Below are 115,343 nucleotides of genomic sequence, written 5' to 3'. Positions count from 1 at the left end.
AGCGCGGCGCATCGCCCAGGCCCATCGCGGCCAGGCTCTGCTGCGCGGCCCGATCGACCTGCGCCTTGGCGATCAGCCCCCAGCCCAGGTAGCCACTGCTGAGCAGCAACGCCGCGCCCAGCACCTTGCCCGCCCAGGGCCGCGCACGACCGAACCAGGCCAGCACGCAGCCCAGCAGCAGCCACACCGTGTAGCCGGGGTCGATGATGAAGACGCTGGAGCCCATGGTTGGGTGTGGCCGCAGCGGCCACCACAACTGGGTACCGTAGACGGTGAACGCATCCAGCACGGGATGGGTAACCAGCGCCAGCTGGATCGCCCAGAACCAGCGCAGCGGTGACTGCGCGACGCGGCCGTTGCCGAAGCGCTTGAACAACCACCAGATCAGTGCGGCCACCCAGGGCAGCACCAGCAGCGAATGGCTGAAGCTGCGGTGTTCGGTCATGTTCGCCACCGGGTCGGCCGCAGTGAAGCCAAGCCACAGGGCGTCGAGGTCCGGCAAGGTGCCGAGCGCGGCACCGGCCAGCAGGGCCGCGCGGCGATGGCCGGGCGAAGCGATGGCAGCGGCGACGGCGCCGCCGAGTACGATCTGGGTCAATGAATCCATGGGCCGATGCTAGCGGCTTGCGCGCGGTGTATGTAGAGCCGAGCCCATGCTCGGCTGCTCTTCGTTGCGCGTAACGGCAGCCGAGCATGGACTCGGCTCTACAGCGGGACAGACGCGGGCTATGCCGCCTGCGACAACCGCGCGCCGGGCAGTTCCAGCAGAGTCTGGCCGCTATGGTCGAGCAGGCGCAGCGCGCCGTCGTGGTCTTCGGCCAGTGCGGTCAGGCTCTCCACCCAGTCGCCGTCATTGGCATAGACCAGGCCATCGCGTTCAATCAGCGCGGCGCGGTGGATATGCCCGCAGACGATGCCGTCCAGGCCGCGTCGGCGCACGTCGTCCAGCCCGGCCTGCACGAAACGCTCGATGTAGCGTTCAGCGGCGCCACTGCGCTTCTTCAGGAACTCCGACAGCGACCAGTAGCGCATGCCCAGCCGCCGCCGCACTGCATTCAAGGCCTGGTTGCCGGTGAGGATGCGGTAATACAGCCAGTCGCCGAGTTTTTCCTGCAGGCCGCCGAAGTGGGTCACGCCGTCATACTCGTCGCCGTGCGCGACCAGCAGCCGGCGGCCATCGGCGGTCACGTGGATGGCGCGGCGGCGCACCTGCATCGCCGGCAGCATCAGACCGCAGACTTGGCGCAGCGAAGCGTCGTGGTTGCCCGGAATGTAGATGATCTCGGTGCCGGCACGGCGCAGCGCGTGCAGCGCCTGGATGACCTCGCTGTGCGACTGCCGCCAGGTGGCACGGCGGTGCGCCATCCACCACAGGTCGATGATGTCGCCCACCAGGTACAGCCGTTCGCAGCGCAGCTGCGAGAGGAATCGCGCCAGCTCGGTGGCATGGCAATGGCGCGAGCCCAGGTGCACATCGGAGACGAACACCGCGCGCCGGTTCGGCGACAGGTTCGCCAGCGTGCTCATGCCGGCGTCCCCGCGTCGCGCAGGTAACGTTTGCGCTTGTTCGGCCGGACCGCGCACAGGTCCACCTCGATCAAGCCGTCGATCGAATCGCTGAAGTCCGGGTCCACCCCGAAGGCGAGGAAGCGCGCGCCGCCCGGTTCGCACAGATCGGTGTACTGGCGATACAGCGTGGGTACGCCGGTACCGAGTGCAGCCAGGTTGGCCTTCAGCACGTCGAACGCGGCGCCTGCATCCAGCTCACCGAAACTGGGCGGTGCGGCGAAGTACTGGAACGGCCGGTTCGATTCGGCCATGCCGGCGGTGCCGCTGTAATAACGCTGGTAGTACGCCACCAGCTGCTCGCGCGCATCGCGCGGCAAGGCCGCACTGATCGACACCGCGCCGAACAGGTAGCGGATCCCCGGCCGGCACTGCAGGTAGGCACCGATGCCCTGCCACAGGTAGTCCAGGCTGCGGCTGCCCCAGTAATCGGGCACCACGAAGCTGCGGCCCAGTTCCAGGCCCTCGGCGATGTGGGTGATGGCATCGTCGGAATAGCGGAACAGCGACGCGCTGTAGAGCCCGGACAGGCCGTGCCGGGCCAACGCGTGGGCACCACGCATGATCCGGTACGCGCCAGCAATGCGCTGCGCGGCGGCGTCCCAGATCACGATGTGCTCGTACTGCGGGTCGTAGTTGTCGAGGTCACGGCTGCGGCCGGTGCCCTCACCCACCTGGCGGAAGGTCAGTTCGCGCAGGCGGCCCAGTTCCAGCAGCAGTGGCGAATCGGCAGTGCAGGTGGCCAGCAGGATCTGCTTGCCGTCGGCGGTCTGGCCCAGCTGGGTGGCAGCAGCGATGCCAGCGGCGACCTGCGAAGGTGGCACCGGGGCGGCCAGCGGCTCAGGGCCCGCGCAGGCAGCGGCATTGCCGGCCGCGCCATTGCGGCCCAGCGCATAGAGTGCGCGACGTACCGCCAGCAGTTGGGCACCCGGGTCGCCGCCGTCGCCCAGCCGCATCGGCTCGCCGATGCTCAGCCGCAGCGGGCGGCCACGACGGGTGAACATCTCGCGTGCCAGCAACGCGGTACCGGCCGGCTTGAACAGGGTCGAGGCGCCATAGAACAGCGCCGAGTTGCGCGCTTCCACCCGCACTGGCAGCACCGGTGCACCGGCCGCGCGGGCAAAACGGACGAATCCGCGCTGCCAGCGGCCATCGCGGATGCCGCGCAGCGAGAGGCGCGATACCTCGCCGGCCGGGAACACGATCACGCACTGCTCGGCGGCCAGCGCCTGCTCCACCGCATGCAGGCTGCCGCGCTGCGCCTTGCCGCCCAGGATGCGCACCGGCAACAGCAGATCCTGCAGCGGCGCGATCGCCCCCAGCAGGTCGTTGGCCACGATCCGCACATCGCGGCGGATACGGCCGACTGCGTCCAGCAAGGCCAGTGCGTCCAGCGCCCCGGAAGGGTGGTTGGCGACAATCAGCAGGCGGCCGGTGGCCGGAATCTTCGCCAGCGCGGCCGGATCCACCTGGTACTGGCCGCCGATGAACTCCAGGCCGGCGGCGACGAAACCGAAGCCGCGCAGGCCTGAGCTGCGCTGCAGGAAGGCTTCGATCTGGTCCAGGCGCGACCAGCGGCCGACGCTGCGCAGCAGCGGCCGTGCCAGCTGGCCACGGCGGCCATGGAACCAATCGGGGAAACGTTGCTGGAGACGCTGTTCGAGTTCCTGCATGGCGGATCCACTGATGCCCGGCGGCCGGATTGGCCGACAGCCTGCGCCCGGCAGGCGGCAGCCAGATGGCGGTTTCGGGGCAGAACGATGACGGCCGGCCCCCTTGACGGCCGGGTCGCGCCCTGCGCGGTCGGGGGTTGGGCAGCCCTGTCTGTTGTTGTCGCGCGGGTGGAACACTGGGCCTCGAGGCTGGCCCCCAATCCCGTCATGACGGCCCCTGCCGGGCCTACGCGGGCTTAACCACCGGCAACCGGTACCGGTTCACAATGCACAGGCGGCGCACCCCGTGTATCATGCGCGCCCATCTTTCCATCCGAATCAAGGGATATTACGCCTGATGTCCAGCTATCTCTTCACCTCCGAGTCGGTCTCCGAAGGCCATCCGGACAAGGTTGCCGACCAGATCTCCGATGCGGTGCTGGACGCGATCCTGACCCAGGACCAGCGCGCCCGCGTGGCCTGCGAGACCATGGTCAAGACCGGCGTTGCCATCGTGGCCGGTGAAATCACCACCAGCGCCTGGATCGACCTGGAAGCGCTGACCCGCAAGGTCATCACGGACATCGGTTACGACAGCTCCGACGTCGGCTTCGACGGCGCCACCTGCGGCGTGCTGAACCTGATCGGCAAGCAGTCGCCGCACATCGCCCAGGGCGTGGACCGCAAGAAGCCGGAAGAAATGGGCGCTGGCGACCAGGGCCTGATGTTCGGCTATGCCACCAACGAGACCGACAGCTACATGCCGGCCGCGATCCACCTGTCGCACCGCCTGGTCGAGCAGCAGGCCAAGATCCGCAAGAAGAAGAACTCGCCGCTGTCGTGGCTGCGCCCGGACGCCAAGAGCCAGGTCACCCTGCGCTATGAAAACGGCGTGGTCTCGGCCATCGACGCCGTGGTCCTGTCGACCCAGCACGCCCCGGGCATCAAGCAGAAGGACCTCATCGAGGCCGTCCGCGAAGAGATCATCAAGCCGGTGCTGCCGGCCAAGTGGCTGCACAAGGGCACCAAGTTCCACATCAACCCGACCGGCAAGTTCGAGATCGGCGGCCCGGTGGGCGACTGCGGCCTGACCGGCCGCAAGATCATCGTCGACACCTACGGCGGCTGGGCCCGTCACGGTGGTGGCGCGTTCTCCGGCAAGGACCCGTCCAAGGTCGACCGTTCGGCCGCCTACGCGGCCCGCTACGTCGCCAAGAACGTGGTTGCTGCCGGCCTGGCCGACCGTTGCGAAGTGCAGGTCTCCTACGCCATCGGCGTGGCTGAGCCGACCTCGATCTCGGTCACCACCTTCGGCACCGGCAAGATCAGCGACGACAAGATCGAGAAGCTGATCCGCAAGCACTTCGACCTGCGCCCGTACGGCATCATCAAGATGCTGGACCTGATCCACCCGATGTACCAGCAGACCGCGGCCTATGGCCACTTCGGCCGCAAGCCGAAGGAGTTCAGCTACCTCAACGGCGAAGGCGAGACCGTCAACGCCACGGCCTTCTCCTGGGAGAAGACCGACCGCGCCGCCGCCCTGCGCGCCGATGCGAAGCTGAAGTAAGCAACACGAAGGGCCGCTCACGCGGCCCTTCTGCTTCTGGTAGAGCCGGCCGCTGGCCGGCTTTTTCATGGCCTCCGGAAACAACCGCGTGGTTGCCGGCCAGCGGCCGGCACGACCGGTTGCCGATACAATCGCCGCATGTCGACCGAACTGAAAACCCACCAGCTGTCCATGACGGTGCTGATGTCGCCGGAGATGGCCAATTTCTCCGGCAAGGTCCATGGTGGCGCCATCCTGCGCCTGCTTGACCAGGTGGCCTACGCCTGCGCCAGCCGCTATGCCGGCAGCTACGTGGTCACCCTGTCGGTGGACCAGGTGATGTTCCGCCAGCCCATCGCGGTCGGCGAGCTGGTCACCTTCCTGGCCTCGGTGAACTACACCGGCACCTCATCGATGGAGATCGGCATCAAGGTGGTGGCCGAGGACATCCTCAAGCGCAGCGTGCGCCACGCCAACAGCTGCTTCTTCACGATGGTCGCAGTGGATGAAGAAGGCCGGCCGACGCCTGTCCCGCCCTTGCAGCCGGCAACGTCCGACGAAAAGCGCCGCCAGGCCGCAGCACAGATCCGCCGCCAGCTGCGCCAGGAAATGGAACAGCGCCACCTGGAACTGCTGGCGTCGAACCCGCCGTCGCCGGAGGAATGAGGTAGTGCCGGCCGCTGGCCGGCAACCTCGCGCGTGCTGCCAAACATCATGAGGTTGCCGGCCAGCGGCCGGCACTACCAACGCCAGGTCACCCTGTGTTCTGCACGCCCTGCGAAACGCCGTTCACGCACGCCACCAGCGCGCGCAGCAGATCGTCATCCTCGCGCCCGCTGGCCCGCCAGCGCTGCAGCAGATCCACCTGCAGCACGCTGATCGGATCGACGTAGGGATTGCGCAGGCGGATCGACAGCGCCAGCCGCGCGTCGTGGTCCAGCAGCGTCTTCTGGTCCATCAACGCCAGCAGCCAGCGCCGGGTGAGCTCCAGTTCGCGCTGCACCTGCGGGAAGAAGCGCCCGTGCAGTTCACCCGACAACAGCGAGAACTGCTGGGCGATGGTGATATCGCCCTTGGACAGCACCATCGCGATGTCGTCCAGGAAGGTACGGAAGAACGGCCAGTCCCGCGCCATATCGCGCAGGGTCTGTTCGTGGCCGGCATCGACCGCGGCCTGCAGGCCACTGCCCACGCCGTACCAGCCGGGAATCACCGCACGCGCCTGGCTCCAGGCGAACACCCAGGGAATCGCACGCAGGTTGCCCAGCGCTGCGTCCTGGCCGAGCCGGCGCGACGGCCGCGAACCCAGCGTCATCCGCTCGATCACGTCGATCGGCGTGGCGGTACGGAAGTAATCCATGAAACCGGGCTGGCCGACGAACGCGCGATACACCTCGCTGCTGGCCGCAGCCACCGCATCCATCACCGGCCGCCAGTCATCCTCGCGCGGCTCGGCGGCGCGCGGGCGCAGGCTGGCGCGCAGCACTGCACCGGTGGCCTGTTCCAGCGAGCGCAGGGCCAGCGCGCGGATGCCGTACTTGCGATGGATCACCTCGCCCTGCTCGGTCACCCGCAGGCGGCCATCGATGCTGCCGCGCGGCGACGCATCGACCGCATGCGTGGTCTTGCCACCGCCACGGCTGATCGAGCCGCCCCGGCCATGGAAGAAGGTCAATCGGATGCCGGCCTCGGCCGCCACCTCCAGCAGTTCCACCTGCGCGCGCTGCAGGCCCCAGCGCGAGGCGGCGATGCCGCCGTCCTTGCTGCTGTCCGAATAGCCCAGCATCACCATCTGCACGTCGTCGCGTGCCTGCAGGTGCGCGCGGTACACCGGATCCTCCAGCAGGTCGCGCAGCGTGGCGGTACCGCGCTTGAGGTCGTCCACAGTTTCAAACAGCGGCGCGATATCGAGCGGCACGCCGCCATCGGCATCGACCAGGCCACCACGCCGCGCCAGCGCCAGCACCGCCAGCACGTCGCTGCGGTCGTGCGCCATCGAGATGATGTAACTGCCCAGTGCATCGCCGCCATGCCGCGCACGGGCATCGGCCAATGCAGCGAACACGGCGTCGAGCCGCCGGTTGCCGTCGTCGTCGCCTTCCGGCAACGGCACCTCACCGCTGGCATGCGGTGCCAGCAGGCGCGCGCGGCCCAATGCATCCAGGCCGTCCCACGCTGCGTCGCCGCCCAGCACCGCCGCCAGCGCGCGCGCATGCACGCTCGATTCCTGGCGCACGTCCAACCGCGCCAGATGGAAGCCGAACGTCTTCACCCGCCACAACAGCCGCTGCACGGCGAAGCCACCGGCATGCTCGCCGCGGTTCGCGCGCAGGCTGTCGAGGATCAGCTGCAGGTCGTCGATCAGTTCATCCGGGCCGGCGTAAGCGCCCTCGCCCTCTTCCAGCGTGGCCTGCAGGCGCGCGCGCATGCGATCGTTGAGCAGGCGGTAGGGCATGTCGGCATGGCGCGGGCGCGACTGTACCTGCGGCAGCAGCTGCTGGTAGTGCGCCACGCGCGCCTGCAGCGCATCGCTCACGCCCACCCGCTCGGTGGACTGGCTGAGCAGGCTGGCCAGCTGCAGCAGTTCCTTCTGGTAGCGCGCCAGTACCGCCTGCCGCTGCGCATCCAGCGTACTGCAGATGGTGTGGGCATCCACGTTCGGGTTGCCGTCCATGTCCCCGCCCACCCACGTACCGAAGCGCAGCAGGCGCGGCAGTGGCAGCTCTTCACCATAGGTATCGCGCAGCGCCTGCTGCAGCGATTCGTACAGCACCGGAATCACGCGGTACAGCACCTGCACCAGATAGAAGCCGACGTGCTCGCGCTCGTCATCGACAGTGGGCCGCACCGGCGAAGAGTCAGTGGTCTGCCACGACGCGGTCAGCGCCATGCGGAAGCGCGCAGCATCGGCGGCCGCTTCCCCCGGCGTGCGCTGGCCGTCGAGGTTGTCGACCAGGCTGGCCACCATCAGCTGCTCTTTCTCCAGCAGCGCACGGCGCACCGCTTCGGTCGGGTGCGCGGTAAACACCGGTTCGATGTCGATGCGCGGCAGCCACTGCGCCAGCTCGTCCAGGCCCACGCCCTGCGCCTTCAGGTGCTGCAGCGCATCCTGCAGGCCGTCAGGCTGCGCCCCTGCGGTACCGGCACGCTGGTAGTCACGGCGGCGGCGGATGCGATGCACGCGCTCGGCAATGTTGACCACCTGGAAGTAGGTGCTGAAGGCCCGCACCATGGTCTCGGCCTGCTGCGGCGTGCGCCCGGCCAGCCCTTCGGCCAGCTCCGACAGCGGCGCCTGGTTCTCGCGACGGGCGATGGCGCGGGTGCGCACGTCCTCGACCTCGTCGAGGAAGGCCGCCGATACCTGCTCGACCAGCAGGTCACCGACCAGTGCGCCGAGCCGGCGCACGTCATCGCGAAGCGGAAGATCGGGGGAAGCAAACTCGATGCTGCTGCGGTACTCGTTCATCGGCGACGCACAGGCCTCGGTCAACGGATCCAGATCCCAAGCCTAAACCAGAACGGGCAGCGTGCTGCGATGCAAAAATGGTTTCATCTGCACGCATCCCTGGCGGACGCAGCCGAGCATGGGCTCGGCTCTACAAGCGTCGTGGCGCGTGACACCGTGTAGCGCCCGAGCCCATGCTCGGGCGGCGCCGCAGCCGCACAGGCGGCCCCTGTTACAGGGGCCGCCCTCATGCAGGTATCAGCGCTTCTTCTTCGCCTTGCCCTGCTCGGCCGGGCCGATGGTCTGCTCCAGCCAGCGCTCGCTCTCGGCCAGCATGGTCATGATCGATTCGCGTGCGCGGTAGGCATGCGATTCGTTGGGCAGCATCACCAGCCGCGCGGTACCACCCAGGCCCTTCACCGCGGCGAACATGCGCTCGCTCTGGATCGGGAACGTGCCGGAGTTGTTGTCGTCCACGCCGTGGATGAACAGGATCGGATCCTTGATCCTGTCGGCGTAATTGAACGGCGCCATCTTCTGGTAGACGTCCTGCGCCTGCCAGTAGTTGCGTTCCTCGGCCTGGAAACCGAACGGGGTGAGCGTGCGGTTGTAGGCACCGCTGCGCGCGATGCCGGCCTTGAACAGGCGGGTGTGCGCCAGCAGGTTGGCGGTCATGAACGCACCGTAGGAATGGCCGCCGATGGCGATGTGCTCGCGATCGGTCACACCACGCCGCACCACTTCATCCACCGCCGCCTGCGCATTGGCCACCAGCTGTTCGATGTAGGTGTCGTTGGGTTCCTTGTCGCCCTCGCCAATGATCGGCATCGACGGGCTGGCCAGCACCACATAGCCCTTGGCCAGGAACGCCTGCGGGCCCCAGTAGCTGACCGCATTGAAGCGATACGGCGAATCGGTCACCTGGCTGGCCGCCGCCGCGCTCTTGAACTCGCCCGGGTAGGCCCACATCAGCAGCGGGCGCGGGCCGTCGCGCTTGGGGTCGTAGCCCGGCGGCAGCAGCAGTGTCGCGGTCAGGTCGACCCCATCCTTGCGCTTGTAGCGGATCTGCTCCTTCTGCACGCCCTTCAGCTGCGGCAGCGGATGGGCGAAACGGGTCAGCGCGCGCGGTGCGGCACGGGCATCGGCCAGCGACTGCACGTAGTAGTTGGCCGGTTCGTCCGGGCTCTCGCGGCTCAGCAGCAGCGAATTGCCCTGGTTGTCCAGCAATGCCACCGGCAGCGAATAGCTCGGCGCCTGCGAATGGAACAGGCGCGTCGCCTTGCCCGTGGCGATGTCGAAGCGGTCCACGAACGGGCGGTCGCCCTCCGGCGAAGCACCGGCGCCGGCCAGGTACAGGCTGCTGCCATCCGGGCTGGTCTGCAGCAGCGAGCGACCACGTTCATCGCTGGCCAGCAGCGGCCGCCCCGGATCGGCGTAACGGTCCTGCGCGTCACGATCCCACAGCAGGCGCGGCTCGACACCGGCGTTGTCCGGGGCGATCAGCCAAGTCTTGGTCCTGCGGGTCTTCCACCACGACTCGGCCAGCAGGGCCAGGTCGCCACGGCCCCAGTTGATGCCGCTCAGGCGGCTGCCAAGCTGGGCCAGGGTGACCGGCGGCTTGTCGAACGGCGCGGCCTGCATCAGCACCGCATCGCGCACCTTGGCCTCCCGGTTCGGATCACCACCGTCCTGCGCTTCGGCCCAGACCAGGGTGGCATCGGCATCACCGCGCCAGCTGATGTCGCGCACGCCGGTCACTTCGGCATCGTTGCCGGTCGGCAGGCCTTCCACCAGCGGGCGCACCGCCACGGTATGCACCAGCTTGCCGGTGGCCCGGTCGATTACTTCAATGCGGCGCGGAAAACTGCTTACCGGCACCACGTAGGAGTACGGACGCTGCACCGGCTGGCGCAGCACGAAGCGGCCGTCAGGCGACACCGAAAAGCCCATGAAGATGCCGGCCGCACCGATCGCGCGGGTACTGCCATCCAGGCCGACTTCCATCGGCTGGGTAGTAGCGTAGTAATCGAACTGGCGAGCGTCGGCTTCGTTCTTCAGCAGGTCCTGATAGGTACGGATCGACACCACGCCGCCGCCCTGGCTGGTCTGCTGCACGGCAGGGCCGGTCGGGACGCCGTCGGCGGCCGGGGCTGGCCCCAGGTTGGCCGGGCGGGTGAACACCACCAGCCCGCGGCTGTCCGGCAGCCATTGGTAGCCGCTGCCGATCACCGTGTTCAGGCCGGCAACCAGGCGACGGGCACTGCCACCGGCCACATCCACCAGCCACAGTTCATTGGCGCCGCTGGCGGCGTCGACCTGGTTGAACGCCAGCCACTTCTGGTCCGGCGACCACATCACACTGGCGATCGACAGCGTGGCCGGCAGGCCACTGATCTGCCGCTCCTTGCCGTCGGCAACGTTCATCAGCCACAGCTTCTCGCCGAAGCTGAAGCGGCTGTCGGAGAACGTGCGCGGGTTGATGCGCAGGCCGGCCAGCTTCAGTTCCGGCTGCGCCACCACCTGGATCGACGGCAGCGACGGCATCTGCATCATCGCGGCCACGTCGCGGCGCGGCGACAGGAACAGCGACGGCGCGCGCGGGGCATCGACCACTGCCTGCAGTGCGGCCGATGGCAGTTCGTAGCCGTTGACACCCTGCGCCTGCGCGGCAACGGGCTGCGAAGCGGCCGCCCAGGCCAGCGGGGCCACCGCCAGCAGCCCCATCGACAGGACCAGGCCGGTCCAGCGCCGTGTGCGGCGCGCGTGCATGCTCATCGTTCCACCTGTGTGATGCGTGAAAACACCGACCTTAACAGGCCGTGCACGTGGCCCCATCTGCCGATGGTTGGGTCATGCCGATGTCACGCTGGGGCCGCGATATAATGGGGGTTCTCCCCTGCCGAGGGGCGCTGCGACCGGATCCCACGAGGCCCGGCCAGGCTCGGTAAGGTGGCTTTGTAACAACGGCGCCCGGCTAGATGCGAGCATCCGCTCGCCCACAACCGGAGCACACGAATGAACGCTGTTGCCAAGACCTTCTCCACCGAAGGTGATTACAAGATCCGCGATATCACGCTGGCCGACTGGGGCCGCAAGGAACTGGACATCGCCGAGCACGAAATGCCGGGCCTGATGTCGATCCGCCGCAAGTACCAGGCCGAACTGCCGCTGAAGGGCGTGCGCGTGACCGGCTCGCTGCACATGACCATCCAGACCGCGGTGCTGATCGAGACCCTGAAGGACATCGGCGCCGATGTGCGCTGGGCCTCGTGCAACATCTTCTCGACCCAGGACCACGCGGCTGCCGCCATCGCCGCCACCGGCACCCCGGTGTTCGCCTGGAAGGGCGAGACCCTGGAAGAGTACTGGGACTGCACCCTGGACGCGCTGACCTTCACCCTGGCCGACGGCACCCTGACCGGCCCGGAACTGGTGGTCGACGACGGCGGTGACGTGACCCTGCTGATCCACAAGGGCTACGAACTGGAAAACGGCAGCGACTGGGTCAACACCCCCTCTGCCTCGCACGAAGAACAGGTCATCAAGAACCTGCTCAAGCGCGTGGCCAAGGAGCGCCCGGGTTACTGGGGCCGCGTGGTGAAGGACTGGAAGGGCGTCTCCGAAGAGACCACCACCGGTGTGCACCGCCTGTACCAGCTGGCGCAGGCCGGCACCCTGCTGATCCCGGCGATCAACGTCAACGACTCGGTCACCAAGAGCAAGTTCGACAACCTGTACGGCTGCCGCGAGTCGCTGGCCGACGGCCTGAAGCGCGCGATGGACGTGATGCTGGCCGGCAAGGTGGCCGTGGTCTGCGGCTACGGCGACGTCGGCAAGGGCTGCGCGGCCTCGCTGCGTGCCTACGGCGCGCGCGTGATCGTCACCGAGATCGACCCGATCTGCGCGCTGCAGGCGGCGATGGAAGGCTATGAAGTCAACACCATCGAGTCGACCCTGGGCCGTGCCGACCTGTATGTCACCACCACCGGCAACCGCGACATCATCCGCATCGAGCACCTGAGCGCGATGAAGGACCAGGCCATCGTCTGCAACATCGGCCACTTCGACAACGAGATCCAGGTCGATGCACTGGTGTCCTACCCGGGCATCAAGCATGTCAACATCAAGCCGCAGGTGGACAAGTACATCTTCCCGAACGGCAACGCGATCTTCCTGCTGGCCGAAGGCCGCCTGGTGAACCTGGGCTGCGCCACCGGCCACCCGAGCTTCGTGATGTCCAACAGCTTCGCCAACCAGACCCTGGCACAGATCGACCTGTGGGCGAACAAGGACAGCTACGAGAAGAAGGTCTACCTGCTGCCGAAGAAGCTGGACGAAGAAGTGGCCCGCCTGCACCTGGAAAAGATCGGCGTGAAGCTGACCACCCTGAGCCAGGAACAGGCCGACTACATCGGCGTGCCGGTGGAAGGCCCGTTCAAGCCGGACCACTACCGCTACTGATGCCTGCGGGGTACCGGCCAGCGGCCGGCACTACCGGCGTACGCGGGGTCGGATCCCTTTCCGCATGAAAGGGCTCTGACCCCGGCAACGGATGCAGACAGGACGGGCGCCTTCGGGCGCCCGTTCTGCGTTGCGGCACCCGGCAACCGATCCGCGCACCCTGTCACGGAGCACTAAGAAGCCGCTTGCTAGGCTTTACGCCCGCGTGGGCTGCCAACGGCAGGCCATGCGCCGGGACGCAGACACCAAAGGACAGGACATGCCGCGCAACCGTGAACGACTGAACCGGGCCATGAAGCCCCTGATGCCCCTGTGCTGGGTGGCCCTGCTGGCCGCCTGCACCCCACCTGCCGGCGAAGCCGGCGCTACGGCTCCGGCTGCGGCCAGCGGACAGGCCAGCCCCGCAGGCAAGGCCGCCGACGCGCCCGCCACGGTCGCCGACACGAGCGCTGGCTGCGCCGATGCAGCGTCGCCGGCACAGACCCTGGTCTGCAAGGACCCGACCCTGACCGGCCTGGATGCGGACGTGGGCAAGGCGGTCACTGCCGCACAGGCCACGCTCGATGCAGCAGGGCAGAGCAAGCTGCACGCCGAACAGCAGCGCTGGCAGGAGCACACCCGCGACCTGTGCACCGGTGCACAGTGCCTGCAGCAGGTGTACGCCGATCGCCTCAAGGTGCTGTCCGCCACGCGTGACGGCCTGGTCGACCAGGATGCATGCGAAGCCCCTGACGGCCAGCAGCAATGCGTGGACCTGCTGGTGCTGCGCGATCCCAACAGCCAGCTGGCGAACTTCAACACGCTGCTGGGTGAGAACGGCCAGGAAGGCCGCCTGCTGGGCTGCACGGCCGCCACGAACATGGGCGGCGGCCCCAACGCCCTGCTCGCAGCCAACTGCACCCAGGAAACCTCCGCCGGCAGGCGCAACGTGCAGCTGTGCAGCAACCAGATGGTTGGCCAGTTCGCCCTCGAACCGGCGCCGGCTGCTTACGGCACCCAGGCCATCCGCCAGCTGCTCGGCTTCACCCAGCAGCACTGCGCCGGCTGACAATCGCCGGGCACGCCCGGCGCTTTACCCTCATTGAAGGACGATGACCATGGCAACGGATTCCACCCTTACGCGCGAACAGCTGTCCACGCTGTTCCTCAACACCGAGCTGGGCGGCAACACCCGCCACCTGGACCACTTCTCATACGCACAGAAAGGCGCAAGCACCTATTCGTTCGGGCTGGTGCAGTTCGATGTCGGCGGCAATCTGCAGGCCAGGCGCTTCCTGCGCGACAACGGCTTCACCGATGGCGACATCGCACTGTTGTCCCAGCAGGGCGGATTGAGCACCCAGCAGCTGGCGGCGCTCGACGCCAAGTTGCAGGCCATTCCGCAGGCCAGGATGGACGAGCTCACCAACGCCAAGCTGGACAGCGCCATCGAGCGTGTCGATCAGGCCATCGCCAAGGTGCGTGCAACCAATCCGGCCGCGGCCGATGCCATCGCCGCCAACCCGGAGTTGCAGCTGGCCATGGCGGACTATGACAACCAGTTCGGCAGCATGGGCCCGCAGTTCATCAGCTATCTGGCCGGCAATGCGGAAACGCTGCAGGGCGGCACCGTCCAGGCCGGCAATCCGCCGACGCGCGGCGACGTGCAGAACTTCGTCGATGCCACCAAGTACGGCATCCAGTCGCAGGCCGCCGTAGCCAGCCGCGATGAGCGCTTCGACCGGGCCATGGTCCAGATCGGCATCACCCCCACCCATGCTCCCTCGCACGGGTCACCGGGCACGCCTGCGGGCAACGGCGTGCTGGTCAACGGCAGCAAGGGCGATGAGGTGCAGGCCATGCAGCAGAAGCTGTCCGACCTGGGCTACCTGGGCAAGGACGGCAAGCCGCTGGTGGCCGATGGCGATTTCGGCCCCGGCACCGTGGAAGCGGTCAAGCAGTTCCAGCGGGATCACCACCTCACCGTAGACGGCAAGGCTGGCGGCGCGACCCTGGGAGCGCTGGAGGTGGCCACGCAGCAGCGTGCACAGGCGGCCGAGCCGACCATGGCCACCCCGGGCCACGCCGACAACCCGCGTTACCAGCAGGTCGTGGAAAAGCTGGAAGCACTGGAAGAACAGCGGCGCCAGGGCGGCCTGTCGCCGCTGTTCAATGACCGCAGCCAGCTCGAGAACGCCGCAGGCCAGGTGGCTTACGAGTCAAAGTTGGCCGGCATGAGCCAGGTCGATACCGTGCTGGCGCGGCCGGACAACCAAGGCGTGTTCGCGGTGCAGGGCCAGCTCGGCGATCCCGCCATGCACCGCACCTACGTCGACCTGTCGCAGGCGGTGAACCAGAACCTGCAGGACAGCACGCGGCAGAGCCAGGCGCTGGACAACGAGCTGTCACAGCGGCAGACCCAGGAACAGATACAGACGCAGCAATCGATGTCGCGCTGATCCCGCGTCGCCGGGCTGGATCTACATGCGCTGCCGGTCGTCGTGCAGCGCACGCTGGCACCGTGCAGCGAAGTCGCGCCGCCAGGCCTCCAGATCGAAGCCTTCGCGCTGCTGGAAGGAAACCGTCTCGCTGCTCAACACGTAGCAACGGTTCTGGCTCATGCGCAGTGCCGCCAGCGTATCTCCCGCATCCCAGCACTGATCGATGCACGCCTGCATCCGCGCATAGTCCGCGTTGGTCTTGGCGCCGCCGAAGGCGAACCCCATCTGCTGCGCCATTGCCAGCACAGGATCGCCGGCGGCATCGGTGGCCCGCAGCATGCGCAGCACGCCAGGCTCGGGAATGCCGAAAGCCCAGTTGGCCAGGATCGCCGCACGTGCCGCCGCCACGGCCGCCGCGTGCTGGCCCCGGCGCATCTGCTGCCCTGCCAGCATGGCCCACGCGCGCGGCAGTTCCGGAAAGCGCCTGCAGGCATCCTCCAGCAACGCGATTGCCTGGGCCGGTTCGGCAGCCTGTACATGCCGCTGCGCACGCTCGATCAAGGGCAACGGCGATCCCGCATCCGGTACCGCGTGCTCACGCGGCTCGCAGCCGTCATCGTCGTCCTGTTCCGCGCCACCGGCATCCAGCCATTGCGCGAAGACATCCAGCGAGGAATGGCGGAAGACCATCCGCCCCTCGTCATGGAACATTTCGCAGACCACGGGCGGCTCAGCCTCCCGACCCAGCGGCCAGTACAGACCGAACTGATCACCGTTGCCCAGTGCACCTTCGGCGATCGGCCAGAAGCCCTGCGGTGGGTACGGGCCCGCGCACGGTTCGCTATCCAGAGTCAGGTCATGAAGCAGGGGCGGTGCGCGCATGATGAGAGTCCAGACGGTGTACAGCGCGCATTATCGCAGGGGCCCACCAGTAGCCTCGGTCAAGGCAGGTTATTCCCTGCGCGCTACGATGCGCGCATGACCCCCGCCATCAATCTGCTCAAGCGCGAGAACATCGCCCACAGCGTGCGCAGCTACGTGCACGATGCCCATGCCGCCTCCTATGGTGGCGAAGCCGTGGAAAAGCTCGGCCTGGACCCGGCACAGGTGTTCAAGACCCTGCTGGCCAGTACCGACACCCACGAACTGCTGGTGGCCATCGTGCCGGTCGCCGGCCAGCTGGACCTGAAGGCGCTGGCCGAAGCTGCCCGCTGCAGGAAATGCGAGATGGCCGCCGCTGACGCCGCACAGCGTGCGACCGGCTATCTGGTCGGTGGCATCAGCCCGCTGGGCCAGAAAAAGCGCCTTCGCACCTTTCTTGATTCCAGTGCGGAATCCCTGCACACGCTGCATGTCAGCGCCGGCCGTCGTGGCCTGGAAGTGGAACTGGCACCGGGCGATCTGCTGCAGCTCACCGGCGGACACTTCGCCGCCATCGGCAAGGCGCGCTGATGCGCTGGCCCTGGTCTGCGGCGCCAGCCCCCATGCTCAACAATGCCCACGCCCAGGCGCTGCTGCAGGACCTGCTGTCAGGCGACGGCGGGCGCATCACCGACGCCGCGCGTACGCTCGCCCGGCTGTTCGATGCGGCGCCGCTGGACGCGCTGGCACCGCACGTGACGTTGATCGAGCAGCGCAGCGCAGGCATAGCGCTGGGCGGCATGCTGGTCAGCAACCAGGCGCACCTGAAGGCGGCGCTGCAGCGGCTGCGTTTCTGGCGCGCGGGCACCGGCTGCCTGTGTGCGCTCAACCCCGGCTACCCGTTCTTCGATCCCCGTCGGCTGATCGAACACGGGCAGATGCAGCTGCTGTCGCTCGACGCAGCGGAGGATGGCTGGGGCAACTGCCATAGCGTCGCCTGCACCCGCTGCGGCCAACACTGGCAGGCGATCGACCGCGAGTATCACTACCCCTGGTGGGAGTGGAAAACCGTCGAACGATGAAGCAGCCACGCATGGCGTGGCTCTACTGGCCTGTCCTTCCCCTACGGCCGCCAATTGGCGTTGTTCTCCCAGAATTCCACCGCACGCCGGTACGCCTCGCGGTCCAGCGGCACGCCGGAGCCGCCCTCTTCCACGCCCAGCGCATTGCGCATCATCGTGATCGGGGCCATCGGCACCTCGTCCGGCTCAGCGGTGTAGATGCAGCCGACGATGCCCCAATCAGCCTCGATCGGCGAGCCTTCCTTCGCAAGCTGCTCCGCGCTGTACAGGATGACGACCAGATAGTTGGCGCGCGGCGATTCCACGCCTTCGAACCAGCGCACCAGTACCGGCAGTTCCTCCCGGTTGCGCGCCTCGTAACCACTGCGCAGCAGATGGCGGTTGGCCTCGGTGATCGGCACCGTCAGGCACCGGGTGCTGGTCCAGTTCTCATAGACGAACAGTTTGCAGAAGGGGGCATAACCTTGCAGGACCTTCATCGGTTCATGGGCATTGAGGTACGCCTCGAACTGTTCGGCAGTGCAGTCCTGGATGGTGTTGCCGCGCGGCATGCGCGGGAACAGGCGGGGACGGGCGAAATCGGTAAGAACGATGGACATGGTGCGGCGCGATCTAGGAATCCGCCGCACAGGGTAACCGCTGGCAGCACCTGCACGGCCTTACGCTCGCGGCGCCTGCACACAGAATCACTGAACATCCATCTTGATGAAGCGATATACTGATCCCCACCCGCCGCCGCCGCCCGTGCCATGACTGCCATCAGCTTCGAGTTCTATCCGCCCAAGACCGACGAACAGCGCAGCCAGCTGGATCGTGCCGCAGCCAAGCTGAAGGACTACGGTCCCGAGTACGTGTCCTGTACCTTCGGCGCTGGTGGCTCGACCCTGAGCTATACCTCCGAGACCGTGCGCCACCTCAACCAGCACCATGGCTTCGAGGCCGCACCGCACCTGTCCTGTGTCGGCGGCACCCGCCAGGAAATCCGCGAACTGCTCAAGCTGTACCGCGCCATCGGCTGCCATCGCCTGGTGGCGCTGCGCGGCGACCTGCCCTCCGGCATGGGGTTTCCCGGCGACATGCGCTACGCCGCCGAGCTGATCGAGTTCATCCGCGCCGAACATGGCGATGCGTTCCGCATCGAAGTGGGCGCCTACCCTGAGACCCATCCACAGGCCTCCGATGCACTGGCCGACCTCAAGCACTTCAAGGCCAAGATCGATGCCGGCGCGGACGCGGCGATCACCCAGTATTTCTACAACCCGGATGCGTACTTCCACTTCGTCGACGCCGTGCGCCGGCTCGGCGTGCAGGTACCCATCACGCCAGGCATCATGCCGATCGCCAACTTCAGCCAGCTGCGCCGTTTCTCCGAGCAGTGCGGTGCGGAAATCCCGCGCTGGATCAGCCGCAAGATGCAGGCCTATGGCGATGACGCCGAATCGGTGCGGGCGTTCGGTACCGAAGTGGTGGCCAGGCTGTGCCAGCGCCTGGTCGAGGGCGGCGCGCCGGGCCTGCACTTCTACACCCTGAACCTGGCCAGGCCGACCACGTCGGTGCTGAAGCTGCTGCAGGGCTGAAAGCACGCCATGCCACCACGATCGGCGCTACCCTGCGTCGATGAACCGGCTTTCCTTCCTGCTGTTGCTGCTGTCATTGTGCTCGGCGTCGAGCGTGGTCCATGCGCAGTCCCCACGCTTGAACCGCTGCACTGATGCACGGGGGCAGAGCGTGTACACCGACCGCCCCTGCGACAGTGTCGGCGCCCGATCGCGATTGCCACCGCCCGCGCCCACCGGCAGCACCCTGTCGCGCGACACCCTGGGGGCGCGCTGCCCACGTCGCCTGAGCGAGCTGGTGGACGCACTGCGCGTCGGCATCCTCAGCAACGATGTGAACCGGTTGTCGTCGCTGTACCTGTGGGGCGCAGTCTCCGATGCCGGTGCGCAGCGCATCCTCGGTCAACTGGAATCGCTGGTGCGGCGGCCGCTGGTAGACGTGGTACCGGTGTATCCCTCGCAGGCGCTGCCGCAATCGCAGGATGAGGATCAGGCCCCTGCGGCGCAGGGATCCGACCCGGAGCCGCCGACCGTGCGGCATCCGGTCGGCCTGCGCCTGGAACAGACGCTGCCCGGCAGCGTGTCGCGCGCTTCGACGGTGCTGGGGTTGCGGCGGCAATACGGGTGTTTCTGGATCACGTTGTGACCGGGCGGGTCGGCCCCCTTTCCAGCGGAAAGGGCTCCGACCCCGGATTGCCGCGATGGGGTCAGAGCCCCGCTGCGCAGGGATCGAACCCCGCATGCCGGCTCACGCCGGCCACAGCCCACCAATCGCAGCGATACCCTGCCCACCATGGCGACGGGCTTCGGCGATATGGCCGGCGGCCATCCCACCCAACGCGTAGATCGGCAGTGACACCTGCGCGCGCAGCGCGGCGAAGGCTTCCCAGCCCAGCGGCACCGCATCGGGATGGCTGGCCGTGGCCTGCACCGGGCCGAGCACCGCGAAGTCGCAGCCCAGCCGCTGCGCCGCCTGCAGCTGCTCCAGGTCGTGGCAGGACGCGGCGACAAGCTGCCCTTCCGGCAAGGGCCGTTCCTGCAGGTCCTGCAGCTGCTCGCTGCCCAGGTGCACCCCCACGCCCAGTGCACGTGCCAGCGCCACATCGCGATTGAGCAGCCACTGCACGCCGCGACGATGCGCGCGCACGGCCTGTTCGATCATCGCCTGCCGTTGCGGGTGTTCCGGTGGCAGGCGCAGCTGGATGCGCTGCTGGCCCGCCGCGACCGCGCGCTGCAGGCAGTCATGCCAGTGCTGTACGCCGCTGGCATCGTCAGCCGGCGCCGGCGTGATCAGGTAGCGGTCCGGTTGGCGCAGTGCGGCCACCACCGGCAGGTCGGCCGGCGGCATCGAATAGCGTCCCAGCTTGTCCTGCGCCACCCAGGTTATGGCCTGGCCCTCCCGCCCACGCGGTGTCCCCTTCCAGCTGCGCACGTGGCGCACCTCCAGGGTCAGATACTTGTCCGGATAGCGCTGCGGCACGTCCATCAGCCACTCGCCGACATCGGCCTCGATGCCCAGTTCCTCGCGCAGCTCGCGCACCAGCGCCTGTTCAGAGGTCTCGCCGGATTCGCGCTTGCCGCCGGGGAACTCCCACAGGCCGGCCATGTCGCGGTTCTCGGTACGGCGGTTGAGCAGCACGCGGCCACGGGCGTCGGTGATGACGGCGGCCACGACGTGGATCGATCGGGTGGGGGAAGGCATGGAGGAAGCATGCCCAGAACAGGGCGGCCGGCGCAATCACGGATCCGGTGCAGCTCCCCCGCAACAAACGAAAAGCCCCGCTTTCGCGGGGCTCTTCGGGATCAGCTCAGCTGGCCGTGGCAGTGCTTGTACTTCTTGCCACTGCCGCACGGGCACGGATCATTGCGGCCGATCTTCGGCTCGTCGCGCTGCAGCGTGGCCACACCCTGCTGGGCGGCCTGCACCTGCGCGGCTTCCTCGTCGGCACTGTAGCCGCCCGCATCCTGGTGCTGGAACTGCGACTGGCTCAGGCGAGCCTGCGCCTGCTGGCGCTCGGCGGCCTCCAGGGCCTGCACTTCCTCGTCGCTGCGGATACGCACGCGGGCCAACAGGGTCACCACCTCGCGCTTGACGTTCTCCAGCATGTCCGAGAACAGCTCGAAGGCTTCCTTCTTGTATTCCTGCTTGGGCTGCTTCTGCGCGTAACCACGCAGGTAGATGCCCTGGCGCAGGTAATCCATGCGCGCCAGGTGCTCCTTCCAGCTCTGGTCCAGCACGGTCAGCATCACGTGCTTCTCCAGCGCGCGCATGGTCTCTTCGCCCAGGCTGGCTTCCTTCTCGGCGAAGTGCTGGTTGACGCGCTCCTGGACCTTGCTGGCGATGGCCTCGGCATCCAGTTCCTCATGCTGCTTGACCAGGTCGGTCAGCGACATCTGCAGGCCGAAGTCCGACTCCAGGGTCGCTTCCAGGCCACGCAGGTCCCACTGCTCGTCGATCGAGTTCGGCGGCACGAAGCGCGCAACGATGTCGAAGATCACGTCGTCACGGATGCCGTCGACGTTGTCCTTCACCGATTCGGCGTCCAGCAGCTCATCGCGCTGGGCGTAGATCACCTTGCGCTGATCATTGTTGACGTCGTCGAAGTCCAGCAGGTTCTTGCGGATGTCGAAATTGTGGGCTTCGACCTTGCGCTGCGCCTTTTCGATCTGGCGGCTGACCAGGCGGTCCTCGATGACGTCGTCTTCCTTCATGCCCATCATGCGCATGGCCTTCTGCACCCAGTCGGAGGCGAAGATGCGCATCAGGTTGTCTTCCAGCGACAGGTAGAAGCGGGACGAACCCGGGTCACCCTGGCGGCCCGAACGGCCACGCAGCTGGTTGTCGATACGACGCGATTCGTGGCGCTCGGTGCCGACGATGTGCAGGCCGCCGGCCGCCTTTACTGCCTCGTGGCGCTTCTGCCATTCGGCCTTGACCGCCGCCTTCTGCTCGTCGGTCGCGTCCTCGCCCAGGGCGTGGATCTCGGCTTCCAGCGAACCGCCCAGCACGATGTCGGTACCACGGCCGGCCATGTTGGTGGCGATGGTCACCGCGCCCGGACGGCCGGCGTTGGCGACGATGGTGGCTTCGCGGTCATGCTGCTTGGCGTTGAGCACTTCGTGCTTCACGCCGGCCTTGCTCAGGTGCTCGGACAGCATTTCCGAGGTTTCGATCGAGGTGGTACCCACCAGCACCGGCTGGCCGCGCTTGGCGCACTCTTCGATGTCGGCCAGCACCGCATTGAACTTGCCCTTGCGGTTGAGGAACACCTGGTCCGGACTGTCCTTGCGGATGGTCGGGCGGTTGGTCGGGATCACCACCACTTCCAGGCCATAGATGCTCTGGAACTCGAACGCTTCGGTATCGGCCGTACCGGTCATGCCGGACAGCTTCTTGTACATGCGGAACAGGTTCTGGAAGGTGATGCTCGCCAGCGTCTGGTTCTCGCGCTGCACCGGCACGCCTTCCTTCGCTTCCACCGCCTGGTGCAGGCCATCGGACCAGCGGCGGCCGGCCAGGGTACGGCCGGTGAACTCGTCGACGATGACCACTTCGCCATCGCGCACGATGTAGTCCACGTCGCGCTGGTAGATCGCGTGCGCGCGCAGGGCGGCGTTGAGGTGGTGCACCACGGTCAGGTTCTGCGCCGCGTACAGGCCTTCGGTTTCGCCATCGAGGATGCCGGCCTCGACCAGCAGCTGCTCGGCGTGCTCCATGCCCGCTTCGGACAGGTGCACCTGCTTGCCCTTCTCGTCGACCCAGAAATCGCCTTCGCCGTCTTCCGCTTCCTGCTTGACCAGGTGCGGCACGACACGGTTGACGCGGATGTACAGCTCCGGGGAATCATCGGCCGGACCGGAGATGATCAGCGGGGTGCGCGCTTCGTCGATCAGGATGGAGTCGACTTCGTCGACGATGGCGTAGTGCAGGCCGCGCTGGTAGCGGTCGGCCTTGGACAGCGCCATGTTGTCGCGCAGGTAGTCGAAGCCGAATTCGTTGTTGGTGCCGTAGGTGATGTCCGCGGCGTAGGCTTCGCGCTTGTCGCTGTGCGGCATGCCCGGGTACACCACGCCCACGCTCAGGCCCAGCCAGTTGTACAGCTTGCCCATCTGCGCGGCGTCGCGGCGGGCCAGGTAGTCGTTCACGGTGACCACGTGCACGCCCTTGCCTTCCAGCGCGTTGAGGTACACCGGCAGGGTCGCCACCAGGGTCTTGCCTTCACCGGTGCGCATTTCTGCGATCTTGCCCAGGTGAAGCACCATGCCGCCGATCAGCTGCACGTCGTAGTGGCGCATGCCCAGCACGCGGCGACCGGCTTCGCGGCAGACCGCGAACGCTTCCGGCAGCACCTTGTCCAGGGCTTCACCGCCAGCGATGCGCTGCTTGAACTCCGGCGTCTTGGCCTGAAGCTGCTCGTCGGACAGCTTCTCGATCTCCGGCTCCAGCGCATTGATCTTGGCGACGATGCGGTTGAGCTGGCGCAGCTGTCGTTCGTTACGACTGCCAAATACGCGGGTAAGCAGGCTGTTGATCATTGAAGGAACCGGGTTGGATGGACACGACGCCCGGCCTCCCCCTGGGGATCCGTCCGCCGCAAACGAAACAGGGCGCCTGGCGCCCTGTCGATGGCAACACCCATTGTAGCTTGGGACGGGCGCGAGGGGTTTCAACCCCGAGGGGTAGTGCCGGCCGCTGGCCGGGTACGCGTCAGCGCATACGCGCTGGCGCTCCCACGCTTCGCTGCGCGAACCGCGGGCCCCGCTCACCTCGCCTCCACACCCCCGCGCCTACGGCGCTGCCCCCGTACTCCGGGGGCGGTAGTGCCGACGGCAGCCGGCACCCCAATGTGGCGTCAGCCGCGGCTGACGCGGCCGACCGGCGTGTTGCCGCCGTCGCCGAGGAACTTGCGCGGGTTGACCACGTTGCCGTTCTCCCACACCTCGAAGTGCACGTGGGCACCGGTCGAACGGCCGGTGGAACCGGCCTTGGCCACTTCCTGGCCGGCACGGACCAGGTCGCCGGCCTTCACCACCAGGCGCGAATTGTGCGCGTAGCGGGTGACATAGCCATTGCCATGGTCGACATCGACGACATTGCCGTAGCCGCCCTTCACGCCGGCGAAGCTGACCACGCCCTCGGCCACGGCCATCACCGGGTCACCGACCTTTGCGTGGAAGTCCATGCCCTTGTGGGTGGCGGCGCCGCGGCCGAACGGGTCGGCACGGGTGCCGAAGCCGGACGTCACATAGCTGTTGCGGATCGGCATGCGCGACGGCACCGCGTTCTGCTGCAGCTGGTGGTCGAACATCAGCGATTCCATCACCGACAACTGGCGGCCTGAAGCAGCGAAGCGCTGCTCCAGCACCTGTAAGTCGGCGTTGACGTCCTTGACCGGGATGTCGCTGGTCGGGCCGCCTGCGTCACCGTCACCGAGGCCGGGGGTCTCGTTGAAGTCGAACTCGCCGTCCTCCAGCTTGCCCATCTGGGTCAGCCGTTCGCCGAGGGCGTTGAGGCGGGTCGCCTGGGCCTGCAGCTCGCCGAGGCGGGCCGCCAGCGCATTGACCTGGGTCTGCGCATCGCGCTTGACCTTGGCCAGTTCCGCATCCTGGCGCTCGACCTTGGCCTGCAGCCGGGAATCATTCAGCGCGCTGGCGCCAATGCCGCCAGCAAGGCCGATAATGCAGCCTACCCCGAGCACGCTGCCCAGCAGGGCACGGGGGCGGTCCTCGAAATAGAACCGCAAACGCGCGATCGGCGACGACTTGGCCTGTCCTTCACGCGTTTTGATTACGATCTTCTTGAATGCCATCAGTGAGTTTTCATGTCTGAGCCGAAATCCAGCGTTCGCCCCGCGTCGGCACCGAAACCGGCGCTGGATGCGGTAATGGCGGACAAAAGCGGGAACCCGCTGCGGCGTGCCTTGTGGCTCGACGCGCTGGACCGTCAGTTGCGCCCCCAGTTGCCGCCACCTCTGCGCAGCCGTTGCCGGCTGGCCAATGTGGACGGGGAACACCTCGTTTTTCTCGTCGAGTCCCCGGTCTGGCATGCCAAGTTGCGGCTTGCCGAAGCCCAGCTGCTCGACGCGGCCCGTTCCATCGGGCTGAAGGCCACCAGGGTGACCATCAAGACTGCGTCTCCCACTCCCACGCGCTCCCCAGCGCTCGAGAACCGGAATGGACCCCACGCAGTTTCAGCCGCCACGCACAAAGGGCTACGCGACGCCTTGGCTTGCCTGCAGGACGTTCCCTCGAAGCCGAAGAAACGGTCCTGATGGCAACGGAGCATCCGGCTCCGCTCCCCGTCGCGCGTGTCACCACGGCGTGAAACATTTCGGGGGCCGGGTCGCATCCTAGCGGCCATCCGGGGGCCTGTCGTTAGATTGTTGTTAAAACTGCGTTAAATTCAGGCTTCTGATTCAACAGGTTCACAAAACCGTGACCTTGAACCAGCCTTGACGTCTTTCAAGCACGCTGAATGCGTCGCCGACGCCGGAAACAAGAACGCCGCCCATGAAGGCGGCGTTTTTATCTTTAAATTCAACAACCTATGGAATCAGGCGTACGCCGGGGTGGCGTATTCCACCGGATCCGGGGTGGCCGGCGAGTCGAAGCTGACCCATTCCCAGGCGCTGGCGTCGGCCATCAGGGCCCGCACCAGCTTGTTGTTGAGCGCGTGGCCGGACTTGAAGCCTTCGTACGCACCCAGCACCTGGCCACCGGCCAGATAGAGGTCACCGATGGCGTCCAGGATCTTGTGGCGCACGAATTCGTCGGCGTAGCGCAAGCCGTCTTCGTTGAGCACGCGGAACTCGTCCAGCACGATGGCGTTGTCCATCGAACCGCCCAGGCCCAGGTTGCGCTCGCGCATGTACTCCAGGTCGCGCATGAAACCAAAGGTGCGCGCGCGGGAGATTTCCTTGGTGTAGGCCAGCGTCGAGAACTCGATTTCCTGGCGCGACTGCTTGGCCGGAATCATCGGGTGGTCAAACTGGATGGTGAAGCCCAGCTTGTAACCCTCGTACGGGGTGAAGCGGGCCACCTTGTCGCCCTCGGTCACTTCCACGGTCTTCAGCACGCGGATGAAGCGCTTGGGCGCATCCTGTTCCACGATGCCTGCCGACTGCAGCAGGAACACGAACGGGCCGGCCGAACCGTCCATGATCGGCAGCTCGGCCGAGGACAGTTCGACGATGATGTTGTCCACACCCAGGCCGGCCAGCGCCGACATCAGGTGTTCGACGGTCTGGATCTTGGCGTCGTTGCAGGTCAGGCCGGTGCACAGGGTCACTTCGGTGACCAGTTCGGCCTTGGCCGGCACTTCCACCACCGGGTCCAGGTCCACGCGGCGGAACACGATGCCATGGTTGACCGGTGCCGGGCGCAGGGTCATGTAGACCTTGTCACCACTATGCAGGCCAACGCCGGTGGCGCGGATCGTGTTCTTGAGGGTGCGTTGCTGGATCATGGGGATGGACCGGAAGTGACACATTAGATTAACACGCGCACTCCCCTACCCTGGCTGAAACGCCAGTGACAGCCACCGGCAGGACACACCGGCACGCCGCTGGGAAAGCGCGTGAAGCAGGGCGGCCGGGCCCATCCTGGCCCGGCGCCCGCGTTTTCAGGACATGGTGGCGCAACCCGGGGAGGACAACCCCGGGCCGGCCCGCTTAGTCCGCCTGGCGGCGCAGGAACGCCGGGATGTCCAGGTAATCGTTCGGCAGTTCTGCCGCGGCCGGGGCCGAAGAGGACGGCGCCGACGGGGCCGAAGCCGCTGCGGTATCGCTGCTGGCGCGACGCAGGCCCAGGCCCATGCCGCCGACGGCCTTGGACACGGCGTCGCCGCCGTTGTCGAACTCGCCGAACTCCGGCTGGCCGGTGGTGGCGTTGCGGACCAGCTTGATCGGTGCACGCTCGCCCGGACGCTGGGTCTTGCTGGCCGAGACGCGGTTCAGGCCAGTGGCCACCACGGTCACGCGCACTTCGTCCTGCATGTCCGGGTCCAGCACGGTGCCGACCACGACGGTGGCGTCTTCCGAAGCGAAGCCGTCGATGGTGCGGCCGATCTCGTCGAACTCGGCCATGGTGAAGTCCGCGCCGGCGGTGATGTTGACCAGGATGCCGTTGGCACCGGCCAGGTTCACATCGTCCAGCAGCGGGTTCTGGATCGCCGATTCGGCAGCGGCCTGGGCGCGGTCATCGCCCCGTGCAGTGCCGGTACCCATCATCGCCAGGCCCATTTCGGACATGACGGTGCGCACGTCGGCGAAGTCGACGTTGATCAGGCCCGGACGCACGATGAGGTCGGCGATGCCCTGCACGGCGCCCTGCAGCACGTCATTGGCGGCGCGGAAGGCCTGGATCATGGTCGCGTTGCGACCCAGCACGGTGATCAGCTTCTCGTTCGGGATCGTGATCAGCGAGTCGCAGTGCTGGCTCAGTTCCTCGATGCCCTTCAGCGCCACCTGCATGCGGCGACGGCCTTCGAACGGGAACGGCTTGGTGACCACGGCCACGGTCAGGATGCCCATTTCCTTGGCCAGCTGCGCCACCACCGGCGCGGCGCCGGTGCCGGTGCCGCCGCCCATGCCGGCGGTGATGAACACCATGTCCGCGCCCTGCAGCGCGTCCATGATGCGCTCACGGTCTTCCAGCGCGGCCTGGCGGCCGACCTCCGGGTTCGCGCCTGCGCCCAGGCCCTTGGTCACGTTGGTACCCAGCTGCAGCTGCAGCTTGGCACCACAATTCTTGATGGCCTGCGAGTCGGTGTTGGCGGTGATGAACTCCACGCCGTCCACCGCCGAGTTGACCATGTGCGCCACGGCATTGCCGCCGCCGCCGCCCACGCCAACCACCTTGATCACCGCATTGGGTGCCATCTTTTCGATCAGTTCAAAATGCGCCATGTCCGTGTCCTCGTTGTATCCGCTTGTCGGTGGCATGGACGGTCGGGCCTCCTGCCTTCGCGTGTCATGTTGCCGTTGCGGCTGTGTGGGTTGTGTAGTGCGTTGTTGCGTTGTGATGCGGGTACTGCGGGTGTTGCGCCGGGCCGGGCCCGGAGTTACGGGTTCCGCGTCAGAACTCGCCGCGGAACCAGGTCTTGAGCTTCTTGAACATGCTTCCAGCGCGCCCGGTCGGCAGCGACGGCCGCCGCGGGTGCTCGATCTGGCTGCCCATCAGCAGCAGGCCCACGCCGGTGGCGTGCACCGGGTTGCCGACCACTTCGCCCAGGCCGGTGACGTGCTGCGGGATGCCCACGCGCACCGGCATCTGCAGCATTTCCTCGGCCAGTTCGACCACGCCTTCCATCTTCGATGCGCCCCCGGTCAGCACCATGCCGGCGCGCACCAGTTCCTCGAAGCCGGAGCGGCGCAGTTCGGCCTGCACCATCTCGAAGATCTCCTCGTAGCGACCCTGCACGGCCTGCGCCAGCGAATGGCGCGGCATGCGGCGCGGCGGGCGGTCGCCGACCGACGGCACCTGGATGCTCTCCTCGGCCGTGGCCAGCTGGGCCAGGGCGCAGGCATAGCGCACCTTGATCTGCTCGGCTTCCGGGGTCGGCGTGCGCAGCATGTGCGCGATATCGTTGGTCACGTGGTCGCCGGCGATCGGCAGCGAGGCGGTGTGGCAGATCGCGCCCTGCACGAACACCGCGATGTCGGTGGTACCGGCGCCCATGTCGACCAGCACCACGCCCAGCTCGCGCTCGTCGGCGGTCAGCACCGCCACGCTGGAGGCCAGCGAGGACAGCACCAGGTCGTCCACCTGCAGGCCGCAGCGCTGCACGCACTTGCTGATGTTGGCCGCCGCCGACTGCGCGCACACCACCAGGTGCGCATGCACTTCCAGGCGCACGCCGGTCATGCCGACCGGGTTGCGGATGCCTTCCTGCGAATCGTCCAGCACGTACTCGCGCGGAATCGCGTGCAGGATCTTCTGATCGGCCGGGATCGCCACCGCCTTGGCCGCGTCGAGCACGCGATCCAGGTCGCCCCAGGTCACTTCACCGTCGCGGATCGGCACGATGCCCGGCGAGTTCTTGCACTGCACGTGGTTGCCGGAGATCGAGGCGTACACCGAACGGATCTCGCAGCCGGCCATCAGCTCGGCTTCTTCCACCGCACGCTGGATCGACTGCACGGTCGATTCGATGTCCACCACCACGCCACGCTTCAACCCGCGCGATTCGTGCGAGCCGATGCCGATCACCTCGATCGGGTTGCCCGGCGAATACTCGCCCACCAGCGCCACCACCTTGGAGGTGCCGATGTCCAGGCCAACGATCAGCGATTTGTCACCCTTGCGATTCATGTCCTTTCCTGCGTGCTTCTGGCCGGGGTCGCCGGCGTTTTCGCCGGCGTGGCCGGGGTACCCCAGCTCAGCGTGAAACCATTGGTGTAACGGAGGTCGGCGCGCTCGATCGGCGCGTCCTGGCGGTTGAGCTGCGGCAGCACCTTGACGAAGCGCTGCATGCGCGAGCGCGCGTCGTCACGGCCGACCACCACTTCGGTGCCGTTGCTCAGCACCAGCGACCAGCTGCCGCGCGCATCCATCGTCACCCGGCGCACGTCGACGCCGGCCGGTGCGAACAAGGCACGCGAGTCGCTGTACAGCTTCATCACTTCCTGGGTCTGGCTGTCCGGGCCATCCAGCTCCGGCAGTTCCAGGTCTGACAGTTTCTTCGGCGTGGGGAACAGCTTGCCCTGCTCGGAGACCAGGCGGTCGTTGCCCCAGCGTGCGAACGGCTTGTGCTCGACCAGGGTCACTTCCAACACATCCGGCCACTGCTTGCGTACCTGCGCGCTTTCCACCCACGGCAGCTTTTCCAGCGCGTCCTGCGCATCCTGCAGCTTGACCGCAAAGAAGCCGGCGCGCGCGTATGGCAGCAACACCTGCTGCAGCTGTTCGGCAGGCACCCGCTTGAACTCGCCATGCACGCGCAGCTTCGCCAGCGGCCAGCGCTCGGCGCCGACCCAGCCATTGACCACGGCCACCACCGGCAGTGCAACCACCGACAGCGCCAACAGCCAGACGAAGATGCGCAGCAGCGCGTTCATGCGTGCGCGGCCTCCAGGGTCTGTTCCAGCACGCGCCACACCAGTTCCTCGAAACCGATGCCGGCCTGGCGGGCCGCCTTGGGCACCAGCGAATGGCTGGTCATGCCGGGCGCGGTGTTCACTTCCAGCAGGAAGAAACGGCCGCTGGCCCGGTCACGCATCACGTCCACGCGGCCCCAGCCACGGCAGCCAGCGGCGCGGAATGCGGCCAGCGCGATGCGGCGGATCTCGTCTTCGTCGCCACCGTCCAGGCCCGGGCACAGGTACTGGGTGTCCTCGGCGATGTACTTGGCGTTGTAGTCGTACCACTGGCCCTTGGGCACGATGCGGATCGACGGCAGGGCAACGTCGCCAAGGATGGCCACGGTCAGCTCATCGCCCACCACCATCTGCTCCATCAGCAACTGGCCGTCGTAGCGCGCGGCCAGGGCCACGGCCTCGTCCAGGCCGGTCTCGTCGGTGACCCGGCTGATGCCCACGCTGGAGCCTTCGTTGGCCGGCTTCACCACCACCGGCAGGCCCAGCTCGGCGGCCAGCGCATGCACGTTCGACGCGTCGACCTTGCGGTACTGCGGGGTCGGCAGGCCCAGCGACAGCCACACCTGCTTGGTGCGGATCTTGTCCATGCTCAGCGCCGAACCCAGCACGTCCGAGCCGGTGTACGGCACACCGAAGGCGTCCATCAGGCCCTGCACGATGCCGTCCTCACCGCCACCGTTGTGGCCATGCAGGATGTTGAACACGCGGTCGATGCCACCGGCGGCGAGCGCGCTGGCCAGCGCCGGAATGCCATCGACGGCGAACGCATCGACGCCGCGCGACTGCAGGGCTTCGAGCACGTTGCGGCCTGAATCCAGCGACACCTCGCGTTCGCTGGAACTACCGCCGAGCAGCACGGCGACGCGGCCGAACACGGCCGGGTCGGTCACGCGCAGCGGCGGGAAAGTCAGCGCGCTCACGCCTGGCCCTCCGCCTGGAAGCCTTCCACCGCGATATGGGTGGCCACGGCACCGATGTCGCCGGCACCCATCATCAGCAGCAGGTCACCGTCCTGCAGCACGTCCGGCAGCACGCTGGCCAGCTCGGCGGCCTTGCCCACCACCACCGGCTCGCTGCGGCCGCGCGCGCGGATGGCGCGGGCCAGCGCATGCGAGTCGGCACCGGCAATGGGTTCCTCACCGGCCGGATAGACCTCGCTCAGCACCAGCGCGTCGACGCTGGACAGCACCGCGGCGAACTTGTCGAACTGGTCACGGGTGCGGCTGTAGCGGTGCGGCTGGAAGGCCACCACCAGGCGCTTGTCAGCCCAGCCGCCGCGGGCGGCGGCGAATACCGCCTCCAGCTCGCTCGGGTGATGGCCGTAGTCGTCGATGATGCGCACCTTGGCACCGCTGGCGGTGGTCACTTCGCCCAGATCATTGAAGCGGCGACCGACACCGGCGAAGCCTTCCAGCGCGCGCGCGATGGCGTCCGGTGCCACGCCCAGCTGCCAGCCCACCGCGGCGGCGGCCAGCGCGTTGAGTACGTTGTGCCTGCCCGGCAGCGCCAGCACCACTTCCTGGCTGGTGCCCTGCGGCAGGCGCAGGGTGAAGCGCATGCGCGATCCTTCCTGCACCACGTTCTCGGCGCGCACGTCGGCCTGCGGGCTCATGCCGTAGCTCATCACGTGGCGCGGGGTCCTGGCGGCCAGCGCGGCCACTTCCGGATCGTCGATGCACAGCACCGCCAGGCCGTAGAACGGCAGGCGCTGCAGGAATTCGGCGAACGCCGCCTGCACGCGGGCAAAGTCGTTGCCGTAGTTTTCCAGGTGGTCGGCGTCAATGTTCGTGATGATCGACATCAGCGGGCTCAGGCGCAGGAAGCTGCCATCGCTTTCGTCGGCCTCGGCCACCAGCCACTGCCCACCGCCCAGCTTGGCGTTGGCACCGGCAGCAAGCAGCTGGCCACCGATCACGAATGTCGGGTCCAGGCCACCTTCGCTCAGCACCGCCGCAGTCAGGCTGGTGGTGGTGGTCTTGCCATGGGTACCGGCCACGGCGATGCCGCGGCGGAAGCGCATCAGCTCGGCCAGCATCGCCGCGCGCGGCATGATCGGAATGCGCTGGCTGCGCGCTTCCATCAGTTCCGGGTTGTCTTCGCGGATGGCACTGGAGACCACCACGCAGTCGGTGCCCAGCACGTTGGCTGCCGAGTGGCCGCGCATGATGCGCGCTCCCAGGCTGGCCAGGCGGCGGGTTGCCACGTTGTCGGCGTTGTCCGAGCCGGACACTTCGTAGCCCAGCGTCAGCATCACTTCGGCGATGCCACTCATGCCGGTGCCACCGATGCCGACGAAATGCACGCGCGGGAACGCGCGCACCAGGTCGTTGGTGTCGTGCAGGCGGCGGATCATGCGCGGCCTCGCGCAGGGCAGGCGCGGTGGCATGCCTTCTTCATACAGCTTCCTCGAGAATGATATCGGCGATGCGCTCGGCGGCATCGACCTTGGCCAGGGCACGCGCGGCTTGCGCCATCTGCATGCGGCGGGCGGGATTTTCGGACAGATCGCGCAGCAGTGCGGCAATGCCGTCGGCCAGCGTTCCGTCCTGCTTCAGCAACACCGCCGCGCCGCGCTCGACCAGGTACTCCGCATTGCGGGTCTGGTGATCGTCGACGGCAGCGGGGAATGGCACCAGCACGCTGCCGACGCCGGCTGCGCACAGCTCGGCCAGGGTCGACGCACCGGAGCGGCACACGACCAGATCGGCCCAGGCGAAGGCCTCGGCCATGTCGGCGATGAACGGGGTGATTTCCGCCTGCACGCCGGCCTTGGCATACGCCTCGACCGCCTCGGCATGCATCTTCTCGCCACTCTGGTGGCGCACCTGCACCGGCACGCCGGCACCCAGCGCGGCGATCGCTTGCGGCACGCCGGCATTGAGTGCGCGCGCACCCTGGCTGCCGCCCACCACCAGCACGCGCAGCGGGCCGTTGCGGTCGGCGAAGCGCAGTTCCGGCGGAGCGATGGCGGCGATCTCCGCACGCACCGGGTTGCCGACGAATTCCTCGCGCTGGGCGAAGGTGCCCGGGAAACCGGTCAGCAGCCGGCGCGCATAACGCGACAGGATGCGGTTGGTCAGGCCGGGCGCACGGTTCTGCTCATGCACGATCAGCGGCAGGCCATGCAGGCGCGTGGCCATGCCACCCGGGCCGGAGGCGAAGCCACCGAAGGCCACCACCGCACGCGGCTGGCGTTTGCGGATGATCATGCCGGCCGCGCGCAGCGCGCGCATCAGCCGCCATGGAGCCGCCAGCAGCGCCAGCTTGCCCTTGCCGCGCAGGCCGGTGATCGCCAGCGTGTCGATGGCAATGTCGTGCTGCGGCACCAGGCGGGTTTCCATCGCGCCTTCGGCGCCCATCCAGGTGACCGGCACGCCACGCTCGCGCAGCACGCGGGCCACGGCCAAGCCGGGGAAGATGTGACCGCCGGTACCACCGGCCAGGATCATCACCGGGCGCACCTTCTCGTTGGCTGCACTCATGACAGCCTCCCGAAGGTCGGTTCGATGCGCGACTGCAGGCGGCTGGTGCCGCGCGCGGCGTTCGCCGCAGCGGCAGCCGTCGGCTCGGCGCTCACCGGCACGCTGGCGGCCGCCGGCGTGGCGGCGGGTTCCATCGGCTCGGCAGCGGTTTCTTCGGCGCCACCGATGCGCACGGCCTGGCGACGCTCGGCGCGCTTGAGCTCGTAGGACACGCGCAGCAGCAGGCCCATCGCCACGCAGGTCATCAGCACCGACGAGCCGCCGGAGGAGATCAGCGGCAGGGTCAGGCCCTTGGTCGGCAGGATGCCCAGGTTCACGCCGATCGAAACGAAGGTCTGCATGCTGATCCACAGGCCGATGCCGAAGGCGATGTAGCCGGAGAAGTGGCGCTTCATTTCCACGCAGCGCATGCCCAGCCAGAAGGTACGGCCGACCAGCAGCGCGTACAGCGCCACGATCACGCAGGTACCCAGGAAACCGAATTCCTCGGCGGTGACCGAGAAGATGAAGTCGGTATGCGCTTCCGGCAGGTAGTACAGCTTCTGCACCGAATTGCCCAGGCCGACGCCGGTCCACTCGCCACGGCCCACCGCCATCAGCGCGTTGGACAGCTGGTAGCCGTCGCCCTGCTGGTCGGCCCACGGATCCAGGAACGAGGTGATGCGGCGCATGCGGTACGGCTCGATGATCGCCAGCGCGCTCATGCCGACCAGGCCGATGACCACCGGCATCGACATGCGCGGCATGTTCACCCCGCCCAGCACCAGCATGCCGGCGGTGATCGCCAGCAGCAGGGTCGAAGAACCGAAGTCCGGCTGCAGCAGCAGCAGCACCACCAGCGCACCGGCCACGCCCAGCGGCTTGAGCATCGCCGGCCAGGTCGCATTGACCTCGTCGCGGAAGCGCACCAGGTAGCTGGACAGCCAGACGATGTACAGCACCTTCACCGCCTCGACCGTCTGGAACTTGGAGATGCCCAGGTTGATCCAGCGGCGTGCGCCGTTGACCGTGCTGCCCAGGCCCGGCGCGAACACCGCCAGCAGCAGCACGAAGCAGCCCAGCAGCAGCATCTGGTTGTACTGCTCGATGGATTTCAGCTCGGTGCGGGCGGCGATGACCGCCAGCACGATACCCACCGCCAGGAAGATCAGGTGGCGGTTGAGGTAGTAGAACGGGCTGCTCATCAAGGCGATCGAGCTGGACGCCACCATCACCACGCCCACGCCGGTGAGCGCGATGATCGCGCCCAGCAGCCACTTGTCGTAGCTGCCTTCGATGGCTTCAAGGCGTGTTGCCTGGCGGGACAGGTCGTTCATCTCAGCGCACCTTCAACGTGGCCAGGCCGATCAGCACGAGCACGACGGAGATGATCCAGAAGCGCACGATCACGCGCGGCTCCGGCCAGCCCTTCAGTTCGAAATGGTGGTGGATCGGCGCCATGCGGAACACGCGCTTGCCGGTCAGCTTGAACGAGGCGACCTGGATCATCACCGACAGGGTTTCGATGACGAACACGCCACCCATGATCACCAGCACCAGTTCCTGGCGGGTGATCACCGCGATGGTGCCCAGCACCGCACCCAGCGCCAGCGCGCCGATGTCGCCCATGAACACCATGGCCGGATAGGTGTTGAACCACAGGAAGCCCAGGCCGGCTCCGGCGATGGCCGCACAGATGATGACCAGTTCGCCGGCGCCCGGGATCTGCGGGATCTGCAGGTAGTTGGCGAACACCACGTTGCCCGAGGCATAGGCGAACACGCCCAGCGCGCAGGCCACCAGCACGGTCGGCATGATTGCCAGGCCGTCCAGGCCGTCGGTCAGGTTCACCGCGTTGGAGAAGCCGACGATCCAGAAGTAGGCGATGGCCACGAAGCCGATGCCGGCCAGCGGCAGCGCGACCGACTTGAACATCGGGATGTAGAAGGTCAGCGCTGCCGGCACGTCGGCCGTGTAGAACAGGAACAGGCCCGCGGCCAGGCCGAAGATCGACTGCAGCAGGTACTTCCAGCGCGACTTCAGGCCGTTCGGGTCACGGCGGACGATCTTGATCCAGTCGTCATACCAGCCGATGGCGCCGAAGCACAGCATCACCGCCAGCACCAGCCACACGTAGCGGTTGCGCAGGTCGGCCCACATCAGCACCGACAGGGTGATGGTGAGCAGGATCAGCGAACCGCCCATGGTCGGCGTGCCGGCCTTGGAGAAATGGGTCTGCGGACCGTCCTGGCGGATCGGCTGGCCGCCCTTGAACTGGGCGAGCTTGCGGATCATCGCCGGTCCAAGCCACAGCGACAGGAACAGGGCCGTCAGCGCGGCAAGGATGGCGCGGAACGTCTGGTAGTTGAACAGCCCGAACAGGCTCTCCAACTGCTGCAACCATCGAGCCAGTTCATACAACATGCGGGGATTCCTCTCCTTGCGCCAGCAGCGCTTTGACGATCAGGTCCATGGCACTGCCACGGGAACCCTTGACCAGGCAGCGCACACCAGCGTGCAACTCATCCTGCAGCGCCTGTGACAGCGCACCATGGGTAGCGAAATGGCGACCGCCTTCACCGAAGGCGGCCGCAGCGGCGGCACTGAGCGGACCCAGCGCATACAGCCGCTTCAGGCCGGCAGCGCGTGCGCGGATGCCGGCCTGCGCATGCAGCGCCTCGGCGTCCGGGCCCAGTTCGCGCATGTCACCCAGCACCAGCCAGCCCTCTTCCGGGGCGGCGGCCAGGGCATCGATGGCCGCAGCCAGCGAGCCGGGATTGGCGTTGTAGCTGTCATCCACCAGCACCGCGCCGTTGCGCAGCTGATGGGCAATCTGGCGGCCCGGCACCGGCTGCGCTTCGGCCAGGCCGGCGGCAATCAGCGCCAGATCGACACCCGCGGCCAGCGCCAGGCTGGCGGCGGCCAGCGCATTGCTGACGTTGTGGCGACCCGGCAGGCCCAGCACCACGCGGGCTTCGCCGGTCGGTGCGACCAGGGTGAACTGGCTGCCCTGTGCACCGGCGCGGATGTCGCGCGCGGTCACGTCCGCCGAGTGTTCGAGGCCGTAGCGCAGCACGCGGCAACGCGCCGGGGTGCTGATGAAGTGCTGCTCGAACCAGCGGCCATAGGCATCGTCGGCGTTGATCACTGCCACGCCATCGGCCGGCAGCGCGGCATAGATCGCGCCCTTGGTCACCGCCACGCCGAGCAGGCTGCCCATGCGTTCCAGGTGTGCCGGGGCAATGTTGTTGACCAGCGCATAGCGCGGGCGGGCGATGTCGGTCAGGTAGGCGATATCGCCAGGCTTGCCAGCGCCCATCTCGTAGACGGCGTAGTCGGCATCTTCCGGCGCATCGATCACCGCCAGCGGCAGGCCGATCTCGTTGTTGCGGTTACCCGGGTTGGCGTAGACCACCTTGTGCGCGTGCTGGGCCACCTGCTGCAGGATCGACAGCAGCAGGCTCTTCACGCTGGTCTTGCCATTGCTGCCGGTGATCGCGAACACCTCGGTGCCACGGTCACGCTGCATGCCGGTAGCGATCTTCGCCAGTGCCAGCTCGCTGTCGGCCACCAGTACCTGCGGCAGCTCGATCGGCAGCAGCCGCTCGACCAGCAGCGCACTGGCACCGCGCGCCTGCGCGTCGGCAGCGAAGTCATGCCCGTCGAAACGCTCGCCGCGCAGCGCCACATACAGGCTGCCCGGGCCCAGGTTGCGGGTGTCATTGCTGACTGCATCGATGGCCACGTCGTCGCCGTGGATCTCGCCACCGGCCCAGTGTGCGATCAGCGAAAGCAGGGTGCGCTTCATGCGGCGCCCTCCCCGGCCTGTGCCTGCAGAACACCGGCCTTGGCCGCCAGTGCAGCCGCAGCCACTTCGGTGTCGTCGAAGTCATGACGCACGCCATTCACTTCCTGGTACGGCTCATGGCCCTTGCCGGCAATCAGGATGATGTCGCCGGCACCGGCACGCTTCACCGCCAGGCCGATCGCACGCGCGCGGTTGCGCTGCACGGTCACGGCATCGGCGTGCTGGAAGCCGGCCAGGATGTCGGCCACGATCACGTCGCCATTCTCGCCACGCGGGTTGTCGTCGGTGACGATGACCTGGTTGGCCAGGCGCTCGGCAATCGCCGCCATCTGCGGACGCTTGCCTGAATCGCGCTCGCCACCGCAGCCGAACACGCAGAACAGCGTGCCCTGCAGATGGCCGTGCAGGCTGTCCAGCGCCTGCTCCAGCGCGTCCGGGGTATGTGCGTAGTCGACCACCACGGTCGGCAGGCCGTCTTCGCCGCCGAGGCGGTTCATGCGGCCACGGATCGGCTGCAGCGCCGACAGCACTTCGGCGATGCGCGGCAGCGGCTGGCCCTGCGCGTGCAGGGTGCCGGCCACGGCCAGCAGGTTGTCCACGTTGAAGCGGCCCAGCAGCGGCGACTGCACCGCGGCGCGCTGGCTGTCGATGACCAGCTCGAAGGCAATACCGCGCCCATCCAGCTGCAGCGCTTCAGCGCGCACGCTGGCGTCAGCGGCACCGCGCGAGCTCAGGCCGATCGGTTGCACGCCGGCAGGCAGGCCAGCGAACAGCTGGCGACCAAAGGCGTCGTCCAGGTTGACCACCGCCGCCTTCAGGCCCGGGCGATGGAACAGCCGCGCCTTGGCCGCGCCGTAGCTGGCCATGTCACCGTGGTAGTCCAGATGGTCGCGGGTGAGGTTGGTGAACACCGCCACGTCGTAGTGCACGGCATCCACGCGGCCCTGGTCCAGCGCGTGCGAGCTGACTTCCATCGCCACCGCACGCGCACCGGCGTCGCGCAGCTGTGCCAGCAGCGCATGCATCTGCAGTACCAGCGGCGTGGTGAATCCGGTCGGCTCGACCGCACCATAAAGTCCGGCGCCCAACGTGCCGATACTGCCACTGGGCGTTCCGAGCAGGTGCCAGGCCTGGGCCAGCAGTTGCACGGTGGAGGTCTTGCCGTTGGTACCGGTCACGCCGACCATCGCCATCGCCCGTGACGGCGCGCCGTGGAACTGGTCGGCCATCGCCCCCATGCGCGCCCGCAGGCCCGGCACGGCGATCGCATCGGCCGGCGCCGGCAGCTCGGTCGGTGCCGGTGGCTCGAACAGGATGGCGCTGGCACCGGCCGCACGGGCCTGCTCGACAAAGCCCAGGCCATGCGCGCCGAAACCGGCGATGGCGACGAAGGCATTGCCGGGGCGCACGGCGCGGCTGTCCAGCACCAGGCCGGTCAGAACGGGATCATGGCCCGCCAGGGCCACGTCCGGAAGCAACTGCGAAAGCAACATCGAAGGACTCATTGCGTGCCTCCCGTAGCGGGCGGCGTCTGGGCTTGCGCGCTCGGCAGCGCAGCATCGAATTCAGCGGCGGCATCGACCGGCAGCGCGGTCTCGGCCGGCGGTGCGGGCAGGATCGAGGCCGAATGGCCGACCTTGCCCGACTGCTGTGCGGCCAGCCACGACTGCAGGTCGTCCAGCGGCACGTCCATCAGGCGCAGGGTGCCTTCCATCACGTTGTGATAGACCGGCGCCGACACCAGGCCGCCGTAGAACTTGCCGGCCTGCGGATCGTTGATGACGATGACGGTGGCGAAGCGCGGGTTGGTGGCCGGCACCACGCCGGCAAACAGCGCGTTGTAATGCCCGCGCTCGTAACCACCCGGACCGGCCTTGCGCGCGGTGCCGGTCTTGCCGGCCACGCGGTAGCCCAGCACCGCCGCCTGCTTGGCGCCGCCCTGGGTGACCACCGTCTCCATCATCGCCACCACCTGCCTGGCGACGTTTTCATCGATGATCTGCTGGCCTTCGTTGCGCTGGCCCTTGACGAAAGTCGGCGCGATAAGGCGCCCGCCGTTGGCCAGTGCCGAGTACGCGGTGGCAATCTGCAGCGGCGTGACCGACAGGCCATAGCCGTAGGACATGGTGGTCTTGGTGGTCCCCGACCAGCGCGCCGGACGCATCACCACACCGGCCGATTCACCCGGGAACCCGCTGTGCGGCGCCGAGCCATAGCCGAAGCGGCGCACGCCGTCGTAGAAGGTCTGGTCCGGCATCTTCGCCGCAACCTTGGCTGCACCCACGTTCGAACTGCGGGTGATCACGCCGGTCACGTTCAGCACGCCGTTGTTGCGTGGCACGTCGCGGATGGTGAAGCGACCCAGCGTCATGTAGCCCGGGTTGGTGTCGATGATGGTGTCCTTGGTCACCACACCGGCCTGCAGCGCGGTGGCGATGGTCAGCGGCTTCATCGTCGAACCCGGCTCGACCAGGTCGGTCACCGCGCGGTTGCGGCGCGTATCAGGGATCGCGCCGGTCAACGAATTCGGGTTGTAGGTCGGCAGGTTGACCATGGCCAGGATCTCGCCGGTGGTCACGTCCATGATCACCATTGAACCGCCGGCCGCCTTGTTGGCCACCAGCGCGTTGCGCAGTTCCTTGAAGGCCAGGTACTGGATGCGGCGGTCGATGCTGAGGGTCAGGTCCTTGCCCGGCTCAGCGGCACGCAGCAGATCGCTTTCGACGGTCTCGCCCTTGCGGTTGCGGATCACCCGCTTCGCACCGGGCTTGCCGCGCAGCCATTCGTCGAAGGCCAGTTCCAGGCCTTCCTGGCCGCGATCATCGATGTTGGTGAAGCCCAGCACGTGCGCCATCGCCTCACCCTGCGGGTAGAAGCGGCGGAACTCGCGCTGCGCGGCCACGCCCGGAATCTTCAGCGCGACCACCTTCTCCGCCTCGTCCGGATTGATCCGGCGACGCAGGTACATGAATTCCTTGTCCGACTTCTGCGACAGGCGGCTGCTCAGCTCATCCACCGACATGCCGACCGCCTGGGCCAGCTCGGGGATGCGTTCGGGCGAACGCAGCAGGTCCTGCGGGTTGACCCAGATCGAGGCAACCGGCGTGGACACCGCCAGCGGCTCGCCGTTGCGGTCGGTGATCATGCCGCGCGAAGTCTTGATCGGCAGCTCGCGCAGGTAGCGGGCCTCACCCTGGCGCTGGTAGAAGTCGCTGTTGATGATCTGTACGTAGGCCGCGCGGCCGACCAGCGACACCGAGCACAGGCCAAGCGCCAACGCCACCCAGCGCAGGCGCTGGCGCAGGTTGAAGGCATTGCGTGGACGGTTGCGACCGGCCTTGCTCATGGGCGCACCACCACGATGTCGGCGGCCTCGGGGAACTTCATGCCGAGCTTTTCGCGGGCGATGCGATCGACACGGTTGGCTTCGGCCAGCGTGGCCTGCTCCAGCTGCAGACGGCCGAATTCCAGGTTGATGTCATCGCGCTTGCGCTCGGCGCGCGACAGCTCGATGAACGTCTGCCGATGACGGTGACGCACGAACACGACGCCGATCGCCGAGGCCACGGTGCAGGCCAACAGGATGATCAGCAGCAGCCGGCTCATGCGTCGGCCTCCCGCTTCTGGGCCACGCGCAGCACGGCGCTGCGGGCGCGCGGGTTGGCGGCCAGCTCTTCGTCGGTGGCCTTGATGGCCCCACCGATCAGGTCCAGCGTCGGCACGAACGCAACGGCCTCGGGCAGGCGGCGGTTGGCCGGCGGCGCCTTGGCCAGGCGGTTCATGTACTGCTTGACGATGCGGTCTTCCAGCGAGTGGAAGCTGATCACCGCCAGACGGCCACCGGGCTTGAGCCGTTCCACCGCCGCATCGAGCCCCGCTTCCAGGTCTGCCAGCTCGCGGTTGATGTGGATGCGGATGGCCTGGAAGCTGCGCGTGGCGGGATGGATCTTGTCCTTTCCACGCGGCATCACCGAGGCGATCAGCTCGGCCAGTTCGGCGGTGCGGGAGAACGGCTGCTTCTCGCGGCGGGCCACGATGGCGCGGGCGATGCGCCGGCTCTGGCGCTCTTCGCCGTAGGTCCACAGCACATCGGCGATCTCGCGCTCTTCCACGCGGTTGATCCACTGCGCAGCGCTTTCACCGCTGTCCGGGTCCATGCGCATGTCCAGCGGGCCGTCCTTGCCGAAGCTGAAGCCACGTTCGGCCACATCCAGCTGCGGCGACGACACGCCCAGGTCGAACAGCACGCCGTCCAGGCCTTCGGCCGTCGCATCCCACTGCAGCAGCTGGGCGAAGCTGCCACGGAAGATGGACACGCGCGGATCCGGCGCGAAATCGCGCTCGGCAACGGCGATGGCGTCCGGATCCTTGTCCATGACCAGCAGGCGCCCCTCGGGACCGAGCTGGGTGAGCACGCCACGTGCATGACCGCCACGACCGAACGTGCCATCCAGATAACGTCCGTTTTCGATCACCCTCAGGCCTTCAAGGACCTGGGTGTACAGGACCGGCAGGTGCACCGCCGGCGACTGCGACACCGGAAGGTGACCGGCCTGCGCTTCTGGGCGCATCCGGGCACCCCGGCTCACAACTTCAGGTCGAGCAACCCATCACCCAGATCCTCGTCAGACAATGTCTGCTGGATCAGGGCCCGATGCGCCTGCTCGCTCCACAATTCGAACTTGTCGCCCATACCGAGCAATACCGCCTTCTTCTCAATGCCCACCGCACCGCGGTGGCTGGCGGGGATGCTGATGCGACCGTTGCCGTCCAGCTCCAGATGGGCGGCCGAGCCGACCAGCTTCTGCTGCAACAGGCGCACGACGCGCTGGGTGTTGGGCTTGGACATCACATCGTCGCGGACCCGTTCCCATTCCGACTCTGCGTACAGCCACAGGCAGCCGGCTTCGAACGGGTTGTAGGTCAGCACGAGACGGTTGTTGCTGGCGCGCGCGACGAGGTCGCGGTAAGCGGTGGGAACCGCCATGCGCCCCTTGTCGTCAACTGTGATGGCCGTCTCGCCCTGGAACACGACGCCTGCACCTTGTCCTTCGCCCGGTGAAACATTGAACCACGAAAACCCACAAAACACCCGGATTTCCCTCTGATGCCCACCTTAGCAGCGGGCCGAGGGTTGTCAACAACTTTTCAGCAGGGAAATCGCCAGCCGCATCAATGGCTTGCAACAACCTTTAGAGACTTGTTCAAGGCTTATCCACAAGTTGCTGATCCGTCTCAATTTTTGAGATTGAACGGAAGTTCAGGGGCGTGGACGGGGTGTGAAACATCGGCCGCGCATTCATCCGAGCCGTGCCGGAAACGGCGCCGGACTGCGCAAACGGTGCACAATGAGGCCATGTGCCTGCTTGCTCTTGGCTGGATGCACCACCCGCGCTGGCGGCTGGTGATGACCGGCAACCGTGATGAGTTCCACGCCCGCCCCACCGCGGCGCTGGCCACCTGGCAGGATGAGACCTCCGTCATCGGAGGACGCGACCTGCGCTCCGGCGGTGGCTGGGCCGGAGTCGGCGCCTCGGGCCGGATGGCGGTGGTCACCAACGTCCGCGACCCGCTGGCGGCCCAGACCGGACCGTCGCGAGGCGCGCTGGTGGCCGACTTCCTGCGCGGCCGCGACCCGGCCGCCGTGCATATCGACCGCTTGGCGACCGTGGCTGGCGCCTACGCCCCGTTCAATCTCCTGCTGGCCGATAGCGACAGCCTGGAGTACCTGGGCAACCATCCCGCCGAACGGCAGACGCTTGGCCCGGGCGTACACGGCATGTCCAACGGCGCGCTGGACGCGCCCTGGCCGAAGACCCGCAGGTTGATGGCGGCCCTTGAAGCCTGGCTGCAGGAAGACGGGGTCAGATCCCTTTCGCAACGCGAAAGGGATCTGACCCCGGACCTGACCCCGCTCTGGAATGCCTTGGCCGATGAACACCGCCCCGCCGACAGCGACCTGCCCGACACCGGCATCGGCCTGGAACGCGAGCGCTGGTTGAGCCCGGCCTTCATCCGCGGCGACGACTACGGCACCCGCGCCAGCACCGTGCTGCTGATCGACGCCGACGGCCACGGCGAGATCCACGAACGCCGCTTCGGCCCGCAGGGTGCACCGAGCGGACAAAGCCACGTCATTTTCTGACCCGGTCATGACGGCCCCTGGCCGGATGCTCTTGGCGGGGGTAGTGCCGGCCGCTGGCCGGCAGCCTTTGGATGCTCGGATTCGCCATGACGCTGCCGGCCAGCGGCCGGCACTACCCGCAGCTTGCTGTCGCGATCCACGTGACGGCGGTCGCCATCGCAGCGGGCTTGAAACGTCATTCAGCTTCCAGCCGCGACCGCAATGTGCCTGTGCCACAGGGGTTCCGGCATTCCAGCCCGCCCACTGTGTCCTTTTCGCATTTGGCACTGTGTCTATAAATGTCGGCCCTGACCTCCCAGGGTGGTCGCGCCCGGCATCACGCCGCGCGATCGACCGCAACCACAAGGAGGCCCCATGCGCCGCATCCTCATCCTGCTCGCCACCCATCTGCTCACCCTCGGCCTGGGCTTCGGCCTGGGCGTCTATCTGCTGCCGATCCTGATCGCCCCCGATGACCCGCCGGTCGCCCAGGTACAGGCCGCAATGAAAGACGCCACCTACCGCACCACCTTCCGCCGCGACCTCAAAGGCAGCGATGCGGTGCACTGGGCCGAAGGCAAGGTCAGCGTCAGCGCCACCCAGGTCGCCTTCGACGGGAAGATGGGACCGGGCCCGGATTACAAGGTCTATCTGGTTCGCGATTTCGTCGACAACAAGGCCGACTTCCTGAAGATCAAGGCGCAGGCCCAGCGCATCGGCGAGGTAAAGACCTTCAACCGCTTCCTGGTCGAGGTGCCCGCGAACGTGGACGTGGACGACTACACCACGGTGGTGGTGTGGTGCGAGCGCTTCTCGCAGTTCATTTCCGCCGGGCAGTACCGCACGCCGGGCTGAGGACCGCGCGACGTCGAGGTAGTGCCGGCCGCTGGCCGGCAGCACTCTGTCCGCCACTGCTGGCATCGTGAAGCTGCCGGCCAGCGGCCGGCACTACAGATGCGCGGTTCATGCATATCGAAGAAAGAGGCGGAGCCGGCCGATAAGCCGGGTTCTGTCGTGGACAGTCATTCCTCTAGGCGTTACGTCACCGCAACGCTCAAGCAACCTACCCGGATCCAACGCGGGCCGCGCCAAAGGATCCCTATTTGGTCTTGCTCCAGGTGGGGTTTGCCGTGCCGGTCTGTTGCCAGACTCGCGGTGCGCTCTTACCGCACCATTTCACCCTTACCGGCCTTCCGAAGAAGACGTAGGCGGTATCTTTCTGTTGCACTTTCCGTCGGCTTGCGCCGCCCAGGCGTTACCTGGCACCTTGCCCTATGGAGCCCGGACTTTCCTCGGCACCCCCGAAGGGATGACGCGACTGTCTGGCCGACTCCGCCAGCGCGCATTCTAGCGTACGCACGCCTTTCCTGCCGTGCCGATCGCGGCGTCCGGTTCATCCATCCACGCGTGGCGTGGCTCTAGCGATGCCGCTGCCTTGGTGGGTGCGGATTCCGATCTGGTGGGTGCGGACCTTGGTCCGCACGATCCATCAACTACCGTACAGCGCCTTGCGCGGCGCACCGGTCAGTTCCGCAGCCAGCTTGGCGGCGGTCGACGGCGGCAGGTGCTCGCTCAGCTTCGCGTAGACGCGGCGGCCGTGTGCCAGCTGCGCTTCCTCATCGTCACCCGCCCCCTGCACCATCACCACGAACTCGCCCTTGCGCTGGTTCTCGTCGGCCTCGACCCTGGCCAGCAGGCCGGCCAGGTCACCATCAAGGACGGTCTCGAACAGCTTGGTCAGCTCGCGGGCCAGCACCGCCGGGCGCTCGCCGCCGAAGATCGCCGCCATGTCGGCCAGCGACTCGGCGATGCGGTGCGAGGATTCGTAGAACACCATCGTGCGCACTTCGCCGGCCAGCGCCTGCAGGCGGTCGCGGCGACCGCTGGCCTTGGCCGGCAGGAAACCCTCGAAGCTGAAACGGTCGCTGGGCAGGCCGGCCACGCTCAGCGCGGCAATGGCGGCGCAGGCGCCGGGCACCGGGCTGACCTTGATGCCCGCCGCGCGCGCGGCACGCACCAGGCGGAAACCGGGGTCACTGACCAGCGGGGTACCGGCATCGCTGACCAGCGCCAGCGACTCGCCGGCCTGCAATCGCGAAACCAGGCGCTGCGCCAAGGCCTCTTCATTGTGTTCGTGCAGGGCCACCAGCGGTTGCTGGATGCCGAAATGGGACAGCAGCTGGCCGCTGCGGCGGGTGTCCTCGGCACAGATGGCCGCCACCGAACGCAGCACCTCCTGCGCGCGCGGGCTCAGATCGGCCAGGTTGCCGATCGGGGTGGCGACGACGTACAGGGTTGGCACACTCATTTCAGCGGTACTCACGGGGCAAGGGTAGAATCGTAGCGTGTACCCGGCCAAGGCCGCTGCCCTCATCGCATGGACCCGATCATGAACAAGCCCGCCGCACGGATCTCCGCCCTGTCGTTGTCGCTGATGCTGCTGGCCGGTTGTGCCACCACCAGCCTGACCAGCACCCCCGATTCGCCGGCCCAGAGCCAGGCGCTGGCGCTGATCGAACAGGGCAAGCCGCGCGACGCCGCACTGCAGCTGGAAGGCCTGGCCGCCACGCTGCGCGGCGGCGCCCGCAGCAACGCCCTGGCCGATGCCGCTTGGGCCTGGCACCTGGCCGGCGACAGTGCCCGCGCGCGCAGCCTGCTCGGCCAGCTCACCGCACGCCAGCTGTCCGGCGCCAGCCTGCAGCGCTACCAGCTGACCGGTGCCGAGCTCGCCTTGGCCGACAAGCAGCCGGCGCAGGCACTGGCCCTGCTGAAGGACCACGGCGACAACGTGCTGCCGGCCCTGCGCACGCGCTGGTACCTGGCCCGCGCCAGTGCCCTGCAGGGCACCGGCGATGCCTTCGGCGCCGCCACCGAGCGCGCCCGCGCCCATTCCAGCCTGACCGGCAGCGCGCGCAGCGAGAACCAGGCCGCCATTGCCGGCCTGCTCGGCACCCTCGACGACGCCACCCTGCGCAGCCGTGCCGCCGCCCTGCCGGCCAACGACCCGCTCTACAACTTCGCCGGCCGTGCACTGATCGCGCGCGGCCTGCCGCTGCCGCGCCCGTTCGACCGCGATGGCGCGGCCCAGTTCGACACCAGCAAGCGCCCGCCGGCGATGAGCGACGGTTACCGCCCGCCGGCCAAGCTGGCCGTGCTGCTGCCGCTCAGCGGCCGCCTGGCCACCGCCGCACAGCCGGTGCGCGATGGCCTGTTGAGCGCTTATTACGGTGAAAGCCGCCGCCGCCCGGACATCAACTTCTTCGACACCGCCGGCACCCCGGCCGGTGCCCTGGCCGCCTATGACAAGGCCGTCGCCTCCGGTGCCGACTTCGTGGTCGGTCCGCTGGGCCGCGACGAAGTGGACGCCGTGTACGGCCGGCAGCAGCTGCAGGTGCCGGTGCTGGCCCTGAACCGCGGCAAGGACGCACCGCCGGCCGGCAGTGCCGGCTTCTCGCTGGCACCGGAAGACGACGGCATCGTCGCCGCCGAGTACCTGCGTGGCCGCGAGCGCGGCAAGGCGCTGGTGATCAACAGCGCCGATGACACCGGCCGCCGTGCCGCCGCCGCCTTCGCCCAGCGCTTTGCGCAGCGCGGTGGCCAGGTGGTGGCCACGATCGGCGTCACCGATGCCGTCGGCGATGTCGGCGCGCAGGTGCGCAACGCCGGCCAGGTCGATGCCGTATTCCTCGCCGTGCGTGCGCCGCAGGCGCGCCTGCTGGCGCCGCAGCTGGCGCTGGCCGGTGCAGGCGGCGCGACCCGCGTTGGCACCTCGCAGCTGACCGTTGGCAGCGGCAAGGTGGAAGAAGACGTGGCGCTGGACGGCATCGTCTATCCGAACGAAGCCTGGAACGTGCGCAGTGTGTCCGGCCTGCCGTCGGCCAGCCAGGTGGCCAGCACCCTGCCGAGCGCACGCGGTGCGGCCGGCCGCCTGTTCGCCTTCGGTGCCGACGCCTGGAAGATCACCGCCTACCTGGACAAGCTGTCCAACGAAGGCGGCCTGGACGGTGCCACCGGCACCCTGTTCCTGGACAGCAACGGCAACATCCTGCGCCAGCCGGCCTGGTCGACCTTCAATGGCGGCCGGCCGATGCCGATCGTCGGTGGTCGCTGAGCGCAGCCAACGTGGCTCGGCGGTGGAAGCCGCCGCCGAGCAGCATCTGCAACAGGCGGGACTGCAGCCGCGTGCGCGCAACGTGCGCTATCGCGGCGGTGAACTGGACCTGGTGATGGACGATGCCGGCACCGTGGTGTTCGTGGAAGTGCGCTACCGCGCGCGATCGGATTTCGGCGGTGGCGCCGCTTCGGTCGATGCGCGCAAATGCCGGCGCCTGGCCCACGCCGCGCAGCTGTACCTGCAGGACCACCCGGCGCTGGCCAATGCGCCCTGCCGTTTCGATGTGGTCGAAGCCACCGGCGAACCGCCGCAGCTGCATTGGCTGCGGGATGCGTTCCGATTGGATGACTGCTGATGGCTACTCTTTGCCGGCCAGCGGCCGGCACTACCCGTCGGACCTGCAGCCGGCCCGCGGCCGGTACGACCATGGTGCGTGACTGATGCCGTCGATCATCACCCATGCCGCTGTGCCGCTGGCGCTGTGGTGCGCCGCTGATCGTGGCCGCATCCCGCCGCGCCTGCTGGCCGCCGGCGTGATCGCCGCCATGCTGCCCGATGCCGATGTACTGGCCTTCGCCCTGCACATTCCCTATGCCGATGCCTTCGGCCATCGCGGCGCCAGCCACTCACTGCTGTTTGCCGGCGTGCTGGCAGCATTGGCCGCGGCGTTGGCGTTCTTGGGTAGTCGCCGACCTTGGTCGGCGGATGTGTGCCAACCAAGGTTGGCATCTACCGTACAAGCCGCTGTATTCGTCTTCGCCTGCGCCGCCAGCCATCCGCTGCTCGATGCGATGACCTCCGGTGGTCTGGGCGTCGCGCTGGCCTGGCCGTGGAGCGAACAGCGCTTCTTCGCGCCGTGGCGCCCCATCCGCGTGTCACCGTTCGCGCCACAGTTCTTCAGCGCACGCGGCGTGGCTACCCTGCTCTCCGAACTGCGCTGGGTGTGGCTGCCACTGGCCGGCGCCGTTGTCGCCTGGAAACTGATCCAACCCGCTCCTGCTGCCTCACGAGATCCGTCATGAGTCCTGCCCTGCCTGCTGCCCTGGTTGCCGAACTGTCCACCCTGCTGGGCACGGAGGGCTGGCGCATGGATGACGGCGCGCTGGAGGCGAATGCGCAGGACAACTCATGGCGCCATCAGCGGCCGGCCGCAGTGGCGTTTCCGGCGGACATCGAGCAGGTGCAGGCGCTGGTGCGTGCATGCCGCGCGCATGGCGTGGCGCTGGTCGCGCGCGGTGCCGGCACCGGTACCACCGGTGCCGCGGTCCCGCAGCCGGGCAGCATCGTACTCTCGTTCACCCGCATGGACCGCATCGTCGAGATCCGCGCCGGTGATCGCTGCGCGGTCGTGCAGCCGGGCGTGTTGAACGGCACGCTGCAGCAGGCGCTGGCGTCGCACGGCCTGTTCTGGGCGCCGGACCCGTCCAGCGCCGAGATCTGCAGCATCGGCGGCAACCTGGCCTGCAATGCGGGCGGCCCGCGCGCGGTAAAGTACGGCACCAGCCGCGACAACGTACTGGGCCTGGTGGCGGTGACCGGCACCGGTGAGGTGATCCGCTGCGGTGGTGCCTACACCAAGGACGCCACCGGCTACGACCTCACCCATCTGCTGGTGGGCAGCGAAGGCACGCTGGCACTGATCGTGGAAGCCACGCTGAAACTGACCCCGCTGCCGGTCAGCCAGGCCGGCCTGCGCGTGCTGTACCGCGATGCCGATGCTGCTGCGGCCGGCGTGTCGCGGTTGATGTCGCAGCCGGTGGTACCCACCCGCCTGGAATTCATGGACGCGCGCAGCCTGGAGCTGCTGCGGCTGAATGGTGCCGATGTGCCGGAGGCAGGCGCGATGCTGCTGGTCGAGGCCGATGGTGACCACGACACCCTGCCTTATCTGCTGCAGGCACTGGCCAGTGCCGCCGAAGGCGACGGCATGATCGAGCTGGACGTGGCGATGGAGGGCCGCGCGCGCGACCAGCTGTGGGCCGCACGCAAGGCGCTGTCGCCCGCGCTGCGCAGCGTTGCGCCGGGCAAGATCAATGAAGACGTTGTGGTCCCGGTGTCGCGCATTCCGGAGCTGGTAGCCGGCGTGCAGGCACTGGCGCGTGACTACAGACTCACCATCGTCACCTTCGGCCATGCCGGCAACGGCAACCTGCACGTCAACATCCTCTACCACCCGGAGGATGCCGACGAAAACACGCGCGCGCATGCCGCGTTGCCAAAGATCTTCGAGCTGACCCTGGCATTGGGTGGCACATTGTCCGGCGAACATGGCATTGGCCTGGCCAAGCGCGATTTCATGGCACAGGCTTTCACCCCGGAAACGCTGACGGCGATGCGCGCGATCAAGGCCGCACTGGACCCGGACGGCATCCTCAACCCGGGCAAGGTGCTGCCGCCGGCATAGACCGCGCACATTCCTTCGCACTCCTGTAGAGCCGAGCCCATGCTCGGCGGCTCTTCGACCAGATCGCGATGAAGCCCGCGCTGCGCGCGCGAGCCGAGCGTGGGCTCGGCTCTACAACCACGTGTCGTTCACCCTCACACTCCTGTGGAGCCGAGCCATGCTCGGCCCCGCTTCGGCCACATCGCGATGAAGCCCGCACCGCGCGCAAGCCGAGCGTGGGCTCGGCTCTACACCGGCGTGTCGCCTGCAATATCGATCAGGGTCTGCCGGAAGCTGGGCAACAGCACGCGGTTGCCATGCCCGCTCAGGTGATCGTTGTCGAAGAACAGCGGCTCCCCGTCTTTCACCGCCGAACAGGTCGTTGGCCCGCACAGCAGCGGCAGCGGATCCCACACCGTCAGCGATGGATAGCGCACCGCCAGTTCGGACAGCAACGCCATCTGCGGCGCGCGCAGCCTTTCCAGGTCGGCGCGCGGCATGCTCAGGCCACCGGCACAGGCCGGGTTGCGGCGGTTGAACCAGTCCGAACAGCGGTACGCACCGGCCTTGAACAACGGCAGCGGCGCATCCACAACCACGTGCACACCCAGCTTCTGCAAACGCCCCAGCACTCGATCGGCTTCATCGCGTGCAGCTTGTGCATGCGCGGGCGTGCGCTCGGCCAGCAGTTGACGATAGATTTCCTGTGCATCCTGCCGCCGCCAGTCGAATCCGCGCAGCTCCGGCATGCGCAAGGCCGCCAGCAGCACGATGTCACCCGGGCGTGCCTCGCGCTCGATGGTCGACAGCGTGTGCTCAATGAACTCCTGGCAATCGGCTGGACTGGCCCGCAGCAGATTGACGAAGCTGCAGCCGCCGCGATCCTGCTGGCGCACCTCCATGCCGGTCTGGCGCGCGACCATGCTGGTCATGGTGCGATACGCCGCCGCGTGCGAATCGCCGGACACGAACAGGCGCCGTCCTTCAAGCGCCGGCGCACTCACCGGCTCTAATGGGCGCCACGCGGGGTAGCGACGCGCCTGCCATGCATAGCCGTCACGGGTAACGCTCAGCGAGACCTGCTCGTGGTACTCCACGGTGGCCCAGGCACCCGCACCACACAGCGCCACCACCGGCAACGCCATCGCCAGCACCTTGGCCGGTGCCAGGCGCAGCAGCGGCGCCGCACTGCGCAGCGGACGCTCGATGAAGTGATACGACGCAGCTGATACCGCCAGCAGCAACACCGGGTACAGCCACAGCGCGGCACCGTGCAGGCCGTAGGTCCAGCGCAGCAGCACCAGCAGCGGCCAATGCCACAGGTACAGCGAATAGGACAACCGGCCCAGGTAGGCCAGCGGTGCGCAGCCCAGCGCGCGGGCGAGGCGCGATGTCCCCGGCGCCGACACGCTTGCCAACAGCAGCAGGGTACCGGCCACGGTGGCCAGCACACCCGGCACCGGCATCGCCAGCTGCGGGGCGATCACCACGCCTGCGGCCAGCAGCGTCAGGCCGGCCGCTGCAACCGCACCACCGTTCTGGCCCGGCGTACGAGTACGCATCCACTGGTACAGCAGCGCGCCCGCAGCCAGCTCCCAGAACCGCGCCGGCAGCAGATAGAACGCTGCCGCTGGTGCCGTCTGCGCCTGCCAGCCCGCCCACGCCAGCGACAGCACGGTGAGCCCCGGCAACAGCCAACGCGACCACGGCCAGCGCTCACGCCCGCGCAGCCAGACGAAGAACAGCAGCGGGAAGACCAGGTAGAACTGCTCCTCCACGCCCAGCGTCCACGTGTGCAGGAACGGGTTGAGTTCGGCGCCGGGTGAGAAGTAATCGTCCTGCTGGCCAGCCAGCACGATGTTGCTGAAGCCGACCAGCGCGGCCCAGCCGGTCTGGTCGAACTGTTCATTGCGCCACGCACGGGGAATGAACAGCGCAGACAGTATGAAAGTGGCCACCAGCATGACCAGCAGCGCCGGCAACAGGCGCAGCACGCGGCGCCGGTAGAAGTCGAGCAGCATCGCGCCCAGCGACGCAGGCGTGCGCGAGGCCAGCGACTGGCTGATCACGAAGCCGGACACCACGAAGAACAGGTCCACCCCGGTGAAGCCGCCGGGCAGCCACGTCGCATTGGTGTGGAAGAGGACGACGGCCAGCACCGCCAATGCGCGCAGGCCATCGATGGCAACGTTGTGGGAACGTTCGGGAGCAGACATGCGGGTGACCGGCAGCGAGCGATCCGGCAGCATCGCCACCGTTTGCGCAGTCATTCAATGGACGATCGCGACAGGGCGGGACATGGTTCAGCTCCGGTCCCAGTTCGCCCCTGCGGGAATGTCGTAATCACCACACTGACGGCGCGCCGCACGTCTGCAACGTTTTCGAATTTCCAATCTTTCTCATTGGCATACGTGGCACTGCATGCAAATCATCTAGCGCCACCGACAACGGGTGGCACGGGCTTCCAATCCCGTTAGGTTGATGTGTTGGTTACGCTTGCCTGCCGGCGCCGCTCTTTCCTTGTTGGGTGGCGTCGGCAGGCATTCTGTCCGCGCTTACATGGCGGGCGGTGCGTGGGGGCCTCGTGCCCGCCGGCGCTTCTACATCGACCTCCGGTATTGGAACCACGCACCGTCCGCCACCCTCGCTGTTAAGCAGGGTGGCCCCTTACTGCTTGCACAAGGACGCCGCCATGACCGATTCCCCCTACCCGCACCTGTTCGCCACCCTGGGCGAGGCCGCCACGCGCCTGCCCGATGACCTGGCCCGCACGCTGGAAGACACCTTCGTCGCGCTGCAGAGCGGTAACAGTGCCGGGGCCATTACCCTGCAGGCCTGCCTGCAGCACATCCGCCAGGGCGACGCCGCCGATGGCCAACCATGGCCCGGCAACAACCGCACGCCCGGGCAACGCCTGGCCCTGACGCGTATTGATCGTGCCAATGCGGGGCTGAGTTTCCTGCTGGAACTGCTGCACGCCACCGAACGCGTACGCGTGGATGGGGATATCGACCAGCAGATGGGCGATGGCGCGCGCGAAGGGCTGCTGCTGGCCTGCCGTGGGCTGGCCGAGTACGTGGATGTGCAGCTGCGGGCGGCGTGAGCATCCGACGAAGAGAAGTGCGGGTGAGCGCTCAGTTCAGTTGCACGCTGCGCGCAATTGCAACGATTCCGATGGCTCGTCATCACAGGAGCACCAATGGTGCGCACTTCTTTTCAGGGAGTGTTTCGATGCACAAGATGATGGTTCCGCTCACCCGCTATGCGCAGTTCACTGGCCGCGCAAGCCTCAGCGAATTCTGGTGGTTCCAGTTGTTCATCATGATCATTTCGATCCCGCTGTATCTGCTGAGCTTCTATGCCGGCTACAGCGGTTCGCAGGGCCCGGCGCTGGTCGTCACCGGCCTGGGCGTAGTGATGTGGCTGGCATTCGTGTTGCCGTCCATCGCGGCCACCATCCGCCGCCTGCACGATACCGATCGTTCGGGCTGGTGGTTGTTGCTGGGGTTCGTGCCGTTCGTCAGCCTGGTGCTGCTGGTGTTTCTGCTGCTGCCCGGCACGCCGGGTGGCAACCGCTTCGGTGCGCCGGTTCCACACGTGTAACCAGCCCGCGTTGGTAGGTGTCGACCTTGGTCGGCTCGGCGTTGCCACCGGCTGCTGACACCTCTGTGCCAACCAAGGTTGGCACCTACCAGAGCAACATCGATGTGCTTCACTTGGGGTCAGATCCCTTTGCGGCGCAAAGGGATCTGAGCCCACCCCGAACGTTGACCCAGCAGGGCAGTACCGCTGCTGCTACGCGAAGTGCTGGTAGCCGCCGTCGGCGGCTTCGCCGTCCACGTGTACGCCCTGCCCTTCGGCAATACGGCCGATGCGGGTGAGCGGCACGTCCAGCGATTCGGCCAGGTAGTGCAGCGCGTCGCGCTGGTCGGCGGCGGCGGTGAAGCACAGCTCGTAGTCGTCGCCCCCGCGCAGTGCGCAGTCGCGTGCGGCCTCACGACCGAGCAGTTCACGCAGTGCGTGCGAGATCGGCAGCGAATCGGCATCCACATGCGCGGCCACGTTGCTGCGCGTGGCGATATGACCGAGGTCGGCCAGCAGGCCGTCGGATACATCCACCGCCGCGTGCGCGAAGGCCCGCAGGCGCAGGCCGAGGGTGACGCGCGGCGTCGGCCGCAGCAGGCGCAGGCGCAGGCTTTCGTAGTCGGCCAGCAACGTGGCGGTGGCGATGCTCAGTGCACCCTGCTGCCACAGGCGCAGCGCGCCGGCGGCGTCGCCCAGCGTGCCGCTCACCCAGATGTCATCACCCAGCTGCGCGCGGTCGCGCCGCAGGGCCTGGCCGCGCCCGACTTGGCCCATCGCGGTGACCGACAGCGAGAGCGGGCCGCGCGTGGTGTCACCACCGATCAGCGCGATGTCGTGCTGGTCGGCCAGAGCGAAGAAGCCATCGGCAAAAGCCTCGATCCAGTCTTCAGACGCTTCCGGCAGCGACAGCGCCAGCGTGCACCACGCCGGGCGCGCGCCCATCGCGGCGAGGTCTGACAGGTTGACGGCCAGGGTCTTCCAGCCGATGTCGAAGGCCGGGGTTTCCACCGGGAAGTGCACGCCGCTGTTGAGCGTATCGGCGGTGACCACCAGTTGCTCGTTGGCACGCGGCTGCAGCAGCGCGGCGTCGTCACCGATGCCGAGCAGGATGTCGTCGCGCTCGAGGGTGCGGGCGCGGATGCGGTCGATGAGGGCGAATTCGGCGAGGGACATGGAGCGTTCCCGCTGTTGTACGTGCCGCGCAGGGCGCGGTGGGCGGTAGTGCCGGCCGCTGGCCGGCAACCTCAGGATCCCTGCAGCTGCCGGCCAGCGGCCGGCACTACCACAGGTGGGTCAGTGACCCGATTCGACCTTGCGCCATTCCACGGCGGCACGATCCAGCACGCCGTTGACGTAGGTATGGCCATGTTCGGAACCGAAGCGCTTGGCCGATTCGATGGCCTCGTTGATCACCACGCGGTACGGCACGTCCAAGCGGTAGCGCAGTTCGTAGGCGGCCAAGCGCAGCACGGCGCGTTCGATCGCGTCCACTTCCTCGATGCCACGGTCCAGGTACGGGCCGAGCGCTTCGTCGATGTCGCGACGGTTGTCGAGCACGCCGTGCACCAGCGCCTCGAAGTAGGCCAGGTCGGCGATTTCGCGGGCCTGCTCGTGGGCGAACTGGGCGATCAGCGACTGCGCGTTGCCGCCGGAAATCTGCCAGGCGTAGATGGCCTGCACAGCACGACGGCGCGCACGCGAGCGCAGCACGGGATCCACGCCATCGCGGCGGACGGGTTTACCGGAGGGCTTGCCCTGGGTGTTCTTGTTCATGGCAGCTGCTCCAGAAGATTGACCATTTCCAATGCGGCGAGTGCGACTTCCTCGCCCTTGTTGCCGTGGCTGCCGCCTGCGCGGGCCTCGGCGTCTTCAACGCGTTCCACCGCCAGCACGCCGTTCAGCACCGGCACGCCGAAATCCAGCTGCACGCGCATCAGGCCTTCGGCACAGCGGTCGGCCACGTGTTCGTAGTGGCGGGTGTCGCCACGGATCACGCAGCCCAGGGTGAGGATGGCGGCGTGTTCATGCGCGGCGGCCAGGCGTGCAGCCACCAGCGGCAGTTCCCAGGCACCCGGCACGCGGATCACGTCGATGTTGGCTTCGGTGATGCCGTTGCCGGCCAGACTCAGGCGGGCGCCTGCGACCAGCGCGTCGGTGATGCGGGCGTTCCAGCGGCTGGCCAGGATGGCGAAGCGCGCCGACTCGGGAGTGCGAAGATCGCCTTCGTAGTGGCTCATATGCGGCTTGGGGGACTCGATAAGGGGGTAATTCTAGCGTGGATGGGCCCCGGCCGTGGCTGGCGGGGGCCTGCAGGGTGTGCCGACCAAGGGTCGGCCCCCACCGGTAGTGCCGGCCGCTGGCCGGCAATCCCGGGGATGCGGTTGCCGACCAGCGGCCGGCACTACTCATTACAGGGTCACCGTCTCCACCACTTCCAGGCCGTACCCGGCCAAGCCGATCTGGCGGCGCGGGGTGCCCAGTACGCGCAGCTTGCCCAGGCCCAGGTCGGACAGGATCTGTGCGCCGGCACCGTTGCGGCGCCACTGGCCCACGTCCTTATCCTTGCCCGGCACCACCGGCACCGGCTGCTGGCGCAGGCGGGCCAGCAGGGCTTCGCCATCGCGCGGGGCCGACAGCACCACCATCACGCCAGCGCCCTCGGCATCGATCGCCCGCAGGGCGTCGGTGGCGGCCACGCCGAAGTCGTCACGGCGCCAATGCAGCAGGTCGGCCAGCGGGTTTTCCACCTGCACGCGCACCAAAGTCGGGGTCTCCGCATCCGGGGCACCCCGGACCAGCGCGAAATGCAGGTCGTGGGCGATGCGGTCGCGGTAGGTCACCAGCTTGAACGGGCCGAATTCGGTGTCGATGTCGCGCTCGTCCACGCGTTCAACAGTCTTTTCGGTGGCCAGGCGGTAGGCGATCAGGTCGGCGATGGAGCCCATCTTCAGGCCGTGCTCGCGCGCGAACACTTCCAGCTCCGGGCGGCGCGCCATGCTGCCATCCGGGTTCAGGATTTCCACCAGCACGCCGGCCGGTTCCAGCCCAGCCAGCATGGCCAGGTCGACGCCGGCTTCGGTGTGGCCGGCGCGGGTCAGCACGCCGCCCGGCTGGGCGATCAGCGGGAAGATGTGGCCCGGCTGGTGCAGGTCCGACGGCTTGGCGTTGGGCTTCACCGCGGTGCGGATGGTGTGGGCGCGGTCGTGGGCCGAGATGCCGGTGGTAACGCCCTCGGCGGCCTCGATGCTGACCGTGAAGTTGGTCTGGAACTGCGCGGTATTGGCCTGCACCATCGGCGCCAGGCCGAGGTCGGCGGCGCGGGTGCGGGTCAGCGGCAGGCACACCAGGCCACGGCCGTGGGTGACCATGAAGTTGATGTCCGACGGCTTGACCAGTTCGGCGGCCATGATCAGGTCGCCTTCGTTCTCGCGGTCTTCGTCATCGACGATGACCACCATGCGGCCCTGGCGGATGTCTTCCAGGATTTCCGGAATCGGGGCGAAATTCATGCGGCATCTCCGTGTGGGTGCTGACCGTTGGTCGGCACACTGATCAGGCGCTCCACATAACGGGCGACCAGATCGATTTCCAGATTGACTGCACTGCCCACGCCGGTGGCGGAGAAGGCGGTGTTGGCCACGGTGTGCGGAATGAGGGCGACTTCAAAGCCTTCATCGTCCACTTCGTTGACGGTGAGGCTGACGCCGTCCACGCAGATCGAACCCTTCCTGGCGATGTAGCGGCGCAGCGAGGCCGGCGCGGCGAAGCGCCAGCGCTGGGCACGTGCATCTTCGTGGATGGACAACACCTGGCCGAGGCCGTCGACGTGGCCGCTGACCAGATGGCCGCCGAGGCGGTCGGTCGGGCGCATGGCGCGCTCCAGGTTGATGACCGCACCCTCGCCCAGCTGGCCCAGCGTGGTCAGGCCCAGAGTCTCGGTGGACGCATCAGCCTGGAAGCTGCGGGCGTCGAATGCGATGACAGTGAGGCAGACGCCGTTGATGGCAATGCTCTCGCCCATCTGCACGTTGTCGAACGGCAGATTCCCGACATTGAAGGTGAAGCGGACATCGCCGCCGATGGATTCACGTGCGGCCAGACGGCCGACGCCTTCGATGATTCCAGTAAACAAGTAACGTTCTCCGCGAAAAGTGAGCGAAAAACGCCGCAAGGCAAACAGGTGCACGCAGGGCAAGAGCCCTGTGGCACCGTCTTCTTTCATCCGGACTATGACCGTCGGCTCCGGCATTGGACCGGATCTGCTGACCCCCGGCCGTGGGCCGGGGCGCTCGCGGGCTCGTGCTTGCGCACCTACCGCCGGTGGGGAATTGCACCCCGCCCTGAAGACGTTTGTGTACCGGCGAACCGGTCTGGTCAGTGTACCAGCCCGGCCTGAACGGGTGGGATTCCCGGGGTCGGATCCCTTTCCGCAGGAAAGGGCTCTGACCCCGACCACGTCTGGCCAGCCTGTGACGGCCGTCTCTCGCATTTTGTAAAACTTTCATTAAAATCCGCAGCGGACGACATGAGGTCGCCACGGGCAGCCGCGAGGGCAGGCCCGCCAATGGACTGAAACTCACAGGAATTTCCATGCGCAAGATCCTGATCGTGGCCGCCCTGCTGGCCGCCGCCCCGTTCTCGGCTTCGGCCGAGGCCCTGAGCTACACCTACGTTGAAGGCGGCTGGACCCAGGTCCAGGTTGACGACAACCTGCTGGACGACCCGAAGGTCGACGGTGGCTACCTGCGCGGTTCGGTCGCGCTGGCCGAGCAGGTCTACGTGTTCGGTGGCTGGTCGCGCACCAGCAAGACCCGCCACTACGGCGAAGATTCGCTGAAGCTGGAACTGAACCAGCCGGAGCTGGGTATCGGCTACCACATGCCGTGGACCGACCGCCTGGACTTCACCGCCGATGCCGCCTGGGTGCGCCAGAACGCCGAATCGACCCTGCGTTATGACGGTGTGCGTTACCACGGCAAGGACCACACCAATCTGGGCCGCGTCACCATGGGCATCCGCGGCAAGCCGTCGCGCATGACCGAAGCCTGGGTCAAGGCCGGCTACATGGATGGCGGCAACAACTACAAGGGCACCTGGGTCGGCACTGTTGGCGGCCAGATCAACTTCACCAAGACCTGGGGCCTGGTGGGCGAGATCTCCGGCTACCGCGACGTCACCCAGTACTCGGCCGGCGTCCGCGCCAGCTTCTGATCCAACGGTCGCTCCTCGTCGTGCGATCGAACGGGCCCCGCAAGGGGCCCGTTTTTTTTGCCCACACACAACCGCCGCGCAAAAATCCACCACAAGTACCATCTCTTCTGAGAAGACAATCGAAACAGCGTGCCAATCCTGGAGCAAAGTTCTGGCGAAAAACGTGGCACCATGAATGACAGGCGCGAAACAAAGCGACATGGAGCTATCGACAAAAGGTCGATCCGCAGTCGTTCGCAAGGCATTCAAGGAACGTATGGCCTCTATCCATATACACGGCGTGGACAGGACCGCAGACATCCAGCAGTGGTCGATCCGGCACGACAGCCAGCATGGACTGCAGCTGAAGTGCACCTACCACGGAAGGAAGACGGCCTCGTATCCGCTCAACGATTGCGTGATATCTCCCAGCAGAACTCTGGGCCAGACGCTGTTGAGGAAGAAGAGAAGCACGATGGTCAAGTCCATCGCCAAGGCCGTCATCTATGGTGAGAGCTACGCTGTCGTGCACTATCCGGGTCGAGAAAAACCCTATGTTTACAAGATGGATGGACTTGTACTCGCAACACCGACGTCATTGAAGGAAGAAGCAGTCTTCCGCTACTTCTCTGCAGTCGCCAATAGGCGCCGGGAGCGCTCCGAATCCAAGGCCGGAATTGATGCAAACATCGTGCGGCAGCTGGAGGCGCTTTCCAGCAGCCCTGAAACGGCATTACACGCATACTGCACGGCACGCAACAGCGTTCAGCGCGTTGATCAAGGCCTGATCTATCCCTTCGGAGTGAACGAAAGCCAGCTCGCAGCGGTTGAGAATGCGTTTCGTGCTCAGATAAGCGTGATTGAAGGCCCGCCAGGAACCGGAAAGACCCAGACCATTCTCAACATTCTGGCCAACTTACTGCTACGAGGCCAGAATGCCGCAGTGGTCTCCAACACGAACTCAGCCGTAGAAAACGTCTATACCAAGCTGGAGAAGAGCGGACTCGGCCATCTGGTTGCGAAACTTGGCAATCGGGACAACAGGAAAGACTTCTTCAACGCACTCCCCGCGAGGCCCACATCGGAACCGCCCAACTCCCTGCCCCTTCGGGAAGTCCACGCCTTGCTGGAGCGTGTGAAACAACACCTTCACGACAAGAACGAAAGTGCAAGATTGCAGGCCGATCTGGATGAGCTTGTCGTGGAGCAGCGTTACCTGAAGCAATGGCAGGAGAGCAGCAGACTACCGGCAGACGTGGCTCTGGACAAGTACAAACTGACTCCAAGCAGAGCAACGGACTTGATGGCCTACCTGAACCATCTAGGGGAACGGCGCATACGCCTGAGAGATAGAGTCGACCTGATCCTGAGCTTCAGGATATTCCGCACTGCTCCATTCGCGTCAATGGATGATCGCCTGTCGGCCTTCCTCTCATTGCAGATGCATTACTACGAAACCGCAATACTGGAAAAACAGGCCGAGCTGCGCGCCTGTCGTGCGCGGCTGGAGAGCGCAAGTTTTGATGCCTTACTAAATTCATTGAGAGCCGCCTCGATGGATCATCTGAAAAAGCATCTTCACCAAAATGCACCACCCTCGGCCAACTTCGGCGCCCAGGACTACCGCACAAAATTCGACGCGTTCGTGCAGCACTTTCCAATCATATGCAGTGGCACGCATTCGATCGTCAACTCGATCGCGCCTGGCGCGATCCTCGACTACATGATCATCGACGAGGCGTCCCTACAGGACATCGTACCTGGCATTCTTGCATTGGGCTGCGCGAGAAATCTTGTCGTAGTCGGCGACAGTCGGCAGCTGGCACACATACCGGTAAAAATTGGAGTACCGGCACCTTCCGACGCCTATGATTGCGAGCGCTTCAGCCTGTTGGATTCCTGCATCGCGGTATTCGGGAAGGATCTCCCGCGAACCCTGTTGAAAGAACACTACCGCTGCCATCCTAGAATTATCCAGTTCTGCAACCAGCAGTTCTACAACGGCGCACTTGTTCCCATGGGCGAGGATTCAGGAGACGCCCCACTTCGGCTCGTGGTCACAGCGAAGGGCAACCACGCACGTGAGAACGCAAACCTGCGCGAGCTGGATTCTCTTAAAGAAATCATCGAAGGCGACGGCGATCCAGTTGGCATTGATGCCGAAGGCCGGGGCTTCATCGCTCCATACCGTGCACAGATTTCATTGTCGGAAACTAAGCTCCCCGCAGATTTCGCGAAGGACACGATTCACAAGTTTCAAGGCAGGGAGTGCGACGAAATAATTCTTTCCACAGTACTGGACAAGAAACGATACAACCAGGAGCCAGAACGGCTCGCATTCGTAGATGACCCACGCATGGTCAATGTTGCCGTGTCAAGGGCCAAGCGGCGCTTCACGTTGGTAACCGGCGATGATGTATTCGCAAACGGCAACGGTCACATCGCGGCGCTGATCCGCCATATTACTTACTATGCGCATCAACACCACCTGATACGCGCCCCGGTGGTCTCGGCGTTCGATCTGCTTTACGGCGAGTATGACCGGTCCTTGGACCGACTGAATCAACGGCTTCGCGCAAGCGACTCACGCTACCGTTCCGAGCAGATCGTAGCCCAATTGCTTCGACAGGCACTATCTACCCCAGCACATCAACGTATGGTGGCACGCTCGCAAGTCCGGTTGAACCAGATCTGTAGCCCTGACAGTACGGTGTGGTCGGAGCGCGAGAGTGGCTTCATGAAGCGCTCAACCTGCGACTTCGTGGTCTACCTCAAGGTAGGAAAGAAGCCCATCGGTGTCATCGAAGTCGACGGCGGCTTCCATGACAGGCCCGATCAAAAGTCACGGGATGCGCTCAAAGACTCGATCCTCGCTAAGGTAGACATCCCGATACTTCGGCTGAAGACCATCGAAAGCGCCGTCGAGGAACGGATCAATACATTCATTGGCCGCTGGGGCCAGCACAACGTGGAAGCCTAGAGCCGAAATCAGTGGCCGCACTTTGTTACCTCGATGCGCTAGGCTTGCGCGCCTCTGGAACAGGAAACACCGTCATGAAGACTCCCCTGCGTACCCTGCTGGCCAGCGCCCTGCTGGCTGCCCCGCTGCTGGCCAGCGCCGCCCCGGCCACGCTGACGCCCGAACAGGCCTTCGATCTGTATGCCCGCGTCCTGCTGGAAGACGACGCCGCCGCGACCCGCACCCTCAACGATGCGCTGAAGCCCGCCTTCGACGGCCAGGACGCGGTAACCCCGAACCCGGGCGCATTGGCCAAGGCGCTGGCCGAACCGTGGCAGGTCGTGCTTGCCAGCACCGGCGCCAAGGCCGACGCGGCCGCCAGCGAGGCGATGTATGCCAAGGCCCTGCGTGATTCGAAGTGCCGCGCCAGCAAGAGCGTGATTGAAGACAACGAGTACGTGGACGACCAGAAGCTGGCGCGCATCACCTTCAGCTGCCAAATGCCCGACCTGGGCAAGGTACGTCCGCTCTTCGCCGCCAGCCTTGCCGCCGACGCCAGCCCGGCTTCGCGCAAGCAGTTCACCGACGCTTACAGCCAGGCGCTGCAGAGTGGCGCGCGCGTGCCGGTCAGCGGCACCTTCACCCTGTACCCGGCCAAGGACAACGGCTACTGGTACAGCGGCAACTTCGATGATCTGGTGGGCAGCGTGACCGGGGCGCTGGCACCGTTCGAGGAATGGATGCAGGACGTGCAGGCGGCCAGCGCACCGAAGGTGACCGGCGTACCCGGCTGCGACCTGCTGCTGCAGCAGCACCGCAGCTGCGTGGCGAAGGTCGCACCCGACCAGATCAGCGGCGTGGATGCGATGGCCGAGGAACTGAAGGCCAAGGCACAGCTCAAGTCAGCCGATGAGATGACGCAGGAGTGCAAGGCACTGCGCCCGATCGCCGAGATGATGTGGACCGACGAGTGCCCATAAGCACGACGTAGCGCCGTTGCCTGCAGCAGGATCAACGGCACTTTCAGAACCGTTGCATGGTCTTGCGCACACTGCGTGATCAATGCTGTTGCCCTCTTCCACGAGGGCAACAGCATGAAGCACCGCATAACCTCGACCACGGTCCTGCTTGTCGCGCTAATGGCGTGCTGGCAGGCCGAAGCGTCCAGACCCAGGACCTTCTACGTGCAACCTTCGGTTGCCTTCGAGTCGACCCAGCTGCGCGACCGCGACATCGACGCGCAACTGAGCGAGAACGACGATTGCCGCGCGTTCCTGCAGTACCACGATCAGTGCGCACCGTCGGTACTGCCGGACGAGTACGACCAGGGCATCAGCCGGCGCAGGCTGCGGTGGAAGTCAACGCAGCTGACGGGAGAAGCACTCGGTGCCTACTGCCGTGACCTGCATGTGCTGTGGAAGCAGCAATGGAAAGAGCAGTGCCCCGCCCACGAGGACGAGGGCACCTGACAGCGCCGGAACGGGGCCAGTGCCCCGCCATTGCCTCACGGGCGCAACAGCAGCCGGATGTCCTCGCCGATCTGGCGCTGGTCAACCACGTGCAGGCGACGCTGCTGGTCCATGGCATCGATGCCCAGGCCGGCCAGCAGCGGACGACCGTTGTCGCCCAGCAGCGTGGGCGCCTGATACAGCAGCAGTTCGTCCACCCAGCCAGCGCGCAGCAGCGCACCGGCCAGTGTCGCGCCGGCTTCGGTATGCACCTCGTTGATGCCGCGCTCGGCCAGCAGCGCCAGCACCGCGCCCAGGTCCAGCCGCCCTTCAACGCAGGGCACGCTGGCAAATTCGGCGTCGGCCGCATCCGGCGCACTGACCGCCGCATCGTGCAGGTACAGCGTCGGCGCACCGCCCTCGCGCACACGGCTGCATTCGAGCGAGCGCAGGCGCGAATCGAGCACCACGCGCAGTGGTGGCATCACTTCGGTACCGGCCAGGCGCACGGTCAACATCGGGTCGTCGGCCAGCACGGTATCGGCGCCAGTCAGGATCGCACCGGCGCGAGCGCGCCAGTGCTGCACGTCCTCGCGCGCGGCCGGCCCGGTGATCCACTTGGAGCTGCCGTCGGCCATCGCGGTGCGGCCATCGAGGCTGGCGGCCAGCTTCACCCGCAGCCACGGGCGGTTGCGCTCCACGCGCGACAGGAAGCCCTTGTTGAGCTCGCGCGCCGGCGCCGCCATCAGTCCTTCGGCAACCTCGATACCCGCATTGCGCAGCAGATCGAAGCCACCGCCATCAACCTTCGGGAACGGATCGCGCATCGCCGCCACCACGCGCGTCACGCCCGCTTCAATCAGCGCCAGTGCGCACGGCGGCGTGCGCCCGTAGTGGGCACAGGGCTCCAGGGTGACGTAAGCGGTCGCACCGCGGGCCTCGCTGCCGGCTTCGCGCAGCGCGAACACCTCGGCATGCGGGCCGCCTGCGCGCTGGTGCCAGCCCTGCCCTACCACGCGTTCGCCGTGGGCGATCACGCAGCCGACCATCGGATTGGGGCGGGTGGTGTAAGCGGCACGTTCGGCCAGACGCAGCGCGTTGGCCATGTGCAGGTGGTCGAGGACGGAGAACGAAGGTGTCATGCGGCCATGGTAACGCCGCCGGTGTGGATGCACGCCATCGGCAGATCCACGCCATGCGTGGATGGACACCTCCGTGCCAACCAAGGTTGGCCCCCACCAGATCATGGGCGCCTCCGTGCCACCACAGCGGTGTCGGTCAGCCCTTCTTCTTCTTGGTCAGGGCGATCACATCGCCCAGCAGCTGGAGCTGTTCGGTGCTGGACGGCAGGTCGCGCTCGAGCTTCTCGATCTCCTCGCGGAAATCGGCCACGTCCTCGAAGCTGCGGTAGACCGAAGCGAAGCGCACATAGCCCACGTGGTCGAGCTTGCGCAGTTCGTTCATGACGAACTCGCCTACCTTGATCGAGGGCACTTCGCGCTCGCCGCTGATGCGCAGCTGGTGCACCACCGCACGTACCGCCGCTTCGATCTTGTCTTCGGGAACCGCACGCTTCTGCAGCGCGCGGTCGAACCCCGCGCGGACCTTGCGCTGGTCGAACGCTTCACGGGTGCCATCGCTCTTGACGATGGCCGGCAGCTTCAGCTCGACCGTTTCCAGGGTACTGAAGCGCTCGCCGCAGGCTTCGCATTCCCGCCGACGGCGAATCGTCGCGCCGTCTTCAGAGACGCGCGAGTCGATGACCCGGGTATCGGCATGTTGGCAGAAGGGGCAATGCATGGAACGCCTGGCTCAGGGAGCAATTGCCACCATCATGGCAGCGTCGCAAAGGTACCTGAGAAAGGGCGCCGCAGCAAATGCTGCCTGCGCGGAAGCGCCTGCATTCTGGCCACCCAGCGTGTCCGACGAGTTGGGGAGCCCGGCTCAACCCGGTGCGGGCGGCGGCGATGCCACGCGTGCCCAGCGCAGCCAGGCCAGGTGCCCGGCCATCACCAGCAGCGGCGGGCCAAACCCGAGAAAGCCCAATGTCGAGATCTCGCCATTGCTGATCGTGGAGTACAGCGTGGCGACGACCACGCCCGACGCGGCCAAGCCACCCAACGCCAAGCCGACCCAGGCCACAACCGGTGATTGGCGCAGGCCGGCAACACCGCGCCACAGGAACAGCCCGCTCAGCCACAACCACGACAGCAGGCCGATGATGCCGGCCGACGACCACAGCAGCAACAGCGTGTACTCGTCGCCCGTCAGGTACTTGCCGTCCCATACGGCCATCAGCCCCAGCATGGCACCCGTGCCGCCTGCCGCCACGGTGGGCAGGCCTACCAGCAGGCCGGCAATCGCCATCGCGCGTTTGTGCAGGCGCTCATCCATGCGTTCGATGTCCTTCCATGGGCCACGTCATGCGCGGCGCTTGATCCACACCAGCATCGCCGCCGGCACCAGCATCGATGGGCCCAACAGCAACAGGGCGATGCCTTCGGCGTGGACGGTGATGCTCCACCACAGCGCCAGCCCCAGCGGGGGTACGGCGGCAAGACCGCCGGCCAGCAGCAGCCACCACCAGAGGCGATGCACCTGCAGCCCGGCACGCCCCTGCAGCAGATACCCGGCGCTGAGCCACAACCAGGCCAGGCAGCCGGCAATGCCGGCGACGCCCCAAACCGGCATCACCGTCACCGCGGCCAGCGTGCCATGGCCGAACTGGCCCAGCCCCGTCAGCAGCAGCATCGTCGCCGCGGCACCGCCCACCACCAGGCTGGGCAGGCCGAATGCCACCGCCAGGGTGGCGTACAGATACTTGAGGCGGCGCTCATCCATGCGCGGGATTCCTGGTGACGGGGTCAGAGCCCTTCCCTGCGGGAAGGGATCCGACCCCCTGCGCCGATCAGCCGTAGACCGGGTACTTGCGGCACTGCGCGCTGACCGCGTCGCGCACGCGGGCGATGACGGCATCATCGTTCGGCGCGTCCAGCACGTCGGCGATCCAGTTGGCCAGGTCCACGCAGTCCTGCTCGACGTAGCCACGGGTGGTCACGGCCGGGGTGCCCAGGCGCAGGCCCGAGGTCACGAACGGAGAACGCGGGTCGTTCGGCACCGAGTTCTTGTTGACGGTGATGTGAGCCTTGCCCAGCGCCGCTTCCGCATCCTTGCCGGACACGTCCTTGCCGATCATGTCGACCAGCATCAGGTGGTTCTGGGTGCCGCCGGAAACGATCTTGTAGCCGCGCGCGATCAGCGTGTTGGCCATCGCCTGGGCGTTCTTCACCACCTGCTGCTGGTACGCCTTGAAGCCCGGTTCCAGCGCTTCCTTGAAGGCCACGGCCTTGCCGGCGATGACGTGCATCAGCGGACCGCCCTGGATGCCCGGGAACACGATCGACTGCAGCTTCTTGACCAGGTCTTCGTCGGCGCCCTTGGCGATGATGATGCCGCCACGCGGGCCGCGCAGGGTCTTGTGGGTGGTCGAGGTGACGACGTGGGCGTGGTCCAGCGGGCTCGGGTAGACGCCGGCGGCGACCAGGCCCGCGACATGGGCCATGTCCACGAACAGGTAGGCACCGACCTTGTCGGCGATGGCGCGGAAGCGCGCCCAGTCGATCACCTGCGAGTAGGCGGAGAAGCCGGCCACGACCATCTTCGGCTTGTGCTCCAGGGCCAGGCGCTCGACCTCGTCGTAATCGATCAGGCCCTGGTCGTTGACGCCGTACTGCACGGCGTTGAACAGCTTGCCCGAGGCATTGACCTTGGCACCGTGGGTGAGGTGGCCGCCGTGGGCCAGGCTCATGCCGAGGATGGTGTCACCCGGCTGCAGCAGGGCGAAGTACACGGCCTGGTTGGCCTGCGAGCCGCTGTGCGGCTGCACGTTGGCGTAGTCGGCGCCGAACAGCTGCTTGAGGCGGTCGATCGCCAGCTGCTCGGCGATGTCCACGTATTCGCAGCCACCGTAGTAGCGCTTGCCCGGATAGCCTTCGGCGTACTTGTTGGTCAGCTGGCTGCCCTGGGCTTCCATTACGGCCGGGCTGGTGTAGTTCTCGCTGGCGATCAGCTCGACGTGGTCTTCCTGGCGCTGGGTTTCAGCGGCGATGGCCTTGGCCAGTTCGGGATCGTAGGTTTCGATGCGGACGTCACGCGGGAACATCGGGTACTCCAGCAGGCAGGGAAAGGGGTACGGCTCAGCCCCTGATTGTAGCCCCGCACCGGCCTGCCGGGGCCGGAAAGGCCGGGGCCGGCACTCCCGAAGGAATCCGGCCCCGTATGGTTTCGAGGGACGTTGTGGGATCACAGCCCTTTCCGTGGAAAGGGATCCGACCCCAGCCGCGATCCTCAGCGACTGTTGATGATGTAGTCGGCGATGATGCCGGTCGCCACCGCCACCAGCAGCATGTTGCCGCGGTCGTCGCGGATCCAGTGGTGCCCATACGGCGGGCGGCGCAGGTGGTAGCGCGGGTAGTCGTTCACCACATAGATCGGGCCGCGGTAGTAATCGCGGTAGCGGTGGCCGACCTTCCAGCCGTAGCCCGGGCCGTAGGCCGGGCGGTAGACCACGCGCGGCGGCGGCGGGGCCGGACGGTAGTAGCGGTCGTGGTCGCGGTGCCAGTCTCGGCGGTCGCGCTCCCAGTCGCGGCGTGCCTCGCGGCGGTCGCGTTCCCAGTCACGGCGGTCCTGTCGCCATTCGCGGCGGTCCTCGCGCCACTCGCGGCGGTCATGGCCGCGACGGTGGTCGTTGTCGGCAAAGGCCGGGGCCACGGCGCTGGCCATTACTCGATTGATGCGCATGTCAGACCTCTGCTTGGGTGGTGGTGAGCCCATATTGCGCACCCGATCTGAACCGTTTCCGGCTGGAAACGCTTCCCGCTGCAGGACTGTGACGAAGTATTCAGGCCGCGGCCAGCCCGCGCCCCTGCCACGGGCGCGGCCCGGAACCGGTTCCGGCTATAATTGACGGTATTCCTTTCCAGTCTGTGCCCGCTGCCACAACGGGATGTTCCCGTGATGGGCCGGGCGCAGGGCCGCGCCTACGGAGACCTCATGTCCTCGCAATACATCTACACCATGAACCGCGTGTCCAAGGTGGTCCCGCCCAAGCGGCAGATCATCAAGGACATCTCGCTGTCCTTCTTCCCGGGCGCGAAGATCGGCCTGCTGGGCCTGAACGGCGCCGGCAAGTCCACCGTGCTGAAGATCATGGCCGGCGTGGACACCGATTTCGAGGGCGAGGCCCGCCCGCAGCCGGGCATCAAGGTCGGCTACCTGGCACAGGAACCGGAACTGGACCCGAACAAGACCGTGCGCGAGTCGGTCGAGGAAGGCGTGGGCGAAGTGCTGCAGGCCCAGGCCGCACTGGAAGCGGTGTACGCCGCCTACGCCGAAGAAGGTGCCGACTTCGACGCGCTGGCCAAGGAGCAGGAGCGCCTGGAGGCGATCCTGGCCGCCGGTGATGCCCACACCCTGGAAAACCAGCTGGACGTGGCTGCCGATGCGCTGCGCCTGCCGCCGTGGGACGCCAAGATCGCCAACCTGTCCGGTGGTGAAAAGCGCCGCGTGGCACTGTGCCGCCTGCTGCTGCAGAAGCCGGACATGCTGCTGCTGGACGAACCGACCAACCACCTCGACGCCGAGTCGGTTGAATGGCTGGAGCAGTTCCTGGCGCGTTACACCGGCACCGTGGTGGCCGTCACCCACGATCGCTACTTCCTGGACAACGCCGCCGAGTGGATCCTGGAACTGGACCGCGGCCGCGGCATTCCGTGGAAGGGCAACTACACCGAATGGCTGGTGCAGAAGGATGAACGCCTGAAGCAGGAAGAAAACCAGGAAAAGGCCCGCCAGAAGGCGATCCAGAAGGAACTGGAGTGGTCGCGCCAGAACGCCAAGGGCGGCCGTTCCAAGGGCAAGGCCCGCTTGGCCCGCCTGGAAGAGCTGCAGTCGCAGGACTACCAGAAGCGCAACGAGACCAACGAAATCTTCATCCCGCCGGGCGAGCGCCTGGGCAACATGGTGATGGAGTTCAAGAACGTCTCCAAGAAGTTCGGCGACCGCCTGCTGATCGACAACCTGTCGATGCTGATTCCGCCGGGCGCGATCGTCGGCATCATCGGCCCGAACGGCGCCGGCAAGTCGACCCTGTTCAAGATGATCACCGGCCAGGAAAAGCCGGATTCGGGCGAGATCGTGATCGGCCCGACCGTGCAGCTGTCCTACGTGGACCAGAGCCGCGACAAGCTGGAAGGCAACCACAACGTCTTCCAGGAAATCGCCGGCGGCCTGGACATCCTCAACATCAACGGCATCGAGATCCAGTCTCGCGCCTACATCGGCCGCTTCAACTTCAAGGGCCAGGACCAGCAGAAGATGGTCGGTTCGCTGTCCGGTGGTGAGCGTGGCCGCCTGCACATGGCCAAGACCCTGCTGCAGGGTGGCAACGTGCTGCTGCTCGACGAACCGTCCAACGACCTGGACATCGAAACCCTGCGCGCGCTGGAAGACGCGCTGCTGGAGTTCCCGGGCAACACCTTTGTGATCTCGCACGACCGCTGGTTCCTGGACCGCATCGCCACGCACATCATCGCTTTCGAAGGCGACTCGCACGTGGAGTTCTTCCAGGGCAACTACCGCGAGTACGAGGAAGACAAGAAGCGCCGGATGGGCGATGACGCTGCGCCCAAGCGCCTGCGCTTCAAGGCGCTGAAGTAAGGCAACCGGAAAGGCCGCGCTCGCGCGGCCTTTCTCCTTTCGGTAGGTCACCACCGTTGGTGGTGACGCTTTGAAGCGTACCGACCAACGGTCGGTACCCACCACCAACGGTCGGTACCCACGTTCTGCATTCGGGTAGGTCACGACCGTTGGTCGTGACACCTTATCGTCGCGAGAATCTCCATGTCCCTGTTCGAGCGCATGTTCCAGCTGCAGCAGCACGGCACCACCGTGCGTACCGAGCTGCTGGCCGGCATCACCACCTTCCTGACGATGTCCTACATCGTCTTCGTCAACCCGGAGATCCTCGGCACGACCGGCATGGATGCGGGTGCGGTGTTCGTGGCCACCTGCCTGGCCGCCGCGCTGGGTTCGGCGGTAATGGCGCTGGCGGCCAACTTCCCGGTCGGCATGGCACCGGGCATGGGCCTGAACGCGTTCTTCGCGTTCACCGTGGTCGGCGCTGCCGGCCTGCCGTGGCAGCAGGCGCTAGGGGCGGTGTTCATCTCCGGACTGGTGTTCCTGGTGTTGTCGCTGACCGGTGTGCGGGCATGGCTGGTGTCGGGCATTCCTTCGTCGCTGCGCTCGGCGATCGTGGCCGGCATCGGCCTGTTCCTGGCGATCATCGCACTGCAGAAATCCGGCGTGATCGTCGGCAACGAAGACACGCTGGTGGCGCTGGGCCCGTTGAACACGGCGCCGCCACTGCTGGCGCTGGCCGGTTTCCTGTTGATCGCAGTGCTGGAAGCACGCCGGATCCGCGGCGCGATCCTGATCGGCATCCTGGCGGTGACCGGTGCGGGCTGGGCATTGGGCGACGTGCAGTACCAGGGCCTGGTCTCGCTGCCGCCGAGCCTGGCCCCCACCTTCCTGCAGCTGGACCTGCCGGGCCTGCTGCACCATGACGGCGGCGCACCAATCGCGGTGCTGCTGCAGGTGGTGCTGGTGTTCGTGCTGGTGGAAGTGTTCGATGCCACCGGCACCCTGTACGGCGTGGTCGGCCGCGCCGGTCTGCTGAAGCTGCCGGGCGCACAGAAGCGCTTCGGTCGCGCGTTGCTGGCCGACAGCACCGCCATCGTGGCCGGTTCGGTGCTCGGCACCAGCAGCACCACCGCTTTCGCTGAAAGCGCCTCGGGCGTGCAGGTGGGTGGCCGTACCGGCCTGACTGCACTGGTCGTATCGGCGCTGTTCCTGGCCGCGCTGCTGTTCTCGCCGCTGGCGGCGATGGTGCCCAGCTATGCCACCGCACCGGCGCTGCTGTTCGTGGCCGGCCTGATGCTGCGCGAACTGGTGGAAGTGGACTGGAGCGACCTGACCGAATCGGTGCCGGCCGCACTGTGTGCGCTGGCGATGCCGTTCACCTATTCGATCGCCAACGGCCTGGCATTCGGCTTCATCGCGTATGCGGCGCTGAAGGCCGGCACCGGGCGCTGGCGCGAGGTGCATCCGGCGGTGTGGCTGGTGGCGGTGTTGTTCGCGCTGCGCTACGCGTTGGAATAATCGGGGGGCGATGCCGGCCAGCGGCCGGCACCACCCGTCGCTGGGTTCACCTGCTGCGCACGGTGCTCTGGGATGATGCGGGCATGGTTGCGCCCGTCCTTCCCGCAGATCCGTCTTCGCCATTGCGCCGCCGCCTGCTGCGCGCGGCCGTGCTGGCGCCGTTGGCCGGTACGCTCGCTACCCTGCCCGGCTGCTCGCTGCCGGTGCAGGTCGACGGCACCTTCCTGCAGCCCTGGCGCAGCCACCTGCAGTGGGGACCGGCCGACTGGCAGCGCTCGTTGAAGCTTGCACATACGCTGGGCTGCCGTCAGCTGGTGCTGCAATGGACCGGCATCGTCGGCGGCAGTGACGGCGACTGGTCACTGCCCGACGGCAGCCTGCAGCAGCTGTTCACCGCCGCCAGCCAGAACAACCTGCGCATCCGTGTCGGCCTACCCTTCCAGCAGCGCTGGTGGCAGGCGATCGGCGCCGACGACGCCGCGCTGCAGGCGTTCCTGGCCGACAGCCTGGCGCACGCACGCAGCTGGTTGGCACAGGCGCCGTGGGCCGAGCAGCCGGCCTTCGGGGGCTGGTACCTGCCCTACGAACTGGAGCAGTACCACTGGGCCGATCCGGCCCGCCAGCAATGGCTGGCGCAATGGCTGCACGGGCTGGCAGACGCCACCGGCGCGCGCGGCGGTGACTGCGCGATCTCCTGCTACTTCAGCCGCCTGCAGTCCGATGGCGACCTGGTCACGCTATGGCAGGCGGTACTGGCCCAGGCCACGCTGCGACCGATGGTGCAGGACGGCGTGGGCGTTGCCGGCGCCGGCAACGTGCAGCAGCTTCAGCCGTTGCTCGATCATTTCCACGCGCACGACATCGGCTTCGATGTGATCGTCGAGCTGTTCCGCGAACTGCCCGGCAGCGCCGCTGATGGCAGCGGGTTCAAGGGCGAGACTGCCGATGCCGCACGAATCCAACGGCAGCTGGCGTGGGCACGCGACAGCGGCGCACAGCACGTGCTGGTCTATGCGCTGGAGCCGTGGCTGACCCAGGACACGCCGCAGGCGGCGGCGCTGCGGCGCCGGTGGGGGCTGCCTCAGTAATAGAGGATGGCGGTGGCGAACAGGCCCTTGGCGCGCTGCGTATCACCGCCACCGATCGCAAAGCGGTACTGCACGGTCAGGTCGAGGTAGGAACGCGGCGTGTTGTAGTGGTCCTCGCGGAACCAGTAGCGCACGCCGAGGCCCGGCCCTGCGCCCATTGACCAGCTGCGCTGCGTATCGTTGAGCGCGAACGACTGTACCGGAAACAGCGGGTAGCGGATGCCGCGCACGCGCGAGCGCTGGTCCAGCCAGTCCGCCCCCACCACAACATACGGCGTGACCACCCAGTGGGTCTGCCCGGCACCGAAACGGAAGCTGCGTCCGGCGCGCAGTTCAGCGGCAGCGAACCACTGTTCGCGATGCAGGCGCCCATTGGCATCACCGATCCGCCGCACTGGCATGCCGTTGGCATCGAGTGCATCCAGGGTGAAATGCGCGCTGTTGTCATCCCATGTGTAACCGCCCTGCGCGTAGCCGCTGACCATCCACCACTGGTTCACGTCGGTGCGCAGGTCGGTACCGTGGTAATAGCCGTAGGTCAGGTAGGACATCCAGCCACCGGAACCGCTGGCCAGGCGGTAGCGGGCCAGGGTGCTGGATTCCAGTGGCGGGTTCAGGGCCAGCTGCATGCGGCACTGCACGGCCGCGGAGGCGGGATAGACATCGCCCGTGCGCGTGGCACTACCGAGGAACTGGCGGCGCTCGATGCCGGCGCTCAGGCCGGTCTGGCCGAAGGCGTAGCGCATGCCGAACGAGGCGATGGTGGACGGCCAGCCGGTGGTGGAACGCGAACGGCTGAGACGGTCGGCGCGTGCACGTGCGTCGGGTGTCGATTCGCCGGTGCACGGGTCCACTGCGCGGATCGATTCGTAGGTGCCGCCCTCGTCGTACAGCGTGTTGAGCAGCCGCGTGTAGAGCTCCAGCGTGCCATGCTGGTCGTTGAACGCCGGGGGCCGCCAGAACGCTTCCAGCGTGCTGAACACCGAATCGCCCGGCGTACTGATCGCCGCGCCGCCGACATTGGTCGCGGCCTGGCGCGCGCCGCGGAAGCCGGCCGAGGCGATCACGCCCCACTCGCGCGAATAGTTGGCGATGGCATTGCGCACGTTGTAGCGCTGATGCGCATCCAGAGGCAGCTCACCGGCGTCGGCGCGATCAATGGCGCTACGCAGCAGCGACACCGCCTGAGGATGATCGCCGTTGGCCGCACTCGCATACGCCTGGTCGATTACCACGCTTTTGGGTGCCTTGCCGGTGGCCTCGGCGGCACGGAAGTCGGCCAGTGCGCGCGCCGGTTCGTGGGCCTTCTGGTTGAGATAGCCGCGCTGCATCAGCAGCCCGGCGTCATCAGGGCGTTGCGCCAGTGCCGCGTCCAGGCGCAGCCGTGCTTCGTCCTGCTGGCTGCGGTTGCCTGCCGCCAGCGTGGTGGTCAGCAGACCTTGCAGGTCTGCATCGTCCGGTGCGAGTTGCACGGCCTGCCGTGCTTCACCGATGGCCTCGGCAAAGTCCTGCCGCGCGTAGGCTGCATATGCGCGCTGTGCAGCGCCACCGTCGCCCTGCAGGTCAGCCGGCATCAGCTCGCAGATATTGGCGGCGTCATCCGATTGGCAATGCTGGAACGGCGCTGGATAGGCCTGCGCACTCATGCGGGGAAGCTCGCGACTGGATCCGGTCGCCCTGGCGCGCTGCTCGATGCCCTGCTGCAGCAACTGCTGCGCGCGTGCATCGCCTGCATCGGCTGGCAATACCGGCCGCAGCGGCGCCAGCAGTGCAGCCGCACGTGCGCGATCCCCAGCGGCCAGGGCCGCATCCACGGCCAGCAGGCGCACGTTGCGCTGTTGCGTTGTGGACCCCGGCATGGCGAGCGCGGTGTCGAAGTCCTCATTGGCAAGCACGGTCTTGCCCTGGCGCTGGCGCAGATAGCCGCGCATCACCCGGGCATTGAGATCCCCGCCGTCGGCCTGCAGTGCCTGGTCGGCGCTGCGCTCGGCGTCGGCCAGCTGCCCCTGCTGCAGCTGCGCGGTGATCAACAGCAACCGGTACGAAGCAACATCCGGCGCAAGCTCGACGGCGGCGCGCGCCTGCGCGACGGCCGCCGCATCGTTCTGCGTGGACAGCGACTGGTAGGCCTGCTGGGCCTGCAGCAGCGCGCGCTGGCGGGCCAGCGCCACGCGCCGCGCGCGCAGTTCCTCGACGTTCGGTGCGCCCAGCTGCAGCGCCGTGCCGATGGCCGCGTCGGCCAGTTCGGCCTGTTGCTGTGCTTCCAGCGCCGCCACCCACAGCATCGCCCAGGCACCCTGCTTCGGCTGCTGGCGGAAGGCCTGCTCGGCCTTGCTGGCCGCTTCCCACATGCGCCCGGCGTCATAGGCAGCATAGGCCTCGGTGGCCAGCGTGTAGGCCTGCTGCCTGGCGCGGTCTGCGCCGCTGCCGGCCGCGCGCGGTGGAGAGGGTGCGCGCCCGCCCCGGGCATCCGGGGGCGTGCTGCGCGCAGCGGTGGCAGCGGCCAATGCCGGCAAGGCCGGATCCTTCAACCCGGCATCCAGTGCACGGCGCGCCTGCTGCTGCGCCTCCGCCGGCCGGCCCAGTTTCTGCAACGCATAGATCTGCAGCAGGCGCAGCCGCACCACGTCCGGGCGCAACCGGATCGCTTCGCTGGACTGCTGGTAGGCCGCAGCGTAATCACCGCGCTCGTAGGCGGCGAAGGCCTGCTCGGCGACGCGGTAGGCCGCACCGGACAACGGCAGCGGCGCATCGGCCTGCGCCTGTGCCGGCGCGGTAGCCGTTGCCAGGGCGACAGCGATGACGGTGGACAGCAGCGTGGTCTTCATGCCGGTAAGGCTCCGGGAGGCGGCGACTGCAGCGCGGCCGCACGCCGGCGCTGCTCCTGCATGGCCTGGGCGACGGCGTCCTCGGTGGTGATGCCCTGCTTGACCAGGTAATCGCCAATGCGGCCATCGCGCTGCGGCTTGTACGCATCCAGTGCAATCTCGAAGCGCGCGTGGTCGATCAGGCGCATCTCCACCAGCAGGTCGCCCAGCAAGGGCACGTTGTCCAGCTGCCAGTGCTGGTCGCCGCCGATCAGGCGCAGGCCAGCGTTGATTTCGCTTTCGCGGGCGATGCTCTGTTCGATGTGTGCGCTGCGGGTTTCCTGCTTCAGCAACGCCAGCGCGTCTTCGGGCAATGGGCTGGCCACGGCCAGCCGCAGTGTCTGCTGCTGCGGCGGTAGCGGCAGCATGCGCCACTGCACGCAGGCATCGGCGCTGACCGGGAATGATCCCGCGCGCAGGTAATCGATGTCGATGACCGCACGCGGCAGGTCGCCCTGGAAGGCGATGGCTTCGGCCAGGGTTTCATCATCCAGCCAGCCCTGGGTGAGCAGGATGCGGCCCAGCGGCTGCCGCCGGCCGGCATGCTGCTGCGCCAGCGCCTGCTGCAGCCGCTCCGGTTCCACCGCCTGCCAGGTGGTCAACAGCTCACCGAGTTGCTTGCGGGTCTGCACCAGCTGTGCCGCATCGGGAAAGTCGTGCATGGTCTTGTCCCAGACCATGCGCTTGCCGAACAGCAGGTAGGCCAGGAACACCTTCCATGCGCGGGCGGTGGCCATGAAGTTGATCATGTTGCCGACCACCATGCGCGGGATCGACATCAGCGCATGCTCCCAGCCGTACAAGCGGTTGACGAAGTAGAAGCGCTGCACGACGCGGGTCGCCAGCGCCGCCGTGGTCAGCAGCGCGACATTCATCTGCCAAGTACCGGCCTGGAACACGCTGGGGAACTGCATCGTCCACACCCCTGTCGCCTTCAACAGCCAGAACAACAGCAACTGCAGGAAGATGAGGTAGGCGATGATGCTTACGAACGAGGTGATGATGCCCTTGCGATCGCGCGCCAACAGGTACTTGGTAGCCAGCGAACCGCGCCAGCCCAGCGACTCCCAGCTCTGCAGGCCGATGCCCAGCACCCAGCGCGCCTTCTGCCGGTACGAGGCGCGGAAGTTGTCGGGGAAGTACTCACGCACGCACAGCGCCATCTGCTGGGTGCGCTCGCGCACCGGCCCCCAGCCGAACCATGACGGCCGACGCACGCGGAACTGCACCGGGAAGCGGGCGAAGATCGACTGCATGCCCATGGCCGCCAGCCGCGCACCGACGTCGTAATCTTCGGTGAGGCTGTCGGTGCTGAAGGGCTGGTTGTCGGTCTGCGCGCTCAGCGCCAGCAGCGCACGCCGCGAAAAGCAGGTGCCGACGCCGGCCGACGGCACCATGCCGGACACGCTCTCGCGCACCACCAGGTCCTTGGCGTGCCATTCGGCGAACTCGTCCATGTAGACACCGGCCACCAGTTCGTACCATTCGCGGTCCAGTGAGGTGACCGGCAGCTGGATCATGTCCTTGCGCGGCAGCAGGTAGTTGTAGAAGCGCAGTTCCATCGGGTGCAGCACGTCTTCGCTGTCGTGCAGGATCACCCCGGCGAACTCGATGTCGTGGCGCTTCTCGTAGTCGAAGATCGCCAGGATCAGCCAGTTCAGGCAGTCGGCCTTGCTGGTCGGTCCGTCATGCGGCACCTCCACGCGGCGCAGGCGCTTGTAGCGACGGCGCATGCGCTCGACTTCGTCGATGGTCTGCTGGTCGTTGGGATAGGTGCCGACGAACACGACGTACTCGCGGTAGTCGAGCACGTTGATCATGTTCTCGACCATCTGCGCGATGACGTCGTACTCCATCCACGCCGGCACCATGATCGCCAGCGGCTGTTCCGGCCGCTGCAGCAGGTCTTCCTGGGTCAGCGGCCGGTACGCGTCGCGGCGCTTGACGGTCAGCGCGCGCCAGCTCTCGCGCACCCAGTACCAGACATCGATGAACAGGTCATCGAGGCTGGAGATCAGGATCAGCACGGCCACCGCCGCCGCCGTGGTTTCCAGGGCAGCGTAGTAGTTGGCCAGCTGGATGTTCCAGAACAGACCGTCCACGGTGGATCAATGTCCTGCGTTGGCGGACTTGCGGCGGCGCACCTGGGTGACGCGGGCGGCCAGCAGCGCGAATACGATCACGCCAACCAGCAGCAGCAACCAGACCATGTGCCGTTCCCACTTCGATTGCGGATTGCCGTCGTGCGCGAGGCGAGTGCCATAAGGATCCTGGCGGTCGAATTCGCGCACGACATCAGTGCCGTCAAGCACGGCCAGATCGCCGCGCAGCAACCGGAACGGTGCGCTGAACGACGGTGCCTGTGCGCCGAGGTCGCTGTAGAGAACGCCCAGCTGGCCGCCGGACGAACCCACCTGCACCACCGCGGCGTGATCCAGGCCGCTGACATCCAGCAGCGGTTGCGACGTGCCACCGACGCGCAGGTGGCCATCCTTCAGGCCGGCCACATCGACACCGGCCGGTGCAACGCCGAAGGCCAGCCATGGCGCGCCCGGGCTGACCGCGGCACCGGCGTCGACCACCTTCAGTTCCGACACCTCCGGCGAAGCGCCCACTGCACTGGCCACCGCGATGACCTTGCCCAGCGAGGCCGGTGCATCCTGCAGCCAGGCGCCGGGCACGAACACCTGGTTGCCGCGTGACAGCTGGCTGCTGGCACCGACGAAATCACTGCCCAGCGAGCGCCTGGCCAGGGTCAGGTGGCTGCTGGGCAGGATCGAGACTGGATAGCCGGTCGCCGGATCGTGGCAGTAGGGGCGTGCCGGTTGGCGCAGGAAGCTGACACGGATCTCGTTGCGCGCCGACAGCGCGTAGGCCGGTACCTTGGCCACCAGCCGTTGCGGTTGGCCGTTGGCCGACAGCACCTTGCCGCCCAGCAGGTAGTCGTTGAGGTAGATCGTGGCCACCGCGCCCTGACCCGCCGCATTGGGGGCCGCCGAGACATCGATCACCACTTGCTCGGGCAGGCGGCCATCGGCCGACAGCGTGCCCAGATCGAAGCTGGCGCTGCGGTCGGCGCGGGTCACCACATCCATGGTTCCGGCGATGTTTCCGAGCCGGCTCAGCAGTACCTGGTCACCGTCCAGTTTGGGCGTTCCTGCTGCGCTGACCTGCAGGCTGCGGCCCAGCGCATAGCTGCGCCACTGTTCGGCGAACAGTCCGGCAACCTTGCCCGCTGCCGCCGGGTCGACCACCAGCGTCGGACGGCCTGCAACGGCCACCACGCTGACCGACGCGTTGGCGGCGGGCTTCTCCAGGCCGCCCATGTCAGTATCGCGCCACGTGGCAAACGCTGCGCCCGCATCGGTGCCCGCCGCGCCGACCTGTGCGGCCAGCGCATCCAGCGCCGCGCGTACGCCGACGCGCAATGCATCGCTGCCGATCATCACATCGGCGGCCAACGGCCCGCTGTCACGCAACGACAGCAGCGCTCCCACTTCGGCCAGGTCCTTGATCGCGTGCACGCGCTCGCCCGCGGCCAGCGCGGCGTACGCCGGCACGCCCTGCAGGCTGGCCGGGATGCTGATGCCGGCCAGGTCGACGCTGTCGCCGACCTTGGGCAGCGCCACCACCTGTACCTGTTTGCCTCCGGCCTGCAACGCGGTACCAATGCGCCAGGCGGCATCATAGGTGGGCGCCTGCAGCGCCTTGCCCTCCACCAGCAGGCGCACCCGCGGTGGCAGCGCGCCCCAGGCCTTGGCCACGGTATCCACGGCACGCCCATCGAAGCGGTAGCTGAAGCGCGAGTCCGGCGACAGCCGCAGCACGTTCGCCGGCGCGCTCTGGTCGGCACATTGGTAGTCGGACACGATCGACCACCAGCCGACACCGACCCGCACGAAGCCGTTCTGGCGGGGTTCGCCATCGATGGCCAGCAGCTGGCTGGCATCGCCCTGGGCATCGGTGATCGAACGCGCGGCGATCGGATCGCCATCCACCGACCACAGGCCTGAAGTTCGCCCGGCGTGGCCACGCACATAGCGGCCATCGAGCTGCAGCTGCGCATCGCGAGTGGCAACACCGGCCGGCACCGGCAGGTAGACCTCGCGCTGGCTCTCCTGCCCACTGAGTACCAGCGGCTGGCGGAAGCCGAGTTCGCGCAGGGTCATCTGCCGGCTCACCGTGCTGTCGCCGCTCCATTCTGCGAACTGGCCGGCGACGCTGTCGGCGGCGTGGGCACTGCCAACCGCGCACGACAGGACGAACGCGGCGGCGGAAACAAACAGGGGACAGCGGCCGGTCTGGCTCATGGCGTCACTTCATGGAGAGGGTGGTGGGCGGCACCGCCGCTGCGGAGACCGGGCGAGAACTCGGGAAGAGGAGCGCCACGCAGGGCGGCGACGATGCGGGCGCTGGCGCGGCCGTCGCCATAGGGACTGCCATCGGGGTCGAAACGGGTCGGCTGCGGTGGCTGTGCCAAGGCCGCATTGACCCCCTCGACGATGCGCGAGGGCGTGGTCCCGACCAGCGTCACCACACCGGCCTCGACCGCCTCCGGGCGCTCGGTGACGTCGCGCATCACCAGCACCGGCTTGGCCAATGCCGGCGCTTCTTCCTGCACGCCACCGGAGTCGGTGAGGATGACGTCGGCGCGCTGCATCAGGCGCACGAAGCGCAGGTAGTCCTGCGGCGGCACCAGGTGCACGTTGTCGAGGTTGCCCAGGTGTGCGTTGACCGGTGCCTGGACGTTCGGATTGAGGTGCACCGGGTACAGCACCTGCAGGTCCGGCCGCTGGGCCAGTTCGGCCAGCGCACGGCAGATGTCCTCGAAGCCCTGGCCGAAGCTCTCGCGGCGATGGCCGGTGACCAGCAGCAGGCGGCGCCCGGGGTCGAGCATGTGGAAGGGTTCGTCAGCCTGGGCACGCAGTGCCGGATCGGCATCCAGGCGCTGCACGGTCTGCTGCAGGGCATCGATGACGGTGTTGCCGGTGACCAGGATCTGACCGCCCAGATGCTCACGGGCCAGGTTGGCGCGCGAGCCGGGAGTGGGTGCATACAGCTGATGACCGACCACGTCGATCACCCGCCGGTTCATCTCCTCCGGCCATGGCCGGTTGATGTCGCCGGTACGCAGGCCGGCCTCGACATGGCCGATCGGAATGCGGTGGTGGAACGCGGCCAGGGCGGCGGTCATCGCCGTGGTGGTATCGCCGTGCACCAGCACGCGATCCGGGCGGACCTGCGTGTAGAGCGCGTCAAGCCGCTCGAACAGCCTGGAACACAGGCCATTGAGGGTCTGGTTGGGCACCATGACATCCAGGTCATGGTCGGCGGTGATCTCGAACAGCGACATCACCTGGTCGAGCATCGCCCGGTGCTGGCCGGTGATGCAGACCACCGATTCGATGTCCGCAGCCTCGGCCAGGGCGCGCACCAGCGGCCCCATCTTGATCGCTTCCGGTCGGGTGCCGAACACCGACAGGACCTTCACCGGGGGGCTCCGGAAGGCCGGTGCTGGAAAATGCCAGGAGCTGTAGCCACGTCTGGATCCTTTCGGCGTTACCGTCCAATGCCCGCAGGCAGGAGACGGTCACCTCATGAGGAAACTCCAAATTCGCGACGTCCATCACAATCGATTGATGGCACGTGCGTCGTGGCAGTGATCTTCATCGTTGGAAGATCAAGACGCAGTCAACGCCGCCCGTGGGACGGGCGACGTTGCGGCGGAACGCAGCAGGGGCAGCCGCCCGGGCGGCCTTACTCGTACTGGATGGTGAACGTGGCCTGGCCGTTCGCGACACCCGCACCCACCGTGCCAGCCTGGGTCTGCACATAGCGCGCACGCAGCGGCAGCGCCATGACGCTGGTCCCCGGCGCGGTGGTGCCGACGTTGATGGTCTGGCCGAAGCGCACTTCGCGCTCGGTGGTGCCAACGCGCTGGACCATCTGGATGCCGATGCGGGTGGCGCTGTTGGTGGCCGCGCTGAGCTTCAGCACGCCCGGCATGTTCGAGCTGTCCTGGTCGGCATCGAGACGGATGCCGATCTTGCTCTGGTAGGCGGCAACATTGCTGCCCTGGCAGTTCAGGCGGATCTCGAAATCACGATCGACCGCGCGCGAACCGACACCGGTGAAGGTGGTGTTGGGCACGCTGCCGAAGTCGACGGCGATGTTGCGGCTGCCGGCCTGCACTTCGCAGGTCGGGCTGACCACGGTGGTGCCCGAGCCCTTGAAGGTCGAGGTCAGCACCGGGCGACCGGGGCCATCACCGTCGAAGTAGTAGGTGGTGAAGCGGCCGTTCGGCGCGATCACGCCCGAGCCGGTCTGGGCAGCGGTCTTGATCAGCTGGATGCGGAACGTGCCTCCCACCAGCGAGATGGTGCTGCTGCTGCCGAAATTGATGGTGTGCGGATAGTAGGTCTGGATCGCACCGGAGTCCCGGTACAGGCGGATACCCACGCCCGCCACATCGGTTTCATAGACGTTCGAGAAGCCGGCCACCGGACGCTTCTGCGCGGCGTTGACGTACTCGCCAATGGAACGGCCACCGGACCAGTCGCAACGTGCCACGCTGTTCTGCTGGTTGATCGGCTCGCTGATCTCCTTGATCACGCCACCGACCGGCGTGCTGGGCAGGATCACGATCTGGCCCATGTCCATGGTCACGTCCTGCGCGGTGAACCAGCTGGACTGGATGCGGCACGACGCGCTGGCCTGCTGTGCCAGCAGTGCGCCACCCAGCAGTACAAGGGCCGTCAGCGCCTTGCGGCCACGGGAAGAAATCATCGGCATGCTGCCTCCAGCGGGATGAAGCCGGTCTTGGACGCATCGGCGCCCGCCGGAACCTGGTAATCGATGGTGCAGCGCTGGTCGGCACCGGCGCCCCACTCCACCAGCAGGCGGCCCTGGTTGTTTTCACTGCGCACGTACAGGCGGCCGCCCTGGCTGACCATGCCGACCGGCTGGCCCTGCTCATCCTTGACCTGTGCACCGAACGGCATGCTGCGGCCATCCGGGTTGCGTACCTGGATCAGCAACGCGTTGCCCTTGCGGGTATCGAAGCGCAGGTAGCTGATGGCACCGGCGAACGGTGCGATCGACTGGCTGGTGCTTTCCAGCTCGACGTCGTGGGCCATGCCCTGCGGATCGAGGGTGACGGTGTTGAGGCGGTACGGCGACACGTACGGCACCACGGCGTAGCCGCGGCCATCGACGCGCAGGCCCGGGGCGTTGCTGACGATCGCATCGCGCGCGCCCGGTGCCTCGACCAGCACCATGGTGTCGCCACGCTGCGGGGTGAACGTGAAGCCGCCCGGATGCACCACCACGCTGCCGTTGGCACCGACGGAGGCCTGGCGGAAATCACGCGAGTGGCTGTAGGTGGCATTCAACGCGGAGTAGCGGCTGCGGTATTCGGCATTGCCGACCGCCGTAGTGCCACCCTCGCGGGAATCGGACAGGGCCACGCCGTAGCTGAAGTTGTTGTCGACGCCGGCCGAACCGGTGATGCCGACGCGGCTGTTGTCGTAGCCACCGCGGTCTCGCACGCCCAGATCGGCACTGAACGACACCGGGTGGGTACCACGGCCCAGCGGCACGCTCATCGACAGCAGGTACTGGGTGTCGGAACGGCCGAGCACGCCTTCTTCGGTGCGCAGCGCCGAGAAGCCGTAGTTCACTGAACGCCAGGCGTTGTTGTAGCCCACCTGGTACTGCTTGGAGGTGCCGGAGCGGTCATAGAAGTCACGCACCGAACCGGTCACGTACAGCGCACCGCCACGACGGCCCAGCGGCTGGTTCAAGGTCACCTGGAACTGGCTGCGCTGGCGACCACGGGTGGTCGGATCGATGCCGCGCTTGTCCGAGTCACGGCCATACAGCGCGTCCTGCAGGCTGTAGAAACCTTCGGTCGAGTAGCGGTAGGCGGCCAGGGTCAGGTTGGTGCCGGTCTCACCGATCATGTTGCTGTAGCTCAAGCGCACGCTGGCGCCGGTGTGGCTGCCGTAGTGGTCGAACGAGGTGCGTGCATGGGTGACGTCTGCCGCGAAGGCACCGACCCGCGTGGACAGGCCGACACCGTACAGCAGCGACAGGTAGCCATCGCTCAGCGCGCTGCCGCCGTACAGGGTCAGCTGGTTGCCGATGCCGCGCTGGTAGGTGCCCTGCACCAGCCAGGGTTCGTCGGCCAGCAGCTTGTTGCGCACCTGGCCGGCGGTCAGCGAGTAACGCGACACGCCTTCGCGCAGCATCTGCGGCACCGAGCCGAACGGCACCTTGAATTCGCGGCGGCGGCCGTCGGCCTCGATCACGCTCACTTCCAGGTCGCCGCCGTAGCCGGTCGGGTACAGGTCATCGATGACGAAGTTGCCCGGCGAAACGGTGGAGGAGTAGATCAGCTGCTGGTTCTGGCGCACTTCGATGCGCGCATTGGTCTCGGCGATGCCGCGCACCACCGGCGCGTAGCCGCGCAGCGAATCGGGCAGCATGCGGTCGTCGCTGGCCAGGCTGGCACCGCGGTAGCCGATCGAGTCGAACAGCTCGCCTGTGGTATAGGCCTCACCGATGGTGAGCATGCCGCGCACCTGCGGGATACCGCGCTGTGCGTAGGTGGCAATGCTCTGCCAATGGCGGCCGTCACCCTCGGACCAGGTCAGGTTGGAGTCGTGGCGGAACTGCCAGCCGCCCAGGTTCAGGCCGGCATTGAGGCCGAGATAGGCACTGCGGTTGCGCTGGCCACCTTCGACACGGCTGTTGCTGTCGATGGCATTGAAACTGTAGCCGACGAAACCGGCATTGATGCCGCGGTCCCACAGCGCCGGGTTGACGTAGCCGCGCGCCTCGCGGCGCAGGAACACCTGCGGGATGCTGAGGTCGTAGCGCAGGTTGCCGCTGTCGTAGACACCATAGGCATTGGCCATGCGCTGCTGCACCGGCACGCAGCTGGTCGTGTCGGTCGGCAGCGTCGGGTCCTGCTGCAGCAGCACGGCCTCGCTGTCCACGCCCATTTCTTCCAGCATCGGCAGCGGCAGGCAGGCGTCGACACGGCCCTGTGCATCGGCCTTGAACTGCAGGTCACGACGGCCCTGCCAGGCGCCGTTGACGTAGACGTCGACGCGGTAATTGCCGGCCACCATCGGGTTGCCGTTGCTGAAGGCCGCCAGGTCGACCTGCTTGGCCTGGCCGGACAGGAAGCTGGAATTGAACTGGGCCGATTCCGGTGCACGCGCATTGGCCGCACCACTCTGCGCCATCAGCGCCTGTTCGCCGAGATTGGCCGGTGCAGCCAGCGCCCATCCTGGGCAGGCCGCGCCAACAACCAGCAGGCAAAGCGCCTGATGGATCGACAATGTCAATCTGTTTCCGATCACACTGACATTCCTTCAATTCGCCGCACGGCGGCGGTGGCGGGATGCGCAGGCCCTTGGCCGGCGCGGCGCGTTCAGCTCCCGGTGCTGTCGAGGCGGACGGTGTGCTCGACCCGGCCGCCGTAATCATTGATGGTGATGAAGCGCACCTGCTGCGTGCCCGCCGGTGCGGCGAACTCCAGGCTCTGCTTCGGCGCGACCATCGCGCCCTTGTCCTCGACGGCCTTTTCGCTGCTGCCGGTCACGGCATGCACTTCGGCCAGAGTGACGTGGAAGGGGCTCGGGTTTTCCACCCGCAGGTGGTCGCCATTGCGGGTCCAGCGCAGCGCTGCCGGTGCGTCGTTGGCGACGCCCTTCAGGCCCTGCGGCCGGTAGAAAAGCTTCAGGCGCGAACGGAACGCCACCTGCAGGTAATTCTGGTCACCACTGTCGGCGTTGTCCGGCGACGGCGGTACGTCCAGCACATTGAGCCAGAACACCGTCTCGCGATCGGTCGGCAGCTGTGCGCCGGAGAAGATCAGGCGCAGCGCCTGGCTGCGGCCCGGCTCGACGCGCGCGATCGGCGGCGTCAGCACGAACGGAGCATCACTGGTATCGGCGGTCTGGTTGGCGTCGCCACTGTCGATCCAGGCCTGGACCAGTGCGGGCGAGTCGCCCACGTTGTCGACCTGCACGGTGACTTCGCGCGCCTGTGCCGGGTAGATCACCCGCGTGCCATTGACCACCACGCCGGCCAGTGCGTTCTGGCAGAGGGGCAGCGTGAACGCTGCCAGCAGCAGCGCCCGGGGAAAGAGTGCTTTCATCGGAAGTACTACGCTCGAGGGGTGTGGCCAGGGGCCGCGGAGCACTGGCCGGCGCGTACGCCGGCCAATGCGGGTACAGCTACGATCAGTTGTAGATGATCGTGTACTTGACGCTGCTGGTGACGTCGCCCGGGGTGGCGGCGGCAGTGGCGTAGTACTCAGCGTAGTAGTTCAGGTCGGCCGAGCCGTCGGTGCCGACGGTGACCCACTGCGAGTTGGTCTGGGCCAGGCCAGCGCCGGCAGCCTTGATCGGCAGGAACTGGTTGTTCGAGCCCAGCAGCTGCAGCTGCACGTTGGTGGCAGCGTTGGCCGAGGCCTGGTTGACCAGGCGGCCGCTGTTGAAGTCGACGGTCGAACCCGGCTCGAAGTAGGTGGCGACGTTGCCGGCGCTGCACTTGGTCAGGTTGATGGCGAACGGGGTACGGCCCGCAACGGCACCGGCGGTAGCCAGGGTGTTCTTCGACACGGTCGGCAGGGTCACGGCGAAGTCCTTGCCGCCCGGGGTCGAGATGGTGCAGGTCTTGTCGGTCACCTTGCCATTGAAGGTGATGGTGCCGTCGGCGGCGTTGGCGGCCAGCGGAGCGGCGGCCAGCATCAGAGCGGCAATGAGGTTGATCTTGTGCATTCGCTTTTACCTAACCCTACTGAAGAGATGAGAAGTAGAGGAGGAAGCAAGGAGCACTGCCGGGCTAACAAGACCCATCCTTGCGTCTCACCTGTGGCCGGACTCGGACATACCTTCCCCTGAATCCGTGACGCAAGTATATGCACAACTGTGATGAAAGTCTCATTATTTTTCTGAACGCCAATTCATTGACGCCCTAAATGTGACGTGATAGGCGGAATCAGCACCTGGGACGCGTGGAAGCTTTGACGACGGGGCCGCCAGGTCGCGGACAACCGTGGATGACGCGTTGAGAGGCGCGTTCGGCAGGCGCGGAAACAGGCATTTTTCAGGCGGAAATCACCTTATTTGATGCGCATCACTCTTTCTTGGTGATGGCCCTAGCAGATTCGGATTTGTCCTATTAAAGGCGGATCGATCCTGTCGCTAACTAGGACACACCGAACCAGAGAACGTGTCATGAGGAATTCCATTCTGCTGTGTGTGGCCCTGATGTCCGTCAGTGCGCTGGCCCAGGCCAGCAGCGGCAGCATCCGTTTCAGCGGCCGCATCGCCGAGCCGGGCTGCACGACGAACCTGTCCCAGGGTGAGCTGAGCCTGGCGGCCTGCCCGCCGTCGGCCAAGGGCTCGACGGTGGAAGTGACGGCACTGGCCGATGGCCAGGCCGCGATGCTGCGCGATGGCAAGCGCCAGGGCCAGAAGCTGTCGGTGTCGGCCAGCGCGATGCGCGCCGGCGATATCGCCTTCTCCGAGCGTTACAGCGTGCAGGCTTCGAAGCAGCAGCCGCTGCAGGGCGCCTACCTGGTGGTGGTCGACTACCTGTAAGCCGACGTATTTACGCCGGCGGCAGCTCGAAGACCTGGCGCAGGTAGGCCAGGTAACCCGGGTCGTCGCACATGCTCTTGCCGGGCGAATCGCTGAGCTTGGCCACCGGCTGGCCGTTGCAGCGGACCATCTTGATGACGATGTTGAGCGGCGTCGGGCCCAGGTCATTGGTCAGGTGGGTGCCGACGCCGAACGCGACCTGGCAGCGACCGCGGAAGTAGTCGTACAGGCGCATGACCTTGGCGATGTCGAGCCCATCGCTGAACACCAGCACCTTGCTGCGTGGATCGACGCGACGCTGCTGGAAGTGCGCCAGCATGCGGTCGCCCCAGTCGAACGGATCGCCGGAGTCATGGCGCACACCGTCGAACAGCTTGCAGAAATACATGTCGAAGTCGCGCAGGAACGCGTCCAGGCCGACCACGTCGGACAGCGCGATGCCCAGATCGCCACGGTACTCGCGCGCCCACGATTCCAGTGCCGCCACCTGCGAATCACGCAGGCGCGGGCCGAGCGCCTGGAACGCCTGCAGGTACTCGTGGGCCATGGTGCCGTGCGGGGTCATGCCGTACAGGCGCGCGAAGTGGACGTTGCTGGTGCCGACCAGCTGCGGGCCGAGTGCATCGCGCAGCAGCGGCAGCAGCCGCGCGTGCCAGTCACGCGAGTAGCGGCGACGGCTGCCATAGTCGGCAATGCGGCATTGTTCGAAGCCGGGGGTATCGCGCAGCAGCGCGGCCTTGGCCTGCAGGCGGCGCTCGCCTTCGGCGAAGTCGGCCGTGGTGGTGTTGCGGAACCAGACTTCGTTGATGATCGCCAGCAGCGGCACTTCGAACAGGATGGTGTGCAGCCACGGGCCGGTGATGTCCAGTTCGATCTCGCCGGGCACGGCCGTCGACGCGCGCAGCTGGATGTACTTGCGGTCGAGGTGGAACAGGCCGAGGAAATCGGCGAAATCCGGCTTCACGAAGCGCAGGCCACGCATGTAGTCCAGCTCCGCGTCGCTGAAGCGCAGGCTGCACAGGTGGTCGATTTCTTCGTCGATCTGGTCGATGTAGCGGGCCAGGTCGATGCCGGGCGTACGGCACTTGAACCGGTACTGCACCTGGGCGCCGGGGTGCTGGTGCAGCACCGCCTGCATCATGGTGAACTTGTACAGGTCGGTGTCGAGCAGGGACTGGATGATAGGCATGGAGCGGATTATGCGCCCGGCGGCGTGAACCGGGGTGCCTGCGGCCACGCTCGGCTCACGGGGAACAGCATTGGTAGATCCACGCCATGCGTGGATGCTCCTGCGGCGCTACAGCGACCTGCGCAGCAGCCTCGGCACCAGCATCGCCGCATGCGCCCAGATCGCGGCCCACACCGCAACGCGTACCGGCAGCGACCGCTGCTTCGCTTCGAACTTCTGGAAGTAGCGCCACAGCCCCCTGTGCTTGTGCCATTCCACGAAGAATGGCCGCGAGCGGCTGGAGACGCCGCGCACATGGGTAACCTGCAGGTCGTTGGCGATCGCCACCACCGCGCCGGCCTCGCGTGCGCGGCGGCACAGATCCAGGTCCTCGGCATGCAGGCGGTAACCCGCATCCCAACCACCGATGCGCTCGAACAGGGTACGCGGCATCATCAGCAGCGCACCGGACAACGCCGGCACGGGCTGCACGGCCTGGTGTGGATCGCGCGGAACCGCCAGCTTCGAGCCCTTGCCCGGCGAGCGCAGCATCAGCAGGAAATCCGGATCGCGACGGCGCACCGCTTCATCGGCGTGGCCGTGCTCGTCCACCTGCTCCACGCCCAGCAGGCAATCGCCCAGCACCTCGCCACGGCTGCGCAATTCGGTCAGGGTGTCCGGCTCAATCATCAGGTCCGGGTTGATGAAGGCCAGCCACGGGCTGTGCGAGTCGGCCACGCCCTGGTTGTTGGCGGCGGCAAAGCCGGGATTGTCCGGATTGCCGACGAAGCGCACGCGCGGGTCATGGCTGGCATGCCGCTGCACGATGTCCAGCGTGCCATCCAGCGAACCATTGTCGATCACCCGGATCTCGGCGATGTCCTGCGCCTGGCGCAGGCGCGACAGGCAGGCATCGATGGTGCTGCCACTCTGGTAGGTGACGACGATGGCGGCAATGGTTGCATTCAAACGTGAGGCTCCGGCGCGGGCGGGACAAACAGGTCGCCCTGTTCCTTCGGCATTATCGCCTGCCGCATGCGCTGCTGCAGGTCGTCACGCAGACCGTGCAGTGGATCGTGCATCAGGAAATCGGCCAGCCGCGGCACCCAGGCCGGCCAGCGTGCCGCCAGGGCCTCCAGGTCGCCATCGCGGCTGACCGCCTCCCCTGCCCGGCTGACGAACGCGGTCTCGCACAACACATTGCGCCACCCCAGGCCCGCCATGCGCAGGCTGAGATCGATCAGCGCGGCATTCCAGCCGGCATAGCTGTCCACGTCCAGGCCACCGGCACGGCGGCGCGCGTTGCCACGTACCAGCACCGCGTGGGTGACCGCCGATGGCAACTCCGGGTGCAGCGTCGGCAATGTAGCGCAGGTATGCGCCAGCAAGGCCGGGTCATGGGGTTCGGGATTGATCTCGCCCAGCCGTGGCCACGCCGCGGTCTCGCCGGCATTGCACCAGGGGGTCGCGGTGGCGATGGCGGCATCGCGGGCGAAGGCATCCTGCAACTGCTGCAACCAGCCGGGCGACGGCACGCTGTCCGGCGCCAGCACGGCCACGTCCAGGCCATCGCAGGCGCGCAGCATCTCATCCAGATGGGCAACCTCGCCCAGTGGCCGCGCGCGCCGGGTGTACTCGGCCTGCAGCGGCGTATGCGCCAACCAGTGCTCGACCACGGCCTGCGCACGCGGCCCTGCCTGCGCGTCATCGGCCAGCCAGACCGCGGTGCCCGGCGCGGTGCCGGCATCCAGTGCGGCCAGGCAGCGGTCGAGCGCGGCATCGTCCACACACAGCGGCAACAACACGATCGCCCCCATCCCGCCTCCGTGGTTGTCGGTGGCCACAGCGTAGCACCGGGAGGGTATCGGCCGGGTTGCACCCGGCGCCTGCAGAGGCCGGAGCCGAAGCAACAGCAGAAGCCGGCTATCCTTGGAATGGCGGGGTGGGTCCGGTTGCGGGGGACGCCGTAAACCCATCCTTGGGGCTTGGCCGCGGCATCCATGCCGCGGACGCCCCCGCAACCGGACCCACCCCGCCTTCGACAGATTTCTTCGCTCTGCCAGCAAAAGCTGGGGTCAGATCCGTTTTCCTCTGGAAAACGGATCTGACCCCTTTTTCTGATTTCGAAATCTGACAGACAGTCATCCACGCATGGCGTGGATCTACCGTGTCGACCAAGGTCGACACCTACCAACAGCAGCACACTGTCGAAGGCGGGCACTGTGGGTTTGCGGGGTGTGAGCCGCATGGATGCGGCGACCAAGCCCCCATGGATGGGTTTACGGCGTCCCCGCAAACCCACAGTGCCCCGCCATCCCTCAGTAAACCCGCTGTTGCTTTGGCTGTTGCCGTTGCTCTGGCCTCTGCGGGTGCCGGGCGCCGCCCGGCCGTAACCCCTTACTTCTTCGCGCGCGGCTGGTTCAGCGGCTCCATCGCGCGGAAGCGCTTGCTGTACTCATCGGTCAGGTTGCGCGATTCCTGGTTGTTGCGGACGATGGTCGGGGTCAGCAGCACGATCACCTCCGAACGACGGCTGGTGCGGGTCTTCTGCCCGAACAACGCACCGACCACCGGGATCCTGCTCAGGCCCGGAATGCCGCTGCTGCCATCGGTGGCCGAGTCGGTGATCAGGCCCGCCAGCATGATGGTGTCGCCGCTCTGTACCGCCGCTTCGGTGGACAGCTTCTTGGTCGAGATGCGCGGATTGCAGTTGCGTTCGTTCGGATTGCAGGCGTCCGGCACGTCGGAGGCGCTGCTGACCTCCTGCACGATATCCAGGAACACCGTGCCATCGCGGGTCACGCGCGGGCGCACCTTGAGGATCACGCCCGTGTCGATGTACTGCACCGAGCTGTAGGTGCTGGTGCCCACGCCGGTATTCACCGTGGTGGTGTTGATCGGCACCTTGTCGCCAACGTTGAGCGTGGCCTCGGCGTTGTTGCGCACGAACACCGACGGTGTCTGCAGCAGGCGCAGGTCGGTGACCTTGTCCAGCGCGCTGACCACGGCGGCCGCGTTGTGGCCGGTGAACGCCCAGCCCACGCCATCGTTGCCGGTGACGCCGCCGGCGAAGGTATTCCACGAACCGCCCGCTGCCGGCGGCAGGGTCAGGCCCGCCAGTGCGCCGGTCAGCGCACGACCGGCCACGGCGTTGTCGAAGAACCAGTTCACGCCGTATTTCAGGTCACCGGTCAGCGCGACTTCGGCCACCTGTGCCTCGATGTGCACCTGCAGCGGCATCACGTCCAGCTTCTCGATCACCTCGCGGATCGAGCGCCAGGCCTGCGGGGTCGAGCGCACCAGCAGGGTGTTGGTCTCCTCCACCGCCGACACGCCGACGCGGTCGCCCTCCACTTCCAGGCTGACACTGACGTTGCCGGGCTGGCGCTGCGGCAGGTTCAGGCTGCCGTTGCTGCTGCCACTGCCACTGCCACTGCTCCCGCCCAGCGTCGAGCCGAGGGTGCTGCTGTTGTTGTCCATGCCACGATCGCCGTCACCGCCCAGCTGCGACGGGATGGCGCCTGGCGCCAGCGAGGCCGGGCTGGAGGCGCCGCGGTTGCCACTGCTGGCGAAGGCCTCGCTGAGGCGCTCGGCCAGATCGCGTGCCTTGATGTAGCGCAGCTCATAGGAGAACAGGCGGGCGCTGCCACCTGCGGTGTCGATGCGATCCAGCCACTGCTGGATCTGGTCCAGGTAGCGTACCTGCGGCGTGATCACCAGCACGGCGTTGGCGTTCTCCAGCGGCAGGAAACGGAACATGCCAGCACTGGGCGTCTTGCTCTCTTCGCCGAACACCTTTTCCAGGTCGGCCGCGACCTGCTCAGCCTTGCCCGACTGGATCGGGAACACGCCCACCGACATGCCCGACAACCAGTCGACGTCGAAGATCTCGACGGTGCGCAGGTAGTTTTCCAGTTCTGCGCGCGTACCACCGAGGGTGATCACGTTGCGGCCGCTGTCCACATTGACGATGGCGTTGGGACGCGCATACGGCTCCAGCACCTTCTTCATCTCGGTGGCGGAGATGAACTGCAGCGGGACCACGCGGACCTCGAAGCCGCGTGCGCTGGCCGCCGGCGCGGTGCTCGGCGCGACCGTGCCGGCCAGCGCCTGGTCGGCGGCGACGATGTTGTAGCGGCCGCCGCTGTAGACCATGCGCGCGTTGTTCCAGCCCAGCACCATCTCCAGCAGGTTCAGCGCCTGCGCCGGCGAGACCGGCTTGGGCGTGGCCAGGGTCACCGTGCCCTGCACGCCCGGTGCAATCACGTAGTTCTGGCCAAGCATGTCGCCAAGGATGGCCTTGACCACCGCATGCAGCGATTCGCCTTCGAAGTTGAAGGTGGCCTCGCCGGTGCTGGCGCCATGCAGCGCCGGGGCCGGTGCGCGCGCGGCCTCACGGTTGATCATGGTGCCGGTGCCGCGACGGATCACCGCCTGCGGTGCGCCCTGGCTTTCGCGGGCGGCATCAGCAGCGACGTCGGCCGCTTGGCCGGCAGCGGCGCTGGGCGACAGGTTGCCGTTGCGCTGCACGTGCGGCGCGGACACCGTACTGCAGCCGACCAGCAGCGTGAGGGCAAAGGACCAGGGAAGAAAACGCAGGTTCATGCATTCACTCTATCGGTTGGTGCCATCGCCCGGGGGCGGCGACGGTTGTTGCTGCTGTTGCTGCAGCTGGCGGCGGCGGGCCTGGATGCGTTCGCGGATGGCCTGCATCTGCGCTTCGCTGGGACCGTTGTTGTTGGCCGGTGGTGTTTTTGCAGCTGACGCCGCAGGTGTGGGGGCATTGCCGGCGGGCGGCGTCGGAGGGGTGGCCGCGACCGGGGACGGCGCCGGCGGAGCACCCGCCGAAGGCGGCACAACGATCGCACCTGCAGGCGGTACACCGTTGGCACCGCGCAGCACCGTCGGCGGCTCACCGCCCTGGCCGTTGAACACGGCCAGTTCCAGGACCTGGTTGCCACCGGGGCCGATCACCGTCGCCTGGCGCGGCTGCAGCGCGACCAGCTGCCAGCCATCCACGGCTTCGCCGTTGAGACGCAGGCGCAGCGAGCGGTTCTGTTCGGTGGTGAAGGTGGCCATGCCGAAATCGCCGGTCAGCAGCACGCCGGTCAGGCGCAACGCGGCACTGGCCGCCGGTTCGCTGCCCCCCAGCAGATAGGGCCGCGGCCTGCGGTCTTCGGCGAACAGCGGGCGCTCTCCGATCGCGCTGTAGCTGTCGGCGCTGGCCATGCGCTCTGCAGCCAGCGGCGGCAGCGATGGCAGCGATGGCGCGGCGTCGGCATCACCGTCGGCGCCCGGCAGCTGGCTGCCCAGCCCGAAGACGGTTGCCAGCCAGACCGCCGCCGCCCAGCCGGCCAGTGCCAGCAGGAAGCCGGTACGCAGGCTGATCTGCTCAAGCTTCATCGGCCACCTCCTGCCCTTCGGACGGGGGCGCCGGCTGGGGCGCCGGCGTGGCCTCGGCCGGCGAAGCAGCCGGCGTCGGCGCTGCAGCGGGCGCCGGAACCGTGCCATCGGCGGCGGCGCCTGGCAGCAGATAGCCGGCCAGCTCGAAGGACACATCCAGGCCCAGCCCCGATTCGTTCGGCGATTGCTGGAAGCGCTGCGCGATCAGGTTGAGGTTGTCGACGAACAGGCGGGGGCTGCCGGTTTCGAGGCTGTGCAGCACGGTGGCCAGTTCGGCCACGCCGCAGCGCAGGCGCACCTGCATGGCGACGCGCACGAACTCGGCATCGCGCCGGTTGTCGGTCAGCGGCGTGCGGTTGCTGATGGTGCAGCTGCGGTTGCCCGGGCTGGCCATCGCTACCGCATCCTGCAGCCGGGCGCCCAATGCAGCGGCGGCAGCTTCGGCGGTGGCTTCGCGCAGGAAGCCTGGCCGCTGCTGCAGTGCCTCGCGGGTAGCGCGAAGGCGCTGTTCGATCTGCGGCTGCTGCTGCAGCTGCGCCTGCACGCGCGACTCGCGTTCGCGCAGGGCGGCGACATCGGCGTCGATCGCACGCAGCGGCTGGGTGAACCAGGGGTGCACCAGCAGCAGATAGGCCAGGCCCAGCACTGCCAGCAGCAGTGCCAGCGCCAACCAGCGATCACGGCGTGCGCTTGGCATCGGCATCGGCCGCCTCCGGGGTCGGTGCTGCGGCCGGCAACGGCTGCAGTTCGGCGGTCATGGTGAAGCGGTCGCGGCCACTGGCCGCGCCATCGGCCTGCAGCACCCCGGTCAGGTTGACCTTGCGCCACTGCGGTGCGTCCTGCAGCAGCTGCACCAGCTGCGATGCCTCGCGGCTCAGGCCGATCAGCTGCAGGTTGTTGTTCTCGATCGCCAGCTTTTCCAGGTAGGTGCCTTCCGGCAGGCGCCGGGTCAGTTCGTTCCAGATCTCCACCGTACCGGCGCGCTGGCTGCGCTGCTTCTCAAGGAATGCAGCACCATCGATCAGCGCCTGCAGCTGCGCGCGTTCGCTGGCCACGCCACGCGCGCTGCGCGCGCTGCGCTCGACCTGCGCACGCAGTTCGTCGGCGGCGGCCTGGCGGTTGTCCAGCAACTGCACCGCGGCCAGTACCAGCATCACGACGGATGCCGCTGCCAGCAGCAGGTTCCAGCGCCGCATCGGGTCTGGCCGCAATTGGCGCTGCGCGGGCGGCAGCAGGTTCACCTGCAACACGTTGCCCTGCGCATCGATGGCATCGACGCCGGCCAGCGCATCGGCCCATTGGCCCACCCGCATGCGCCATGCTTCCAGCTGCCGCAGTGGCCACGCCACCAGTTCGACCTGCAACTGCCCTTCACCGCCCGCGCCGAGTTCACGCACGTCATAGCTGACCTGGGACGCTTCGAACGGGGTCTGCCGGTCGATCTCGAAACCGACCACGGCACGCAGGCGGTCGGCCGCCGCGGCGGGCAGGCGCAGCGTGCGCCGCAGCACATCCGCCGCGGGCAGCAGCCACACCCGGGGCAGGCTGCGCAGGCGCGGCTCGAGTACCCGGTCCAGTTCCACCGGCGACAGCGGCCACGGCAGGCGCGCCACCACTTCGCGGCGTTCACCGGCCTCACGCCAGACCTGCAGCTGGTCGCTCTCAGGCTGCAGCAACAGGCGGGCCTGGCCCCAGCCCAACGCCCATTGCCAGCGCACCGGTACCCAGGCCAGCAGCGACTGCCGCCACCAGCGCAGGAAACGGCCAGCGCCCGGGCCGATCCGGCCCTGCACCTGCCGCAGACTGTCCTGCCACGCCGTCATCTTGCTGTCATTCCCTGCTCCCAGCGAAGCACTGTGTAGGTCCGCCCGGGAACCCCGCCCGAGCCACTGCGTATCACTGCCTGCAACACCGACCTGCGTCCACTGCTGTCGATGGCAGCGGACTCGATACTATAGGTGCCGCTGCTGCTGGCAAGCGTTGTCGTACCACCAGCGGAATCTGCATCACGCTCCTGCTGGGCGCGCTGCGCCAGCACGGCATCCGCATCCAGGCCCAGTGCGGTCAGCACCGGTGCGCCGGCGAACTGGGGATCCGGCCGCGCCTGGCGGCTGTACAGGGTCAGGTGCGGCAACATCGCCCGGTACAGCGTGCCGCGCATGCCCAGCACGCGCTGCAGCTCGCCCAGGGTCTCGAACCGCTTGTTGCGTGGGCCATAGGGCAACCCGGCTGCGGCGTAGTCCTGCGCTTCGGCACCACCGCCCGGCTGCAGCAGGCTGTCCTCGTCACGCCAGTCGATGATGGCCCCGGCCAGCTGCCGGGCCTGTGCATCGTCTTCACCCAGTGCCTTGAGGAAGGCGGCCAGCAGCGCGGCATCGGCCAGGTTCAGGTTGATCTTGCCGTTCTCGTCCAGCACCTTGATCTCGATGCTGGCGTCGTCGAACTGCCAGCGATAGGTCCGGCCATCGGCACGCCAGGGCGCGCGCTGCGGATCGGCCGACAGGCGCAGCAGTGCATATTCGAGGCCGGCGCGCGCACGTTCCTGCCCGCGTGCATCGTCATCCAGCACGCGCTGCTGCAGGTGTTCGACCCGTGCGCTCAGCGCGAATGCGCCGACCAGCGCGGTCATCAACGCGATCAGCCACAGCACCAGCACCAGTGCCGCCCCACCCTGACGCCTCATCGCGCGCCTCCGCTGCCACCGGCGCGCAGCGCCACCACCAGCGGCGGCCACGGCGCACCCCGGGCCGGCGCGATCTGGATCTCCACCAGCATCGGCAGGCGGCGGGTGTCGTCCCAGCGAGGCATCCAGTCAGTCACCTGCCCGGTGCTGGCATCGATACCCCGATAGCGCAGCTGCACCGACTTCAGGTTTTCCACCAGCACCTCGGGCGGGCGCGGCGGGTTCTCGGCGATGCGCTCGCCTTCCTGCAGCAGCACCAGCTCCAGCAGCAGGCGCTGGTGGCCATCGTGTCCGTCGACCTGCAGCGCATGCAGGTAGGGTCCGCCACGGCCGAGGTAGCCGGGCAGGTCGGCGGCGAACAGCATGCGCTGCTCTTCGCCCTGGAAGAAGACCGGCTCGCGGGTGGGATCCGGAACTTCCAGCGGCGTGCGCAGCGCAGCCGCCAGCTGCCTGCGCAGCAACGATTCCACCGCGCGCATGCGTTCGCTTTCGGCGGCGATCTGCTCGCCGCGCTGGCTGACCGCCATCGCCGAGCGCACGCTGGCAAAGGCCAACGCCAGGCCGCCGGCCAGCAGCACGGTGGCCAGCATCACTTCGACCAGGGTGAACCCTGCGGCGCGGCGCCTCACCGGGCATTCTCCAGGTCGGGCGGCAACAGGCGCAGGCTGCGCCAGCGCAGCTGCTCGCGTTCGCTGTCGCCCCAGCGCACCTGCAACTGCAGCTCCGCCAGCCATGCAGTACCCGGTGAGGTCGCCTGCCCGACAGTGCCGGCGCGGGGCTCCACCCACGGCTGAACCTGCAGTTCCCAGTGATAGCGCCCCTGTTCCCAGTCACCCTGTTGGCTGCCCACCTGCAGCGGCGTGTCGACACCGGCTTCGGCCAGCAACGACTGGGCGTGCAGCACCGCGCGCGTGCGCAACTCGGCATCGCGCACCTGTTTTGCGCCGCCGGACAGGCTGCCCAGCAGCAGGGTCAACGCCAGGCCCAGCAGGGCGAAGGCGATGATCACTTCCAGCAGGGTGAAGCCACGCGCGCGCCGCTTCATTGCGCCCGCCAGGGGCCGGAGCGGACCTCGCCAGTGAGCCAGCCGACGTCGACGCGCCATTCGGCGCCGTCGCGCTGCAACCGGATGCGGCCACCGCTGGAGCCACCATCGGGATGGAATTCGATCACGCCCTGCCCCGGCGCGGTGGCCAGCTGTGCGGCACCTTCGAACTGCACCTGCAGCTGTGCGGGCACCTCACCGTGGCGCTGGTTGGCGCCTTCCCAGCGCCGCCGCGCCGGCTCGATGACGAAGCGCTGCGGTTCACCGCGGGCGATCGCCTGCGCGCGCACCATGCGCAGCTGGCTGGCGATGTCCTTGCCTGCGCTGCGCAGCTGCATGCCGGCGAAGCCGCGCGACAGGCCGGCGGCAGTGATCAGGCCGATCGCCGCGATCAGTGCGATCACCAGCAGCATTTCCAGCAGCGACAGTCCCGCCGCGCGCCTGCCGTGCAGGCGCGGGTGGGGCAACCGGCGCGGCAGGAAATACGTCATGCGCGGTTACGGCTGGTAGCGGATGTCAGCGTCGACGCTGCTACCGCCGGCCTTGCCATCCTTGCCCAGGCTGACCAGCTCATAGGGCTGGCCTTCGCCCGGTGCGCGGTATTCCAAGGCGTGGCCCCACGGGTCGTTCAGGTCGGCCGGCTTGGCGTACGGGCCGAGCCAGCCGCCAACACCGGCCGGTGCGGTCACCAGGTCATTGAGCGAGCCGGGCAGCTTGCCGGTGTCGATCTGGTAGTTGTCGATCTTGGACGCCACGGTCTGCACCTGCGCCTTGGCGATGTTGGCCTTGCCACGGTCGGCACCGCCCAGCACGCGGCTGGCGACCAGGGTCAGCACCGCGCCGATCAGCACGATGACGATGATGATTTCCAGCAGGCTCATGCCCGACTGGTTGCGCGCGGCAGTGAAGGAAAGGCGGATCGGTCGGCGACGGGCAATCATGGACGGTCCTTTCAGTTGCGGAGTGTCGGGGTTGCAGGGAGTGCCATCGTCAACCGATGGCATTGGTCAGGTCGTACAGCGGCACCAGCACGGCCACGATCACCGCGCCCACCACCGAGGCCAGCACCAGGGTGATCGCCGGCACCATCGCCGCCAGCAGGCGGTCGATGCGCCGGGCACTATCCTGTTCGAAGGTGTCGGCGGCCTTCAGCAGCATGGTATCGAGGGCGCCGGATTCCTCGCCGACCTGGATCATCTGCAGGGCCAGGCGCGGGAAGCGCTTGCCGCGCGACAGTGCCAGCGACAGGCCGGCACCATTTTTCACTTCATCGGCGGCCACTTCCACATCGGCGGCCAGCGCGCGGTTGCCCAGTACGTTGCGGGCGATGCCCAGTGCGCCCAGCAGGGGCACGCCGTTGCGCAGCAGGGTGCCCAGCGTGCGCGCCAGGCGCGCGGTTTCCAGTTCACCGACGAGACGGCCGATGCCACGGCGCTGCAGCAGCCAGCCATCCAGCGCCAGCCGGAACGCGGGTTGCCGCGCCTTGCGCTCGAAGAACAGCACCACCAGCGCCGGCACCACCAGCAGCAGCACCCACCAGTCGCGCACGAACAGGCCCAGCTGCAGCACCGCATTGGTGAACCACGGCAGCGCCACGTCCAGGCTCTCGTACATCTGCGCGAACTGTGGCACCACATAGCCAAGCAGGAACAGCAGCGCGCCGCCCACCACCACCAACAGGATGGCCGGGTAGACCAGTGCGTTGATGACCTTGCCCTGCAGCGCGCGGCTGCGCTCGAGGTAGTCGGCCAGGCGTTGCAGGGTTTCATGCAGGCTGCCACCGGCTTCGCCGGCGCGCACCATGTTCACGTACAGCCGCGAGAACAGCCCATGCTGGCGTTCCAGCGCGGTGGACAGCGGTGCACCGCCGCGCACCACGTCGCGGATGTCGGTGATCGCGCGGCGCGATCGTTCGTCCTCGGGCAACCCCAGCAGGATCGACAGCGCGCGGTCCAGCGGCTGGCCGGCACCGAGCAGGGTCGCCAGCTGCTGGGTGAACTGCAGCAATGCAGCGCCCTGCAACGGGCGCTGCTGCAGCAGGTTGCGCCAGCTGCTGCCGCCGATCGCGCCGGCGTCGGCCAGCTGCGTCTCCATCGGCAGGTGGCCCTGGTCCTGCAGGCGCGCGATCAGCTCGGCCTCGCTGGCCGCCTCCATCTGCCCGTCGAAGACCTCACCGTGCGGATTGAGCGCCTTGTAGCGGTAGTTCGGCATGTCAGCCCCGGCGTCCTGCACGCATCAGCTTTCCTCGGTCACGCGCAGCACTTCCTCGATGGTGGTCTGTCCGCTCAGCGCCTTGGACAGACCATCCTCGTACATGGTGCGCATGCCGGCTTCGCGGGCGATGCGCTCGATCTCGCCCATGCCATCGCGACGCATCACCGCACGCCGCAGCGCATCGTTCATCACCAGGAATTCCATGATGGTGGTACGCCCCAGGTAGCCGGTCGGCGCCAGCGCCGAGGGCTTCGGGCGGTAAAGGTGGATCGGTCCCTCCGGCTGCAGGCGGCGCAGCTCGAAGCGTTCGATCTCCTCTGGCGAGGCTGCGTAGCGTTCGGCATGGGTCGGCTCCAGCCGGCGCACCAGGCGCTGGGCGAGGATGCCGTTGATGGTCGAGGTGAGCAGGTAATCCTCCACGCCCATGTCGAGCAGGCGGGTGATGCCACCGGCCGCATTGTTGGTGTGCAGGGTGGACAGCACCAGGTGGCCGGTCAATGCCGACTGGATGGCGATGCGCGCGGTTTCCAGGTCGCGCATTTCACCGATCATGATGATGTCCGGATCCTGGCGGACGATGCTGCGCAGCGCGTTGGCGAAATCCAGGCCGATCTGCGGCTTGGCCTGGATCTGGTTGATGCCCTCGATCTGGTATTCGACCGGATCTTCCACCGTGATGATCTTGACGTCGGCGGTGTTGAGCTGGCTCAGCGCGGTGTACAGCGTGGTGGTCTTGCCCGAGCCGGTCGGGCCGGTCACCAGCAGGATGCCGTGCGGCTGTTCCAGTACCTTGCGGAACTGCGGCAGGAAGGCGTCGGTGAAGCCGAGCCGGTGGAAATCGAAGACCACCGTTTCACGGTCCAGCAAGCGCATCACCACGCTTTCGCCATGCGCGGTGGGCACGGTACTCACGCGAAGTTCCAGCTCCTTGCCCTGCACGCGCAGCATGATGCGGCCGTCCTGCGGCAGGCGGCGCTCGGCGATGTTGAGCCGGGCCATGATCTTGATGCGGCTGATCACCGCGGCGGTGAGGTTGGCCGGCGGGCTTTCGCCCTCCACCAGCACGCCATCGACCCGGTAGCGGACCTTCAACCGGCTCTCGAACGGTTCGACATGGATATCCGAAGCGCGCAGTTCCACCGCACGCTGGATCACCAGGTTGACCAGACGGATCACCGGCGCTTCCGAAGCGAGGTCGCGCAGGTGCTCGATATCGTCGACCGCGCCGCCTTCGCCATCGGCGGTTTCCACGATCGCGCCCATCGCGCTGCGGCCCTGGCCGAACCAGCGCTCGACCAGGTCATCGATCTCCGCACGCATGCCCAGCACTGGTGTCACCGGAACCCCCAGCGCCAACTGCACGGCCTGCTGCGGATAGGCATCGTGGGCATCGGCCAGCCACAGACGCACCCCGTGTTCATTCAGCTCCAGCGGGCACACATGGAACTGCTTCAGGAAACGCAGCGACAGCGGCAGTCCCTCGGCCAGCGCCTGCGGCGGGGCCTCCGGCACCTGTTTGCCCTCCAGCAGCGGCAGGCCCAGCACCTCGGCGCTGGCCTGTGCCTGGTCGCGTTCAGACACCAGGCCCAGGCGCACCAGCAGGCCCAGCAGGCTGCCGCCGGCCTCGGCGTGCAGCGGCCGCGCGCGCGCCAGGTCTCCTTCCTTGAGCCGGCCGCGTGCCAGCAGCGCATCCAGGATGCGGCCTTCGGCATCGTCGGTAACGGTTGCAGCGAGCGCGTTCACGTGACTCTCCTGTCAATCGGACCGACTTTAGCAGTTAAGCCATGATTTCCGCCGCCCTGCGGCCAGCTTTCGTAAAAAGACGAAGCCCGTCACACAGGATGACGGGCCTCGGCCGTTCAACTACGACACGTCAGGCTTACTGCGTGGCGAGGATGCTCACGCCGTTGTAGGCCGCTTCGCCCACCACCTTGATGTAGTAGGTGCCTGCCACCGGCTTGTTCACCCGTACCGTTTCGGACGTGCCGGGACGGGTCGACTTGCCATCGTTGTCGCTGGCGCTCGGCTCGCGTCCCTGGGCGATGTAGACCGACACGTTGCCGGTGCCACCGTAGGTGATCACGCTGAGCTGCTTGCCAGCGGCTGCCTCGAAGCTGTACAGGCGGCTGCTGCCGGCCGTACCGTTCAGGCCCCCCACGGCGGCCTTGTTGGTCAGCGGCGTCGCCACCGGCCCGCAGTTCTCGGTGCACGGCTCTTCCAGTGCCTTGGCCAGCGCCGCCTTGGCATCGACGATGCCGGTGCCGATCGGGGTGGCGGTCGGGATGCTGACCGGGAACGGGCGCGCGGTTTCCTTCAGCAGCGCGCGCATCGCGGCGGGGGCCAGCGGATCCTTGCCCTTGGCGATCAGCGCGCTCTGCACCAGTGCAGCGACGGCAGCCACGTGCGGCGAGGCCATCGACGTGCCACCCATGCCCATGTAGCTGTAGCTGCCCGACTCCGGCGTGGTGGCCGCATCGGAACCGGACTGCCAGACGTAGCCGCCCGGATTGCCATCGACGCTGCCGCCACCACCCGGACCGGACAGGTCCACGCGGGTGCCGTAGTTGGAGTAGTAGGTGATGCCGCCGGTGATGCGGGTGGCGCCGACGGTCACCACGCCGTCGCAACTGGCCGGACGGTACTTGGATGCGTTGTCGGTCTCGTTGCCGGCCGCCACGACCACGGTGGTGCCACGCGAGATCGCGCCATTGATCGCATCCTGGTAGGTTCCGTCACAGCTGCCGCTTCCACCCAGGCTCATGTTGATGATCTCGGCCGGGTTGGCATTGGCGGGCACGCCCGCCACGGTGCCGCCGGAGGCCCAGGTGATGGCGTCGGCGATATCGGAAAGGTAGCCACCGCACTTGCCGAGCACGCGGACCGGCAGCACCTTGGCCTTGTGCGCGACACCGGCCATGCCGACGCCGTTGTTGGTCTGCTCGGCCACGGTGCCGGCCACATGGGTACCGTGCCAGGAGCTGTCCTCCGCGACGGAGCCGGTGTAGCACTCATTGTCGTTCTCGACCCAGTCGCCATAGTCCTGCGCGCGCGGCACGCGATCGTTGGTGGCACGGCGCGACGTCTCGGCATCGCTGATGAAGTCGTAGCCTTCCAGCAGGTTGCCGACCAGGTCCGGGTGCTGCGGCAGGATGCCGGTGTCGAGCACGGCCACCACCACGCCCTCGCCCTGCGATACATCCCACGCCGACGGTGCATTGATGCCACCGGTGGCGTTGTGCAGGTGCCACTGGTACTGCTGGTAGTACGGATCGTTCGGCGCCAGCGCCGGCTGCACGTCACCGGCGCGCAGCTCGGTGCGGCGCAGCTTCACGTCGGCTTCGGCGTACTGCACGGCCGGGTCGGCCTTCAGTTCCTTCAGCACGCGCTGCAGTTCCGCAGGCGCCAGGCGCCCCTGCAGGCGGATCAGGTCGGCACCGACGCCGAGCCTGCGCACGACCTGCGGGCCCAGCGTGCTGGCGCGGGCGGTGCCACCGGACAGGCTGGCGCGGGTCAGCGCGGACTGCACGGTGGACAGCTTGGCCGAACGGTCGCCCGCCGCAGCGGTGCCGGCACGATACTTGACGATGATGCGCTCGGCGCCCGGCTCGGCGGTGCTGGCCTGGCGCACCGGTTCACGGGTCGGCAACCCGGCGGCGTGGACGGCACCCACCGCGGTCATCGACAGCACGGCGGCGGCAAGCACATTGATGCGAAGGTTCTGCTTCTTGATCACGTCGAAATTCCTCTTCTGGGTCATGGATCGAACCAACACTGCGGCCATCATTCCTTGACGACTCCCGGCCGGCCCAGCCGGGATTGCCGTGACCTCCCCCCAGGCCCTCGTTGCAGGTGATGCGCCGGCGTGGGTGGCCGCCGGCGCAGTGGTTTGGCTTACCAGCCGAAACCAGCACCGACGCCAACCGAGCTGTCGTCGCTGCTGAAGGCACCGCCGAAGGTGACCGTGGCGCGATCGCTGATCGCACGCTGGTAGCCCAGCGACAACGCCGACTCGCCGCCCTGGAAACCGATGCCGACGCCGACCCGGTTCTGGGTGCGGATACCGGCGGCACTGGTGGCCATGTTGAGCATCGCCGCGCTCATGGCGCCCTGGCGGTCGATGCGGCGATCCATGTGGCGCAGGCGCCCGTCGATCTCGCCCTTGAACACATCGAAGCTGTCGGCGACGGCCTGCACGCGGCTGTCGGTGTAGCTGTTGGCAGTGGCCATGCCACGGTCCAGCTGGCCCTTGTTGACGGCGTCGGTGGCGGTGGTGCCGGCGGCGACGTTGGTGACCTGGCGTTCGTTGCCTTCGCTACCGACCGACACGGTGTTGGCACGATCGGCAACCGAGCCCTGGCCCAAAGCCACCGCGTTGGCAGCCGTGGCACTGGCACCCTGGCCGATGGCGGTGGACGAGGCGCCACTGGCCACTGCGCCCTCACCCATGGCGACGGCATTGAAGCCCGTGGCCGGGGTGCCAACCGGAATCCCGGCACCGGCGGCGGCGGCCGTCGGCGTGCCCTGCACGCGTGCGGTGCTGGCCGGTGCCGCGTCGGCGGTGGCCGGTGCGTCGGCGACGCTGGCCAGTGCGCTTTCATCCAGCGAGGCACTCATCGAACGCAGGCTTGCCGTTCCCGAACGCGTGCCTCCGGCGGTGCGGCGATCGATCTCGCTGACCTTGCGGTCCAGCGCACCGAGCGCATCGCCGACGTTGCTGTACGTCGCGCCCTGGATCACGTAGTTCGGCGCCACGAACACACCCTGCATGCCGACGCTGGCGCCACCGCCGAGGAAGCTGGCGGCATCACTGAGCGACTGGAACAACTGCCCGCCATTGATCGCCTGGCGGCTGCCGGCGGCGATGCTGCCGGCACCGACGTTGTCGATGGTGGTGCCCTGGAAGCCGGACAGGGTCAGGCGGTCACGGCTGGCGTCGTCATAGCCGACTGCACTGGCCGCCGTGGTCTCGACCGTCGCGATGCGCGAATCGAAATCGCCCACGCGGGTTTCCACTGCGCCCACGCGCTGGTTGGTGACGTTGAGCTGCGAACCGGTGACCGCATCGCTGCTGCCGGCAGCGATGCGGCCGTCGGCCACATTGACGATCCGCCGCGTGGCCGGGCCATCGGTGCCATTGCCACCGCCGACCGACACCACGTTGGCATCGAGCGCACGCGAGCCCGCCCCCAGCGCCACCGAGTTCGCACCGGACGCGCCGGCGCTGTTGCCCAGTGCAAGCGCATCATTGCCAATGGCCATCGCGTTGGCACCCAGCGCATTGCTGCGTGCACCACTGGCACTGGCGGCCGAACCGACCGCAGCGGCATCGCTGCCGCTGGCACTGGCGGTACCCGCACCAGTGGCCTTGACGTAGCGTGCGGTGCCATCGGCGGTCGCCGCGACCGCATCGAGCTGGCCACGATTGACTGCATCGGTGCGCTCGGTACCGGCGGCGACACGGGTGATCTGACGATCACTGGTGCTGCTGCCCACTGACACGGTATTGGCACGATCAGCCACCGAGCCGGCACCCAGTGCGATGCTGCCGGCTGCCGACGCATTGGCGCTGACACCCACTGCGGTGGCATTCGCGCCGGTGGCCTTGCTGCCGTAGCCGACCGCCGTACCAAGCCGGCCACTGGCTTCGGCATAGCTGCCCAGCGCGGAGGCACCGTCAGCCGAGGCGTTGGCGCGGAAGCCGCTGGCCTGCGACTGCGTGCCGCTGGCCGTGGCCTGCGCACCACTGGCGGTGCTGTAGGCACCCTTGGCCTGGGCACCGGTGCCGCTGGCGCTGGCACCGAGTTCGCTGGCGCTGGCGCCGCTGCCCACCGCCACGCTGTCGACACCACTGGCCTGTGCGTTGTTGCCCAGAGCCGCGGCGTTGTTGCCGGTGGCCAGGGCATCGACGCCGATGGCGGTGGCGTTGACGGCCATGGCGTTGGCTCCGCTGCCCAGCGCGGTGGCGCCGTTGCCGACGGCGTTGGCCGCGTTGCCGGCGGCCAGTGCGTTGTCTCCGTCGACCAGGGCACCGGCTTCGCCATCGGCGTTGCCGCTGGCCTGGAACCGCCGGGCAGTCCTGTCGGCAACGCTGGCAACCGCGTCCAGCTGGCCCTTGTTCACCGCGTCGGTGGCCTCGGTGCCGGCTGCGACATGGGTCACCTGGCGTTCGCCGCCCGCGGTGCCCACGGCCACGGTATTGTCGCGCTCGGCCTTGGAGCCGGCGCCCAGCGCCACGCTGTTCAACCCACTGGCGGTGGCACTGGCGCCCAGTGCCGTGGCATCTGCCGCATCCGCCCACGAATTCCAGCCGATCGCGGTGGCGTAATCTTCGGTCGCCCACGCACCCGCACCGAATGCCGCTGCACCGGTGCCGCTGGCACGCGACGGGATCAGGCCGAAGAAGGTGCTGCCACCGATGGCCACGCTCTCAGCGCCACTGGCTTCGCTGGACTGGCCGACCGCAACGGCACCGCTACCGGCCGCGGCGGCGCCGAAGCCCACTGCCGTGGTGTTGGCACCGCTGGCCGCCGAGCCATAGCCCAACGCGGTCCCGAGGCGACCGCTGGCTTCAGCATAGCCACCGACCGCGGTGGTGCCATCGGCGGAGGCGGCACTGCGGAAGCCACTGGCCAGTGCCTGCGTGCCGCTGGCGTTGGATTCGGTGCCGGTCGCGGTGCTGTACGCACCACTGGCCTGTGCACGCGCACCCGCGGCGCTGGCACCCAGCTCGCTGGCGCTGGCGCCGGTACCGAGCGCAAGGCTGTCTTCGCCGGTGGCCTGTGCGGTACTGCCGAGTGCTGCGGCGTTGTTGCCGGTGGCCAGCGCATCGATGCCGACCGCCGTGGCGTTGGCCGCCAGTGCATTGGCGCCGCTGCCGAGTGCGGTGGCACCGTTGCCGATGGCGTTGGCCGCATCACCGGCCGCCAGCGCGTTATCGCCCTCGACCAGGGCGCCGGTTTCACCATCGGCGTTGCCACTGGCCTGGAACTGCCTGCTGGTCTTTTCCGCTGCAGCCGCTACGGCGTCGAGCTGGTTCTTGTTGACCGCATCAGTGCCCTGCGTGCCAGCGGCCACATTGGTGATCTGGCGGGTATTGCCACCACCGCCCACCGACACGGTGTTGTCGCGGTCCGCGATCGAATCGGCGCCCAGCGCCACGCTGTTGGCCGCGCGCGATTCGGCGGCGTTGCCCAGTGCGGTGCTGTTGATGCCACCGGACCAGGCGCCACCACCGACGGCGGTGGAGTAATTGCCCGATGCTTCGGTGGCCAGCACGCCGAACAGCGAACCGCCGACGGCGACGCTGTTGGTGCCGGTGGCCAGGCTGCCCTGGCCGGTGGCGGTGCTGTAGGCACCCGACGCCTCGGAGTCGCCGCCCAGCGCCACGCTGTTGGAACCGGAGGCATTGGCGAAGTTGCCGAAGGCGGTGGCATTGAACGCCGAGGCCTGCGCATAGCCACCGATGGCGGTGCTGTAGCCACCGGTCGCTTCTGCGCCGATGCCGAACGCTGCCGACGCGGTGCCGCTGGCGACGCTCTCGCTGCCGACCGCGGTGGCGCCGCTGCCGCTGGCGTTGCTGAAGTAGCCCACCGCCACGGCTTCCTCGCCGGAGGCTTCGGACAACACACCGTTGGCGGTACTACCGGCACCACTGGCGATGCTGGCGGCACCGAACGCTGCGCTCTGCTCGCCGCTGGCTTCGCTTTCCGCACCCTGCGCGGTGGCGTACTCACCGGTCGCCTGGGCGTTGGCACCGACGGCGCTGGCGTTGGCGGCGCTGGCCAGCGCGTTGAAACCGATCGCCTGCGCGTTGTTGGCCAGCGCGTTGGCACCACTGCCGAGCGCGGTGGCGCCGTTGCCGATGGCGTTGGCCGCATCACCGGCAGCCAGCGCGTTGTCACCCTCCACCAGCGCACCGGCTACGTCGTCGCCGCTGCCACTGGCCTGGAAGAAGCGGCTGGTGGTGGTGGCGGTACTCGCGACCGCATCCAGCTGTGCCTTGTTCACCGCGTCCGTGGCTTGGGTACCGGCAGCGACGTTGGTGATCTGCCGCTCGTTGCCACTGCTGCCCACCGACACCGTGCGTGCACGGCTGGCAACCGAACCGGCACCGAGCGCGACAGCATTGCTGGCGCTGGCGTTGCTGCCGGCGCCCAACGCAATCGCACTTTCACCGCCGGCCACCGTATTGGTGCCGATGGCGATGCTGTTGATGCTGTTCCCCAGCGCCTGGAAGCCCAGTGCCACGCTGTTGTCGCCATAACCAAATGCGCCGCGACCGACGGCGGTGGAGCTGGTGCCGTTGGCCCAGCTGTTGTAACCGATGGAGGTCGCACCACTGCCACTGGCCCAGGCCGCGTTGCCGAATGCCGAGGCATTGGTGGCGGTGGCCCACGCACCCGAACCGAACGCTGCTGCGCCACTGGCCGTCGCCCAGCTGTAACCACCGACAGCGGTGCTGTCATCGCTGCTGGCGAAGGCGCTGTCACCGACCGCAACGGCATAGCTGCCGGTGGCGCGCGACTTGCCGCCGGCCGCGAAGCTGTTGTCGCCACTGGCCTTGGCGGCATTGCCGAACGCGCCGCTGGCAGCCCCGGTGGCCTGTGCACCGCTGCCGACCGCCGTGGCATCGGCGGCCGCCGTGGTGCCCACCTGCTGCGCCTTGCCGTCGGCGCCGATGATCGGCTGGTTGTACTCATCGTAGGCCTGCCCGAGGCCACCGATGGCAACACCGCCGTTGCCGGTGGCGCTGCTGTTGCGACCCACCGCCACGCTGTCATCACCGATCGCCGACGCGGCAGCGCCATGTGCAACCGCGCCGGCGCCAATCGCATTGCTCGACGAACCGGCCGCGACCGCGCCTTCGCCCTCGGCGAACGCACCGGCATCACTGCCCGCTTCGGGCTGTGCCTGGAAGAAGCGCGCGGTGCCGTCGGCGGTGCTTGCCACAGCGTCCAGCTGCGCCTTGTTCACCGCATCCGTCGCCTGCGTACCCGCGGCCACGCTGACGATCTGGCGTTCATTGCCATTGGTGCCCACGGCCACCGTATTGGCCCGATTGGAGCCCGAATAGGCGCCCAGCGCGACACTGTTTTCGGCGCCAGCGGTGGCGTAGTAACCGATGGCCGTGCTGTCCTTGCCGATGGCCCAGGTCTGCGCGCCCAGTGCACTGGCGTTGTCGCCTGCGGCATAAGCGAAGTAACCCAGCGCGGTGGATTCCGCGCCCACTGCTTCCGTGAAGCTGCCGTTGGCCAACGAGCGGTCACCACTGGCGACCGCACCGCCGCCTACCGCGGTGGAGGACACACCGCTGGCCCGCGTCTGCACATACAGGCCCATGCCCGGCACGATGTCGGCCGGGCCACCAATGGCGACGCTGCCGGCGCCGGTGGCGCTGCTCTGCGTTCCCAGGGCGGTAGCGTTGCTGCCACTGGCGGTGGCCGCCGCGCCGAAGGCCGCGCTGCCCTGCCCCGAGGCCAGCGCGTTGCTGCCGACGGCAGTGGCGCTCTGCGCGATGGCAACGGCGCCCGCTCCCAGTGCACTGGTGCCATTGCCGATCGCATTGGCCGCCTCGCCGGCGGCCAGCGCATCTTCGCCTTCGGCCAGCGCACCGGCCTCGCTGTTGCTGCTGCCGGTGGCCTGGAAGTGCTTGGCGGTGGCGTCAGCCACGGCAGCGACGCCCTTCAACTGGGCCAGATTGACCGCATCGGTGGCTTCATTGCCCGCGGCAACGCTGGTGATCTGCCGTTCGTTGCCTGCGCTGCCGACCGCTACGCTGTTGGCGCGGACAGCTTCGGAGTTCGCGCCCAGTGCAACGCTGTTGGCACCGCGAGCGGTGGCGTAATAACCGACGGCGGTACTCTGCGCGCCGCTGGCCCAGGTCTGCGCACCGAGCGCGCTGGCATTCTCACCCGGGGCGTAAGCGAAGTAGCCGACGGCGGTGGATTCCGCACCGGACGCTTCGGTCAGGCTGCCGTTGGCCACCGCACGATCACCGCTGGCGATGGCACCGGCGCCGACGGCCGTCGCCGCTTCGCCGCTGGCCTGGGTCTGCACGAAGAAGCCCAGGCCCGGAATCAGGTCGGCCGGGCCACCGATGGCGACGCTGCTGGTACCGGTGGCGGTGCTCTGCGTACCCAGTGCGGTGGAGTAGTCACCAATGGCATTGGCGACCGCACCGAATGCGGACGACTGCGCACCGGCGGCATACGCGCCAACGCCGTAGGACGACGCCGCAAATCCACTGGCTTCGGCACTGGCGCCGACTGCAGTGCCACCGACGCCTGCGCTGGTGGCGCCGGTTTCGACCGGCACGCCACCACTGGTGATCAGCGGATTGCCATCGGCATCCACTGCAGCACCACCGACGGCGACGCTGCCCGGGCCGTTCGCCTGTGCGTTGTTGCCGAACGCGGCGCTGTTCTGGCCTGACGCCAGCGCGTTGTTGCCGACGGCGGTGGCGTTCTGCGCAACGGCCGTGGCACCGGCACCCACGGCGGTGGTGCCATTGCCGATGGCGTTGGCCGCCTCGCCGGCCGCCAGTGCCTCGTCACCTTCGGCCAGCGCGCCCGCATCGCTGTGCCGGCTGCCGGTGGCCTGGAAGTGCTTGGCGGTGGCATCGGCCACGGCGGCCACATCCTTCAACTGGCCGACATTGACCGCGTCGGTATCTTCAGTACCCGCCGCGACGCTGGTGATCTGCCGGGTCAGGCCATATTCGGCGGCGCCGACCGACACGGTGTCGACACGGTCGGCCAGCGAGCCGGCGCCGAGCGCCACGCTGCCGGTGGCAACCGCCGCCGAGTTGGACCCCAGCGCGGCGCTGTACTCACCCACGGCGGTGCTGAACGCACCCACCGCGATCGATGCTTCATTGGCGGCGGTGGCGCCGCGGCCCAGTGCGGTACTGCCCGGGCCCATCGCCACGGCACCGCCACCCACGGCAGTGGCGCCATCGGCAGTGGCTTCGGACAACGCGCCCAAGGCGGTGGCCGCGCCATTCTCGCTTGCGGCATAGGCACTGGCGCCGACGGCGGTGTCACCAAGACCGAACGCGGCAGCACTCTGCCCGACCACCACGCTGGCGTCACCGATTGCCAATGCGCCCTGGCCGAACGCGCTGGCGCCCAGGCCGGCAGCAATCGCCTGGGTACCGATGGCGGTGGTGGCATTGGCCAACGACTGCGCACCGGCGCCCGCTGCAACCGCGCCCTGCCCGTCGATCTTCGCCGCGTCGCTGTCATCACCTGCGCCATCGGCCTTGAAATAGCGGTTTCCATCTGCGGCGACGTCCGCCAGCGCGGCCTGCGTGGCGCGTGCCTGCGCATCCAGCTGTGACTTGTTCACCGCATCGGTGGCCTGGGTGCCTGCAGCCACGTTGGTGATCTGCCGTTCCTTGCCGGCATCGCCAACGGACACCGTGTTGGCGCGGTTGGCCCTGGAGCCTGCGCCCAGCGCCACGCTGTTGGCGGCAGTGGCGCTGCTGTTGCTGCCGATCGCCACCGCGTTGCTGCCCTTGGCACTGGCGGAGCCTTCCACCAGGCATTTTTCCAGCAGCTTGCCGCTGAATGCCACGCAGGTTGCGCTGCCGCCGATCTGCACCGACTGCGCAGCGGCGTAACCGCTCATGCCCAATCCCAATACCAGGCCCAGTGCCACCGCCAACAGCGCGGGCGTAGCTGGTGTCGTATCGCGGCGCTGGTCGACAACACCACCGCTGCTGTCGGAGGAGGCCAGTTCCGAGGCCACCACCAACTGACCCAATGCTTTGTTCCAGACCTTGCGATAAATCCGATTCATCGGTACGGCTCCTGATTGGACTGGTTTTGGGCAAAGCAACGCCACCGCCGGGCCTTCTGGCCCAACGTCCCCTGGGGGCGTTTTTTCGCGTGATTTACTGCGGGGTATTGCCGAACGGCGCGCAGCGACAGAAAACCGAGCGCGTACGCCGAGCGGTTACTGCGGAATGAATGGTTCTGAAACGGGGTTCAAGTGTTAACGGCAACTTTGCAGATCGTCAAGACTTTGACACGACAAATGCTATTGCCGTGAAGCAGTTCACCATTTCGCGTGTTTATAAAAGTATTTTGTTAGGTACACGTGACGGACCGCTGGCGCATGAAAACCGATGTAACTAGCGGGCGCGACAAGGGTTTCACGCGTGCAAAGAAAAACCCGCCGACGAAGCGGCGGGTTTTTCCATACGCGGTGGCATTGCGGCCTGCGCGGAATGATGCGATCAGCCGCACCATACCCGCGCGTTGCGGAACATGCGCATCCACGGCGAATCACCCTGCCATTCCGCCGGTGCCCAGCTCAGGTTGAGCGCGCGCGGGGTACGTTCCGGGTGCGGCATCATGATGGTGACGCGGCCGTCGCTGCTGGTCAGGCCGGTGATGCCGTCAGGCGAACCGTTCGGGTTCAGCGGGTACTGGCTGGCCACCTTGCCATTGCCATCGATGTAGCGCAGCGAGACACGTGCAGCAGCCTGGTCGACGGCATTGTCGAACACGGCCTGGCCCTCACCATGCGCCACCGCCACCGGCAGGCGCGAGCCGGCCATGCCACGCAGCAGGATCGACGGCGATTCCACCACTTCCAGCAGCGCGGTACGGGCTTCGAACTGCTCGCTGGCATTGCGGCGGAACTGCGGCCAGTGCTCGGCACCCGGAATGATGTTCTTCAGCTGGCTCATCATCTGGCAGCCGTTGCATACGCCCAGCGCGAAGCTGTCTTCGCGCGCGAAGAACGCGGCGAAGGCATCACGCAGTGCGCTGCGCTCCAGGATCGAGGTGGCCCAGCCACGGCCGGCACCGAGCACGTCGCCATAGCTGAAGCCACCACAGGCCACCAGACCGGTGAAATCCTGCAGGGCCACGCGGCCTTCAATCAGGTCGCTCATGTGCACGTCGAAGGCGCGGAAGCCGGCGCGTTCGAAGGCGTTGGCCATTTCGATCTGGCCGTTGACGCCCTGCTCGCGCAGCACCGCCACGCGCGGACGCGCACCGGTGCTGATGAACGGTGCGGCCACGTCTTCGTTGAGGTCGAAGCTGAGCTTCGGCTTCAGGCCCGGTGCGTTGAAGGCACGCGCGACCTCGCGCTCGGCATCGGCGTTGGCCGGGTTGTCGCGGCGCTTCTGCATCGCGTGGGTGACCGACCACCAGGCGTCGAACAAGGCCTCCCAGCGCCACTCGGCCAGGTTCTCGCCGCCCAGCGACACGCGCACCACCGGTGCGGTGGTTGGCTTGGCGATGCGCTGCGCGCATTCGGTCAATGCATGGCGTTCAACCAGGTCGGCAAACGCGGCACGGTCTTCGCGTGCGATCTGAACCACCGCACCCAGTTCTTCGTTGAACAGGCTGCGGAACGGATCATCACCCCAGGCATCGAGGGCGATATCCAGGCCCAGGCGCGAGGTGAAGGCCATTTCGCACAGGGCGGCGAAAGCACCGCCGTCGCTGCGGTCGTGATAGGCCAGCAGCAGGCCGGACTGGCGTGCATCGCGGATCAGTTCGAAGAAACCCCGCAGGCGCTGCGGATCATCCAGGTCCGGGGCGGCACCGGCGAAGGCCGGCAGGTCGCCGTGGTCGGCATGCACCTGGGCCAGGATCGAACCCCCCAGGCGCTGCTTGCCGGCACCGAGGCCGATCAGCCACAGCTCGCTGTCCACCTCCCGGTCGAGCAGCGGGGTCAACTGCTGGCGCACGTCGGCGACCGGCGCGAACGCCGAGATCACCAGCGACACCGGCGACACGCTCTTGTGCGCTTCGCCCTGGTCGTGCCACTGCGCCTGCATCGACAGCGAGTCCTTGCCCACCGGGATGCTGATGTCCAGCTGCGGGCAGAGTTCCATGCCCACCGCCTTCACCGCGTCGTACAGCAGCGCGTCTTCGCCGGGGTGACCGGCCGCAGCCATCCAGTTCGCCGACAGTTTGATCTCATCCAGCGCATCGACCGGGGCCGCGCACAGGTTGGTCAGCGCTTCGCCCACCGCCATGCGTGCCGAAGCAGCGGCATCGAGCAGGGCCAGCGGGGTGCGCTCGCCGATCGACATCGCTTCGCCAGCCACGCCATCGAAGTCGGCCAGGGTGATCGCCACGTCGGCCACCGGCAGCTGCCACGGGCCGACCATCTGTTCGCGCGCGGTCAGGCCGCCGACGCTGCGGTCACCAATGGTGACCAGGAAGTTCTTCGAAGCGACCGTCGGGTGCGCGAGCACGCGCAGGCCGGCTTCCTGCAGGTCAAGGCCACCGGTCTTCAGCGCCGGCCAGCGCGGTGCCGGCGGGTGCGCGGTGTCGCGATGCATCTTCGGCGGCTTGCCGAACAGCACGTCCATCGGCAGGTCGATCGGTGCATCGGCCGGGGTGTGGCCCGGCACGGCGCCGTAAGCCACCACCAGGTGTTCCTCGGCGGTGGCCACGCCGACGGCCGCGAAGGGGCAGCGTTCGCGGGCGCACAGCGCGGCGAACTCGGCCAGGCGCTCCTGGGCCACGCCCAGCACGTAGCGTTCCTGCGACTCGTTGCACCACAGCTGCATCGGTGACAGCGACGGATCATCGGTGGGCACCTTGCCCAGGTCGATGACACCACCGACGTTCGAGTCGTGCAGCAGTTCGGGGATGGCGTTGGACAGGCCACCGGCGCCGACGTCGTGGAAGAACTTGATCGGGTTGTTGGCGCCCATCGCCACGCAGCGGTCGATGACCTCCTGGCAGCGGCGCTCCATTTCCGGGTTGTCGCGCTGCACGCTGGCGAAGTCCAGGTCCTCGGCGCTTTCACCGGAGGCCACCGAACTGGCCGCACCGCCGCCCAGGCCGATCAGCATCGCCGGGCCACCCAGCACGATCACCGCATCACCGGCCTGCAGCGGGATCTTGTCGACCTGCACGCGATCGATCGCACCGAGGCCACCGGCCAGCATGATCGGCTTGTCGTAGGCGCGCACCAGGTCGGCGCCTTCCGGCAGCTCGAAGCTGCGGAAGTAGCCGAGCAGGTTCGGGCGGCCGAACTCGTTGTTGAACGCGGCGCCGCCGAGCGGGCCGTCGGTCATGATTTCCAGCGCCGGTGCCATGCGCGGGTTCAGCGCGCGCGGCGCCTCCCACGGCTGCGGCAATTCCGGAATGCGCAGGTGCGAGACCGAGAAGCCGGTCAGGCCTGCCTTGGGCTTGCCGCCACGGCCGGTCGCGCCTTCGTCGCGGATCTCGCCACCCGCGCCGGTCGAAGCGCCCGGGAACGGTGCGATCGCGGTCGGGTGGTTGTGGGTTTCCACCTTGATCTGGAAGGCACTGGGCACCTGCGCTTCGCGGCGGTATTCGCCACTGGCCGGATCGGGACGGTAGCGCGACGCCGGATGGCCTTCGATCACTGCAGCGTTGTCGCTGTACGCGCTGAGCGTGTGCTGCGGGGTCTGCTGGTGGGTGTTCTTGATCATCCGGAACAGCGAGCGGTCCTGTTCCTGGCCATCGATGGTCCAGCTGGCGTTGAAGATCTTGTGGCGGCAGTGCTCGGAATTGGCCTGCGCGAACATCATCAGTTCCACGTCCGACGGCGAGCGGCCCAGCGCGGTGAAGCGTTCACGCAGGTAGTCGATCTCGTCCTGGGCCATGGCCAGGCCGAGGCGCTGGTTGGCGGCCTCCAGCTGGTCCACCGGCACGCGTTCCAGCTCGCCACGGGCCGGCGCCGAGAACAGCGCCTGGCCCTGCTCCACGGTCTCCAGCACCGACTGTGTCATCGGGTCGTGCAGCGCCTTGACCAGCGCCTGCTGGGCGTCAGCATCTGCCGGCCAGCCCTGCACGTCGATACGCAGGCCACGCTCGACCCGGCTGACCGGCTGGCCGGCACCGCGGACCAGTTCGGTGGCCTTGCTCGACCAGGGCGACAGCGTGCCCAGGCGCGGCACCACGATGCGGCTGACTGCGCCTTCGGCCACGGCTTCGGCCTGCGGCGCCGCTTCGAGGATGCGGCACAGCGTGGTCAGGTCGGGGGCGGCGCTGCCTTCGGGCTGCACGAAGTAGACGTGCCAGGCACCGCTGATGCGCAGGGAGGGAGCGATGGACTGCAGGCGGGATTCAAGACGTTCGCGGCGGAACGGCGACAGGGCGGGCGCGCCCTCGAGGACCATCATGTCCGGGGAACCGTAGTTGGGAAACGGGCCCGACATTGTACCGGAAGCAGGGGGATGGCTTTGGCCGGGCGGCGCCCGGCACCTGCCGAGGCCACGGCAACGACAACGGCAACGGCAACGGCCCAAGCAAAAGCTGGGTTCCCGTGGGATGGCGGGG

General features: G+C 67.5%; 88 protein-coding genes, 1 other RNA gene, 1 pseudogene and 2 riboswitches (1 of these 92 running past the window's edge). Of the genes and pseudogenes, 26 read left to right on the top strand and 64 right to left on the bottom strand.

Annotation, left to right across the window (positions count from 1 at the left end):
• The 3 genes from A7X97_RS09680 to olsF all read right to left on the bottom strand — a co-directional run.
• A protein-coding gene (locus tag A7X97_RS09680) for a metal-dependent hydrolase (protein ID WP_111007864.1) crosses the window boundary here: on the bottom strand, positions 1-607 show its 5' portion. The gene continues 425 nt to the left of window position 1, outside the view; 607 of the gene's 1,032 nt are visible here — the first part of the coding sequence; it begins with the start codon at positions 605-607; the stop codon falls past the left edge of the window.
• 119 nt (positions 608-726) lie between these two features.
• Positions 727-1,527 (bottom strand): UDP-2,3-diacylglucosamine diphosphatase, encoded by an 801-nt coding sequence (locus A7X97_RS09675; RefSeq protein ID WP_111007863.1) that lies wholly within the window; start codon positions 1,525-1,527, stop codon positions 727-729.
• Positions 1,524-3,239 carry a bifunctional ornithine lipid synthase OlsF gene (gene olsF / locus A7X97_RS09670; protein WP_111007862.1) on the bottom strand — a complete coding sequence of 572 codons (1,716 nt, stop codon included), beginning with the start codon at positions 3,237-3,239 and terminating at the stop codon, positions 1,524-1,526. Before olsF ends, A7X97_RS09675 begins: the two co-directional genes overlap by 4 nt.
• A 337-nt stretch (positions 3,240-3,576) precedes the next feature.
• Here olsF and metK point away from each other — a divergent pair, with 337 nt between their 5' ends.
• Positions 3,577-4,788 carry a methionine adenosyltransferase gene (gene metK, locus A7X97_RS09665; RefSeq protein ID WP_005408103.1) on the top strand — a complete coding sequence of 404 codons (1,212 nt, stop codon included), beginning with the start codon at positions 3,577-3,579 and terminating at the stop codon, positions 4,786-4,788.
• Positions 4,789-4,926: 138 nt separating this feature from the next.
• On the top strand, positions 4,927-5,433 hold the full coding sequence (locus A7X97_RS09660; protein WP_005415314.1) for an acyl-CoA thioesterase: 507 nt from the start codon (positions 4,927-4,929) through the stop codon (positions 5,431-5,433).
• Positions 5,434-5,521: 88 nt separating this feature from the next.
• On the opposite strand, the gene ppc is transcribed toward A7X97_RS09660, so the two are convergent.
• Complete coding sequence (gene ppc / locus A7X97_RS09655; RefSeq protein WP_111007861.1) at positions 5,522-8,233, bottom strand: phosphoenolpyruvate carboxylase; 2,712 nt, start codon at positions 8,231-8,233, stop codon at positions 5,522-5,524.
• Positions 8,234-8,470: 237 nt separating this feature from the next.
• Positions 8,471-10,987, bottom strand: coding sequence for a S9 family peptidase (locus A7X97_RS09650; RefSeq protein WP_111007860.1), 2,517 nt, complete (start codon positions 10,985-10,987; stop codon positions 8,471-8,473).
• Between the two features lie 120 nt (positions 10,988-11,107).
• Positions 11,108-11,191: riboswitch (S-adenosyl-L-homocysteine riboswitch) on the top strand.
• A 36-nt stretch (positions 11,192-11,227) separates the two neighbouring features.
• On the opposite strand from A7X97_RS09650, the gene ahcY reads away from it, so the two are divergent.
• The 3 genes from ahcY (at position 11,228) to A7X97_RS09635 (ending at position 15,111) form a co-directional block, all read left to right on the top strand.
• Entirely contained in the window at positions 11,228-12,673 is a 1,446-nt protein-coding gene (ahcY, locus tag A7X97_RS09645; protein ID WP_072167863.1) for an adenosylhomocysteinase, read from the top strand.
• Positions 12,674-12,965: 292 nt separating this feature from the next.
• Complete coding sequence (locus A7X97_RS09640) at positions 12,966-13,721, top strand: lysozyme inhibitor LprI family protein (protein ID WP_245884976.1); 756 nt, start codon at positions 12,966-12,968, stop codon at positions 13,719-13,721.
• Between the two features lie 49 nt (positions 13,722-13,770).
• The gene (locus tag A7X97_RS09635; protein ID WP_245884975.1) at positions 13,771-15,111 is read left to right on the top strand and encodes a peptidoglycan-binding domain-containing protein; all 1,341 of its coding nucleotides are present in this window, start codon (positions 13,771-13,773) and stop codon (positions 15,109-15,111) included.
• A 21-nt stretch (positions 15,112-15,132) separates the two neighbouring features.
• On the opposite strand, the gene A7X97_RS09630 is transcribed toward A7X97_RS09635, so the two are convergent.
• Positions 15,133-15,975: a tetratricopeptide repeat protein gene (locus A7X97_RS09630; protein ID WP_088497854.1), complete on the bottom strand. Its 843-nt coding sequence runs from the start codon at positions 15,973-15,975 to the stop codon at positions 15,133-15,135.
• Between the two features lie 96 nt (positions 15,976-16,071).
• Here A7X97_RS09630 and ybaK point away from each other — a divergent pair, with 96 nt between their 5' ends.
• Together ybaK and A7X97_RS09620 are read left to right on the top strand one after the other, a co-directional pair.
• Complete coding sequence (gene ybaK / locus A7X97_RS09625; protein ID WP_072167860.1) at positions 16,072-16,545, top strand: Cys-tRNA(Pro) deacylase; 474 nt, start codon at positions 16,072-16,074, stop codon at positions 16,543-16,545.
• Entirely contained in the window at positions 16,545-17,036 is a 492-nt protein-coding gene (locus tag A7X97_RS09620; RefSeq protein ID WP_072167859.1) for a hypothetical protein, read from the top strand. Before ybaK ends, A7X97_RS09620 begins: the two co-directional genes overlap by 1 nt.
• A 41-nt stretch (positions 17,037-17,077) precedes the next feature.
• Here A7X97_RS09620 and A7X97_RS09615 read toward each other — a convergent pair whose 3' ends face one another.
• Positions 17,078-17,635: a DUF3228 family protein gene (locus A7X97_RS09615; protein WP_072167858.1), complete on the bottom strand. Its 558-nt coding sequence runs from the start codon at positions 17,633-17,635 to the stop codon at positions 17,078-17,080.
• Between the two features lie 150 nt (positions 17,636-17,785).
• Here A7X97_RS09615 and metF point away from each other — a divergent pair, with 150 nt between their 5' ends.
• Together metF and A7X97_RS09605 are read left to right on the top strand one after the other, a co-directional pair.
• Positions 17,786-18,613, top strand: a complete 828-nt coding sequence (gene metF / locus A7X97_RS09610) for a methylenetetrahydrofolate reductase [NAD(P)H] (protein WP_072167857.1) — start codon at positions 17,786-17,788, stop codon at positions 18,611-18,613.
• A 40-nt stretch (positions 18,614-18,653) separates the two neighbouring features.
• A complete protein-coding gene (locus A7X97_RS09605) occupies positions 18,654-19,238 on the top strand; it encodes a DUF4124 domain-containing protein (RefSeq protein WP_111007857.1) in 585 nt (194 codons plus the stop codon).
• Between the two features lie 102 nt (positions 19,239-19,340).
• Here the strand turns inward: A7X97_RS09605 and A7X97_RS09600 are convergent, their stop codons facing one another.
• From A7X97_RS09600 to A7X97_RS09590, 3 genes are all read right to left on the bottom strand, one after another.
• Complete coding sequence (locus A7X97_RS09600) at positions 19,341-20,294, bottom strand: Nudix family hydrolase (protein WP_072167855.1); 954 nt, start codon at positions 20,292-20,294, stop codon at positions 19,341-19,343.
• A gap of 101 nt (positions 20,295-20,395) precedes the next feature.
• Positions 20,396-23,128 (bottom strand): preprotein translocase subunit SecA, encoded by a 2,733-nt coding sequence (secA, locus tag A7X97_RS09595; protein WP_072167854.1) that lies wholly within the window; start codon positions 23,126-23,128, stop codon positions 20,396-20,398.
• A 317-nt stretch (positions 23,129-23,445) separates the two neighbouring features.
• Entirely contained in the window at positions 23,446-24,402 is a 957-nt protein-coding gene (locus tag A7X97_RS09590; RefSeq protein WP_033834438.1) for a M23 family metallopeptidase, read from the bottom strand.
• A 12-nt stretch (positions 24,403-24,414) separates the two neighbouring features.
• On the opposite strand from A7X97_RS09590, the gene A7X97_RS09585 reads away from it, so the two are divergent.
• The gene (locus A7X97_RS09585; RefSeq protein WP_172412162.1) at positions 24,415-24,864 is read left to right on the top strand and encodes a DciA family protein; all 450 of its coding nucleotides are present in this window, start codon (positions 24,415-24,417) and stop codon (positions 24,862-24,864) included.
• A gap of 281 nt (positions 24,865-25,145) precedes the next feature.
• On the opposite strand, the gene lpxC is transcribed toward A7X97_RS09585, so the two are convergent.
• From lpxC to mraZ, 15 genes and pseudogenes are all read right to left on the bottom strand, one after another.
• Entirely contained in the window at positions 25,146-26,057 is a 912-nt protein-coding gene (lpxC, locus tag A7X97_RS09580; protein WP_008267619.1) for a UDP-3-O-acyl-N-acetylglucosamine deacetylase, read from the bottom strand.
• A 205-nt stretch (positions 26,058-26,262) separates the two neighbouring features.
• On the bottom strand, positions 26,263-27,498 hold the full coding sequence (gene ftsZ / locus A7X97_RS09575) for a cell division protein FtsZ (RefSeq protein ID WP_088497852.1): 1,236 nt from the start codon (positions 27,496-27,498) through the stop codon (positions 26,263-26,265).
• A gap of 169 nt (positions 27,499-27,667) precedes the next feature.
• Positions 27,668-28,903 (bottom strand): cell division protein FtsA, encoded by a 1,236-nt coding sequence (gene ftsA, locus A7X97_RS09570; RefSeq protein ID WP_005408083.1) that lies wholly within the window; start codon positions 28,901-28,903, stop codon positions 27,668-27,670.
• Positions 28,904-28,971: 68 nt separating this feature from the next.
• Positions 28,972-29,649, bottom strand: a pseudogene (locus tag A7X97_RS09565) (cell division protein FtsQ/DivIB); the annotation flags it as partial.
• Positions 29,646-30,608, bottom strand: coding sequence for a D-alanine--D-alanine ligase (locus A7X97_RS09560; RefSeq protein ID WP_111007856.1), 963 nt, complete (start codon positions 30,606-30,608; stop codon positions 29,646-29,648). The pseudogene A7X97_RS09565 and the gene A7X97_RS09560, both read right to left, overlap by 4 nt.
• Positions 30,605-32,041: a UDP-N-acetylmuramate--L-alanine ligase gene (gene murC, locus A7X97_RS09555; RefSeq protein ID WP_088497868.1), complete on the bottom strand. Its 1,437-nt coding sequence runs from the start codon at positions 32,039-32,041 to the stop codon at positions 30,605-30,607. Before murC ends, A7X97_RS09560 begins: the two co-directional genes overlap by 4 nt.
• Before the next feature lie 40 nt (positions 32,042-32,081).
• Positions 32,082-33,170: an undecaprenyldiphospho-muramoylpentapeptide beta-N-acetylglucosaminyltransferase gene (murG, locus tag A7X97_RS09550; protein WP_088497850.1), complete on the bottom strand. Its 1,089-nt coding sequence runs from the start codon at positions 33,168-33,170 to the stop codon at positions 32,082-32,084.
• A complete protein-coding gene (gene ftsW / locus A7X97_RS09545; RefSeq protein WP_072167850.1) occupies positions 33,167-34,486 on the bottom strand; it encodes a putative lipid II flippase FtsW in 1,320 nt (439 codons plus the stop codon). The genes murG and ftsW overlap by 4 nt, the downstream gene beginning before the upstream one ends.
• 1 nt (position 34,487) lies before the next feature.
• Positions 34,488-35,573 (bottom strand): phospho-N-acetylmuramoyl-pentapeptide-transferase, encoded by a 1,086-nt coding sequence (gene mraY, locus A7X97_RS09540; RefSeq protein WP_005415291.1) that lies wholly within the window; start codon positions 35,571-35,573, stop codon positions 34,488-34,490.
• The gene (locus A7X97_RS09535; protein ID WP_072167849.1) at positions 35,563-36,957 is read right to left on the bottom strand and encodes a UDP-N-acetylmuramoyl-tripeptide--D-alanyl-D-alanine ligase; all 1,395 of its coding nucleotides are present in this window, start codon (positions 36,955-36,957) and stop codon (positions 35,563-35,565) included. Before A7X97_RS09535 ends, mraY begins: the two co-directional genes overlap by 11 nt.
• The gene (locus tag A7X97_RS09530; protein ID WP_072167848.1) at positions 36,954-38,462 is read right to left on the bottom strand and encodes a UDP-N-acetylmuramoyl-L-alanyl-D-glutamate--2,6-diaminopimelate ligase; all 1,509 of its coding nucleotides are present in this window, start codon (positions 38,460-38,462) and stop codon (positions 36,954-36,956) included. The genes A7X97_RS09535 and A7X97_RS09530 overlap by 4 nt, the downstream gene beginning before the upstream one ends.
• Positions 38,459-40,303, bottom strand: a complete 1,845-nt coding sequence (locus A7X97_RS09525; protein WP_069139504.1) for a peptidoglycan D,D-transpeptidase FtsI family protein — start codon at positions 40,301-40,303, stop codon at positions 38,459-38,461. The genes A7X97_RS09530 and A7X97_RS09525 overlap by 4 nt, the downstream gene beginning before the upstream one ends.
• Complete coding sequence (gene ftsL / locus A7X97_RS09520) at positions 40,300-40,563, bottom strand: cell division protein FtsL (protein ID WP_005415286.1); 264 nt, start codon at positions 40,561-40,563, stop codon at positions 40,300-40,302. Before ftsL ends, A7X97_RS09525 begins: the two co-directional genes overlap by 4 nt.
• Entirely contained in the window at positions 40,560-41,528 is a 969-nt protein-coding gene (gene rsmH / locus A7X97_RS09515) for a 16S rRNA (cytosine(1402)-N(4))-methyltransferase RsmH (RefSeq protein WP_111007855.1), read from the bottom strand. The genes ftsL and rsmH overlap by 4 nt, the downstream gene beginning before the upstream one ends.
• Positions 41,529-41,542: 14 nt before the next feature.
• Positions 41,543-41,989, bottom strand: a complete 447-nt coding sequence (mraZ, locus tag A7X97_RS09510; RefSeq protein WP_004143635.1) for a division/cell wall cluster transcriptional repressor MraZ — start codon at positions 41,987-41,989, stop codon at positions 41,543-41,545.
• Positions 41,990-42,313: 324 nt separating this feature from the next.
• On the opposite strand from mraZ, the gene A7X97_RS09505 reads away from it, so the two are divergent.
• Positions 42,314-43,102: an NRDE family protein gene (locus A7X97_RS09505; protein WP_088497848.1), complete on the top strand. Its 789-nt coding sequence runs from the start codon at positions 42,314-42,316 to the stop codon at positions 43,100-43,102.
• Positions 43,103-43,456: 354 nt separating this feature from the next.
• The gene (locus A7X97_RS09495) at positions 43,457-43,936 is read left to right on the top strand and encodes a DM13 domain-containing protein (protein WP_005415283.1); all 480 of its coding nucleotides are present in this window, start codon (positions 43,457-43,459) and stop codon (positions 43,934-43,936) included.
• A gap of 127 nt (positions 43,937-44,063) precedes the next feature.
• Here the strand turns inward: A7X97_RS09495 and rnpB are convergent.
• Positions 44,064-44,415, bottom strand: an RNA gene (gene rnpB, locus A7X97_RS09490) — RNase P RNA component class A.
• A gap of 155 nt (positions 44,416-44,570) precedes the next feature.
• Positions 44,571-45,389, bottom strand: coding sequence for a 16S rRNA (cytidine(1402)-2'-O)-methyltransferase (rsmI, locus tag A7X97_RS09485; RefSeq protein WP_061478399.1), 819 nt, complete (start codon positions 45,387-45,389; stop codon positions 44,571-44,573).
• Positions 45,390-45,470: 81 nt separating this feature from the next.
• Here rsmI and A7X97_RS09480 point away from each other — a divergent pair, with 81 nt between their 5' ends.
• The 4 genes from A7X97_RS09480 (at position 45,471) to A7X97_RS09465 (ending at position 49,599) form a co-directional block, all read left to right on the top strand.
• Positions 45,471-47,192: a penicillin-binding protein activator gene (locus A7X97_RS09480; RefSeq protein WP_088497867.1), complete on the top strand. Its 1,722-nt coding sequence runs from the start codon at positions 45,471-45,473 to the stop codon at positions 47,190-47,192.
• Entirely contained in the window at positions 47,182-47,550 is a 369-nt protein-coding gene (locus A7X97_RS09475; RefSeq protein WP_049439300.1) for a YraN family protein, read from the top strand. Before A7X97_RS09480 ends, A7X97_RS09475 begins: the two co-directional genes overlap by 11 nt.
• 85 nt (positions 47,551-47,635) lie before the next feature.
• Entirely contained in the window at positions 47,636-48,217 is a 582-nt protein-coding gene (locus A7X97_RS09470; protein WP_072167843.1) for a metal-dependent hydrolase, read from the top strand.
• Entirely contained in the window at positions 48,214-49,599 is a 1,386-nt protein-coding gene (locus tag A7X97_RS09465; RefSeq protein WP_072167842.1) for an FAD-binding oxidoreductase, read from the top strand. The genes A7X97_RS09470 and A7X97_RS09465 overlap by 4 nt, the downstream gene beginning before the upstream one ends.
• 227 nt (positions 49,600-49,826) lie before the next feature.
• On the opposite strand, the gene A7X97_RS09460 is transcribed toward A7X97_RS09465, so the two are convergent.
• Positions 49,827-51,848, bottom strand: coding sequence for an acyltransferase family protein (locus tag A7X97_RS09460; RefSeq protein ID WP_111007853.1), 2,022 nt, complete (start codon positions 51,846-51,848; stop codon positions 49,827-49,829).
• Between the two features lie 422 nt (positions 51,849-52,270).
• On the opposite strand from A7X97_RS09460, the gene A7X97_RS09455 reads away from it, so the two are divergent.
• Both A7X97_RS09455 and A7X97_RS09450 read left to right on the top strand, forming a co-directional pair.
• Positions 52,271-52,681: a hypothetical protein gene (locus tag A7X97_RS09455; RefSeq protein ID WP_088497845.1), complete on the top strand. Its 411-nt coding sequence runs from the start codon at positions 52,271-52,273 to the stop codon at positions 52,679-52,681.
• A 128-nt stretch (positions 52,682-52,809) separates the two neighbouring features.
• The gene (locus tag A7X97_RS09450; RefSeq protein WP_111007852.1) at positions 52,810-53,181 is read left to right on the top strand and encodes a DUF805 domain-containing protein; all 372 of its coding nucleotides are present in this window, start codon (positions 52,810-52,812) and stop codon (positions 53,179-53,181) included.
• Positions 53,182-53,373: 192 nt separating this feature from the next.
• On the opposite strand, the gene thiL is transcribed toward A7X97_RS09450, so the two are convergent.
• The 5 genes from thiL to A7X97_RS09425 form a co-directional block, all read right to left on the bottom strand.
• Positions 53,374-54,336, bottom strand: coding sequence for a thiamine-phosphate kinase (gene thiL / locus A7X97_RS09445; RefSeq protein WP_088497843.1), 963 nt, complete (start codon positions 54,334-54,336; stop codon positions 53,374-53,376).
• 120 nt (positions 54,337-54,456) lie between these two features.
• Complete coding sequence (gene nusB, locus A7X97_RS09440) at positions 54,457-54,936, bottom strand: transcription antitermination factor NusB (protein WP_005415268.1); 480 nt, start codon at positions 54,934-54,936, stop codon at positions 54,457-54,459.
• The gene (gene ribH, locus A7X97_RS09435) at positions 54,933-55,400 is read right to left on the bottom strand and encodes a 6,7-dimethyl-8-ribityllumazine synthase (RefSeq protein ID WP_005415267.1); all 468 of its coding nucleotides are present in this window, start codon (positions 55,398-55,400) and stop codon (positions 54,933-54,935) included. Before ribH ends, nusB begins: the two co-directional genes overlap by 4 nt.
• Before the next feature lie 171 nt (positions 55,401-55,571).
• On the bottom strand, positions 55,572-56,672 hold the full coding sequence (ribB, locus tag A7X97_RS09430) for a 3,4-dihydroxy-2-butanone-4-phosphate synthase (protein WP_088496293.1): 1,101 nt from the start codon (positions 56,670-56,672) through the stop codon (positions 55,572-55,574).
• Positions 56,669-57,295: a riboflavin synthase gene (locus A7X97_RS09425; RefSeq protein ID WP_065178777.1), complete on the bottom strand. Its 627-nt coding sequence runs from the start codon at positions 57,293-57,295 to the stop codon at positions 56,669-56,671. Before A7X97_RS09425 ends, ribB begins: the two co-directional genes overlap by 4 nt.
• Positions 57,296-57,369: 74 nt before the next feature.
• Positions 57,370-57,515, bottom strand: a riboswitch (FMN riboswitch).
• Positions 57,516-57,753: 238 nt separating this feature from the next.
• Between A7X97_RS09425 and A7X97_RS09420 the strand changes: the two genes are divergently transcribed.
• From A7X97_RS09420 to A7X97_RS09405, 4 genes are all read left to right on the top strand, one after another.
• Complete coding sequence (locus tag A7X97_RS09420) at positions 57,754-58,374, top strand: hypothetical protein (protein ID WP_072167834.1); 621 nt, start codon at positions 57,754-57,756, stop codon at positions 58,372-58,374.
• Between the two features lie 454 nt (positions 58,375-58,828).
• A complete protein-coding gene (locus A7X97_RS09415) occupies positions 58,829-61,333 on the top strand; it encodes an AAA domain-containing protein (RefSeq protein WP_245884973.1) in 2,505 nt (834 codons plus the stop codon).
• A gap of 74 nt (positions 61,334-61,407) precedes the next feature.
• On the top strand, positions 61,408-62,292 hold the full coding sequence (locus A7X97_RS09410) for a hypothetical protein (protein WP_111007850.1): 885 nt from the start codon (positions 61,408-61,410) through the stop codon (positions 62,290-62,292).
• A 114-nt stretch (positions 62,293-62,406) separates the two neighbouring features.
• Positions 62,407-62,781: a hypothetical protein gene (locus tag A7X97_RS09405; protein WP_072167922.1), complete on the top strand. Its 375-nt coding sequence runs from the start codon at positions 62,407-62,409 to the stop codon at positions 62,779-62,781.
• 35 nt (positions 62,782-62,816) lie between these two features.
• Here A7X97_RS09405 and ribD read toward each other — a convergent pair whose 3' ends face one another.
• The 6 genes from ribD to A7X97_RS09375 all read right to left on the bottom strand — a co-directional run bounded on the left by ribD (position 62,817) and on the right by A7X97_RS09375 (position 67,560).
• Positions 62,817-63,902, bottom strand: a complete 1,086-nt coding sequence (gene ribD / locus A7X97_RS09400) for a bifunctional diaminohydroxyphosphoribosylaminopyrimidine deaminase/5-amino-6-(5-phosphoribosylamino)uracil reductase RibD (RefSeq protein ID WP_072167921.1) — start codon at positions 63,900-63,902, stop codon at positions 62,817-62,819.
• Between the two features lie 136 nt (positions 63,903-64,038).
• A complete protein-coding gene (gene nrdR, locus A7X97_RS09395; RefSeq protein WP_005415256.1) occupies positions 64,039-64,560 on the bottom strand; it encodes a transcriptional regulator NrdR in 522 nt (173 codons plus the stop codon).
• A gap of 144 nt (positions 64,561-64,704) precedes the next feature.
• Positions 64,705-65,154 (bottom strand): hypothetical protein, encoded by a 450-nt coding sequence (locus A7X97_RS09390; RefSeq protein WP_088496290.1) that lies wholly within the window; start codon positions 65,152-65,154, stop codon positions 64,705-64,707.
• Positions 65,155-65,181: 27 nt separating this feature from the next.
• Complete coding sequence (locus A7X97_RS09385) at positions 65,182-65,601, bottom strand: hypothetical protein (protein ID WP_111007849.1); 420 nt, start codon at positions 65,599-65,601, stop codon at positions 65,182-65,184.
• A gap of 67 nt (positions 65,602-65,668) precedes the next feature.
• A complete protein-coding gene (glyA, locus tag A7X97_RS09380; protein ID WP_057494411.1) occupies positions 65,669-66,922 on the bottom strand; it encodes a serine hydroxymethyltransferase in 1,254 nt (417 codons plus the stop codon).
• A gap of 185 nt (positions 66,923-67,107) precedes the next feature.
• The gene (locus A7X97_RS09375) at positions 67,108-67,560 is read right to left on the bottom strand and encodes an RcnB family protein (protein ID WP_111007848.1); all 453 of its coding nucleotides are present in this window, start codon (positions 67,558-67,560) and stop codon (positions 67,108-67,110) included.
• A gap of 252 nt (positions 67,561-67,812) precedes the next feature.
• Here A7X97_RS09375 and ettA point away from each other — a divergent pair, with 252 nt between their 5' ends.
• From ettA to A7X97_RS09360, 3 genes are all read left to right on the top strand, one after another.
• A complete protein-coding gene (gene ettA / locus A7X97_RS09370) occupies positions 67,813-69,477 on the top strand; it encodes an energy-dependent translational throttle protein EttA (RefSeq protein ID WP_005415249.1) in 1,665 nt (554 codons plus the stop codon).
• A gap of 183 nt (positions 69,478-69,660) precedes the next feature.
• Positions 69,661-70,977 carry an NCS2 family permease gene (locus tag A7X97_RS09365; RefSeq protein WP_072167830.1) on the top strand — a complete coding sequence of 439 codons (1,317 nt, stop codon included), beginning with the start codon at positions 69,661-69,663 and terminating at the stop codon, positions 70,975-70,977.
• An 83-nt stretch (positions 70,978-71,060) separates the two neighbouring features.
• A complete protein-coding gene (locus tag A7X97_RS09360) occupies positions 71,061-72,065 on the top strand; it encodes a DUF4434 domain-containing protein (RefSeq protein WP_072167829.1) in 1,005 nt (334 codons plus the stop codon).
• On the opposite strand, the gene A7X97_RS09355 is transcribed toward A7X97_RS09360, so the two are convergent.
• From A7X97_RS09355 to A7X97_RS09320, 8 genes are all read right to left on the bottom strand, one after another.
• Positions 72,059-74,893 (bottom strand): NfrA family protein, encoded by a 2,835-nt coding sequence (locus tag A7X97_RS09355; protein WP_088496289.1) that lies wholly within the window; start codon positions 74,891-74,893, stop codon positions 72,059-72,061. The two genes, A7X97_RS09360 and A7X97_RS09355, sit on opposite strands and share 7 nt — an antisense overlap.
• Entirely contained in the window at positions 74,890-77,034 is a 2,145-nt protein-coding gene (locus tag A7X97_RS09350; RefSeq protein ID WP_111007847.1) for a glycosyl transferase family protein, read from the bottom strand. Before A7X97_RS09350 ends, A7X97_RS09355 begins: the two co-directional genes overlap by 4 nt.
• A 6-nt stretch (positions 77,035-77,040) precedes the next feature.
• Positions 77,041-79,242, bottom strand: coding sequence for a hypothetical protein (locus A7X97_RS09345; protein WP_111007846.1), 2,202 nt, complete (start codon positions 79,240-79,242; stop codon positions 77,041-77,043).
• On the bottom strand, positions 79,239-80,423 hold the full coding sequence (wecB, locus tag A7X97_RS09340) for a non-hydrolyzing UDP-N-acetylglucosamine 2-epimerase (protein WP_053498091.1): 1,185 nt from the start codon (positions 80,421-80,423) through the stop codon (positions 79,239-79,241). Before wecB ends, A7X97_RS09345 begins: the two co-directional genes overlap by 4 nt.
• Positions 80,424-80,689: 266 nt before the next feature.
• Complete coding sequence (locus tag A7X97_RS09335; protein ID WP_061478426.1) at positions 80,690-81,724, bottom strand: fimbrial protein; 1,035 nt, start codon at positions 81,722-81,724, stop codon at positions 80,690-80,692.
• Positions 81,715-84,279: a fimbria/pilus outer membrane usher protein gene (locus A7X97_RS09330; protein WP_088496284.1), complete on the bottom strand. Its 2,565-nt coding sequence runs from the start codon at positions 84,277-84,279 to the stop codon at positions 81,715-81,717. The genes A7X97_RS09335 and A7X97_RS09330 overlap by 10 nt, the downstream gene beginning before the upstream one ends.
• Before the next feature lie 92 nt (positions 84,280-84,371).
• Positions 84,372-85,100 (bottom strand): fimbrial biogenesis chaperone, encoded by a 729-nt coding sequence (locus tag A7X97_RS09325; protein ID WP_072167824.1) that lies wholly within the window; start codon positions 85,098-85,100, stop codon positions 84,372-84,374.
• 85 nt (positions 85,101-85,185) lie between these two features.
• Entirely contained in the window at positions 85,186-85,725 is a 540-nt protein-coding gene (locus A7X97_RS09320) for a fimbrial protein (protein WP_005415238.1), read from the bottom strand.
• A 459-nt stretch (positions 85,726-86,184) separates the two neighbouring features.
• On the opposite strand from A7X97_RS09320, the gene A7X97_RS09315 reads away from it, so the two are divergent.
• Positions 86,185-86,550, top strand: coding sequence for a hypothetical protein (locus A7X97_RS09315; protein WP_072167823.1), 366 nt, complete (start codon positions 86,185-86,187; stop codon positions 86,548-86,550).
• Between the two features lie 10 nt (positions 86,551-86,560).
• Here the strand turns inward: A7X97_RS09315 and pncB are convergent, their stop codons facing one another.
• The 17 genes from pncB to purL all read right to left on the bottom strand — a co-directional run bounded on the left by pncB (position 86,561) and on the right by purL (position 115,186).
• Positions 86,561-87,739: a nicotinate phosphoribosyltransferase gene (gene pncB / locus A7X97_RS09310; RefSeq protein WP_005415236.1), complete on the bottom strand. Its 1,179-nt coding sequence runs from the start codon at positions 87,737-87,739 to the stop codon at positions 86,561-86,563.
• Between the two features lie 108 nt (positions 87,740-87,847).
• Positions 87,848-88,687 (bottom strand): glycosyltransferase family 2 protein, encoded by an 840-nt coding sequence (locus tag A7X97_RS09305; RefSeq protein ID WP_111007845.1) that lies wholly within the window; start codon positions 88,685-88,687, stop codon positions 87,848-87,850.
• On the bottom strand, positions 88,684-89,535 hold the full coding sequence (locus tag A7X97_RS09300) for a glycosyltransferase family 2 protein (protein WP_111007844.1): 852 nt from the start codon (positions 89,533-89,535) through the stop codon (positions 88,684-88,686). Before A7X97_RS09300 ends, A7X97_RS09305 begins: the two co-directional genes overlap by 4 nt.
• A 580-nt stretch (positions 89,536-90,115) precedes the next feature.
• Entirely contained in the window at positions 90,116-92,323 is a 2,208-nt protein-coding gene (gspD, locus tag A7X97_RS09295) for a type II secretion system secretin GspD (protein ID WP_111007843.1), read from the bottom strand.
• 9 nt (positions 92,324-92,332) lie between these two features.
• Positions 92,333-93,121 carry a general secretion pathway protein GspN gene (locus A7X97_RS09290; RefSeq protein ID WP_072168888.1) on the bottom strand — a complete coding sequence of 263 codons (789 nt, stop codon included), beginning with the start codon at positions 93,119-93,121 and terminating at the stop codon, positions 92,333-92,335.
• Entirely contained in the window at positions 93,111-93,824 is a 714-nt protein-coding gene (gene gspM / locus A7X97_RS09285) for a type II secretion system protein GspM (protein WP_061478433.1), read from the bottom strand. Before gspM ends, A7X97_RS09290 begins: the two co-directional genes overlap by 11 nt.
• Entirely contained in the window at positions 93,799-94,944 is a 1,146-nt protein-coding gene (locus tag A7X97_RS09280) for a PilN domain-containing protein (protein WP_005415230.1), read from the bottom strand. Before A7X97_RS09280 ends, gspM begins: the two co-directional genes overlap by 26 nt.
• Positions 94,941-95,804, bottom strand: a complete 864-nt coding sequence (locus tag A7X97_RS09275) for a type II secretion system minor pseudopilin (RefSeq protein WP_072168886.1) — start codon at positions 95,802-95,804, stop codon at positions 94,941-94,943. The genes A7X97_RS09280 and A7X97_RS09275 overlap by 4 nt, the downstream gene beginning before the upstream one ends.
• Complete coding sequence (locus tag A7X97_RS09270) at positions 95,801-96,433, bottom strand: type II secretion system protein J (RefSeq protein ID WP_072168885.1); 633 nt, start codon at positions 96,431-96,433, stop codon at positions 95,801-95,803. The genes A7X97_RS09275 and A7X97_RS09270 overlap by 4 nt, the downstream gene beginning before the upstream one ends.
• Entirely contained in the window at positions 96,430-96,849 is a 420-nt protein-coding gene (gene xpsI, locus A7X97_RS09265; RefSeq protein ID WP_061478437.1) for a type II secretion system protein XpsI, read from the bottom strand. Before xpsI ends, A7X97_RS09270 begins: the two co-directional genes overlap by 4 nt.
• Positions 96,846-97,340, bottom strand: coding sequence for a type II secretion system protein XpsH (gene xpsH / locus A7X97_RS09260; protein ID WP_049417201.1), 495 nt, complete (start codon positions 97,338-97,340; stop codon positions 96,846-96,848). The genes xpsI and xpsH overlap by 4 nt, the downstream gene beginning before the upstream one ends.
• Before the next feature lie 6 nt (positions 97,341-97,346).
• Complete coding sequence (gene gspG, locus A7X97_RS09255; RefSeq protein ID WP_005415225.1) at positions 97,347-97,790, bottom strand: type II secretion system major pseudopilin GspG; 444 nt, start codon at positions 97,788-97,790, stop codon at positions 97,347-97,349.
• A gap of 49 nt (positions 97,791-97,839) precedes the next feature.
• On the bottom strand, positions 97,840-99,060 hold the full coding sequence (gene xpsF, locus A7X97_RS09250; protein ID WP_072168883.1) for a type II secretion system protein XpsF: 1,221 nt from the start codon (positions 99,058-99,060) through the stop codon (positions 97,840-97,842).
• Between the two features lie 24 nt (positions 99,061-99,084).
• The gene (gene gspE, locus A7X97_RS09245; RefSeq protein ID WP_111007842.1) at positions 99,085-100,806 is read right to left on the bottom strand and encodes a type II secretion system ATPase GspE; all 1,722 of its coding nucleotides are present in this window, start codon (positions 100,804-100,806) and stop codon (positions 99,085-99,087) included.
• A 136-nt stretch (positions 100,807-100,942) separates the two neighbouring features.
• Positions 100,943-102,796 (bottom strand): S8 family peptidase, encoded by a 1,854-nt coding sequence (locus A7X97_RS09240; RefSeq protein ID WP_111007867.1) that lies wholly within the window; start codon positions 102,794-102,796, stop codon positions 100,943-100,945.
• A gap of 158 nt (positions 102,797-102,954) precedes the next feature.
• Positions 102,955-110,862 (bottom strand): ESPR-type extended signal peptide-containing protein, encoded by a 7,908-nt coding sequence (locus A7X97_RS09235; protein ID WP_111007841.1) that lies wholly within the window; start codon positions 110,860-110,862, stop codon positions 102,955-102,957.
• Between the two features lie 439 nt (positions 110,863-111,301).
• A complete protein-coding gene (purL, locus tag A7X97_RS09230) occupies positions 111,302-115,186 on the bottom strand; it encodes a phosphoribosylformylglycinamidine synthase (RefSeq protein WP_088496907.1) in 3,885 nt (1,294 codons plus the stop codon).
• Between the last annotated feature and the right edge of the window lie 157 nt (positions 115,187-115,343).

The sequence above is a fragment of the Stenotrophomonas sepilia genome, assembly GCF_003244875.1.
GTDB lineage: Bacteria > Pseudomonadota > Gammaproteobacteria > Xanthomonadales > Xanthomonadaceae > Stenotrophomonas > Stenotrophomonas sepilia.
The sequence above is the reverse complement of the archived record's forward strand: the minus strand, read 5'-3'. Positions and strand labels throughout refer to the sequence as shown.

Excerpts from the sequence above, each read along its gene's own strand:
- ftsZ (WP_088497852.1), bottom strand. The coding sequence starts at position 27,498 with ATGGCGCATTTTGAACTGATCGAAAAGATGGCACCCAATGCGGTGATC.
- glyA (WP_057494411.1), bottom strand. The coding sequence starts at position 66,922 with ATGTTCCCGCGTGACGTCCGCATCGAAACCTACGATCCCGAACTGGCC.
- A7X97_RS09465 (WP_072167842.1), top strand. The coding sequence starts at position 48,214 with ATGAGTCCTGCCCTGCCTGCTGCCCTGGTTGCCGAACTGTCCACCCTG.
- A7X97_RS09640 (WP_245884976.1), top strand. The coding sequence starts at position 12,966 with ATGAAGCCCCTGATGCCCCTGTGCTGGGTGGCCCTGCTGGCCGCCTGC.
- ppc (WP_111007861.1), bottom strand. The coding sequence starts at position 8,233 with ATGAACGAGTACCGCAGCAGCATCGAGTTTGCTTCCCCCGATCTTCCG.
- murC (WP_088497868.1), bottom strand. The coding sequence starts at position 32,041 with ATGATCCGCCGCCTGCACGACACCAACGACCTGGTGCGCGCGTTCCCG.
- A7X97_RS09530 (WP_072167848.1), bottom strand. The coding sequence starts at position 38,462 with ATGAGTCCTTCGATGTTGCTTTCGCAGTTGCTTCCGGACGTGGCCCTG.
- rsmI (WP_061478399.1), bottom strand. The coding sequence starts at position 45,389 with ATGAGTGTGCCAACCCTGTACGTCGTCGCCACCCCGATCGGCAACCTG.
- ribB (WP_088496293.1), bottom strand. The coding sequence starts at position 56,672 with ATGAATTTCGCCCCGATTCCGGAAATCCTGGAAGACATCCGCCAGGGC.
- mraY (WP_005415291.1), bottom strand. The coding sequence starts at position 35,573 with ATGTTGTATGAACTGGCTCGATGGTTGCAGCAGTTGGAGAGCCTGTTC.
- ribH (WP_005415267.1), bottom strand. The coding sequence starts at position 55,400 with ATGAGCCACTACGAAGGCGATCTTCGCACTCCCGAGTCGGCGCGCTTC.
- A7X97_RS09325 (WP_072167824.1), bottom strand. The coding sequence starts at position 85,100 with ATGAAAGCACTCTTTCCCCGGGCGCTGCTGCTGGCAGCGTTCACGCTG.
- A7X97_RS09320 (WP_005415238.1), bottom strand. The coding sequence starts at position 85,725 with ATGCACAAGATCAACCTCATTGCCGCTCTGATGCTGGCCGCCGCTCCG.
- purL (WP_088496907.1), bottom strand. The coding sequence starts at position 115,186 with ATGATGGTCCTCGAGGGCGCGCCCGCCCTGTCGCCGTTCCGCCGCGAA.
- A7X97_RS09470 (WP_072167843.1), top strand. The coding sequence starts at position 47,636 with ATGCCGTCGATCATCACCCATGCCGCTGTGCCGCTGGCGCTGTGGTGC.
- A7X97_RS09275 (WP_072168886.1), bottom strand. The coding sequence starts at position 95,804 with ATGAGGCGTCAGGGTGGGGCGGCACTGGTGCTGGTGCTGTGGCTGATC.
- nrdR (WP_005415256.1), bottom strand. The coding sequence starts at position 64,560 with ATGCATTGCCCCTTCTGCCAACATGCCGATACCCGGGTCATCGACTCG.
- A7X97_RS09590 (WP_033834438.1), bottom strand. The coding sequence starts at position 24,402 with ATGGCATTCAAGAAGATCGTAATCAAAACGCGTGAAGGACAGGCCAAG.
- gspD (WP_111007843.1), bottom strand. The coding sequence starts at position 92,323 with ATGAACCTGCGTTTTCTTCCCTGGTCCTTTGCCCTCACGCTGCTGGTC.
- gspG (WP_005415225.1), bottom strand. The coding sequence starts at position 97,790 with ATGATTGCCCGTCGCCGACCGATCCGCCTTTCCTTCACTGCCGCGCGC.
- ybaK (WP_072167860.1), top strand. The coding sequence starts at position 16,072 with ATGACCCCCGCCATCAATCTGCTCAAGCGCGAGAACATCGCCCACAGC.
- xpsH (WP_049417201.1), bottom strand. The coding sequence starts at position 97,340 with ATGACGTATTTCCTGCCGCGCCGGTTGCCCCACCCGCGCCTGCACGGC.
- A7X97_RS09390 (WP_088496290.1), bottom strand. The coding sequence starts at position 65,154 with ATGGATGAGCGCCTGCACAAACGCGCGATGGCGATTGCCGGCCTGCTG.
- ribD (WP_072167921.1), bottom strand. The coding sequence starts at position 63,902 with ATGACACCTTCGTTCTCCGTCCTCGACCACCTGCACATGGCCAACGCG.
- ftsL (WP_005415286.1), bottom strand. The coding sequence starts at position 40,563 with ATGAGCCGGCTGCTGCTGATCATCCTGTTGGCCTGCACCGTGGCCTCG.
- A7X97_RS09360 (WP_072167829.1), top strand. The coding sequence starts at position 71,061 with ATGGTTGCGCCCGTCCTTCCCGCAGATCCGTCTTCGCCATTGCGCCGC.
- A7X97_RS09480 (WP_088497867.1), top strand. The coding sequence starts at position 45,471 with ATGAACAAGCCCGCCGCACGGATCTCCGCCCTGTCGTTGTCGCTGATG.
- metK (WP_005408103.1), top strand. The coding sequence starts at position 3,577 with ATGTCCAGCTATCTCTTCACCTCCGAGTCGGTCTCCGAAGGCCATCCG.
- A7X97_RS09365 (WP_072167830.1), top strand. The coding sequence starts at position 69,661 with ATGTCCCTGTTCGAGCGCATGTTCCAGCTGCAGCAGCACGGCACCACC.
- ettA (WP_005415249.1), top strand. The coding sequence starts at position 67,813 with ATGTCCTCGCAATACATCTACACCATGAACCGCGTGTCCAAGGTGGTC.
- A7X97_RS09420 (WP_072167834.1), top strand. The coding sequence starts at position 57,754 with ATGCGCAAGATCCTGATCGTGGCCGCCCTGCTGGCCGCCGCCCCGTTC.
- A7X97_RS09355 (WP_088496289.1), bottom strand. The coding sequence starts at position 74,893 with ATGAAGACCACGCTGCTGTCCACCGTCATCGCTGTCGCCCTGGCAACG.
- ftsW (WP_072167850.1), bottom strand. The coding sequence starts at position 34,486 with ATGAACGACCTGTCCCGCCAGGCAACACGCCTTGAAGCCATCGAAGGC.
- A7X97_RS09315 (WP_072167823.1), top strand. The coding sequence starts at position 86,185 with ATGAGGAATTCCATTCTGCTGTGTGTGGCCCTGATGTCCGTCAGTGCG.
- A7X97_RS09410 (WP_111007850.1), top strand. The coding sequence starts at position 61,408 with ATGAAGACTCCCCTGCGTACCCTGCTGGCCAGCGCCCTGCTGGCTGCC.
- A7X97_RS09460 (WP_111007853.1), bottom strand. The coding sequence starts at position 51,848 with ATGACTGCGCAAACGGTGGCGATGCTGCCGGATCGCTCGCTGCCGGTC.
- A7X97_RS09535 (WP_072167849.1), bottom strand. The coding sequence starts at position 36,957 with ATGAAGCGCACCCTGCTTTCGCTGATCGCACACTGGGCCGGTGGCGAG.
- A7X97_RS09495 (WP_005415283.1), top strand. The coding sequence starts at position 43,457 with ATGCGCCGCATCCTCATCCTGCTCGCCACCCATCTGCTCACCCTCGGC.
- A7X97_RS09235 (WP_111007841.1), bottom strand. The coding sequence starts at position 110,862 with ATGAATCGGATTTATCGCAAGGTCTGGAACAAAGCATTGGGTCAGTTG.
- A7X97_RS09415 (WP_245884973.1), top strand. The coding sequence starts at position 58,829 with ATGGTCAAGTCCATCGCCAAGGCCGTCATCTATGGTGAGAGCTACGCT.
- A7X97_RS09650 (WP_111007860.1), bottom strand. The coding sequence starts at position 10,987 with ATGAGCATGCACGCGCGCCGCACACGGCGCTGGACCGGCCTGGTCCTG.
- A7X97_RS09455 (WP_088497845.1), top strand. The coding sequence starts at position 52,271 with ATGACCGATTCCCCCTACCCGCACCTGTTCGCCACCCTGGGCGAGGCC.
- pncB (WP_005415236.1), bottom strand. The coding sequence starts at position 87,739 with ATGCCTATCATCCAGTCCCTGCTCGACACCGACCTGTACAAGTTCACC.
- A7X97_RS09635 (WP_245884975.1), top strand. The coding sequence starts at position 13,771 with ATGGCAACGGATTCCACCCTTACGCGCGAACAGCTGTCCACGCTGTTC.
- A7X97_RS09600 (WP_072167855.1), bottom strand. The coding sequence starts at position 20,294 with ATGCCTTCCCCCACCCGATCGATCCACGTCGTGGCCGCCGTCATCACC.
- A7X97_RS09615 (WP_072167858.1), bottom strand. The coding sequence starts at position 17,635 with ATGTCCATCGTTCTTACCGATTTCGCCCGTCCCCGCCTGTTCCCGCGC.
- A7X97_RS09620 (WP_072167859.1), top strand. The coding sequence starts at position 16,545 with ATGCGCTGGCCCTGGTCTGCGGCGCCAGCCCCCATGCTCAACAATGCC.
- ftsA (WP_005408083.1), bottom strand. The coding sequence starts at position 28,903 with ATGAATCGCAAGGGTGACAAATCGCTGATCGTTGGCCTGGACATCGGC.
- olsF (WP_111007862.1), bottom strand. The coding sequence starts at position 3,239 with ATGCAGGAACTCGAACAGCGTCTCCAGCAACGTTTCCCCGATTGGTTC.
- A7X97_RS09290 (WP_072168888.1), bottom strand. The coding sequence starts at position 93,121 with ATGAAGCTTGAGCAGATCAGCCTGCGTACCGGCTTCCTGCTGGCACTG.
- A7X97_RS09630 (WP_088497854.1), bottom strand. The coding sequence starts at position 15,975 with ATGCGCGCACCGCCCCTGCTTCATGACCTGACTCTGGATAGCGAACCG.
- A7X97_RS09585 (WP_172412162.1), top strand. The coding sequence starts at position 24,415 with ATGTCTGAGCCGAAATCCAGCGTTCGCCCCGCGTCGGCACCGAAACCG.
- A7X97_RS09335 (WP_061478426.1), bottom strand. The coding sequence starts at position 81,724 with ATGCCGATGATTTCTTCCCGTGGCCGCAAGGCGCTGACGGCCCTTGTA.
- metF (WP_072167857.1), top strand. The coding sequence starts at position 17,786 with ATGACTGCCATCAGCTTCGAGTTCTATCCGCCCAAGACCGACGAACAG.
- gspM (WP_061478433.1), bottom strand. The coding sequence starts at position 93,824 with ATGCCGATGCCAAGCGCACGCCGTGATCGCTGGTTGGCGCTGGCACTG.
- A7X97_RS09280 (WP_005415230.1), bottom strand. The coding sequence starts at position 94,944 with ATGACGGCGTGGCAGGACAGTCTGCGGCAGGTGCAGGGCCGGATCGGC.
- thiL (WP_088497843.1), bottom strand. The coding sequence starts at position 54,336 with ATGTCCCTCGCCGAATTCGCCCTCATCGACCGCATCCGCGCCCGCACC.
- A7X97_RS09385 (WP_111007849.1), bottom strand. The coding sequence starts at position 65,601 with ATGGATGAGCGCCGCCTCAAGTATCTGTACGCCACCCTGGCGGTGGCA.
- A7X97_RS09605 (WP_111007857.1), top strand. The coding sequence starts at position 18,654 with ATGAACCGGCTTTCCTTCCTGCTGTTGCTGCTGTCATTGTGCTCGGCG.
- A7X97_RS09345 (WP_111007846.1), bottom strand. The coding sequence starts at position 79,242 with ATGAGCCAGACCGGCCGCTGTCCCCTGTTTGTTTCCGCCGCCGCGTTC.
- A7X97_RS09660 (WP_005415314.1), top strand. The coding sequence starts at position 4,927 with ATGTCGACCGAACTGAAAACCCACCAGCTGTCCATGACGGTGCTGATG.
- A7X97_RS09405 (WP_072167922.1), top strand. The coding sequence starts at position 62,407 with ATGAAGCACCGCATAACCTCGACCACGGTCCTGCTTGTCGCGCTAATG.
- A7X97_RS09505 (WP_088497848.1), top strand. The coding sequence starts at position 42,314 with ATGTGCCTGCTTGCTCTTGGCTGGATGCACCACCCGCGCTGGCGGCTG.
- A7X97_RS09300 (WP_111007844.1), bottom strand. The coding sequence starts at position 89,535 with ATGGGGGCGATCGTGTTGTTGCCGCTGTGTGTGGACGATGCCGCGCTC.
- nusB (WP_005415268.1), bottom strand. The coding sequence starts at position 54,936 with ATGAACAAGAACACCCAGGGCAAGCCCTCCGGTAAACCCGTCCGCCGC.
- A7X97_RS09375 (WP_111007848.1), bottom strand. The coding sequence starts at position 67,560 with ATGCGCATCAATCGAGTAATGGCCAGCGCCGTGGCCCCGGCCTTTGCC.
- xpsI (WP_061478437.1), bottom strand. The coding sequence starts at position 96,849 with ATGAAGCGGCGCGCGCGTGGCTTCACCCTGCTGGAAGTGATCATCGCC.
- rsmH (WP_111007855.1), bottom strand. The coding sequence starts at position 41,528 with ATGCGCCCAGAAGCGCAGGCCGGTCACCTTCCGGTGTCGCAGTCGCCG.
- murG (WP_088497850.1), bottom strand. The coding sequence starts at position 33,170 with ATGAGTGCAGCCAACGAGAAGGTGCGCCCGGTGATGATCCTGGCCGGT.
- secA (WP_072167854.1), bottom strand. The coding sequence starts at position 23,128 with ATGATCAACAGCCTGCTTACCCGCGTATTTGGCAGTCGTAACGAACGA.
- ahcY (WP_072167863.1), top strand. The coding sequence starts at position 11,228 with ATGAACGCTGTTGCCAAGACCTTCTCCACCGAAGGTGATTACAAGATC.
- lpxC (WP_008267619.1), bottom strand. The coding sequence starts at position 26,057 with ATGATCCAGCAACGCACCCTCAAGAACACGATCCGCGCCACCGGCGTT.
- A7X97_RS09675 (WP_111007863.1), bottom strand. The coding sequence starts at position 1,527 with ATGAGCACGCTGGCGAACCTGTCGCCGAACCGGCGCGCGGTGTTCGTC.
- xpsF (WP_072168883.1), bottom strand. The coding sequence starts at position 99,060 with ATGCCGAACTACCGCTACAAGGCGCTCAATCCGCACGGTGAGGTCTTC.
- A7X97_RS09450 (WP_111007852.1), top strand. The coding sequence starts at position 52,810 with ATGCACAAGATGATGGTTCCGCTCACCCGCTATGCGCAGTTCACTGGC.
- A7X97_RS09525 (WP_069139504.1), bottom strand. The coding sequence starts at position 40,303 with ATGAGCAAGGCCGGTCGCAACCGTCCACGCAATGCCTTCAACCTGCGC.